At 62.9% G+C, this 115,343-nt stretch carries 90 protein-coding genes, 2 tRNA genes, 17 pseudogenes, 1 CRISPR repeat array and 1 other annotated feature (1 of these 111 cut by a window edge); of the genes and pseudogenes, 58 read left to right on the top strand and 51 right to left on the bottom strand.

Annotation, left to right across the window (positions count from 1 at the left end):
• Positions 1-118 (bottom strand): annotated as a pseudogene (locus IPK66_08465) (IS5 family transposase) (it extends 529 nt beyond the left edge of the window).
• A 132-nt stretch (positions 119-250) separates the two neighbouring features.
• Positions 251-874, bottom strand: coding sequence for a ribonuclease HII (locus IPK66_08460; GenBank protein ID MBK8175271.1), 624 nt, complete (start codon positions 872-874; stop codon positions 251-253).
• A 144-nt stretch (positions 875-1,018) separates the two neighbouring features.
• Between IPK66_08460 and IPK66_08455 the strand changes: the two genes are divergently transcribed.
• Positions 1,019-1,228, top strand: coding sequence for a hypothetical protein (locus IPK66_08455; GenBank protein MBK8175270.1), 210 nt, complete (start codon positions 1,019-1,021; stop codon positions 1,226-1,228).
• A gap of 70 nt (positions 1,229-1,298) precedes the next feature.
• Positions 1,299-2,287: pseudogene (locus IPK66_08450) on the top strand (IS3 family transposase).
• Positions 2,288-2,655: 368 nt separating this feature from the next.
• Here the strand turns inward: IPK66_08450 and IPK66_08445 are convergent.
• From IPK66_08445 to IPK66_08420, 6 genes are all read right to left on the bottom strand, one after another.
• Positions 2,656-3,201 carry a F0F1 ATP synthase subunit B gene (locus tag IPK66_08445; GenBank protein ID MBK8175269.1) on the bottom strand — a complete coding sequence of 182 codons (546 nt, stop codon included), beginning with the start codon at positions 3,199-3,201 and terminating at the stop codon, positions 2,656-2,658.
• Positions 3,201-3,692 carry a F0F1 ATP synthase subunit B' gene (locus IPK66_08440; protein MBK8175268.1) on the bottom strand — a complete coding sequence of 164 codons (492 nt, stop codon included), beginning with the start codon at positions 3,690-3,692 and terminating at the stop codon, positions 3,201-3,203. The genes IPK66_08445 and IPK66_08440 overlap by 1 nt, the downstream gene beginning before the upstream one ends.
• A gap of 82 nt (positions 3,693-3,774) precedes the next feature.
• Complete coding sequence (atpE, locus tag IPK66_08435) at positions 3,775-4,002, bottom strand: ATP synthase F0 subunit C (GenBank protein MBK8175267.1); 228 nt, start codon at positions 4,000-4,002, stop codon at positions 3,775-3,777.
• Positions 4,003-4,071: 69 nt separating this feature from the next.
• Positions 4,072-4,818, bottom strand: coding sequence for a F0F1 ATP synthase subunit A (locus IPK66_08430; GenBank protein ID MBK8175266.1), 747 nt, complete (start codon positions 4,816-4,818; stop codon positions 4,072-4,074).
• Entirely contained in the window at positions 4,754-5,212 is a 459-nt protein-coding gene (locus IPK66_08425) for an AtpZ/AtpI family protein (protein ID MBK8175265.1), read from the bottom strand. The genes IPK66_08430 and IPK66_08425 overlap by 65 nt, the downstream gene beginning before the upstream one ends.
• 380 nt (positions 5,213-5,592) lie before the next feature.
• Positions 5,593-5,925 (bottom strand): hypothetical protein, encoded by a 333-nt coding sequence (locus IPK66_08420; GenBank protein MBK8175264.1) that lies wholly within the window; start codon positions 5,923-5,925, stop codon positions 5,593-5,595.
• A gap of 172 nt (positions 5,926-6,097) precedes the next feature.
• Here IPK66_08420 and IPK66_08415 point away from each other — a divergent pair.
• Positions 6,098-7,269 (top strand): annotated as a pseudogene (locus IPK66_08415) (ISAs1 family transposase).
• A 541-nt stretch (positions 7,270-7,810) separates the two neighbouring features.
• On the opposite strand, the gene IPK66_08410 reads toward IPK66_08415, so the two are convergent.
• The 7 genes and pseudogenes from IPK66_08410 to IPK66_08380 form a co-directional block, all read right to left on the bottom strand.
• The gene (locus tag IPK66_08410; protein MBK8175263.1) at positions 7,811-8,482 is read right to left on the bottom strand and encodes a transposase; all 672 of its coding nucleotides are present in this window, start codon (positions 8,480-8,482) and stop codon (positions 7,811-7,813) included.
• 12 nt (positions 8,483-8,494) lie between these two features.
• Complete coding sequence (locus IPK66_08405; protein MBK8175262.1) at positions 8,495-9,355, bottom strand: site-specific integrase; 861 nt, start codon at positions 9,353-9,355, stop codon at positions 8,495-8,497.
• A gap of 417 nt (positions 9,356-9,772) precedes the next feature.
• The gene (locus IPK66_08400) at positions 9,773-9,937 is read right to left on the bottom strand and encodes a hypothetical protein (protein ID MBK8175261.1); all 165 of its coding nucleotides are present in this window, start codon (positions 9,935-9,937) and stop codon (positions 9,773-9,775) included.
• 440 nt (positions 9,938-10,377) lie between these two features.
• Positions 10,378-11,408: pseudogene (locus IPK66_08395) on the bottom strand (IS110 family transposase).
• A gap of 151 nt (positions 11,409-11,559) precedes the next feature.
• On the bottom strand, positions 11,560-11,826 hold the full coding sequence (locus tag IPK66_08390; protein MBK8175260.1) for a transposase: 267 nt from the start codon (positions 11,824-11,826) through the stop codon (positions 11,560-11,562).
• Positions 11,827-11,878: 52 nt separating this feature from the next.
• A pseudogene (locus tag IPK66_08385) lies at positions 11,879-12,302 on the bottom strand (IS110 family transposase).
• Positions 12,303-12,352: 50 nt separating this feature from the next.
• On the bottom strand, positions 12,353-12,703 hold the full coding sequence (locus IPK66_08380) for a transposase (GenBank protein MBK8175259.1): 351 nt from the start codon (positions 12,701-12,703) through the stop codon (positions 12,353-12,355).
• A gap of 130 nt (positions 12,704-12,833) precedes the next feature.
• Here IPK66_08380 and IPK66_08375 point away from each other — a divergent pair, with 130 nt between their 5' ends.
• From IPK66_08375 to IPK66_08365, 3 genes and pseudogenes are all read left to right on the top strand, one after another.
• Complete coding sequence (locus IPK66_08375) at positions 12,834-13,160, top strand: transposase (GenBank protein ID MBK8175258.1); 327 nt, start codon at positions 12,834-12,836, stop codon at positions 13,158-13,160.
• Positions 13,118-13,223: a sequence feature (AL1L pseudoknot), on the top strand. Its footprint overlaps the gene before it by 43 nt.
• Complete coding sequence (locus IPK66_08370; protein MBK8175257.1) at positions 13,160-14,143, top strand: IS110 family transposase; 984 nt, start codon at positions 13,160-13,162, stop codon at positions 14,141-14,143. It overlaps the preceding feature by 64 nt. Before IPK66_08375 ends, IPK66_08370 begins: the two co-directional genes overlap by 1 nt.
• Positions 14,144-14,408: 265 nt before the next feature.
• Positions 14,409-15,289: pseudogene (locus tag IPK66_08365) on the top strand (IS3 family transposase).
• Between the two features lie 44 nt (positions 15,290-15,333).
• On the opposite strand, the pseudogene IPK66_08360 reads toward IPK66_08365, so the two are convergent.
• Together IPK66_08360 and mutY are read right to left on the bottom strand one after the other, a co-directional pair.
• Positions 15,334-15,519 (bottom strand): annotated as a pseudogene (locus IPK66_08360) (transposase).
• 484 nt (positions 15,520-16,003) lie between these two features.
• Positions 16,004-17,068, bottom strand: a complete 1,065-nt coding sequence (gene mutY / locus IPK66_08355; GenBank protein MBK8175256.1) for an A/G-specific adenine glycosylase — start codon at positions 17,066-17,068, stop codon at positions 16,004-16,006.
• 69 nt (positions 17,069-17,137) lie between these two features.
• On the opposite strand from mutY, the gene IPK66_08350 reads away from it, so the two are divergent.
• From IPK66_08350 to IPK66_08330, 5 genes are all read left to right on the top strand, one after another.
• On the top strand, positions 17,138-17,650 hold the full coding sequence (locus IPK66_08350) for a DUF721 domain-containing protein (GenBank protein ID MBK8175255.1): 513 nt from the start codon (positions 17,138-17,140) through the stop codon (positions 17,648-17,650).
• Between the two features lie 131 nt (positions 17,651-17,781).
• A complete protein-coding gene (locus IPK66_08345) occupies positions 17,782-18,366 on the top strand; it encodes a DsbA family protein (GenBank protein ID MBK8175254.1) in 585 nt (194 codons plus the stop codon).
• A 103-nt stretch (positions 18,367-18,469) separates the two neighbouring features.
• The gene (locus IPK66_08340; GenBank protein MBK8175253.1) at positions 18,470-21,931 is read left to right on the top strand and encodes an AAA family ATPase; all 3,462 of its coding nucleotides are present in this window, start codon (positions 18,470-18,472) and stop codon (positions 21,929-21,931) included.
• Between the two features lie 90 nt (positions 21,932-22,021).
• Positions 22,022-22,294, top strand: a complete 273-nt coding sequence (locus IPK66_08335; GenBank protein MBK8175252.1) for a transposase — start codon at positions 22,022-22,024, stop codon at positions 22,292-22,294.
• A 288-nt stretch (positions 22,295-22,582) separates the two neighbouring features.
• Entirely contained in the window at positions 22,583-23,419 is an 837-nt protein-coding gene (locus tag IPK66_08330; GenBank protein MBK8175251.1) for a transposase family protein, read from the top strand.
• A 72-nt stretch (positions 23,420-23,491) separates the two neighbouring features.
• Here IPK66_08330 and IPK66_08325 read toward each other — a convergent pair whose 3' ends face one another.
• The 6 genes and pseudogenes from IPK66_08325 to IPK66_08300 all read right to left on the bottom strand — a co-directional run bounded on the left by IPK66_08325 (position 23,492) and on the right by IPK66_08300 (position 28,261).
• The gene (locus IPK66_08325; GenBank protein MBK8175250.1) at positions 23,492-24,073 is read right to left on the bottom strand and encodes a transposase; all 582 of its coding nucleotides are present in this window, start codon (positions 24,071-24,073) and stop codon (positions 23,492-23,494) included.
• Positions 24,074-24,241: 168 nt separating this feature from the next.
• A pseudogene (locus tag IPK66_08320) lies at positions 24,242-25,609 on the bottom strand (IS66 family transposase).
• Positions 25,610-25,834: 225 nt separating this feature from the next.
• The gene (locus IPK66_08315) at positions 25,835-27,457 is read right to left on the bottom strand and encodes an IS66 family transposase (GenBank protein MBK8175249.1); all 1,623 of its coding nucleotides are present in this window, start codon (positions 27,455-27,457) and stop codon (positions 25,835-25,837) included.
• 44 nt (positions 27,458-27,501) lie between these two features.
• The gene (tnpB, locus tag IPK66_08310) at positions 27,502-27,849 is read right to left on the bottom strand and encodes an IS66 family insertion sequence element accessory protein TnpB (protein ID MBK8175248.1); all 348 of its coding nucleotides are present in this window, start codon (positions 27,847-27,849) and stop codon (positions 27,502-27,504) included.
• A complete protein-coding gene (locus IPK66_08305) occupies positions 27,846-28,004 on the bottom strand; it encodes a hypothetical protein (GenBank protein ID MBK8175247.1) in 159 nt (52 codons plus the stop codon). The genes tnpB and IPK66_08305 overlap by 4 nt, the downstream gene beginning before the upstream one ends.
• Before the next feature lie 74 nt (positions 28,005-28,078).
• A complete protein-coding gene (locus IPK66_08300; protein ID MBK8175246.1) occupies positions 28,079-28,261 on the bottom strand; it encodes a hypothetical protein in 183 nt (60 codons plus the stop codon).
• A gap of 77 nt (positions 28,262-28,338) precedes the next feature.
• Here IPK66_08300 and IPK66_08295 point away from each other — a divergent pair.
• Positions 28,339-28,802: pseudogene (locus tag IPK66_08295) on the top strand (IS630 family transposase).
• A 20-nt stretch (positions 28,803-28,822) separates the two neighbouring features.
• Here the strand turns inward: IPK66_08295 and IPK66_08290 are convergent.
• The 7 genes and pseudogenes from IPK66_08290 to IPK66_08260 form a co-directional block, all read right to left on the bottom strand.
• Positions 28,823-30,427 carry a hypothetical protein gene (locus IPK66_08290; GenBank protein ID MBK8175245.1) on the bottom strand — a complete coding sequence of 535 codons (1,605 nt, stop codon included), beginning with the start codon at positions 30,425-30,427 and terminating at the stop codon, positions 28,823-28,825.
• 86 nt (positions 30,428-30,513) lie between these two features.
• A complete protein-coding gene (locus IPK66_08285; protein MBK8175244.1) occupies positions 30,514-31,869 on the bottom strand; it encodes a virulence factor family protein in 1,356 nt (451 codons plus the stop codon).
• The gene (mprF, locus tag IPK66_08280; protein MBK8175243.1) at positions 31,869-34,424 is read right to left on the bottom strand and encodes a bifunctional lysylphosphatidylglycerol flippase/synthetase MprF; all 2,556 of its coding nucleotides are present in this window, start codon (positions 34,422-34,424) and stop codon (positions 31,869-31,871) included. Before mprF ends, IPK66_08285 begins: the two co-directional genes overlap by 1 nt.
• Before the next feature lie 340 nt (positions 34,425-34,764).
• Positions 34,765-36,018, bottom strand: coding sequence for a glucose-1-phosphate adenylyltransferase (gene glgC, locus IPK66_08275; GenBank protein ID MBK8175242.1), 1,254 nt, complete (start codon positions 36,016-36,018; stop codon positions 34,765-34,767).
• A 245-nt stretch (positions 36,019-36,263) separates the two neighbouring features.
• Positions 36,264-37,013, bottom strand: a pseudogene (locus IPK66_08270) (IS5 family transposase).
• A 366-nt stretch (positions 37,014-37,379) separates the two neighbouring features.
• Complete coding sequence (locus tag IPK66_08265) at positions 37,380-38,051, bottom strand: transposase (GenBank protein MBK8175241.1); 672 nt, start codon at positions 38,049-38,051, stop codon at positions 37,380-37,382.
• Between the two features lie 12 nt (positions 38,052-38,063).
• Entirely contained in the window at positions 38,064-38,924 is an 861-nt protein-coding gene (locus IPK66_08260; protein MBK8175240.1) for a site-specific integrase, read from the bottom strand.
• Between the two features lie 320 nt (positions 38,925-39,244).
• On the opposite strand from IPK66_08260, the gene IPK66_08255 reads away from it, so the two are divergent.
• The 8 genes from IPK66_08255 (at position 39,245) to cmr6 (ending at position 45,858) form a co-directional block, all read left to right on the top strand.
• Positions 39,245-39,388 (top strand): hypothetical protein, encoded by a 144-nt coding sequence (locus tag IPK66_08255; protein ID MBK8175239.1) that lies wholly within the window; start codon positions 39,245-39,247, stop codon positions 39,386-39,388.
• 274 nt (positions 39,389-39,662) lie between these two features.
• A complete protein-coding gene (locus IPK66_08250; protein MBK8175238.1) occupies positions 39,663-40,193 on the top strand; it encodes an IS630 family transposase in 531 nt (176 codons plus the stop codon).
• Positions 40,193-40,480: a hypothetical protein gene (locus tag IPK66_08245; protein MBK8175237.1), complete on the top strand. Its 288-nt coding sequence runs from the start codon at positions 40,193-40,195 to the stop codon at positions 40,478-40,480. Before IPK66_08250 ends, IPK66_08245 begins: the two co-directional genes overlap by 1 nt.
• A gap of 233 nt (positions 40,481-40,713) precedes the next feature.
• Positions 40,714-42,300 (top strand): type III-B CRISPR-associated protein Cas10/Cmr2, encoded by a 1,587-nt coding sequence (cas10, locus tag IPK66_08240; protein MBK8175236.1) that lies wholly within the window; start codon positions 40,714-40,716, stop codon positions 42,298-42,300.
• Complete coding sequence (locus IPK66_08235; protein ID MBK8175235.1) at positions 42,297-43,487, top strand: CRISPR-associated protein Crm3; 1,191 nt, start codon at positions 42,297-42,299, stop codon at positions 43,485-43,487. Before cas10 ends, IPK66_08235 begins: the two co-directional genes overlap by 4 nt.
• The gene (gene cmr4 / locus IPK66_08230; GenBank protein MBK8175234.1) at positions 43,484-44,356 is read left to right on the top strand and encodes a type III-B CRISPR module RAMP protein Cmr4; all 873 of its coding nucleotides are present in this window, start codon (positions 43,484-43,486) and stop codon (positions 44,354-44,356) included. The genes IPK66_08235 and cmr4 overlap by 4 nt, the downstream gene beginning before the upstream one ends.
• Before the next feature lie 20 nt (positions 44,357-44,376).
• Positions 44,377-44,721, top strand: coding sequence for a type III-B CRISPR module-associated protein Cmr5 (locus IPK66_08225; GenBank protein MBK8175233.1), 345 nt, complete (start codon positions 44,377-44,379; stop codon positions 44,719-44,721).
• 24 nt (positions 44,722-44,745) lie between these two features.
• Positions 44,746-45,858: a type III-B CRISPR module RAMP protein Cmr6 gene (cmr6, locus tag IPK66_08220; protein MBK8175232.1), complete on the top strand. Its 1,113-nt coding sequence runs from the start codon at positions 44,746-44,748 to the stop codon at positions 45,856-45,858.
• A 155-nt stretch (positions 45,859-46,013) separates the two neighbouring features.
• Here cmr6 and IPK66_08215 read toward each other — a convergent pair whose 3' ends face one another.
• The gene (locus tag IPK66_08215) at positions 46,014-46,577 is read right to left on the bottom strand and encodes a hypothetical protein (protein MBK8175231.1); all 564 of its coding nucleotides are present in this window, start codon (positions 46,575-46,577) and stop codon (positions 46,014-46,016) included.
• 462 nt (positions 46,578-47,039) lie between these two features.
• Positions 47,040-47,719: a CRISPR direct-repeat array (repeat unit 37 nt; unit sequence GTTTCAATCCGCTTCCTTCAGCGGCGGGTGAGCACTC).
• A gap of 209 nt (positions 47,720-47,928) precedes the next feature.
• On the opposite strand from IPK66_08215, the gene cas1 reads away from it, so the two are divergent.
• Genes cas1 through IPK66_08200 form a run of 3 tightly spaced genes read left to right on the top strand, consistent with a single transcriptional unit; the run spans position 47,929 to position 51,200 of the window.
• A complete protein-coding gene (gene cas1 / locus IPK66_08210) occupies positions 47,929-49,968 on the top strand; it encodes a CRISPR-associated endonuclease Cas1 (protein ID MBK8175230.1) in 2,040 nt (679 codons plus the stop codon).
• Between the two features lie 16 nt (positions 49,969-49,984).
• Positions 49,985-50,272, top strand: coding sequence for a CRISPR-associated endonuclease Cas2 (cas2, locus tag IPK66_08205; protein ID MBK8175229.1), 288 nt, complete (start codon positions 49,985-49,987; stop codon positions 50,270-50,272).
• Position 50,273: 1 nt separating this feature from the next.
• A complete protein-coding gene (locus IPK66_08200) occupies positions 50,274-51,200 on the top strand; it encodes a hypothetical protein (GenBank protein MBK8175228.1) in 927 nt (308 codons plus the stop codon).
• A gap of 76 nt (positions 51,201-51,276) precedes the next feature.
• Here IPK66_08200 and IPK66_08195 read toward each other — a convergent pair.
• Both IPK66_08195 and IPK66_08190 read right to left on the bottom strand, forming a co-directional pair.
• Positions 51,277-51,418 (bottom strand): annotated as a pseudogene (locus IPK66_08195) (phage portal protein).
• 283 nt (positions 51,419-51,701) lie between these two features.
• Complete coding sequence (locus IPK66_08190; GenBank protein ID MBK8175227.1) at positions 51,702-52,097, bottom strand: phage terminase large subunit family protein; 396 nt, start codon at positions 52,095-52,097, stop codon at positions 51,702-51,704.
• 180 nt (positions 52,098-52,277) lie between these two features.
• Here IPK66_08190 and IPK66_08185 point away from each other — a divergent pair, with 180 nt between their 5' ends.
• A complete protein-coding gene (locus IPK66_08185) occupies positions 52,278-53,030 on the top strand; it encodes a hypothetical protein (protein MBK8175226.1) in 753 nt (250 codons plus the stop codon).
• Between the two features lies 1 nt (position 53,031).
• Here IPK66_08185 and IPK66_08180 read toward each other — a convergent pair whose 3' ends face one another.
• Both IPK66_08180 and IPK66_08175 read right to left on the bottom strand, forming a co-directional pair.
• Entirely contained in the window at positions 53,032-53,742 is a 711-nt protein-coding gene (locus tag IPK66_08180) for a pyridoxal-phosphate dependent enzyme (GenBank protein MBK8175225.1), read from the bottom strand.
• Positions 53,743-53,753: 11 nt separating this feature from the next.
• A pseudogene (locus IPK66_08175) lies at positions 53,754-54,494 on the bottom strand (DNA methyltransferase).
• Between the two features lie 242 nt (positions 54,495-54,736).
• Between IPK66_08175 and IPK66_08170 the strand changes: the two are divergent.
• Positions 54,737-55,761 (top strand): annotated as a pseudogene (locus tag IPK66_08170) (IS110 family transposase).
• 296 nt (positions 55,762-56,057) lie between these two features.
• A pseudogene (locus IPK66_08165) lies at positions 56,058-57,018 on the top strand (IS630 family transposase).
• Positions 57,019-57,025: 7 nt separating this feature from the next.
• Here the strand turns inward: IPK66_08165 and IPK66_08160 are convergent.
• Both IPK66_08160 and IPK66_08155 read right to left on the bottom strand, forming a co-directional pair.
• The gene (locus tag IPK66_08160; GenBank protein ID MBK8175224.1) at positions 57,026-57,232 is read right to left on the bottom strand and encodes a hypothetical protein; all 207 of its coding nucleotides are present in this window, start codon (positions 57,230-57,232) and stop codon (positions 57,026-57,028) included.
• 580 nt (positions 57,233-57,812) lie between these two features.
• Entirely contained in the window at positions 57,813-59,384 is a 1,572-nt protein-coding gene (locus IPK66_08155) for a hypothetical protein (GenBank protein MBK8175223.1), read from the bottom strand.
• Positions 59,385-60,621: 1,237 nt separating this feature from the next.
• Between IPK66_08155 and IPK66_08150 the strand changes: the two genes are divergently transcribed.
• The 3 genes and pseudogenes from IPK66_08150 (at position 60,622) to IPK66_08140 (ending at position 63,532) form a co-directional block, all read left to right on the top strand.
• Complete coding sequence (locus tag IPK66_08150) at positions 60,622-62,241, top strand: recombinase family protein (GenBank protein ID MBK8175222.1); 1,620 nt, start codon at positions 60,622-60,624, stop codon at positions 62,239-62,241.
• 37 nt (positions 62,242-62,278) lie between these two features.
• Positions 62,279-62,996 (top strand): annotated as a pseudogene (locus IPK66_08145) (ISAs1 family transposase).
• Positions 62,997-63,103: 107 nt separating this feature from the next.
• Positions 63,104-63,532 carry a hypothetical protein gene (locus IPK66_08140; GenBank protein ID MBK8175221.1) on the top strand — a complete coding sequence of 143 codons (429 nt, stop codon included), beginning with the start codon at positions 63,104-63,106 and terminating at the stop codon, positions 63,530-63,532.
• On the opposite strand, the gene IPK66_08135 is transcribed toward IPK66_08140, so the two are convergent.
• Together IPK66_08135 and IPK66_08130 are read right to left on the bottom strand one after the other, a co-directional pair.
• Complete coding sequence (locus IPK66_08135; protein MBK8175220.1) at positions 63,529-64,146, bottom strand: IS630 family transposase; 618 nt, start codon at positions 64,144-64,146, stop codon at positions 63,529-63,531. The genes IPK66_08140 and IPK66_08135 overlap by 4 nt on opposite strands.
• Before the next feature lie 186 nt (positions 64,147-64,332).
• The gene (locus tag IPK66_08130) at positions 64,333-64,584 is read right to left on the bottom strand and encodes a helix-turn-helix domain-containing protein (GenBank protein ID MBK8175219.1); all 252 of its coding nucleotides are present in this window, start codon (positions 64,582-64,584) and stop codon (positions 64,333-64,335) included.
• A gap of 233 nt (positions 64,585-64,817) precedes the next feature.
• On the opposite strand from IPK66_08130, the gene IPK66_08125 reads away from it, so the two are divergent.
• The 3 genes from IPK66_08125 to IPK66_08115 all read left to right on the top strand — a co-directional run bounded on the left by IPK66_08125 (position 64,818) and on the right by IPK66_08115 (position 67,469).
• A complete protein-coding gene (locus IPK66_08125) occupies positions 64,818-65,783 on the top strand; it encodes a ChbG/HpnK family deacetylase (GenBank protein ID MBK8175218.1) in 966 nt (321 codons plus the stop codon).
• A gap of 133 nt (positions 65,784-65,916) precedes the next feature.
• Complete coding sequence (locus IPK66_08120) at positions 65,917-67,122, top strand: acyl-CoA synthetase (protein ID MBK8175217.1); 1,206 nt, start codon at positions 65,917-65,919, stop codon at positions 67,120-67,122.
• Positions 67,122-67,469 (top strand): hypothetical protein, encoded by a 348-nt coding sequence (locus IPK66_08115; GenBank protein ID MBK8175216.1) that lies wholly within the window; start codon positions 67,122-67,124, stop codon positions 67,467-67,469. The genes IPK66_08120 and IPK66_08115 overlap by 1 nt, the downstream gene beginning before the upstream one ends.
• On the opposite strand, the gene IPK66_08110 is transcribed toward IPK66_08115, so the two are convergent.
• Positions 67,423-68,184, bottom strand: coding sequence for a class I SAM-dependent methyltransferase (locus IPK66_08110; GenBank protein MBK8175215.1), 762 nt, complete (start codon positions 68,182-68,184; stop codon positions 67,423-67,425). The two genes, IPK66_08115 and IPK66_08110, sit on opposite strands and share 47 nt — an antisense overlap.
• 73 nt (positions 68,185-68,257) lie before the next feature.
• Between IPK66_08110 and IPK66_08105 the strand changes: the two genes are divergently transcribed.
• Positions 68,258-69,427: a class I SAM-dependent methyltransferase gene (locus IPK66_08105; GenBank protein MBK8175214.1), complete on the top strand. Its 1,170-nt coding sequence runs from the start codon at positions 68,258-68,260 to the stop codon at positions 69,425-69,427.
• Between the two features lie 25 nt (positions 69,428-69,452).
• Here the strand turns inward: IPK66_08105 and IPK66_08100 are convergent, their stop codons facing one another.
• Together IPK66_08100 and IPK66_08095 are read right to left on the bottom strand one after the other, a co-directional pair.
• Positions 69,453-70,457 carry a hypothetical protein gene (locus IPK66_08100; GenBank protein MBK8175213.1) on the bottom strand — a complete coding sequence of 335 codons (1,005 nt, stop codon included), beginning with the start codon at positions 70,455-70,457 and terminating at the stop codon, positions 69,453-69,455.
• A 20-nt stretch (positions 70,458-70,477) separates the two neighbouring features.
• Positions 70,478-71,842: a tryptophan 7-halogenase gene (locus IPK66_08095; protein MBK8175212.1), complete on the bottom strand. Its 1,365-nt coding sequence runs from the start codon at positions 71,840-71,842 to the stop codon at positions 70,478-70,480.
• 40 nt (positions 71,843-71,882) lie between these two features.
• Between IPK66_08095 and IPK66_08090 the strand changes: the two are divergent.
• From IPK66_08090 to IPK66_08040, 11 genes and pseudogenes are all read left to right on the top strand, one after another.
• A pseudogene (locus IPK66_08090) lies at positions 71,883-72,154 on the top strand (acyl carrier protein).
• Between the two features lie 82 nt (positions 72,155-72,236).
• Complete coding sequence (locus IPK66_08085; protein MBK8175211.1) at positions 72,237-73,148, top strand: lipid A biosynthesis acyltransferase; 912 nt, start codon at positions 72,237-72,239, stop codon at positions 73,146-73,148.
• Entirely contained in the window at positions 73,135-73,815 is a 681-nt protein-coding gene (locus IPK66_08080) for a YdcF family protein (protein ID MBK8175210.1), read from the top strand. The genes IPK66_08085 and IPK66_08080 overlap by 14 nt, the downstream gene beginning before the upstream one ends.
• A gap of 54 nt (positions 73,816-73,869) precedes the next feature.
• Entirely contained in the window at positions 73,870-74,667 is a 798-nt protein-coding gene (locus IPK66_08075; GenBank protein ID MBK8175209.1) for a beta-ketoacyl synthase chain length factor, read from the top strand.
• Entirely contained in the window at positions 74,661-75,110 is a 450-nt protein-coding gene (locus IPK66_08070; protein ID MBK8175208.1) for a hypothetical protein, read from the top strand. Before IPK66_08075 ends, IPK66_08070 begins: the two co-directional genes overlap by 7 nt.
• Positions 75,107-75,682 carry an outer membrane lipoprotein carrier protein LolA gene (locus tag IPK66_08065; GenBank protein ID MBK8175207.1) on the top strand — a complete coding sequence of 192 codons (576 nt, stop codon included), beginning with the start codon at positions 75,107-75,109 and terminating at the stop codon, positions 75,680-75,682. The genes IPK66_08070 and IPK66_08065 overlap by 4 nt, the downstream gene beginning before the upstream one ends.
• Positions 75,682-78,075, top strand: coding sequence for an MMPL family transporter (locus IPK66_08060; protein ID MBK8175206.1), 2,394 nt, complete (start codon positions 75,682-75,684; stop codon positions 78,073-78,075). The genes IPK66_08065 and IPK66_08060 overlap by 1 nt, the downstream gene beginning before the upstream one ends.
• A 160-nt stretch (positions 78,076-78,235) precedes the next feature.
• Entirely contained in the window at positions 78,236-79,414 is a 1,179-nt protein-coding gene (locus IPK66_08055) for a beta-ketoacyl-[acyl-carrier-protein] synthase family protein (GenBank protein ID MBK8175205.1), read from the top strand.
• Complete coding sequence (locus tag IPK66_08050; protein MBK8175204.1) at positions 79,414-80,202, top strand: beta-ketoacyl synthase chain length factor; 789 nt, start codon at positions 79,414-79,416, stop codon at positions 80,200-80,202. Before IPK66_08055 ends, IPK66_08050 begins: the two co-directional genes overlap by 1 nt.
• A 1-nt stretch (position 80,203) precedes the next feature.
• Complete coding sequence (gene fabG, locus IPK66_08045; protein MBK8175203.1) at positions 80,204-80,935, top strand: 3-oxoacyl-ACP reductase FabG; 732 nt, start codon at positions 80,204-80,206, stop codon at positions 80,933-80,935.
• Between the two features lie 3 nt (positions 80,936-80,938).
• Positions 80,939-81,703, top strand: coding sequence for a glycosyltransferase family 2 protein (locus IPK66_08040; GenBank protein ID MBK8175202.1), 765 nt, complete (start codon positions 80,939-80,941; stop codon positions 81,701-81,703).
• Positions 81,704-81,760: 57 nt separating this feature from the next.
• On the opposite strand, the gene IPK66_08035 is transcribed toward IPK66_08040, so the two are convergent.
• The 3 genes from IPK66_08035 to IPK66_08025 form a co-directional block, all read right to left on the bottom strand.
• A complete protein-coding gene (locus IPK66_08035; protein ID MBK8175201.1) occupies positions 81,761-82,855 on the bottom strand; it encodes a hypothetical protein in 1,095 nt (364 codons plus the stop codon).
• Entirely contained in the window at positions 82,848-84,089 is a 1,242-nt protein-coding gene (locus IPK66_08030; GenBank protein ID MBK8175200.1) for a L,D-transpeptidase family protein, read from the bottom strand. Before IPK66_08030 ends, IPK66_08035 begins: the two co-directional genes overlap by 8 nt.
• A gap of 554 nt (positions 84,090-84,643) precedes the next feature.
• Positions 84,644-85,300: a LysE family transporter gene (locus IPK66_08025; GenBank protein MBK8175199.1), complete on the bottom strand. Its 657-nt coding sequence runs from the start codon at positions 85,298-85,300 to the stop codon at positions 84,644-84,646.
• A 253-nt stretch (positions 85,301-85,553) separates the two neighbouring features.
• On the opposite strand from IPK66_08025, the pseudogene IPK66_08020 reads away from it, so the two are divergent.
• The 5 genes and pseudogenes from IPK66_08020 (at position 85,554) to IPK66_08000 (ending at position 93,152) form a co-directional block, all read left to right on the top strand.
• Positions 85,554-86,705: pseudogene (locus IPK66_08020) on the top strand (ABC transporter permease).
• A 62-nt stretch (positions 86,706-86,767) separates the two neighbouring features.
• Complete coding sequence (locus tag IPK66_08015) at positions 86,768-87,487, top strand: ATP-binding cassette domain-containing protein (GenBank protein MBK8175198.1); 720 nt, start codon at positions 86,768-86,770, stop codon at positions 87,485-87,487.
• Between the two features lie 72 nt (positions 87,488-87,559).
• Positions 87,560-88,603 carry an MCE family protein gene (locus IPK66_08010; GenBank protein ID MBK8175197.1) on the top strand — a complete coding sequence of 348 codons (1,044 nt, stop codon included), beginning with the start codon at positions 87,560-87,562 and terminating at the stop codon, positions 88,601-88,603.
• Positions 88,604-88,841: 238 nt separating this feature from the next.
• Positions 88,842-89,999, top strand: a complete 1,158-nt coding sequence (locus IPK66_08005) for an efflux RND transporter periplasmic adaptor subunit (protein MBK8175196.1) — start codon at positions 88,842-88,844, stop codon at positions 89,997-89,999.
• Between the two features lie 3 nt (positions 90,000-90,002).
• Positions 90,003-93,152 (top strand): multidrug efflux RND transporter permease subunit, encoded by a 3,150-nt coding sequence (locus IPK66_08000; GenBank protein ID MBK8175195.1) that lies wholly within the window; start codon positions 90,003-90,005, stop codon positions 93,150-93,152.
• A gap of 103 nt (positions 93,153-93,255) precedes the next feature.
• Here IPK66_08000 and IPK66_07995 read toward each other — a convergent pair whose 3' ends face one another.
• Positions 93,256-93,459, bottom strand: coding sequence for a cold-shock protein (locus IPK66_07995; protein MBK8175194.1), 204 nt, complete (start codon positions 93,457-93,459; stop codon positions 93,256-93,258).
• Between the two features lie 396 nt (positions 93,460-93,855).
• Here IPK66_07995 and IPK66_07990 point away from each other — a divergent pair, with 396 nt between their 5' ends.
• The 6 genes from IPK66_07990 to malQ all read left to right on the top strand — a co-directional run bounded on the left by IPK66_07990 (position 93,856) and on the right by malQ (position 103,453).
• Positions 93,856-95,328 (top strand): glycosyl hydrolase family 57, encoded by a 1,473-nt coding sequence (locus IPK66_07990; GenBank protein MBK8175193.1) that lies wholly within the window; start codon positions 93,856-93,858, stop codon positions 95,326-95,328.
• A 279-nt stretch (positions 95,329-95,607) separates the two neighbouring features.
• Entirely contained in the window at positions 95,608-95,796 is a 189-nt protein-coding gene (locus IPK66_07985; GenBank protein ID MBK8175192.1) for a hypothetical protein, read from the top strand.
• A gap of 288 nt (positions 95,797-96,084) precedes the next feature.
• Positions 96,085-96,657: a DUF2934 domain-containing protein gene (locus tag IPK66_07980; GenBank protein ID MBK8175191.1), complete on the top strand. Its 573-nt coding sequence runs from the start codon at positions 96,085-96,087 to the stop codon at positions 96,655-96,657.
• Positions 96,658-96,837: 180 nt separating this feature from the next.
• Positions 96,838-99,168 (top strand): 1,4-alpha-glucan branching protein GlgB, encoded by a 2,331-nt coding sequence (gene glgB, locus IPK66_07975; GenBank protein ID MBK8175190.1) that lies wholly within the window; start codon positions 96,838-96,840, stop codon positions 99,166-99,168.
• A complete protein-coding gene (glgX, locus tag IPK66_07970; protein MBK8175189.1) occupies positions 99,137-101,245 on the top strand; it encodes a glycogen debranching protein GlgX in 2,109 nt (702 codons plus the stop codon). Before glgB ends, glgX begins: the two co-directional genes overlap by 32 nt.
• 36 nt (positions 101,246-101,281) lie before the next feature.
• Complete coding sequence (gene malQ / locus IPK66_07965) at positions 101,282-103,453, top strand: 4-alpha-glucanotransferase (GenBank protein ID MBK8175188.1); 2,172 nt, start codon at positions 101,282-101,284, stop codon at positions 103,451-103,453.
• 220 nt (positions 103,454-103,673) lie between these two features.
• Here malQ and IPK66_07960 read toward each other — a convergent pair whose 3' ends face one another.
• From IPK66_07960 to IPK66_07940, 5 genes are all read right to left on the bottom strand, one after another.
• Positions 103,674-105,350, bottom strand: coding sequence for a DUF1929 domain-containing protein (locus IPK66_07960; protein ID MBK8175187.1), 1,677 nt, complete (start codon positions 105,348-105,350; stop codon positions 103,674-103,676).
• Between the two features lie 562 nt (positions 105,351-105,912).
• Complete coding sequence (locus tag IPK66_07955) at positions 105,913-108,567, bottom strand: valine--tRNA ligase (protein MBK8175186.1); 2,655 nt, start codon at positions 108,565-108,567, stop codon at positions 105,913-105,915.
• A 91-nt stretch (positions 108,568-108,658) separates the two neighbouring features.
• The gene (locus tag IPK66_07950) at positions 108,659-109,378 is read right to left on the bottom strand and encodes a DUF2497 domain-containing protein (GenBank protein MBK8175185.1); all 720 of its coding nucleotides are present in this window, start codon (positions 109,376-109,378) and stop codon (positions 108,659-108,661) included.
• A gap of 107 nt (positions 109,379-109,485) precedes the next feature.
• Entirely contained in the window at positions 109,486-110,895 is a 1,410-nt protein-coding gene (locus IPK66_07945; protein ID MBK8175184.1) for a TolC family outer membrane protein, read from the bottom strand.
• A 199-nt stretch (positions 110,896-111,094) separates the two neighbouring features.
• Positions 111,095-111,748 carry a protein-L-isoaspartate O-methyltransferase gene (locus tag IPK66_07940; GenBank protein MBK8175183.1) on the bottom strand — a complete coding sequence of 218 codons (654 nt, stop codon included), beginning with the start codon at positions 111,746-111,748 and terminating at the stop codon, positions 111,095-111,097.
• Positions 111,749-112,013: 265 nt separating this feature from the next.
• Between IPK66_07940 and IPK66_07935 the strand changes: the two genes are divergently transcribed.
• The 3 genes from IPK66_07935 (at position 112,014) to IPK66_07925 (ending at position 115,262) form a co-directional block, all read left to right on the top strand.
• Positions 112,014-112,087, top strand: a tRNA-Cys gene (locus IPK66_07935).
• A gap of 7 nt (positions 112,088-112,094) precedes the next feature.
• A tRNA-Asn gene (locus tag IPK66_07930) sits at positions 112,095-112,169 on the top strand.
• A 513-nt stretch (positions 112,170-112,682) separates the two neighbouring features.
• A complete protein-coding gene (locus IPK66_07925; GenBank protein ID MBK8175182.1) occupies positions 112,683-115,262 on the top strand; it encodes a response regulator in 2,580 nt (859 codons plus the stop codon).
• Positions 115,263-115,343: the final 81 nt, after the last annotated feature.

Genomic DNA, 115,343 nt, shown 5'->3' with positions numbered 1-115,343 from the left:
AGATGCCGTTCAGGACCTTTCGGTCATCGGCCCGCGGCACGCCGCGCGGCTTGTTCGGCAGCAGAGGCCCGATGATCGACCATTCGAAATCCGTCAGCTCAAAGCGCAGTGGGGACATGATCGCTCCTTCGAGGAGCTCGAATCAGATTCTTCCCGCCTTGGAAATCCCGTTTATGAGTTCGTGACCTATCTCAAATCGGCAGAGCTTTCGGAGGTTAGATCACGGAATTTCCGGGATGCCAGCGCTGTGCTATCCTGGGGCAAGCTGACCTAGGATCACCTGGACGGAGGGGAATGCGAGACGGTGAAGCGGTGTTGGCCCGAGGCGAAGCAGTGCTGCGCGATGTTCGCGCGTGCCATAGCCGACGTGACGCTCGAATCCGTAACCGGGATACCCATGAGATAAACTGCACATCATCCGGTCGCGGGTAACCTTTGCAATAATCGATGCGGCGGCGATGGAAAGGCTCCGCCTGTCGCCACCGATAATGCACTTCACCTGACAATCGAGATCGGGCGAACGGTTACCGTCGATGAGCGGCATTCCAGGCTGTGTACTGAGTGCGTCAACGGCGCGGTGCATCGCTAAAATTGACGCCCAGAGAATGTTTAGTCGCTCAATCTCGGCGACGTCAGCCATGCCGATACCAATGCAGGCAAACGCTGGCAGCGCCACGGCGATTTGTTCGCGACGGGCGCGGGAGAGCTTTTTTGAATCGTCAATTGCAGTGGCGAGCGAGGACGGCATACGCGTTTGATCAAGAATGACTGCCGCTGCGACAACTGGCCCGGCCCATGAACCGCGCCCCGCTTCATCCACACCGCAAACGGGACCCGCTACGCGCACATTTAGTTCAATTGAAAAATCCGGCATTTCTCTTTCTTATCGCTATTCCTACCTTATCGCTATCCCTACTTCGGTAGATTATACTACCTTTCGTGGGTTATGACCTATGTGTCCAGTTGCGCGTGCCAATGGTCATGATGCGCGAGGGCTGAGCGACGAGGAGGCTCAGACGTGATCGCGGAGGTCGTCATGGAACCGGAAGATGCGGACAGCGCTCAGTTTTCGCTGTGTGTCTTCCTGATCTTCGGCCTGATGATGCTGCCGATGGCTGTACCGCTGTGGGACTGGCGGGCGCTGGTCTACGCGCTGGCCAACCTGAGCGTGGTGCGCATGCTGCTGACCGCGATCAGCCTCATCGGCTCACGCCTGGAGAAGCCGTGAAGTGGACCCCGAATTTGGGACTAGGGGCTTGATTGGAGCGGGGTCGGCTCCGTCGTGGTAGACGGAGATGATGATGAAGAAGCCGAGACGGAAGCTCGATGCGGCGCTGAAGGCGAAGATCGCCCTGGAGGCGCTGCGGGAGCAGGCGACGGTGACGGGCCTGGCGGTGCGTTATGAGGTTCATCCGAACCAGAGCTATGCCTGGAAGAAGCAGCTCTTGGACACCGCGGCGCCGGCCTTCGATCCGGGCGTCGGCATCGACGCGGACGAGGCGCGCGAGCGGGAGATCGAGACGCCGCACGCCAAGATCGGGCAGCTGACGGTCGAGCGGGATTTTTTAGCCAGGAGGTCCGGCGTGTACCGGCCAGCGCCGGCGAACGACGACGCCGATCTGGCGCTGATGCTACGGATCGACGGGCTGTTCACCGCTTGGCCGTTCCTCGGCTCGCGGCGGATGACGGGGATGCTGCGGGCGGAAGGTCTCTCGGTCAACCGCAAGCGGGTGCAGCGGCTGATGCGGCGGATGGGGATCGTAGCCCTGGGGCCGAAGCCGCGGACGACCAAGCCGGCGCCGGGGCACAAGATCTTCCCGTATCTGCTGCGCGACCAGGTGATGTCGGCCGAACCAGGTGTGGGCGGCGGATATCACCTACATCCCGATCGGACGCGGCTTCCTCTACCTGGTGGCGATCATCGACTGGGCGAGCCGGGCGGTACTGGCCTGGCGGCTGTCGAACACGATGGACGGCGCGTTCTGCGTCGACGCCCTCGACGAGGCGCTGGCGCGCTTCGGCCGGCGCGATATCTTCGATACCGACCAGGGCAGCCAGTCCATCAGCGCCGCCTTCACCGGCCGGCTGGCGAGCGCCGACATTCGGATCTCGATGGACGGCCGATGGATGCAACGTCTTCATCGAACGGCTGTGGCGGTCGCTGAAGGACGAGGACGTCTATCTGAAGGGCTACGCCGACGGCCGCGATGCACGTGACGGGATCGCCGCGTGGATCGGCTTCTACAACACCCGCCGGCCGCATCGGGCGCTGGCCGGCCGGACCCCGATGGCGGTGTGGCGCGATGGCATCCACGGCTCCCTGCCCGGCAACGCCGTGCACATGACACTTCGTTTGGTCGACGCGGCCGCGTCGCCCACATGCCCACCGCGACAACAGCAACAAACGCCTTGCGTGGCGTGATCGACAAGGACAGAGCCGGCCAGCCTTCCAATCAAGAACGATGCTCCAGTGATCCCACCAAAGGGCTCCACTTCACACCGACAACAAACACGGCCCCTGAACATCCATGGCGCCAATGCGTTAGAAAATGCAAACCCCTTGCCGCGTCTCCGCAACGGCGGACCGAGGCAAGGGGCTGGAGCACGTCGGCGGTCACGTCGCAACAAAGCGGCGGTGACCTTGTGAGGCGATGGTCAGTGCAGCTTGCTGGGCAACTCAGAGATAGCCGCGTCGATCAGAGCTTGTCCTTGTGCCGGGGTTAGACGTTCCCCTAGGAGGGTGCGCGTGGCTTCAATAGCGATATCAACGGCGCGACCACGAACCTCCGCAATCGCGGCTTGTTGGGCTTGGGCGATACGCTCCATTGCCTGGACCTCGCGTCGCTTGAGCGTTTGCTCAAGCTCATCCTTCGCCTCGGCCGCGAGACGTTCCGCCTCGCGACGCGCGCTGGCGAGGATCGCGTCCGCTTCCTCGGCGGCGTCACGCTGCTTGCGCTCATAGGCGGCGAGCAACGTCTGTGCCTCTTCGGCTAAACGGCTCGCCTCGTCGAGGCGGTTGCGGATGCGCTCCGCCCTCTCGTCGAGCGCGACGGAAATAAGCCGGACGGCATGACGTGCAACGAAGAAGAGGAAGATGGCGAGACCGATGGCCACCCAAAACTCGGCGGCACCGTAGAATGGCTCGGCGTGGGCGGTTGCGTGCGCTCCGCCCGCCGCCGTCTCCGCTGCCCAGGCTTCCATCATCGTTGCTCCGTCAGCGCGGCGTCGACTGCCGCGGTCAGTGCCGCTGGCTCGACCGGGGCACCGATCAGCCGTTCGAACGCTGTACCAGCGACGGAGATGGCGACATCACGCAGGCTAGCGATGGCTAGCTTGCGTGCCCCACGAATGCGTTCTTCAGCAACCGCGATCTCCTGCGAAAGCCGCTCATTCAGTTTCGCATAACGCTCGGTCGCTTCCGAGGCCGCTTTTTCGCGGGCCGCACGGACCTCATCGGCCGCTTTGGCACGGACATCGGCGATCGTTTTCTCATACGCCGCGACGGCGTCTTCGGCAGCGAGCTTTAAGTCTTCGGCCTTGCGCAGGCTCTCGCTGATGCGCAATTCGCGCTCTTCCAGTACATCCCCGATGCGCGGAAGGGCAACACGTGCCATCAGCAGGTATAGGACCACGAAGGTGATCGCCAGCCAAACTAGCTGCGGCACCCACACGGCCGGATCAAATTGCGGCATGGTCTTCTTTCCGCAAAGTCGAATATGGATGTGTCTACGAGCGGGCTGTCCGGCCCGCGGGGGCCGGGTCCGCAGATCGAAATTAGAACACGAACATCAGGATGAGGGCGACAACCAGCGCATAAAGTGCAATGGCTTCGACGAGCGCGAAGCCCACCCACATCGGCAGTTGGATCAGCGGCTGGGCGGCCGGATTGCGTGCCAGCGACGAGATCGTCGTCGCGAAGATGTTGCCAATACCGGCACCGACGCCACCGAGGCCAATAACCGCCAAGCCGGCACCGATCAACTTTGCTGCATCAACTTCCATCGTATTATTCCCTACCCAGGTTTTGGAAGGACAGTCCCCTACAGAGATGGATCGCCTGCGCGATCACCCTCAATGCATGTGTATCGCGTCATTGAGGTAAATGCAGGCCAGCACCGAATACACATAGGCCTGCAGGAATGCGACAAGAAATTCCAGGCCGGTCAAACCGACCACGGCCGCCATCGGAACGAGACCAGGGAACACCCCGAGGATGCCGAGGTTAATCACGAAGGCGCCAATGAAACCGGCGAATACCTTAAGCAGCGTGTGGCCCGCGGTCATGTTGGCGAATAATCGCAACGATAGGCTAATCGGCCGGAAGATGTAGGACAGGATCTCAATGGGCACGAGCAGCGGTGCGATGTACCACGGCGTTCCATGCGGCAGAAAGAAGCCGAAAAAGCCGATGCCATGCTTCACGAAGCCGATGATGGTCGTGCCAATGAACACCACCAGGGCCATGCCGAGGGTTACGACCAACTGCGCAGTGAAGGTGAAACTATATGGCATCATCCCCAGCATGTTGCCGATGAGGATGAAGTAGAACAGCGAAAAGATGAACGGAAAATAGGCACGCCCCTCGCTGCCGACGTTGGTTCTGAGCATGTTGGCAACGAACTCGTATGCGAGTTCCGCCATAGACTGCAATCGTCCCGGAACGAGCGCGCGGGATTTCACGCTGGTGACGAGAAACACCGTGATGAGCGTTACGGCAATTGCCATGTAGAGGCTGGAATTGGTGAATGACGCGTCAACGCTGCCGATGTGGATCGGGACGATCGTATCGACCTGGAACTGATGGAGTGGATTGGCCACGGTGGTCTCCGCCCTCTTTTTCCGACCGCGAGCCGGTCGGCTCCTGTGTTTTATCTCCAGGCTCCGTCGATGACGCCGCAGGCGGACGGAAACCCAAAGCCATGTCATATCCGCGTACAGTGCGGAACACGTTCCACATCCCGGCGCCTGCACCGAGAAAGAAGAACACGATCATTCCCAGCGGGAACGAGCCGGCCCACTGGTCAATCAGCCATCCCAACCCGGCTCCGCCGACCAGTCCACCAACCAGATCGGCAGAGATGGTAAACGCCATGCCGTATCCGGATGTCTTTGCTGTGTCGCTCGCGGCCGCCTTACCGGATTGCCCATCCTTCAGGCGGTTCAGCCGAGATTCGAATTCACTCAATCGGTCGTCGGGGCTGCGCCGGCTCATCGCTTCCCCGCCTCGTAGGCCGCCAAGCGCTCGCTGCGCCGCAGAACGCGCGGACGATAGAGAGACGGTGCGGATACTGTCAAGGCGTAAAAACCTTCGGACGGAGTGTCGGGCAGTGACGCTAAACCGCTGATAATGCCCTGACGGCGGTTTGGCCGCGCATCGCCTGTGGCACGTGCGGCCATTTGCTGCACGCACGAATGTGAGCGGGCTAGTGGCCCGGTGCCAAGATACAGCGCGGACGCGCTACAAGGATCATCCGACGTCCGCGCAAACGCAATCGATTACAGCAAAAGCGGGGCTGGTGAATGGCAGCGGCTAGCGTGGCACGGATGAGGCCAGCAATGACACCCGGCATGGCCTCACGCGGCGTCTGCGGGTCAGTCCTTTTTCTTGGTACTTAGCAGATCTGCATCAAACACATAGACACCCACGCCGGGATCGCTCTTAATGTCCGGTATCAGGTGGAGTTGCTTGACCGCCCGCATTTCCTCAGCGTTCGCCGGATCGACGATAATCACCCGTTTGTCGGAGCCGTCGAACGGAAATGGAAACAGCGTATACTTGATGCGCCCGTCCGGCAGTACCTTAGTTTCGACGTGACCGCCAAAAGCCTTTTGCGGGTACATATTGTATCGGCGTTGATTAGGATTAGGCTCCTCGGCCTTCGCCGGCTGCACCGGAGTCGGCTTATTTTCGTCTTCTTCACTCATTGCTTGTGCGCCGCCCGTCTCGGAAGGAACGTGCCGTCACGGCGAGAGATGGCGGGAACGCCGCCATTTGTCAAGCCGGCGGACCCGATGCCCACGGCCCCGAACTCATGTGACAGGTGACAGGGGCGGTTTTCTCTGAATCGATGCGGCGTCCTTGAATTGGAGCCGCCGCATGATCGCCCTCGAAGCCCTGCCCCGGAAGTCGCGCCTCGCCGCGCTGCTCGATCGGTTCGCCGAGGTTGAGGACCCCCGCGACGTGCGGCGCATCCTGCATCCGCTGCCCGAGATCCTGCTGCTGGTCGTCTGCGGGACCATCGCCGACTGCGACGACTACGAGGACATCGCCGCCTGGGGCGCCGCGCACCTCGACTATCTGCGCCGGCATCTGGCTTACGCGAGCGGCGTTCCCGGCGAACGCTGGCTGACCATCCTGATGAACCGGATCAATCCCGCGCTCTTCGCCGCCGCCTTCGCCGGATGGGTGCGGGAGAGCTGGCCCGACAAGGCCGGGCTCGTCGCCATCGACGGCAAGACCTCGCGCCGCAGCCACGACCGCAGCGCCGGAGCGCCGGGGCGCCGCCGCTGCACCTCGTCTCCGCCTTCGCCACCACTGCGCGTCTCGTGCTCGCCCTTCAGGCCGTCCCCGACAAGGCCAGCGAACTGGCCGCCATCCCACCGCTGCTCGAACGGCTCGGCGCCGAACAGGGCCCGAAGGGCGCGCTCGTCTCCATCGGCGCCGTCGCCACCAATGCCGAGGTCGCCCGCGCCATCGCCGCCCAGGGCGCCGACTGGCTGCTCGCGGTCAAGGCCAACCAGCCGACGCTGCGCGCCGAGGTCGAGGCCGCCTTCGCCGAGGTGGGCGACCGGCTCGAAACTTACGCTGACCTCGACAAGGGCCACGGCCGCATCGAGGAGCGCCGCACCGCCGTCCTGCGCGAGGTCGATTGGCTCGACGGCGCCCGCCGCTTCCCGGGCGAACTGCGCCTGCCGGGCACCGCGTGTCTCGTCCGCGCCGACACCCGCGTCGAAAGCAAGAGCGCGTCGCGCACCGAGACCCGCTTCTTCGCCTCGTCCCGCGCCCTTTCCGCGGCAGACGCCGCCGCGGCGATCCGCGGCCACTGGGCGATCGAGAACCGCCTGCACTGGGTCCTCGACGTCACCTTCGCCGAAGACCAGTCCCGCCTGCGCGAGGGCCACGGCGCCCGCAACATGGCCACCGTCCGCCACTTCGCCCTCAACCTCGTCCGAACCGCCCAGGACAAACGCTCCATCAAGTCCCGCCGAAAGATCGCCGGATGGAACCCCGACTACCTCCACGCCATCCTCTCATCACCGCCGGCCTGAATTGGATTCGGAGCCCTGAGCGTACGACGCCGTGCACCGCAGGGATCGGTCCGTCCTCGCTGAGCTGCGCCAGCGCCCGCCACCGCCGGCTCTGGTTCGCGTCCCGGCTCTGCCGCGCCAGCTTGCGCAGCGTGATCCCGTCGAAGTCCGCGCGAAGCGCTATCGCCGACCCCATGCAAACTCCATCTCGTTTGCCAGCCTTGAATCTGGAGGCTTCTGTGAGGTCGCGGACGAGGTCTTCGGCGTGCGCTGGCGCGACCTCATCGAAGCCGGATTGAACGAACCCGCGGATGGCCGAGCTATGGGGATTGTTGCTGCGTCTGGTCCGAGACCGCTTTCGGGCGGCTCGGCATGGGGATCGATCCGGCGCGGTCGAGGCCGGCGACGCCGGGCGGTTGGTGGCAGCAGTGAGCTGAACCGGGGTTTCGTGGGGCGCCGCGCCGGACCTGGTGCTGCCGGAACGGTTGTTGGGCAAGACGATGGGTGCCGGCACACGGCAGCATCGGTGCTGGACAGGCGGGGCAGCAAGGGTGGCGGCCACTCATGAAGTGTCCTGCCGGAACGAGGGTTGCGGCGGCGGCCTCAGAAGGATGGCGAAGGTGATCATCGGGCCGCCGCAGCAGGGGCAGCGATCGAACGCGCTTGTAAGTTGCTTCTGCTCGGGTGGGACCTTGGTCTCGGGATCGACCGTCGGCGAGGCGGCCAGCAGCTCGCGGCGGAGCGCCAGCTTTGCTGCCTGTTGGTGATTGGCGAGGAAGCCGTAATGGCGGATGCGATGGAAGCCGTCCGGCAGGGTGTGGAGCAGGAAGCGGCGGATGAATTCATCGGCAGCGAGAACCATCAGCTTCGCCTTGCCGTGGTGGCGATAGTCCTTCCAGCGGAAGGCGACGTCGCTGCCCGTCACCTCGACCGAGCGCGAATTGGCGATGGCGACGCGGTGGGTGTAGCGACCGAGATAGGCCAGCACCTGTTCCGGGCCACCGAACGGCGGCTTCGCATAGACCACCCATTCGACGCGCCGCAGATCGCGGAGGCGACGAACGAAGCCGCAGTCGGCGCAGCTCTCGGCATGGCCGCCCAGCGCCGCCGTCCGGCACAGCGTGATGGCGCTGATCACCCGCCGTTCGACCCGGCCGAGGTGAGCGTGATGCATGCGCCGATAGGCCTCGCCGTGGCGGCGGAAGACATCCGCCACTTCCCATGTCGCCGCCATCGCGCGGCCGGATCAGGCGGGCGGCACGACCTCCAGCGTGAGGCGGTCGAGCGGGCTCTGCGTATGCCGGATCAGGCCGTTCGAGACCCGCGTGTAGCGCGCCGTGCTCGACAGGTTGGCATGGCCAAGCAGCACCTGGATGATGCGGGTGTCGGTGCCGTTCTCCAGCAGGTGGGTGGCGAAGCTGTGCCGCAGCGTGTGCACCGTCACCCGCTTCGCAAGTCCGGCCGCGGCGCAGGCGGAGCGGCAGGCCGCGTGCAGCACCTGGACGTCGACCGGCTTCGTCTCATCGCGGCCGGGGAACAGCCAGTGGCTGGCCCGGGCCAGACGCCAGTAGGTGCGCAGGATGCCCAGAAGCTGGGCCGACAGCATGACGGTGCGGTCCTTGCCGCCCTTGCCATGCTCGACCCGGATCACCATCCGCGCGCTGTCGATATCAGCAAGCTTCAGACCGACCGCCTCGGACGCCCGCAGCCCCGCCGCATAGGCCGTCGTCAACGCCACGCGGGTCTTCAGGCTCGGCACCGCCTCGAGAAAGCGCACCACTTCATCGGCATTCAGCACCACCGGCAGCGTGCGCGGCTCGCGTGCATAAGGGATGCGCTCCGGGATCTCACCGTGCCCCAGCGTGACGCCGTAGAAGAACCGCAGCGCACACACCGTCTGGTTCAGCGCCGGCCACGAAATGCCGGTCGACACCAGATGGACCTGGAACGCCCGCACGTCCTCCAGGCCAAGCTGGTCCGGCGAGCGACCAAAGTGGCCGCTGAACTTGCTGACCGCGTGAAGATAGGATCGTTGCGTCGCCAATGACAGATTGCGGACGGTCATGTCCTCGACCATGCGGCGGCGCAGAGGGCTCATCTCGGCCATCGCGGTGCTCCTGTCTGAGGATCGGGCTTCAACACGCCGTAATCCTCCCAGACGGGAGCCGCCCCCGCTAACCGATCACCCCACTCCCACGACACCGGGTTCGTTCAATCCCTCTCGAGAGTCTCGAGAATACAGGGACTTGGTATTACCTCGTGGATCGGCTTTTACAATGGCCGACGTCCCCATCAAGCGCTGGCCGGCCGAACCCCGATGGCGGTGTGGCGCGACGGCATCCACGGCACCGTGGCCGGCAACGCCGTGGACATGACATTTCGTTTGGACGACGCTGCCGCGTCGCCCACATGCCCACCGCGACAACAGCAACAGACGCCTTGCGTGGCGTGATCGACAAGGACAGAGCCGGCCAGCCTTCCAATCAGAAACGATGCTCCAGTGGTCCCACCAAAGGGGTCCACTTCAGCAGCGCCCTTTCTTCGCCTGCCCCGGTGGGCAGAAGCCGCCATCATTGCCGGAGTCGATCTCGACGGTGGCGGGCTTGACCCTGACGGATGGTCCATCCACGCGGGCGGTGCACGACGCGAGCAGCGCCACAATGAGCGCGGCAGCGAGCATTCTGAACATTGTTGCAACATCCTCATCGGACAGCTGGGCGCACACGGGAAAAGCACACCATACGGCGTCACAGACTTTCGGCGCTGTGCGCGCCATTACAGACACAAGCAAATGAAGCTCGAATCTGTCAATCGGCCCTTTAATCGCGGGTGGCTGTCAACTTCTCATTGCTGAACTTTCTCCCTGAAGTGGCAGAGCCAATTATCCGGTTTTGATGCTGTTTTCAGCGGTTCGATCGCGGATGGTTGTTAACTCCGATGTCGTCTCCATGCCGGGGTCAGGGTCCTTTCCGAGGTCTGAGCCTCATGATTGTGTTCGGGGTGGGTGCCTCAACGTGCGCAACGGAGTGCGAGAAACTCGCCTTCAGCCGATTGACCGAGGTCACCGACACCACCGTCCCGGCAGGGGCAACAACCGGCGCTGCGAACGCCGCAGGCCGGATCCGTGTGTCAGGCCGCCTGCTTCTCGGTCCCCCACTCGAATTCGGTACCGTCGGTCCAGATGCAGTGCAGAATGACGGCGATCTTGCGCGCCACGGCGACCTTGGCCTTCTTGGCGCCGATACGCTTCATCAGCCGCGTGCCCCACGCTTTCAGGGCCGACCAGCGCTGGGTTCGGTGCAGCAGCACGCTCGCTGCCTCGAACAGGCAGGTTCGCAGTAGCCGGTCTCCCCACTTCGAAATGCGGCCGTTGACGTCCGTCTCACCCGATTGCTTTCGCCGCGGCGTCAGGCCGAGATAGGCCCCGACCGTCTGGGCCGATCGAAACCGCGTGGGATCGTCTATGGTGTGGCGGAACGCCAGGGCGGTCACCACGCCTACGCCTGGCACACTCATCAGCCGGCGGGTCGTCCTGTCGGCCTTTGCTTCCTTGCGGACGCGCCTGTCGAGCACGGTCTGCTGCTCCACGACCTTTTCATGGACCGCCAGCAGGCCTTCGCCGATCGACCGCAAGACGTGCTTCTCGTCAATAAGGTCGAGCACCCGCGTGCGGAACTGCCTCCCGATCGCCCTCCTGAACAGTAGACCCACCTCCTTGAGCAAGCTGCGGACTTGGTTCTCCAGGTCGCGGCGGATGCTGACCAGGCGAGACCGGGCAACCAGTAGGGACCGGACCGCCTGGCTTTCGTCGCTCTTGACGCGAACCGCGCGATACCAGCCGACCCGGATCAACTCGGCAAAACCGCGTGCATCGTTGGGGTCGCTCTTGTTCATCCGAACGGACAGCACCGCATGCGCGTGGCGGGCGTCAACGCAGACGACCGGCAGGCCGACACGCTTGAGTTCGTGCCACAGCCAACTCGCCATTGCGCCCGTTTCGAAGCCAATCAACTCTGCTACAGGCGCTCGCTTGGCGATCACCCGCGCAAGTGCGCCAGGATCAGACGGGACCTTGCCCTCGAACAGAACCTTCCCGTCCTGGTCGACGACACATACCGCCGTCTCTTTCGCGACACGTCCAATCCGACATACTGCTTCATGGCTGCTCTCCCGCTGGCTGCTCTCCCGCTGGCTGCTTAGATGAGGCCGAGACTATCGGACCTCGTGTCCCACGGAGGGCAGCCACCCGCGATTACGCAACGTGTTGAAGATTGCCCGGGATCTGGACTGCGCCCCTTGGGATGGACAGGATCAGGCTGCGGATTTGACCGTCTGCCGGGCGTGGTGATCCTCGAACTGTGATGGGCTGAGATATCCGAGCGCGGAATGCAGCCGGCGGGTGTTGTAGACCTGATCGATGAAGCGGGGAAGGTCGGCTATGACGTCTTCGAAGCTGTCGTAGGCCATCAGGTAGATGGCTTCCACCTTCAGCGTCTTCATGACGCTTTCCGCCTTGGCGTTGTCGTAGGGATTGCCGCGCCGTCCCATCGAGCCCTCGAGGCCGTGCTTTGCCGGCATCTCCCAGTATCCTTGGCTGGCGTACTGCGAGCCGCGGATGCCCTTCTGTTTGTCAAGTGGCGATCTGCGCCTGATTGATCTCCTGCCTTCTTTGGCGGATGAGGGAGAAGATTTCTCGCGCGATGTAGCGCTTGAGGCACCGAATGGCCTCGAGCTTGGAATGGCCTCGGCGATACGCTTTGCGATATAGCTTTTGGTGCGGGGGTGTCGGTGCGAAGCCGTCCGATGGCGATGATGTGGAGTGCGCTGTTGGCTGCCCTGTCGCCGCCACGGTTGAGGCGATGGCGCGTTGTCTTGCCGGAAGAGGCTGGGACCGGGCTCACGCCGCAGAGTGCAGCGAAGCTTGCTTCGGACTGCAGGCGCTCGGAGTTGTCGCCGGCGGTGAGGAGGAGCTGCGCGGCGGACGCGTGACCGATGGAATTCCGTGTCACCAGGGCGGGAGCAAGCTCGTCGACGATGGCGGCGATCATGGCATCGTCGGTCTTCTTTGCCGGGGCATCGTAGAAGGTGGAGCGTGGCACGCCCATCAGACGGCATCCGTCGCTGACGGAGAGGCCAGCGGGTCGCTGATCACGGACGTACTCGCGCTTCTCGTCCGCGGTGCGTTTCTCGATGCCCTCTTTAGAAACTCGAGCTCCAGTACTTGGCGGCCGGCCAGACGCTCCAGGGCGGCGATCTTCGCCTCGTACTCCTGGATCAGGTCAGCGGCTCTGGCATCCTCATCGAAGGCGCCGCCCTCGTACCTCGCTACCCAGACACGGATCAGGTTACGCGAGATGTCGTGACGCTTGGCGAGCCCATGAAGGGTCTCGCCGGCGATGAACTCCTGAGCGACCTGCCGCTTGAACTCGATGCTGTGACAACGGTGCTTGGCCATCGGCCTTCTCCTGACGAAGGCCCGGCATACCCGGTCAATTCACGTTGCTCAATCTGTCCGGTGACAGGGGCGCAGTCCAGTGAACCGCTCCGGGTTTGTCGGCGGCTTCAACTTTTGAGAGTATGGAGCCATGACGAGCAAGACGACGAACAAGTTTTCCCCGGAAGTGCGCGTCCGGGCGGTGCGGATGGTCCTCGAACACGAGGGCGAGCACGCTTCGCGATGGGCCGCCATTGCCTCGATCGCCGCCAAGATCGGCTACACGCCGGAGACGCTGCGGCTTTGGGTGAAGAAGGCGGAGCGAGACAGCGGTCGGATCGACGGCGGTGCGCCGGATTTGGACGCTCGCCTGAAGGCGCTCGAACGTGAGAACCGCGAGCTGCGGCAACCAAACGAGATCTTGCACAAGGCGAGTGCGTATTTCGCCCTGGTGGAGCTCGACCGCCGACAGAAGTGATGGTGTTGTTCATCGACGACCACTGGGACGTCTACGGGGTCGATGGAGTGGACGCCCTCCCCGGGCAAGTCTTGTCCTTCTTCGCGGAGCGGCCGGTCTGCACAGTCGCGATGGAGGCCTGCGCCAGCGCCCATTACTGGGCACGCGCGATCGGAGAGTTCGGGCACACCGTGAAGCTGATCCCGCCGGCCTACGTGAAGCCGTTCGTGAAGAGGCAGAAGAGCGATGCGACCGATGCCGAGGCTATAGCCGAAGCGGCAGCGCGCGCGACGATACGGTTCGTCGCGGTCAGGACCGAGGCACAGCAGGCGTCGGCAATGGTCTACCGGACGCGGGATCTCTTCGTGCGGCAGCGTACCCAGGCGATCAACGCCTTGCGCGGTCACTTGGCCGAGTTCGGCGTCGTGGCACCGACCGGCGTCGCCCATGTCGGCCTCCTCACGGCGCTCATCGAGGGCGAGGAGGATGTGCTGCCGGATGCCGTGGTCGAACTGGCACGCGTACTACTCGCTCAAATCGACGACCTCTCCACGCGTATAGATACGCTCGACAAGGAGATCCGCGAACGCGCGGCGCAGGACGAGGCGGTGGCACGGTTGATGACCATGCCCGGCATCGGCGTGATCACAGCGACGGCGCTCGTCACCTTTGCCCCCGCTCCGGAAGTGTTCGCCAAGGGACGGGACTTCGCGGCTTGGTTGGGGCTCACCCCGCGGCAGCATTCGACCGGCGGTCGAGAGCGCCTGGGCAGGATCACGCGCATGGGGCAAAGGGATATCCGCCGGCTTCTGATCACGGGCGCAGTCGCCGTCGTGCGATGGGCAGCCCGCAAAGGGGCGCCGGAGGGATCGTGGTTGGCGCGCATGATGGCGAAGAAGCCGCGCATGCTGGTCGCCGTCGCGCTGGCCAACCGCATGGCCAGGATGGCGTGGGCCATGATGAGCAAGAACGAGAGCTACCGAGTTCCGGCGACCGTCGCGTGAGCGATCGGCGGCCGGGATGACGTCGGAGGTGTGAGCAGGGCGAGGGAAGCGTAAGGGCGAACGGTCACGAGATCGGGTCGGAAAACCCAGCAAAACGGCTCAGGCGCCCGAGCGCGCGGGGTCGAAATGGATCCGACCTGCATATCTCCATACGGGCCCGCGGCGTTCGAAGGCCGCATCACGAGGCCGGACACACGACCGCACCTGACCACACGCTCCGAACGCGACCCGAGAATTGCTTGACACCACGAGGGCGTCCACACACGAGCCCATCTGCCGGGAGTTGCCGATCGCCCCGTCGACGTACCATGCTCACGCCGCTCGCCGGCTCGATCCCTCGAAGGCGTCCCTCCGGGCGCGTCGCGACGGGGTGCTGCGTCGATCGATCCGCCGGATATACGACGAGAACTTCCGCGTCTACGGCGTTCGGAAGGTCTGGCGAAAGATGAACCGGGAAGGTGAACGCGTCGCTCGTTGTACGGTGGCTCGACTGATGAAGCAGATGGGCCTTCGAGGAGTTGTCCGGGGTCGACCGGTTCGGACGACGATCAGCGACAAGGCGACGCCGTGCCCGCGCGACCTCGTCGATCGGCAGTTTCGGGCGCCGGCCCCGAACCGGCTGTGGGTGTCCGACTTCACCTCCGTCGCAACCTGGACCGGCTTCTACGTCGCTTTCGTGATCGACGCCTTCGCGCGGCGGATCGTTGGTTGGCGGGCGAGCCGAACGGCTGACGCGACCTTCGTGCTCGACGCTCTCGACCAGGCGCTGCATGCTCGCCGTCCATCGCCCCGTGGCATCGCCCCGTGGCATCGCCCCGTGGCGAGCTCGTTCAACACAGCGACAGAGGCGGGCAATACCTGTCCATCCGCTACACCGAACGTCTCGCCGACGCCGGCGTGGTTCCCTCGGTCGGAAGCGTCGGGCACTCCTGCGACAACGCCCTCGCCGAAACGATCAACGGCCTCTACAAGGCAGAGGTGATCCACCGGCGCGGACCGTGGCGGTCGTTCGAAACGGTCGAGTATGCCCCGCTCGAATGGGTCGACTGGTTCAACAATCGGCGGCTCCTCGAGCCGGTCGGCAATATCCCGCCGGCTGAGGCGAGCTATTACGCCGAGCTGGAGTCCCGCGTCGTGGCGGCGTAGGACTCAAAGAAACTCGCCTCCGACAAACCCAGAGCGGTTCAAGCCGGTTTCATCTGCCCATGGCCGGGAAACGCATGCTGCGGATCCGTCGACAGATCGCCCACCCATTTGCGCAGCACGTTCTCGTGGACATCGAGGTCACGGGCAGCCTGGGCAACCGCAACGCCCCGATCCTTGATCAATCTCACCGCCTCAAGCTTGAACTCGCGGCTGAACTTCCTTCTCTGCATTCCAACTCTCCAGTTCCGTCAAACACCTTATCTCGGTGTCCACGAAACCGGCAGCAGGCCAGACCACGTTCTTGTCGGTCGCTCCCTTGAACAACACCACCCGCAGTGTCGAGCCGCGCCCGCGGCACGGCAATCTCCACCGTTCCGAACGAGCGGGTGATCCATCGCTGGCAATTCGGGCCACGCTTCCCCGAGAAACAGTACCCGTCGTCCGCAGGCGTCACGCTATCCGTCGTCATGTCGTGATCTCCGCCGGCCCTCCAACGACGGGCTTGCTTGCGTGGTAGACGGAATCGATGATGAAGAAGCTGGAGATTACGCTGCCCCAAATTCCAGCCACACTCCCGACAGCATCCTTGCCGCAACCAAAATCTGGATGCGCCTTCTGAATCGGGAGCCTAATTCGCGGAGAGTCCCAAAACTGGTCACGCAAGCTCGTGATGTAAAACATTCGCATCGCGTTCGCTGCTCAAAAGAAGCCGCCTTAATCATAAGCTTGTTCACAAACCCTCACGGCCGCCACCACCTTCTTCATCAGTGTTGGGAGCGCCAGGGCGGAGAAGTCGTCCGGATGGCACCAAGAAAAGGTGGCAGAAGGATCTCGCGGCCGCCCAAAGACAACGGCAAGCTCGAGATGAAAATGAGTGAACGTATGGCGGACGCTTCCGGCCAGGAGCGCCCAGTCCGCGACAAGTGGGGCGTGCGCGATTGCTTCGGCCTGCCGCCAGGGCTCGCAACGCCACGGCGTCGAGGGAAATTCGATCATCCCGCCAAGCAGCCCTTTCGTTGACCGCTGACGGATCAACACCGAGCCATCGAGTCGTTCGGCCCAGAAAATGACGCCATGTCGCACCGGCCGGTCGGGCGCTGGCGGGCGGCGCGGAAACGTTTCTGGAACACCCTGGGCATGCGCTGCGCAATAGTCGGCCCAGGGACATACCCCGCAACGCGGTCTGCGCGGCGTACACACCGTCGCGCCAAGATCCATCATCGCTTGGGCGAAATCACCCGCGCGCGCCTCGGGCGTCATCGCCACGGCGAGGGCGACGATGCTGGACCGGGCGCGCGGCAGGGCAACCTCGACTGCACGCAGGCGGGCGACAACGCGCAGCACGTTGCCATCGACCGGCGTCGCCAAGCGGTCGAACGCGATCGCGGCGATCGCAGCTGCCGTATAGGTGCCGATGCCCGGCAGCTGGCGTAACTCGTCCTCGTTCGCTGGTAAGCAGCCGCCGAAGTGGGCGGCGACGAGCCGAGCGCACGCATGTAGGTTACGTGCGCGGGCGTAATAGCCGAGCCCCTGCCACGCGTGTAGCACCTCATCGAGGTCCGCCGCTGCGAGCGCTTGGATGCACGGCCATCGCGCGACGAACGCATGGAAAAAGGGTGCGACCGTGGCCGCTGTGGTCTGCTGCAGCATGATCTCACTGATCCACACGCGGTAGGGATCGGCGGGCACGCCGGGTGGCGCTCGCCAGGGAAGATCACGGCGCTCGTGGTCGTACCAGGCGAGAAGCGCATTCGCAAGACGGTCGGGCGACTGGCCCATGCGGGGATCCCCGTTGCCGGCGCAAGTCTGCAAGTTTAGCATGACGGTGATCGGACGGGGTGGCGGGAAATGGCGGTGCCAAACATGGGTGAGACGCGGACAAGGACGGATGCGGCGTACAACGGATTGCGCGCGCTGGCAGAGACGCTTTCAGCCGTAGTCGCCCCATTGGCCGGCCGTCGCAGCTTCGCCATTGCACGCGTTGCACTCGAATGGCCGAAGATTGTCGGCGAACACCTCGCCAATCGCAGCGTTCCGATGAAGATCATAGCACCGCTAGGCGCGCGCGGGGCAGGAACGCTTAACGTGCGCATCGCCTCCGGAGCCCTGGCACTGGAGATGCAGCATAACGAGCCGCTTATCGTCGAGCGAATCAATACGTTTTTTGGCTATGCTGCAGTTGCGAGGCTTCGCCTGATCCACGGCCCAGTACCGGATCGCCGCCAGTCGCTGCGCCTGCCTCGGCCACTTTCTGGCGACGCAGTCGCAGCTGTAGATGGTCTGGTCGCCGGCATAAGCGATCCGGAGCTGAGAGAAAGTTTGAAAAACATTGGATTGCGCGTATTTGTCATCGATAAATAGCGAAATGGTTGTTGCGCCGTCGCGCTGCCTCCCGTGGCGAACCCTTAGCTTGTATGGCGGCCTGCGCGAGCCTATAGTTGCCCTAGATGTTGTGGGTAAGGACGGTGTTCGTGCGAAGGTTGGTGCTATGGGTGCTGCTGCTCATCCCGGTGCTGTCGCCGGCTGAAGCCGCTCTGCCGCCCTTGGAGATGATGCTGGCGGATCGTGCACTTGGAAGCGAAACTGCGAAGGTCACGATCATCGAATATTCGTCGCTTACCTGCCCGCATTGCGCTGATTTCCACCGTGAAACGCTGCCGCAGATCAAAGCCGCCTATATCGATACCGGCCAAGTCCGTTATATCGTTCGCGACTTCCCGCTCGAACGGCGGGCGCTGGCGGCAGCCACCGTCGCTCGCTGCCTGCCTCCGGATCGCTATTTCGGCTTTGTCGATATGTTGTTCCGTGATCAACAAGCTTGGGCGCGAGGCGACAATCTCCTCGCCGACCTGAAGGTCAGGGCACAGCTTGCTGGGCTTTCCGCCGCCGATTTCGATGCGTGTATCAGCGACAAGGGGTTGATTGACGGAATTCAGGCGAAGGCTGCCGAAGGCAGCACGAAAAATGGCATTAATTCGACGCCCACGTTCCTCGTCAATGGTACCACGCTCTCCGGGGCCTTGCCCTATGACGATTACCGGGCGGCCATCGAAAAGGCTCTGGATAAGGCCCACTAATAAAGTCTAGTCGATCGCATCGGAGCCGAGCGCTGGCAAGGCGCCGTCCAGCCGCTCAAAGCTTAAAGTTTATGGCCGTTTGCTTGGCCGTTCGGACATAAGGTTGAGCAGCGCGTTGTTGCAGTTCACCAAGTTGCGAATAGCTGGGTTTAAGTCGTTCGTCGATCCGGCGGAGTTATTGATTGAGCCTGGCCTGACCGGTGTCGTCGGTCCGAATGGCTGTGGTAAATCGAACCTCATCGAAGCCTTAAGATGGGTGATGGGAGAGACGTCGGCCCGGCAGATGCGCGGCGGTGAGATGGATGACGTTATCTTCGCCGGGAGTGCCGATCGAGCTGGCCGGAACGTCGCCGAGGTCGTCATCGAGCTCGACAACGCTAATCGCGTCGCGCCGCCGCCCTATGCCGACGACAATGAGATTGTCGTCAGCCGGAAGATCGAGCGTGCTAAGGGTTCGCTCTATCGGATCAACGGTCGCGAGGTGCGCGCCCGCGATGTTCACCTGCTTTTCGCGGATGCCGCCTCTGGAGCCCGCTCCTCCGCTCTCGTTACCCAAGGTCAGGTCAGCCAACTCATTGCCGCAAAGCCTGCCGAACGCCGCGTCCTGATCGAGGAGGCGGCAGGGATCGTTGGTCTGCATGCCCGCCGCCATGAGGCCGAACTGCGGCTGCAAAGCGCCGAGACTAACCTTCGCCGTCTCGACGACGTGCTCTCGACTCTTGCTGTCCAGCACCAACAGTTAAAAAAGCAAACCCGCCAAGCAACGCACTATCGCACTTTGTCATCGCAGATTCGGCAACTAGATGCGACGATCTTGTGGATGAAGTGGCGAAGGGCCGAAGACGCGCTGACAACGGCGCGCGCGCGCCTTATCGCGGCCGAGCGCAGCCTCTCTACGGCCACTGGCGCATGCGCGCAGGCTTCGACGCAGCGCAGCGCCCTTGCCGCCTCGGTTCCGAGCTTGCGCGACGCAGTGATGGAGTCTGCGGCCGTGTCCCAACGGCTGAGCGTCAACGCTGAGCGCCTCGACGGCGAGGAGCAGCAGGCGGCGAGGGACGAGGCGGCAATTCAGACTCGCCTGCAGCAGTTTCAAGCCGACCTTGACCGCGAGGTGACGCTCGCCAATGACGCGACCGCAACGCTCGGGCGCCTGACCGACGAAAAGGAGCGCCTCATTACGGCATGCCGCGGTGAAGACGCCTTGCGAGCGGCGGCACAAGCGCCTCTCACTGCCATGTCGGCCCAGGTGACCGCGCTTGAGGCCGAGGTGGCACGTCTTACAGAGCATCTCGCCGCGATACGCGCCCAGCACGGCGCCGTGCAGCGCAGCCGCGACGAGGCGTCGGCGCTCTTGCGCCGGTTAGCCGTCCGTCAACAAGACGTTCGGCAGCAGCGCGCAGCAGCGTCAGCAAATCTTGATGCGTTGCCGTCGGCAGAATTGACACAAGCCGCAATCGCCGCTGCTGAAGCGGTGGAAGTGGTGGTTCGCGAGGCGGCGATGGAGGCGGATGAGCTTCGCATCCGCGCCGCTAGCGCCGAGCCTCCGGCAGCAGCGGCGCTAAGGGTAGCCGAAACAGCACTCACGCACCTTGCTGCCGAAGAGGTCGCAATCGCCGAGTTGCTAGCCGCCGACCCTTCCAGCGTCGAGGGCGCGGTGCTTGACGCCATCGTTGTTGACGACGGACTGGCAACGGCCCTTGCTGCCGCGCTTGGCGATGACCTGTTCGCCTCGGAAAATGACGATGCGCCAACCCGATGGCGCACGTTACCGCATTCGGTTGATCCACCGCTTCCAAGCGGTGCCGCTCCGCTCGCCCCGCTGCTGACGGCGCCACCAGCCCTCGCCCGGCGTCTTGCGCAGATCGGGATCGTTGAGACCGACAGCGATGGCAATCGGCTGCAGCCGGACTTGAGCCCCGGCCAGCGCCTTGCCAGCCGCGAGGGGGGTCTGTGGCGGTGGGACGGCTACATCCGCTCTGCCACTGCGGCAACGCCTGCCAGCGTCCGTCTACACCAACGCGCACGCCTCGACGCCCTCGCCCCAAAACGGGCCGAAGCCGAGGTGGTGCGCGACGCTGCGAGAGATCACCATGATGCTGTCCGTCACGCGGCCAGTGAGGCAGCCACCACGGAGCGCCAGTTGCAGGCGCAACTTAAATATGCGGAACAGGACCTATCGCGCGCACGGCAGGCCCATGCGGAAACGCTCGCCCGGCGTGCGCGCATCGAACAGCAACTCACCGCGCTCACCGATGTAACAGCGGATCTCGATGCCGATTATGACGAGGTTGCCGCCCGACTTCAGGCACTGCAGGACGAGTTGGCAGAACTCGCTCGCGGCGATGACAATTCCCCCCGCCTTGAGGCCATGCGCGCGAACCTCGCTGCCCGACGCGCGGAACAGATGCAGCAGCAGACACGCGTCGACACCCTCGCCCGCGACGCCGCCGGCCGCGTCCGGCGTCTGCAGGCGATCGACCAGGACATCGCCTCGTGGAGCGGGCGACTCGCCGGAATGCAGCGGCAAATCGAAGCCATCATTGAGCGACGACAGCAGGCGCAGACCGAACTCACGTACGTGGCCGATCTGCCAGAAGTTTTCGCCAGACGGCGGCATCTGCTGCTCGAGCAGATGGCTGAGGCCGATACTGCCCGACACGAGGCAGTCGATCGTCTCGCTGTGGCGGAAACGGCGCTCGCCGAAGCAGACTTGGCGCTGCGATCGAACGAAAAGGTGCTGGCCGACGCCCGTGAGGAACGGGCGCGCGCTGAAGCGCAGATCGATCAGGGTGATCAGCTGGCTGCCTCGCTGCTGCAGGCGATCGTTGATCGCCTTGGCGTTCGCCCCAACGAGTTGAAGACATTGGTCGCAGACGCAGATGGATTCAGCCTCGCCGAAGAAGAGCGCAGGCTTGATCGGATGCGCCGAGAAAGAGATTTGATGGGACCTGTCAACCTGCGCGCCGAAGAGGAATCGAATGCGCTGGTAGCGCAGATCTCCGATCTTGAACGTCAACACGCGGACCTGACCGAAGCCATCGGCAAGCTGCGGCGAGGTGTTGCCGAGCTCGATAAGGAAGCACGCGAGCGCCTGCGCGCCTCATTCGTCGAAGTTGACCGTCATTTTCAAATGCTGTTCCATCGGCTGTTCGGCGGCGGCCGCGCGTACCTCACGCTCAGCGACAGTGACGATCCGCTTGCCGCCGGCATCGAAATCATGGCAAGCCCGCCGGGGAAAAAGCTGCAGCTCATGTCCTTGTTGTCCGGGGGTGAACAGACGTTGACGGCGCTGGCGTTGCGTTTCGCGCTATTTTTGAGCCGCCCGGCACCGATTTGTGTTCTTGACGAGGTCGACGCCCCACTTGATGATGCCAACGTCGATCGCCTGTGCACGCTGCTGAGTGATCTCGCCACGAGCGGTACCCGCTTTCTCGTCATCACGCACCATCGCCTGACGATGGCCCGCATGGACCGGCTGTTCGGCGTCACCATGCCCGAACGCGGGGCCTCGCATCTCGTCTCGGTCGATCTAATGCGCGCCGAAGTGCTGCGCCAGACCGCATAGCGCCCTGCCACGGCGCGGTCTGAAGTGGACCCCGAATTTGGGACCAGGGGCTTGATTGGAGCGGGGTCGGCTCCGTCGTGGTAGACGGAGATGATGATGAAGAAGCCGAGACGGAAGCTCGATGCGGCGCTGAAGGCGAGGATCGCGCTGGAGGCGCTGCGGGAGCAGGCGACGGTGGCGGGCTTGGCGGAGCGTTATGAGGTTCATCCGAACCAGAGCTATGCCTGGAAGAAGCAGCTCTTGGACAACGCGGCGCCGGCCTTCGATCCGGGCGTCGGCATCGACGCGGACGAGGCGCGCGAGCGGGAGATCGAGACGCCGCGCGCCAAGATCGGGCAGCTGACGGTCGAGCGGGATTTTTAGCCAGGAGGTCGGGCGTGTACCGGCCAGCGCCGGCGAACGACGACGCCGATCTGGCGCTGATGCTACGGATCGACGGGCTGTTCACCGCTTGGCCGTTCCTCGGCTCGCGGCGGATGACGGGGATGCTGCGGGCGGAAGGTCTCTCGGTCAACCGCAAGCGGGTGCAGCGGCTGATGCGGCGGATGGGGATCGTAGCCCTGGGGCCGAAGCCGCGGACGACCAAGCCGGCGCCGGGGCACAAGATCGTCCCGTATCTGCTGCGCGACCAGGTGATGTCGGCCGAACCAGGTGTGGGCGGCGGATATCACCTACATCCCGATCGGACGCGGCTTCCTCTACCTGGTGGCGATCATCGACTGGGCGAGCCGGGCGGTACTGGCCTGGCGGCTGTCGAACACGATGGACGGCGCGTTCTGCGGCGACGCCCTCGACGAGGCGCTGGCGCGCTTCGGCCGGCGCGATATCTTCGATACCGACCAGGGCAGCCAGTCCATCAGCGCCGCCTTCACCGGCCGGCTGGCGAGCGCCGACATTCGGATCTCGATGGACGGCCGATGGATGCAACGTCTTCATCGAACGGCTGTGGCGGTCGCTGAAGGACGAGGACGTCTATCTGAAGGGCTACGCCGATGGTCGCGATGCACGCATCGGTATTACCTCGTGGATCGGAGCTGGAAGCCCGGGAAAACGGATCGTGCCCGGTTCGAGCGGGTGGCGGGCGGCCTTTGCATCTTGCGGGTCGGTGCCGCGGGGGTGTTGGCCCTCGAGCCGCCGCGCAGCCCCGATGGCGACGACGCGCTATTCGCGCGTGCCCGGTCATGGACGTCCATGACCCCCTACCGACCGACACGGCATGCCGGCAGAACCTGCGATGCATCGACAGCGACGACGCGCGATCTGATCGGTGAATGCTTGCGGCGCGGCCTGCCGAGGCCTGAAATCGAGATGATCCGGAGTGAGCAAGGCCCACGAGGTAGCATCAGGGGGTCAAGCGCAGTTGCACTTCCGGTGTCACCGTCGCGGGGCCGATCATGCTCGGCCGGACGCCCATCGGGGCGGCGGCCTGTTCGCCGCTGTGAAACGACAACAAGATGGAGCCCCTTCCGAGACGCGGCAGGTTATTGATATTATGGAATAAATCTTTCTTTGGGATGAGTATCGATCGGCACCGATGTGAACCCGTGAGGACGATCGCGTTCATAAGCAAAACGCTGCGATTGGCGATTTGATCGAGATGCTGCCGTTGCGGGTTCGGCGGAGTTGGCGGTCGACAGCGGTTCTGAGGACCGCAACGAGTTGCATAGCAGGCGGGATGCGGTCCCAGAGGGTTCGAACGCGCTCCCGTCCGCGGGGCGACCGGCGGGTGGTCTGGCCGGCGATAACGCGCTGTGACCAGCGGTAGCCCATCTCGTGGAAGTAGAGGTCGGCGTGCTCCGGACTGATGTGATGGAACACGCCAGCGGCGGTACGGCGGACGCGGGAATTGAATCTGGAGGCTTCTGTGAGGTCGCGGACGAGGTCTTCGGCGTGCGCCGGCGCGACCTCATCGAAGCCGGATTGAACGAACCCGCGGATGGCCGAGCTATGGGGATTGTTGCTGCGTCTGGTGGTCCGAGACCGCTTTCGGGCGGCTCGGCATGGGGATCGATCCGGCGCGGTCGAGGCCGGCGACGCCGGGCGGTTGGTGGCAGCAGTGAGCTGAACCGGGGTTTCGTGGGGCGCCGCGCCGGACCTGGTGCTGCCGGAACGGTTGTTGGGCAAGACGATGGGTGCCGGCACACGGCAGCATCGGTGCTGGACAGGCGGGGCAGCAAGGGTGGCGGCCACTCATGAAGTGTCCTGCCGGAACGAGGGGTGTTGCTTCTGCTCGGGTGGGACCTTGGTCTCGGGATCGACCGCCGGCGAGGCGGCCAGCAGCTCGCGGCGCGTATCTGCTCACCCCCCTGGCTATAAAGCTGCGGGCGTGGTCTGGAAGGTGCCGGCGAGGAGTTGGGCGATGGCTTGCCGGGCGGTTTGGCCGTGGAGCCCTGCGGTGCTGGTGGCGGATCGGTATCCGGCGTGGATGTGTGCGCCCCGTCGGGCGAAAGCCGCCGGTGACCTTGCGGAACACGACGGACGGACGGATTTCTCGCTCGCAGGCGTTGTTGGTGGCTGGCACGTCTGGGTCTTCGAGGAAGACGAAGAACGTCATCCGCCACGCCTTGACTGCGGTTTGCAGCTCGCGGCCGGCGGGATGCGCCGCGGGTGTGGCCACGAGCGCATCGAGGCGGCGTTCGGCGCGGTCGTGATAGGTGGCGAGGTCGCCGGCCGCAGGGCATCTCGCCGTCGGCCGATGCGGATCGCCCAGCGCAGCAGATCGCGCAGCCGGGGCGCGAAGACGGTATCGCCGCAGTCGATGGCATACTGGACGTCACGCAGGAGGTGGGCGAGACAGACCTGATGCGCGGGCGCCAGATCCTGCTGGCCGGCGTAGCGGTCGGACACCCAGACCGCCGGCCGGTGCTCGCCCAGCACCTCTTCGGCGACCGCTTTCGCCCGGCGGGGTGCGATCTGGTGCAGCACCGCCTTGGTGGTGACGAACACCCAATGCCAGTGGGTGGCGCCGTCGATGCGGGCGGTGGTCTCGTCCGAGGCGATCACCCGGGCGGCCAGCAGCCTTTCCTTGATCGCGGCGCACGCCGCCGTCATCGCTGTTTCAGCGCGGCGGAAGGCGTTGGCGATGGCACCCTCGGAGATCACCAGCCCGAACAGCTCCGCCATCATCCGCGCCAGCCGCTCGAAACCGACATGATGGCTGTGGTGCAGATACAAAAGCAGCGCCTGGATTGACGCCCAAAAGGGTGTTCCCAGCGGCATGCCGTCCGGCGGGGCGGCGCGGAAACGGCGGCCGCAGGCAGCACAGCGCCCGCCGAACAGCTCAACACGGGTCACCACCGGTGCGATTGGCGGGATGTCGATGTGATCGTAGCGATGGCGGCAGATCTGCCTCTGGCCCGAAACGTCGGCGGCACAATGCGGACACGTGGTGGCCAGCCGCTTGATCGTCTCGTCCGGCACCTCGCTCAGCGACCGCGCCGAGCCCGGACGCGAGGGCCGCAGCTTGCGCCGCTCGCCATGCTTCTTGTCCCCGCTTCCGCCCGGCTTGCGGTCCTGCGACGGCGGCGTGTGGCTGTTCCGTGACGTCTTCTTCGGTCGCGCCAGCAGCGCCTCGAGTTCCGTAATCCGCGCCGCCTGACGTTCGATCAGCGCTGCCTGCTCGGAAAGCAGCGCGTCCTTCTCATCGTCGCTCAAGCGGTATCGGAACGGCAGAGTCATCCATACCTTGACTCACATCCAGCCCGACCCCGCAACCCAAAAATCGCCAACCACCTGAGCAGATACGCTCGGCTGGCCGGCAACCCAAAATTCACGGCTGACGCTAGCCCGCTGCCGCGCTAAACCGCCCCGTGTTGATCAGGCGCCCGGGAGTACCTTTTTTCGTACCCATCCGGCGAGGGCCGCGGCTGGAGTGGGTTGCCGGACCGGCGCAGTTGTGAGCGGCTATGCGGCGGTGCTGATTGGCTCTGGTGCCTGCCAGTTCCAGGGCAGCAGCTCGTGGATGCGGCTGGTGGGGTGGCCGGGAAGGCGGGCGAGGACGGAGGCCAACCAGGCGCGGGGATCGATGCCGTTCAGCTTCGCCGTCTCGATCAGGGTGTACATGGCCGCGGCACGGCGGCCGCCTTCGTCGGAGCCGGCGAAGGTCCAATTCCGTCTGCCGACGGCGATGCCACGCAACGCGCGTTCCGCGGCGTTGTTCGAGAGGCAAACCCTGCCGTCGTCGAGGAAGCGGGTGAAGGCGGTCCAGCGCTTCAGCAGGTAGTCGATGGCTTTGGCCGTCTTCGACTTCGCCGACAGCCTCGCGTTCTGGTCGCGCAGCCAGGCTTCGAGGTCGAGGATCAGCGGGCGGGATCGCTGGTTGCGGACGGCCAGACGCTGCTCGGCCGAGGCGCCGTTGATCTCGCGCTCGATCGCGAACAGCGCGTCGATCCGCTTGACCGCCTCGATCGCGATCGGCCCCTGCTGCAGCTCCGCCAGCTCAAAGAAGCCGCGGCGGCCATGTGCCCAACAGCCGGCCTCGGTGATCGGGCCAGGCCGGCGATCGCTCTTGTACAGCCGGCCGAAGCCGGAGAAGGCGTCGGCCTGCATGATGCCGGTCCAGCCCGCGAGGAAGCGTTCGGCGTGCACGCCGCTGCGGTCAGGCGAATAAAAGAAGACGGCGGCCGGCGGGCCTGTTCCGTCCAGGTGGGGACCGCCGAACGGCCGGTCGTCGCGGACGACGGTCCACAGCCGGCCCTCCTTGGTCTTGCCTTTCGCCAGCACCGGCACCGGCGTCTCGTCGGCGTGGATGCGGGCGGCGGCGCGGACATGCGCCTCGATCGCCGCGGTCAGCGGCTGCAGGGACGCAGCGACGGCGCCCACCCAGTCGGCCAACGTGGAGACATCCAGTTCGATGCCCTCGCAGGCGAAGCAGGCGCTCTGCCGGTTCAACGGCAAGTGCATCCCGTACTTGCCGAACACGACCTCGGCCAGCAGGTTCGGCCCGGCACGGCCGCGGGCGATGGGATGGAACGGCGCCGGCGCCTCGCGGATCGCCTCGCAGCAGCGGCAGGAGACTTTCTCGCGCACGTGCTGGACGACCAGCCAGCGCGCCGGCAGCCGCTCGAGCGTCTCGGTGATCTCCTCGCCCAGCTTGCGCACCGCCCCGCCGCAGCAGGGACAGGCGGTGGGCGCCGGGTAGACCAGGCGGGTGCGCGGCAGATGCTCCGGCAACGCACGGCGTGCCGGCTTGCGTGGTGCCGCGGTGCTGCGCGCCGGGGTCGGGCTGCGCTCCGCCGCCCGCAGCTCGGCCGCGGCATCGGCCTGGGCGACGGTCTCCTGCAATTCGGTCAGCGCCAGCTCCAGCTGCTCCAGCCGGGCGCTGCGCTCGGACGACGTGCCGAACCGTTGCCGGCGCAGCCGGGCGATCTCCAGCTTGAGGCGCTCGATTTCCAGGTCGAGAACCCGCTTCGTCTGCTTCGCGATCGCCGCTTCGGCCTCGGCAGCGAGCCGGCCTGCGCGCTCGGCGATGATCATCGCGTGCGCTTCGGCGAGGTCGGCGGGCAGCGGCTCGGGCGTCGTCATCACGACCCGAACTGAATCAGATTCTCACGCCTTTGTAAGCTGTTATCTCATCCGGCGGCGATCGGACGCCAGGTTCGCCGCGGCATCCTCCAGTCTATGCCTTCGAGCAGATACGCGAGTTGCGCCGGCGTGATCGTCACCGTTCCATCGGCCGCCGACGGCCACAGAAACCGACCGCGTTCGAGACGTTTGGCGAACAGGCACAGGCCCTGGCCGTCGTGCCAAAGGATCTTCAAAAGGTCACCGCGTCTTCCACGGAAGACGAACAAATGACCACAGTGCGGGTCCTGCTTCAGCCTTTCCTGCACCTGCAGCGCCAGCCCATCGAAGCCGCGCCGCATGTCGGTGTGTCCGGTCGCCAGCCACACCCGGGCGCCGGTCGGAACGGCAATCATCGCCGATCCAAAACGTCCAGAACCCGCCGCAGCGCCACCGCCGAGATCACCACTCCCGGCGCCGACGCCTCCGCCAGAACCGCAAGCTTCTGCCCGAGCGAGAACCGACGCCGCCGCTCGACCCGTCCCAGTACCTCACCCTGACGATAAGACATCGATCTTGCGCTGCCGCTAACTCCAAATCCGAGCCAAATGCCGCACAAAATCCCGCCTCACCACAAGGCGGCCATCACCGGATGCGTACGAAGCCGACGGCGATGGCGACATAGGTGATGTCAGCCACCCACAGCCGGTTCGGCCCGTCGACAACCAAGTCCTTCGTTAGGTTGGCGAAGATCGGCTGGTCATGAGCGCTGTCGGTGGTCGCGACGAACCGCCGTCGGCGCTTCGGCTGCAGATCATGCTCGCGCATGATACGGCGGATTTTCTTGGCGTTGACACCCGGTCAATTCACGTTGCTCAATCTGTCCGGTGACAGGGACGCAGTCCACCCATGGCCGCGCCCCGCGCGGTGAACGGCTGCGCATAGGCGTGCCGTTTGGCCACTGGCAGACGACGACGTTCGTCGCCGGTCTGCGGCTGTCGGGCATCGTCGCGCCCATGGTGCTGGACGGCCCGATCAACCAGCGGGCCTTCGATGCCTATGTCGACCAGATCCTCGTGCACGAGCTCAAGCCAGGCGACATCGTGATCATGGACAATCTCTCAAGCCACAAATCGCCCGCCGTCCGCACGGCGATCAAAGCCGCCGGCGCTGAGTTGCGGTTCCTGCCCCCTACAGCCCGGACTTCAACCCGATCGAAAACGCGTTCGCCAAGCTGAAGCCCCTGCTCCGAAAAGCCGCCGAACGCACCGTCGACGGCCTCTGGCGCACCATCGGCTCGCTCATCGATCTATTCACACCAGCCGAATGCGCAAACTTCTTCACCCCCGCAGGATATGAGCCAGAGTGAGTGGAAACCGCTCTAGCCTGTCACTGTGCAACCGAGGGCACTTCGGCAAGCATGAAGTGCTCCGAACGCCACACTTCTTGCCCGCAACCCGGGGCATCATGGCTTGGACGGTCGATGTAGAGCAAGAAGCGGACGGGTGGATCAGTGGCCTTCGGGCAGTCACCGCTATAAACCGCGTCGCGGAACTTCAGCAGTTTCCACCATCGGGAAATGTCCACCGGATTGAATGGCACGAATTTGAAACTAACTAGTGTCGGACGTGGAATCAATCGCGGAAGGTCAGCGCCGAGGGGCGTCATGTCGCTCTGTGGATCTGTCAGGACGATGTCCTGTTCTCCAGCGTTGTCTTTGATGAACGCGATCAATGCTTGTAGATCCGTATAGCCCGAACCAAGGGTCAATAGCTTAATGCTCTCCTTTGCACCGTCCCAAAGCATGAGGGGCACAACGACGATGAACGTTGCGCAGATCAAGCCGTCGCGCAAACCGGGAATTTCACCATCAGCGAGGCTAGAGAAGAGCAGCAAGATCGCAACGATGCAAAAAAACAGGATTAGAGCGGACGGACGAAACGGCAGGAATTCGCCGAGAATCCCACTCTTCGTATCGAATGCACTCAACCCCAGCATGACAAGTAGATAGACAAGGAGCAGAGCAAGCCAGATGAGTAGTGCCCGCTGGGCGGAGCGAGGGGTATCCGAAAGGCGCACAGCGAGAACCGCGGCGGCGGTCGACAAACCAATCGTCGCTATGATTCCGTGGACCCAAAATCCTAAGATATAGGCACTAGCGAACGGCTCAGAGTGGTGTGGGATACGAATGACCGAATAAAGATAGCTGGAGGTGAGGCCATAGGGTAGTGGTATTGGCGCTTCGCTGGCGAAGAACATATCGCGGACGATGATTGCCAGCAACGGCAGCACACCGGCACTATATACAGCAAGCAGTTTCGGCAGCGGTTGCCACGAACCGCTGCGCAGCACCAGCAGGACGAACATCGCTAATACCCAGAAGCCGCCAACAAGAAAGTGCATCCAAGTGGCGAAGACCATCGCTGCAGTCGCGGTCCAGATCCGTTCCCGCCACAGGCAGCCGAACGCCACGAAGACAAAGACATAGGCAAAGGTCTTTGGTTCGACACCGGTGAACAACCATTCTGCACCCATCAGATCAGGACCGACCAGCCCGTAAATGGCTAGGGCGATGGAGCTCTCGACTACCGAAAAACCAATGCCTGATAGCATGAAGGCAAGCGATGCAGCGTAGAGAAGCATCATCACCACCCGCATTGCGATTTGACCGCCGACGTAGCCGAACCAGTCGACGGCTCCCCCCATCAGCACCTGAGAGGCAATCCGGTTGTAGGACTCATCGAACGCTGCACTGAACGGAGAAAAAACGTTCGGCGCGAGCTTCCGATAGGCGAGCATGAAGTACTGGCTTTCGTTCGCAGCAAAGCCTGCCGGAAACAAAAGGACGACGAACATCGGCAGAAGAGCGATGGCGATTGCGGTGGTGGAACGGTGTTGCTGCAGGTTGCGGACGAGCAAATCTAATACAATCAGTGGCCGACGCAGAACGTAGGGTACAGACAGCGGCTGTTCGAGATTTGGGCGGCTCGGCACGCAAGGACACTCCGGAGAAATGCGCAGCTGGCAGGAACGCCGTTGTGCCGGCGAGGGGATGACAAGTGAGCGAATAATTGCGATCGTTAGGAGGTAGCACGCATGCGGCGAAGAATTATTTCAGCCAGCCTCGAATAGTCTTCGTCGAAGTGATGGCCGCCGGGAAGGTGGACGATATCGGCACCCTGCAGCTGTCGATCGAGACAGCCGCTCTCGTCGGTCTCATCTTCACCGTAGATACATTGGACGCGCGCTACATTAATTCCGGCGAGTTCAGGGGACAAGGGTTGAGCGTCCGAGGTCGAGTCTCCGCCGAACCAGCCTGAGACTTTAATCTCGAAGTGCGCGTCCTTTCCCAGTGCCAGTAGCGAAATAAAGACGATGCGCGACCGAGTGTCGGTCGGCAAGCGCTTCAGGATCGCCGGCAGCACGTCAGCGCCGAACGAATAGCCGATCAACGAAATCTTTGCTGCGGAGTTCTCGTTGATGATCTGTGCGATTAGACGGGCGAGGTCGGCTGCAACCTCGCCAGGGGACTTCTCATGCCAGAAATACCGTAGGCAGTCTATGCCGATGACGTGTACGCCGGTGGCGGCGAGGATTTCTCCCAGGCTTCGATCGAGATCTCGCCATCCGCCGTCGCCAGACAAAATGATGGCAACGTCGGTTGAACCGGTGCGCCCCGGCAGATCGACGACAGATAGATCTCCCAGCTTCAGGGCGTCGACGGCCCTGCGCGCACGCTCGGCGGTGCTCCAGTCCAGCAGCTTACCGAGCAGCGCCGTAGGCGAGGCGATCGACGTGTGCACAAGCGGCGTTGCCGCGCCTGCGGCTTTGGCAAATTCACGTGTCGCTGGCTCAGGAGGGGTCGACCATGCCGCTTGCCACCAACCGCCGGAGAGTCCCCCCGGGGGAGCGGAATAGACGTAGACGCCACCATTTGCCGGTTCGGCTGGCGGGTCGGCACAGAGCGGCCCTATGGACCTGAGTACCGGCACAAAATCGGCGGTCACTGCACCAGAAAACGTCTGAGGCCCCGTCTGCCAAAGAGCGGCTAGTGCTACAACGGCGCCATCGCCGATGCCTGCCAGCACGGGCAGGGCGTACACGGCGAGCGCATGTTCCTTCTGGATCGTCTGACTCATGGTCTCAAAGGCGCCGGTCAGCGTGTGGCATGGCACTGCGTTGTCCTTCGCAAGATTAGCCAGCAGCGTCACAGAATCGATGCCTGCGACGATCAGGCCGTGCCTTCGCAGGTGCTTGGCGAGGCGAGACATTTCAGGTGCCCATCCTTTAGCATCGGACAGGAGGAAAACGAAGCCAGTGGGGTTGTGTTCAGGAGCGAATACGGCAACCTTCCCGAGAAGATCGTCATCCATCGTCGTCTCTCGGTTGCAGGCAGCGACCGCGAGTACGGGCAGGAGCAGCAGGTAACGGCGCATTACTTACCGATCACACCGATGAGCGAGCCGCCGCCGACAAGTGCCGCCGCATCGGCCAACACGATCAGCGGATCGATCCGCCCGGGAGAGGCGAGGTAGCGCGGTTCCCAATAAGGATCAAACTTCTGTTTGAACTGGCGCAAGCCGCGGAAGTTATAGAATTGCTCGCCATGCTCGAATACGAGGGCGCCTAGCCTGTGCCAGATCGGTGCCAGCCGGCGTTGTTCTAGGCCCGAGAGAGGTGCCATGCCGAGGTTAAACCAGCGCACACCGCGTGATTTCATCTCTAGCATAAGTGCCGTCATCAAAAATTCCATTGTGAGGCTCGGCGCGTCAGGCAGGTGACGCATCACATCAACGCTCGCTTCTTCCCCAGTGTCAGTCAGCAATAACGTGGCGAAAGCGATGATTCGGGAATCGCACGAGATCACACCAACGTCGAAGCAGGTGATATAAGAGGGGCAGAATGAGCCGAGTGAAAACCCTTTCTCGCGTACGCTCTTGGCCGCTAGCCATGCGTCCGAGACCACTGCGAGTTGGTCGAGCACTTCGGTCACGCCACTTCGCGGAACAATCCGCAAAGCGAGGCCGTCACGGCTGCAGCGGTTTATGGCATAGCGAAGCTTTGAGTAGCGCGGCTGCTTGAGATCGAAGTCGACGAGGGAAACACGTGCCTCTTCTCCGAGTTTGGTCAAGGTGAGGCCCGCATCGATGTAAAGTGGCAGGTTGTCGGGACGCACCTGATAGAATGCCGGTCGGGCGCGTTCTCGGTCGCACAGTTCGCGAAACTTCCAGATTAACTCGCTCCGCTCAGCGTCTTCGCCAATCGGATCGAACAGATTGATCCATGTTCCTCCATGACGGCTGAACATTAGGAACGACCGGCCGGAACGGCTGAACAGCAGTGACTTGTCGCCCATCAGTACAAGCAAGCCATCGGCCCGATTCTGCCCGATAGCAATCAGTCGTGCGCGTTCGAGATCCTCGGCGGTAGTGGCAATCGGCGCGTGACGTGGCGGCCGAAGAAGCTGTAACGCAGCAAACCCGACGACGCCGAGGACGGCGGCGAGCATCGCGCGAAGTGACCGCGGGGCGTCGGCTTCGAACTCGAATTCGAACCAGAGGCGGTGATCGTATTCAACGTGCTTATAGGCGAACATCATTAGCCAGAACGCTGCTCCCAAGACGCCCGCGATCGCCGCCATCCAGCCAAACGTGAACGGTTGATCGAGCAGCGACGTTCGCCGATAGAACTCGCTGCGGTAGGGTAACAGCAATAAGCCGATACCGGCGAGGATTGTGGCTTCCTCATAGTCGAGGCCTTTGGCCAACGACAGTGTAATTCCTGTGAGCAGCAAGCCGTGGACCAGCCAGAACGCGGCGTTGAGCCGCCGCTGAAGCGCCGGTCCCAGCATGATCAGCGCGCTTGCCACTAGGCCACTGAGAAAATGTGCCGCTTCCACGACCGGAAGCGGCACGATTGTGGCGATCACTGTGGCACGGTCGGGGTCCATTGGCGTGGCGCCAGACGCCAGCAGCACGCCGCCGGCCACGACGACAAACACGCTCGCCGCACTCGGGACCGCGACACCGGTAAGATAGATGACTCGCTGAAAGGCAGCACGGGTCGCGGGGATGTGCCGGCGCAGTTCGTTCAGTCCAAGCAGCCCTCCCGCGACAACCAACGGCAGCATGTAATAGATCAATCGGTAAACAACCAGCGCTCCGACCAGTGCGCCCTTGTCAGTTTCATTTCCGAGAGCATACAGCATGACTGCTTCAAACACGCCTAGACCACCGGGAACGTGGCTCATTACGCCGGCGACGATGGCGACACAGTAAAGCGGCAGAAATGCGAAATAGGAAAACTCCAGGTCGCTTGGTAACAGGACGTAGAGCGCCGCACAGGCAAGGCAGACGTCGAATGCCGAGATCGTCAGTTGACCGACCACCAGCGACACGGACGGCAGAGGCAGGGTTACGCCACGCCAACATAGACTACGCTGCTGGCGACACAGAAAAAGAAAGGCCGTGATTCCGCCGATAAGCAAAATACTAGTAATTTGCAGCACGGCGATCGGCAAATCGAGGATTCCGGCAAGTAAACTGGGACGCAGCATAACTCCAATACCGCTGACGGCGCAGATCCCGAAACCGAACGCAAGAACGGTGAACAGCGCGATTCGCCCAATATCTTCGGTACAGACGCCAGCGGCGGAGTAGACACGGAAACGGACCGAACCACCGGTCAAAAGCGAGAATCCAACGATATTGCCGATAGCGTAACCACAGAATGAGGCAAGGGCGATGACCCGCGCTGGCAGACGCTGACCGACGTAACGCAGAGCCGACCAGTCATAGCCGGCTAGAGCAATGTAGCTGGCGACGGTGAACCCGAAGCTGGCGGCGAGCGCAGCGAACGGCATGGCATCGATCTTGCCCCCGACGTCGGCCAGCCGCATCTCGGCCATTAGTCGTTGCAAGGCAAAACCGCATAACACTAGTACGACCACAACGGCAGACACACCGATCACGTCCTTGCGTCTGTCGAGCAAGAAGAGGATCCGGCGCACCCAAGACCGTGCTTCGGGCGCGAGCATCATGTCCCCACTGCTGGTCTCATTACTCGGACGCTTGGTACCCTAATCGCCCTGATCAAGCCACAACGGAACATGATGAAGCGTTAAAGTGGTGCTTAGTTTGGGAGCCAGTGCATGCGCGAGCTCATCACGACTACTCCACCGCGATCGACGCAAGAAGAGCGCGATGTGCGCCGCCCACAAGAAGGGCGGCGCACATCGCGCAAGTAAGTAAGTCACCTGTCTACGACCTGTGGGCAGTTGAAAAAAGCCAAACGCTGGCATTCAGCAGTCGCCCTGAGGCCTGCGATCTGCTTCAGAGGGTCATCGTGGTCAGTTCGACAGGGGTCCGTGTTCCTTCGACAACGACGATCCCGCTTTCGCTCACAAAGTATTTCTTGCGATCCTCATCGAGATCATAGCCAATAACCGTATCTTCGGGAATTTTCACATTCTTCTCGAGGATACAGCGGCGCAACTTGGCGCGCCGGCCAATGTCGCAATAATCGAAGACGATCGAATCATGCACCTCTGCGCCGGAATGAACGAATACGTGCCGACCTATGACACTATTTTTCACCAGCGCGCCCGAGACGATACAACCGCCTGCGAGCACCGAATCGATCGCCTGTCCACGTCGGTCATCCTCGTCGAACGCAAATTTCGTCGGTGGATCGGAGTACCCCGCGGTGCGCAATGGCCATTGGCGATTAAACAGATTAAGTGCCGGATCGATCGCTCGAATATCCATGTTCGCCTCGTAAAAAGCGTCGAGGGTTCCGACGTCGCGCCAGTAAGGCTCCTTGTCGGCTGGTTCGCCCGGGATAGCATTTGTCATGAAGTCATACGCGAACATGTCGATTTTACCAATTGCCTTCGGCAGGATATCCTTGCCGAAGTCATGGCTGCTATTTGGGTCCTGTTGATCCTCTTCGACGAGCTTGAGCAGCATGTCCGTCGAGAATATGTAGTTGCCCATAGAGGCATACACCTTTGTGGGGTCTCCAGGCATCGTCGGCGCATCGGCTTTCTTTTCGTGAAATGCAACAATACGGTTGCCTGAAACGGTCTCGATGACACCAAATTCCTTAGCAAACTTTTTGTCAACTGGAATGGCTGCAACGGTGACATGTGCGCGTTTGCGCTCGTGAAATTCGATCATTTCTCGGATGTTCATCCGGTAGATGTGATCGCCACCGAAGACCGCGACGATATTCGGAGCCGATTGTTCGATCAAGTTGATGTTCTGATGGATAGCATCAGCCGTGCCGCGATACCAGTCCTTGCCTTCGGAACGCATCTGCGCCGGCACCGGCACAATAAACTCGCTTTTCAGTAGTCCACCCAATCGCCATCCATCACTGATGTGTTGCAGCAGTGACTGGCTGCGGAACTGAATTACCACGTAAATCGAATGGATTCCCGAATTGATGAAGCTGCTCAGGACGAAATCAATGATTCGGTACTTGCCGCCGAACGGCACGGCAGGTTTGGCTCTTTCTTTGGTGAGAGGGTAAAGCCGCGTGCCTTCGCCACCGGCGAGCACGAACGCGAGAACCTTAAGTTGCATGTCCGCTCCCCCTTCTTCCGTTTCTATCCGTGGGTGCGTTGTTGAAAGTGTCTTGTAGCACCGCCAGACGTGGCGCGGCAGCCTTTCTTTTTGCGCTGCGACAAATCAAGCGTTGGGCTTGACCTGCCCCCCTGAAACTCCTGCAAAGATGCGCAGAGTCCGGCCCGGGAAGGGGCGGACGAATGAAGCGATCTGGCCTGCTGCCGGTTTTTCGGACACCAGGTTGAGCTAGGGTCTGTGGACATTCACCTGAGCGCCAGATAGGAGCCTGCGAGATGGATCATGGCTCTGAAGCTGGTGTGGGTTTTGTCGTAGCGCGTCGCGACGCGGCGAAACTCTTTGAGATTGCAGAAGAAATTTTCCACGAGATGGCGCCAGCGGTACATGGCGAGGTCGCACGGGATGGAGTGCTTGCGGTTGGCCTTGGGCGGGATAACCGCGAGGGTGCCGCGACTGTTCAGTTCGGCACGGATCCAGTCAATGTCGAAGGCCTTGTCGCCAAGCAGAGCGGCAAAGTCGATTTCGGCGATCAGCGGCGCAACGCCGAGGCTGTCGTGCCGCTGGCCGGGCAGAAGAATGAAGCGCGCCAGGTTGCGAGGGCATCGACCAGCGCCACGATCTTGGTCGTCAGGCCGCCGCGCGATCGGCCGAGGGCCTGATTTTGAGTCCCCCTTTGCGCCGGTGCCCTTCTGGTGGACCCGGACGATGGTGCCGTCGATGATCGCGTACTCGAAGTCCGGATCATCCGACAAGCTTTTGAAAAGTCTTTCGAAGACGCCCTTCTGCGCCCATCGGCGAAAGCGCCGAAAGACCGAGTTCCAGCACCCAAAGGTTTCGTGCAAATCGCGCCAGGGCGCCCCGGTGCGGGTAATCCAGAATACGGCTTCGAGAAACCGGCGGTTGTCCACAGCCGAGCGGCCGGGGTCGCCCGGCTTGCCAGGAAGCATCGGCGCTATCCGCCGCCACTGCGCATCGCTCAACACGTTTCGATCCAAGGCTGATCTCCATTTTTCAGCCTTGAATCTGGAGGCTTCTGTGAGGTCGCGGACGAGGTCTTCGGCGTGCGCTGGCGCGACCTCATCGAAGCCGGATTGAACGAACCCGCGGATGGCCGAGCTATGGGGATTGTTGCTGCGTCTGGTGGTCCGAGACCGCTTTCGGGCGGCTCGGCATGGGGATCGATCCGGCGCGGTCGAGGCCGGCGACGCCGGGCGGTTGGTGGCAGCAGTGAGCTGAACCGGGGTTTCGTGGGGCGCCGCGCCGGACCTGGTGCTGCCGGAACGGTTGTTGGGCAAGACGATGGGTGCCGGCACACGGCAGCATCGGTGCTGGACAGGCGGGGCAGCAAGGGTGGCGGCCACTCATGAAGTGTCCTGCCGGAACGAGGGTTGCGGCGGCGGCCTCAGAAGGATGGCGAAGGTGATCATCGGGCCGCCGCAGCAGGGGCAGCGATCGAACGCGCTTGTAAGTTGCTTCTGCTCGGGTGGGACCTTGGTCTCGGGATCGACCGTCGGCGAGGCGGCCAGCAGCTCGCGGCGGAGCGCCAGCTTTGCTGCCTGTTGGTGATTGGCGAGGAAGCCGTAATGGCGGATGCGATGGAAGCCGTCCGGCAGGGTGTGGAGCAGGAAGCGGCGGATGAATTCATCGGCAGCGAGAACCATCAGCTTCGCCTTGCCGTGGTGGCGATAGTCCTTCCAGCGGAAGGCGACGTCGCTGCCCGTCACCTCGACCGAGCGCGAATTGGCGATGGCGACGCGGTGGGTGTAGCGACCGAGATAGGCCAGCACCTGTTCCGGGCCACCGAACGGCGGCTTCGCATAGACCACCCATTCGACGCGCCGCAGATCGCGGAGGCGACGAACGAAGCCGCAGTCGGCGCAGCTCTCGGCATGGCCGCCCAGCGCCGCCGTCCGGCACAGCGTGATGGCGCTGATCACCCGCCGTTCGACCCGGCCGAGGTGAGCGTGATGCATGCGCCGATAGGCCTCGCCGTGGCGGCGGAAGACATCCGCCACTTCCCATGTCGCCGCCATCGCGCGGCCGGATCAGGCGGGCGGCACGACCTCCAGCGTGAGGCGGTCGAGCGGGCTCTGCGTATGCCGGATCAGGCCGTTCGAGACCCGCGTGTAGCGCGCCGTGCTCGACAGGTTGGCATGGCCAAGCAGCACCTGGATGATGCGGGTGTCGGTGCCGTTCTCCAGCAGGTGGGTGGCGAAGCTGTGCCGCAGCGTGTGCACCGTCACCCGCTTCGCAAGTCCGGCCGCGGCGCAGGCGGAGCGGCAGGCCGCGTGCAGCACCTGGACGTCGACCGGCTTCGTCTCATCGCGGCCGGGGAACAGCCAGTGGCTGGCCCGGGCCAGACGCCAGTAGGTGCGCAGGATGCCCAGAAGCTGGGCCGACAGCATGACGGTGCGGTCCTTGCCGCCCTTGCCATGCTCGACCCGGATCACCATCCGCGCGCTGTCGATATCAGCAAGCTTCAGACCGACCGCCTCGGACGCCCGCAGCCCCGCCGCATAGGCCGTCGTCAACGCCACGCGGGTCTTCAGGCTCGGCACCGCCTCGAGAAAGCGCACCACTTCATCGGCATTCAGCACCACCGGCAGCGTGCGCGGCTCGCGTGCATAAGGGATGCGCTCCGGGATCTCACCGTGCCCCAGCGTGACGCCGTAGAAGAACCGCAGCGCACACACCGTCTGGTTCAGCGCCGGCCACGAAATGCCGGTCGACACCAGATGGACCTGGAACGCCCGCACGTCCTCCAGGCCAAGCTGGTCCGGCGAGCGACCAAAGTGGCCGCTGAACTTGCTGACCGCGTGAAGATAGGATCGTTGCGTCGCCAATGACAGATTGCGGACGGTCATGTCCTCGACCATGCGGCGGCGCAGAGGGCTCATCTCGGCCATCGCGGTGCTCCTGTCTGAGGATCGGGCTTCAACACGCCGTAATCCTCCCAGACGGGAGCCGCCCCCGCTAACCGATCACCCCACTCCCACGACACCGGGTTCGTTCAATCCCCACCGATCACATGAATGTCCACAGACCCTAAGCAGGATTCCCTTGGGCGATCCACATATGGCAGGCTCTGGTGGAGGGATCACTGGATTTTGGTGTTGTCATGGCGGGTCGTCCTCGGGTAGTGGCGACGGCGGAGCAGTGCGAGGAGTTGCGTGCGCTGGCCGGTTCGCCGGATCGGGCGTAAGCGGATCGGGCGCGGTCGATTTTGTTGTCGCTGCAGGGTTGGTCGAGCGCTCGGATTGCCGAAGCGTTTTCGGTCGAGCCGAACAGCGTGCGCCATTGGCGCTGGACGTTCGGTCGCGAGGGGTGGCGGGCCTGCGCGCCCGCAAGGCACCGGGGCCGGAGCCGGTGAAGGCGCGGGCGGCGCTGGCGGTGGTCTCGGCAGTGCTGACGGACGAGGTTGCCGATCGGCGGAACTGGACGCTGCCGCGGTTGCAGAACGAGATCGAGCGGCGCACCGGCGAGCGGATTTCCAAGTCGCGGCTGAGCGTGGTGATGCGCAAAAAGGGGGCTTTCGCTGGCGGCGACCCCGGCACACGCTGAAGGGGCGGCAGGACGCCCAGGCCGTCGATCGCTCCGGCCTGCGGCTTCGTCTGCTGAAGCAGCAGGCCCAGGCCGGCGACCTCGTGCTGCTGTTCGAAGACGAGTCCGAGGCGCTCACCCATCCTTATCTCGCGCATGTGTGGGCCGGGCGCGGCGCCGACCTGCGCGTCGCAGCGCCCGGCCAGGCGCGCAAGGTGGCGATGATCGGCGCGCTCGACTTCGCGGCCGGCACGCTGGTCGTCGAGACCAGCCGGAGCAAGCGAAGCAGCGATTTCATCGCTCTGCTGACGCGGCTCGACGAGCTCCATGGCCCGCGCCCCGGCCGACCGACGAAGCCGGTCGTGCTCGTCATCGACAACGGTCCCATTCATACCAGCAAGGCGTCGCGTGCCGCCCTCGCCGCGCGGCCATGGCTGTGCGTCGAATGGCTGCCGAGGTACGCCCCGGAGTTGAACGACATCGAACATGCTTGGCGTGACCTGAAGCGGCATTTCCTCGCCCATCAGACCTTCCGAGACCTCGACCATCTCGACCGCGCCATCCATGCTGCCGTCACTGACCTCAACAACGAACGCCAATCCAAAACGTGTGCAAACCTACGAATCGCTGCTTAGTGCTACACGACCGTCTGGCGAGCCCGCTGATCGTCAAGGCGCTGCCGCTTCCCGACGGCCTTTTCCTTCCCTGTGCGCTCTGGCTGAACCGTGCCTCCCCAACCTGCGGCGAGGTTGTCCTGGTGCGGGACAATCGGGTGGTTGCCAACTCGGCGGCTCCGTTTGATCAACTGGTCGCGCCGGGTGACGACGCCCACTTCGAGCCGCTCTCCGGCAAGGCAAGTCTGCGCGACGCTTTCCTCGATTGGCTGACGGCGACCAAGAAAGCGAAGAGGGCGGCGCCATGAGCGGACATTTGCTGCTCGTCACGCTGGGCCCGGTGCAGGAGTTCATCGCCGCGGCACGGCGCACCCGCGATCTCTGGTTCGGCAGCCACCTGATCTCAGAACTGGCTCGCGCCGCCGCAAAGGCACTTGTCGATCACGATGCCAGCCTAATCTTTCCTTCGCTCGCAAGGGAAGATCCTGAGCTTCAACCTTGCAATGCGCCACTGCGAAATGGCGGCGAGCCGCCGCTCGCTATCGCTAATAAATTGCTTGCCGAGGTGCCGGTAACCCAGGATCCGCAGCAGCTCGTCCTAATCACCAGGGACGCGGTCTTCTCTCGCTGGGGCGCGCTGGCTGATCAGGCGCGAGCGAACGCCAAGGGCCTGCTGGCCCTCGACATCGACGCGGTGTGGACCGAGCAGATCGAGACGTTCGTCGAGTTCCTGGCGGCGTGGGTCGAGGTCGATCCGGCACGTGGCGGTTATCGCGAGGCCCGACGGCGGGTCGAAGCGGCGATCACCGGGCGCAAGAACCTGCGCGACTTTCCGGCTTGGCAGCAGCAGCGGTTGGGTGCGCCGCCATCGAGCCTCGACGGAGCACGGGTGAGCGTGCTGGCAGACCCCCAACGGCGCGATGTGCACCTCCTGCGCCGGTATCGGCTCGCCGTGGGCGAGCAACTCGACGCCATCGGCGTCGTCAAGCGCTGCGGCGGCAACCCCGACCAGTTTGTGCCGATCGTCAATATCGCCTTTGCTGAATGGCTCTCCAGGGCGCGCGAGCAAGCACCCTTGCTGTTAAAGCAGTTGCTGCACGCTTGTCGGGACGTAGGGATCGCCCAAGTCGTCCGTGGGGATTTGCCGTGCGTGTCGCCGTTGCCGTTCGATGCCAGCGTGCTGATTCCGAGCCGGTGGCAGACGGTGCTTTACGAGCTCGGGATTGCCGCCGATCCGCAACGGTGGGGCGAACAGGCCGTAAGGCCGCTGCTGAACCGCTTGGATGAACCCTACCCCTACGTCGCATGCCTCGTCGCCGACGGTGATCGCATGGGTGCGATCCTGGATGGAATGGCCTCGGCCGATTGCCACCGCACAATCTCCCGCGCGCTTGCCAAGTTCCCTCAAGAGGCGCGCCGCATCGTCGAACAGGAGCACTTGGGTTCCCTCGTCTATGCCGGCGGCGACGACGTCCTCGCGTTTGTGCCGCTGCCGAGGGCGCTCGCCTGTGCTCAGGCGCTGAAAAACGCCTTCAGTTCGATCATGATCGACGCTTGCATAGGGCAGTCGGCGGGACCAACGCTGTCCATCGGCATCGGCATCGGCCACATCATGGACGGGATGGGTGACTTGCTGGCGCTGGGGCGGCGAGCGGAACGGCTGGCAAAACGGGACGAAGCAGAGGGGGACCGCGGGCGCGACCGAAATGGTCTCGGCATCGTTATCGACAAGCGCTCGGGCGGCACGCTGCGCTGGCGGGCGCGCTGGGACGACTGGAATGAGAATCCGGTGGGCCGATTGCTGAACGATGCAGCGCTGCTGGGCGAACGGCTGTCAACGAAGAAAGTTCATGAGATCGGCACGGCCCTACGCCGTTTCCCCGATCCCGGCCCTGGCCTTGATGGAAGCTGGACACTTGTGCTGCTTCACGACGTACGGCGGACGATCAAACGCAGCGAGACCGGGGAGGCCGCGCCATCGCCGCCTCAACTTGGACTCGAACTAGATGAGGCGACCGAATACGCGGTAGCCCACGCCCGGATTGACGGCTGGGTACGACGGATGCTGATTGCCAAAGTCTTTGCGCAAGCCGAGCCGAAACCAGATCGGTCGCAGAGGGTAGCATGACGTCCCCGCACCGCCTGGCGATGATCCCGCGCGACGGCCTGTTCTGCAAGGATGGCCGCGGCTGGTTCACCAGCGCGTTGGGACGTGGTCATGGTCTTGACTGGCCGTTCCCTTCGACCCTGCTCGGAGCATTGCGCACCGCCTATGGAAGGGTTATCGAAGCTAAGCGAGATCGGCCGCTGAGCGCCGACGAATGGCTCGAGCACACTGGTGGGATCGGACTCGGCGCCACCCTTGCTCTGCGCCGGCCGCTAGGTAGGGACTTTTCCCGGGCCGACCGGCTCTGGCCGGTACCGGCCGATGCGCTATTCGTCGAGGGGGAAGAGCAGGTGCTGCGCCTGGAGCCACAACCTGTGACCGTTCCCACCCTCAGCCGAGACGACGATAGAGCACGGGAACGCCTTTGGCGACCGACCGTCGAGACCTGCTTCAAGCCGCGGACACCACCCCGTTGGTGGGGTGATGCCGACTTCTCGGCGTGGCTTGTCGGCAACCGCGTGGTGGACGTTGCGAACGGTGGTCAAGGAGCGGTACGCATGCAGAGCCGTCTGCAGGCGCATGTGGGGATCGTCGCCGACACGCAGACGGCAGGCGAGGGCATCCTATTCACCCACGATGTCTTCGAGACCCTTGGCGCTGATCGGTGCGAGTGGGGGATCGGCTGTGAGGTCGAACTGCCGGCCGGCGGGGCGACACCGCTGCCTCCGGTCACCCTCGGTGCCGACCGGAGGCCGGCGCAGCTTGAAGAGCTTGCGCCGGAAGTCTTCGAAGCGTCGGCGGTGGTTATGGATGCATTCCGTGCGCCCGGTGGCAGCCGCGGTCTGCGGCTCGTCGCAGTGACGCCAATCGTCTGGGAGCGGGGCTGGCTTCCCGACAGACTGGCGTCTGAGGATGGGAACTATCGCGGGCGTCTAGAGCCGATTGGTGTCGAGGTCGAGCTTCGCGCCGCGTTTGTGCCGAGACCGCAAAGTGTGTCCGGCTGGGACATGGCGCGGAAACGGCCAAAGCCGGTCACCCGGCTGGTGCCGCCGGGGGCGGTCTACTTCTTCGAACGCGCCGACGGCAATACATTTACCGCCGACGATGCGGAAAAGCTCTGGTTGAGTGCCATCGGCTGCCGGGTTGGCGAAGGCTTTGGCCGGGTCGTGCCTGGGGTCTGGCGAGGGGAGGAAGACGCGCGTCGATGAAAGCAATGCCCTACATCCTCCACGCCCTCTCTCCGTTGCATGCCGGGACGGGGCAAGCCGCAGACATCATCGATCTGCCGATCGCGCGGCTGCGCGCAACCGGCATTCCGTTCATTCCGGGTTCATCGATCAAGGGCGTACTACGCGAGTCGCGCCGCCAAGACCTCGACGACAAGACTTGGCGGGCTGTGTTCGGCCCCGATACCTCCGCAGCCGCCGAACACGCGGGGGCCCTCATCGTCAGTGACGCCCGCCTGTTGGCGCTGCCGGTGCGTAGCTTTAAGGGCACCTTCGCCTGGGTCACCTCTCCTTTGCTCCTAATGCTGGCCGGGCGCGATCTCGACGGTGGCGATCGCCTTCGCCTAGCCGCGATGGACGGCCGGCAGGCACTGGTTCCAAGTGGTTCGGCTGTCATCGTCTCGGGGAAGAACCGGCTCTATCTTGAGGATCTCGATGTGCCAGCTAAAGAGGATGGCGCAAATCTTCTCCAATGGACGGAAACGATAGGGAGAGTATTTGGCGACGACATTGAAATATTCAAGAAGCGTTTCGTCGTCGTCGATGACGAGACGATGACGTTTCTGTGGGAGACGGCAACGCAGGTGGACGCGCGCGTGCGCATCGATGCCGAGACACGCACCGTCGCCAAACGTGCGCTGTGGCTGGAGGAAAGTCTGCCGCCGGAAACGCTTCTGGTCGGCACCCTGCTCGCCGACCGCAGCCGCCGAGCCGACACAAAGCTCGACCCCGCAGCGGTGCTCTCAAATGCTATCCCCGCAGCCGAGGTCATTCAATTTGGCGGCAAGGCGACAGTCGGCCGCGGCCGCTGCCGGTTGGTACCGCTCGGCGACAAGGAGGCGACCAAGTGACGCAGCCGCAGTGCAAGCTCCTGCGCGACCAGGAACGGGTCCTTTATGCCTACAAGCAGGTGGCGGGTGTCCAGGATTGCCGCGATGATTACGAAATTGCCCTGCAGACGTTCACCGGCACACTCGTGCGCAGCGGACTGGCAGCGGCGATGGCGGCATTGGAACGCATAAGGAAGCGAGAGGGCACGAAGCTGCTGCTGGATCACCTGGCGGGTGCAGGCATTCCTGGTCTGGAGGGGACCGCCGGACAGAGGCTGGCCGGCAAGGTCCGGGAACTTGACCTCGACGGCTACATGCTGGCCACTCGCGAGATGTTCAGGCTCGCCGCCTGGTTCCGCCGGGCGGTCCAGGCCGAGTTCGAGTGAGGGGCTCGCGCGATGCGGAACGCGATGCGAGCAGTCGGCATCCCGGACCATGCCGGTCTCGCCTATGAGGTCTGGGCAGACGTCTCCGGCGACACCGGCAAAGTCGACGACCAACACCTCGACGATTGGCTGAAAGGGCTCGCCGGCCAACCGGTCAGCCCGGACTATCACCAAGCCTTCGATCGCTGGCAGGACAGCTTCGTCGGCAGCCGCTCGCGGGTTATTGAGATGATCCTGGCGAGCCGCCTGCTGGTCGGCCACGGCAATGGGTCGGCGACCGACGTCGGCCTGACCCTGCATCGCACCTGGGGCGTGCCGATGATCCCGGGTTCGGCATTGAAGGGCCTGCTCGCCCAGTATGTCGAGACGCTATACGGCCCCGCTGTGGCCGGGCTCGCGCCGGACCGTCCCGATTTGTCGGAAGAAAACAAGCAGCGTGCCCGATACCAGGGTGTGACATGGCGGGACCGGCGCATCCTGTTTGGCCCGGGCGAGGTTTACCGCACGCTGTTCGGGTCGTCCGATGCCGACGGCGAGAACGGCCTTGGCCGCGCCGCTGCTATTCGCGGCGCCGTCGTGTTTCACGATGCGCTGTACGTCCCCGGAAGCGCACCAGACGACAAGCCCTTGGCTTCCGATGTTCTGACTGTCCACCAAAAAAGCTATTACGATAGCGCGGGCCAAAACGCTCCGTCGGATTATGACGACCCCCACCCGGTGCGATTCCTTAGCGTCCGGCCTAAAACCTCGTTTCTGATTGCCTTGAGCGGGCCGTCCGACTGGACGGACTTTGCCATCGAGTTGCTCAAGCGCGCACTCGCCGAATGGGGCGTGGGTGGCAAGACCAGCCTCGGCTACGGCCGTGCAAGCACTTTCCGGGTGATCACGGTTCGCCCGAAAGTTACAAGCGAGATTGTGGCGAGTTTCTCCGCCTGGCTGGAAGGATTGAGGGAGGACACTGCGCGGCACCGGTTAAAGAAGGTCCGCACCGAGTGGCTGGATCGGCTGCGACTCCTGTCGATCGCCGAGCGCGAGGTGGCCGCTGACTTGATTCGCACGCACGTACGCCGCTCCAAAATTGGAAAGGAAACCGATCAGCTGATCGCCGAACTCGATGGTGACTGTCGGCCTCAATGAAAATGAAATGCCGAACGGCGGCGTACACTTCCACGGCAAACATCCCCGGCCGCCCCCCAAAAAAGGAGACAGCCTAACCACTGGCCGGATTTTGCTCCGGCGCGGCAGCACCTACCATCGCCGCTACGCGGCCCAATTTGCCACAGCCCTACACATCAATTCACGATGTAGATAAAGTCGTACGCTAGAATCCGCATGTCGTGCATGCTGACGTACTGACACTCGCGGTTCTCGCTCAACGCGACCATAGCGCCAGCAACTGTTGGGGGCTTTTGTCCGCCGGTAATGTCGACGATGATGTGGCGATCGTGAAGCCCTTCCCGGTTCAGGGCCTCGTAGGCGTCGTGAACGGCCTGCACCAGAGCGGTCGCGTTTTCGAAGTCGATGCCGGCGGCATACGCCGGCTTCCCCGTGAGTTCGTGGAGGGAACGGATTCGAGGAGCGGTGCTTCGGTCCAGAAACATCGATCCGAACAATTTCACGAATCGCTCGAACTCGTCACAGGTGCCCTGTCGCTTTCCTCCTGTGATCGACTCGATGGTGCAAGACGGAATGACGACAATTTCACGAAGCCATCCGCTGTGGTGAGCAATGGCCTCAGCCGGCATCCGCCATGGCGATGAGCCGAGTCTATCGCGGACTTCGCGCTGGCGGATATCCTGTCCGTGAATGTCTGAATCGACCAGTTTCACGCCGGGGGGACTGAGGAACAGGATCACGGCTCGTCGCGGCAGGGGTTCGGTCTGTTCGACCGAAATCCTCAGATTTCTGCTGGCACGGCGCGCTAGCACCAAAATACCTGCGGCAACGATCGGAAAGAGGCATAGTGACGCCCAGGAGAACCCAGGCCATGAGCTAACCGCCAACGTCTCTGCCGCATCCGTGCACCAACTGAGGGTGATCAACAGCGGCAGGACGACCAGAATGACACGCCAATCTGCACCGCCGAAAGACTTGAGCGCGACGGCGGCTATGAATGGGACCCGTGTTACCCGTCCTCGGGCCGCCTCCCGCCCCCTCGCCTTCCCGCCCGATTGGCTCTCGCTGGTAATCGTAAACCCCTCTCCCAGCCGGCCCAGCGCAATTCCCCAGGTGAGCCATCTCTACCCCTCACTGGCCGCATGCAGGGGCAGCTCGGCTTCTTATCGCTTGCCCTTCTCTTACTGCATTTACCCCTCTGAGCACAAGACGGCTTCCTTCAGCGGCAGGTGAGCACTCCGAGGGGGGAAGAAAGATTGCCAAAATATAAGGCGTTTCAATCCGCTTCCTTCAGCGGCGGGTGAGCACTCCAGAAATGAGCAATTCAGATATCCGCAATCTCGGTTTCAATCCGCTTCCTTCAGCGGCGGGTGAGCACTCTGGGCTTCGCGACATGCCGCTTTCGCTCGAGGAGTTTCAATCCGCTTCCTTCAGCGGCGGGTGAGCACTCCTGCTGAGAGTGCACCTATGTCTTTCATCAAGTTTCAATCCGCTTCCTTCAGCGGCGGGTGAGCACTCCTTATAGAGTTACTTATCTGTATGCTCAACTTCGTTTCAATCCGCTTCCTTCAGCGGCGGGTGAGCACTCCTTCGATGCAGAGACAAACGGCCTTTGGGGCCAGGCGTTGTTTCAATCCGCTTCCTTCAGCGGCGGGTGAGCACTCTTGCTTCTTCTCTCAGTCAAGAGGAGAGGCAGGAGAGTTTCAATCCGCTTCCTTCAGCGGCGGGTGAGCACTCCCCCACCAACCTGACCGCGAACGGCACCGACGCGAGTTTCAATCCGCTTCCTTCAGCGGCGGGTGAGCACTCTAGCATCACCTTCCCCTTCACAACCAACGACTTCGTGTTTCAATCCGCTTCCTTCAGCGGCGGGTGAGCACTCTTACCCTCTCGAAACCACTTGGTGCAAACGGATTTTTTACCATACTTTCCGCGGGCTGAAGGGGCATCAAGCATTTTCGGAAGCCTTTCGCCCTCGAAAGCCTCCCCAAAACTTGGTTTTCTCGATATTTTTCATAAGCGTGCTGCTTCTTCCACGGGGTCGGAGAACCGATTCCGACGAAAAGACCCGCCCTGAAAGCCGAGGCCACTATGGCGACGCTCGCCGGCGACGACAACCTTTTCGAACGCGCCAGCCGGCTCGACCGGTTGGAAACGGCGTGGGCGCGTGTCCGCACGAACGCCGGCTGCGCGGGCGCGGACGGTGTAACCATCGAGGCGTTCGGGCAACGGGCAGCCCCTCGCCTGCTCGGCCTGCATCGGCGGCTCCGCGACGGGACCTACCGGCCGCAGTCCTTGCGATTGTTCGAGATTCCGAAGACGGACGGCTCGCCTCGTCAACTCGCGGTGCCGGCGGTGATCGATCGCATCGCCCAGACCGCGATCACGCAGGCTCTGACACCCCTTATCGATCCGTCCTTGGAAGACGTTAGCTTCGCCTATCGGCCGGGCCGGTCCGTTCAGCAGGCGGTCGACACGATCCGTCGCTGCCGGGAACAGGGCTTCGACTGGGTGCTGGAAGGCGACATCGAGCGCTATTTCGACCGCATCCCGCACGAGCCGCTGATGGCGAAGGTGGAGGAGGCACTGGCGGGATGGGCCGGGGCGGACCTGGTGGCCGACCTGATCGCGCTGTGGCTGGAGGCTGGAGCGCTCTCGCTCGACAGCCCCGGCGTCGGCATTCCGCAGGGTTCGCCGCTCTCGCCGCTGCTCTCCAACCTCTACCTCGATGCCGTGGACGAACATTTCGTCAAGCTGCATGCCAGGCTGCGGCTGGTTCGGTTCGCCGACGATTTCGTCATCCTGGCGCGCGAGGAAGCCAAGGCGGCGCAGGCGCTGGAACAGATGCGAGGACTGCTGGCGGAGCACGGCCTCGGCCTAAACCCGGAGAAGACCAAGGTCGTCAGCTTCGATAAGGGATTCCGCTTCCTCGGCCACCTGTTCGTTCGATCGATCGTGTTACCGTCGCCGAAGTCGGCAGAAGAGGAAGGTCAGGGCGCCGACGCCGGCGAGCAGCTGTTGCGGTGGATCGCCACCAGGGACGCGGAGCAGGCAACGGCCGAGGCGGAGCTCGCGGCCGATCGGGCCGCCGGGCTCGATCCGGGACTGCGCGTGCTCTACCTCCTGGAGCCGGGCCGGGTGCTGTCGTTGCGCAATCAGGCGTTCACGGTGGTTCAGCAGGGCCTCGGCGGCCGGCAGGAACTGATTGCGATCCCGCCCAAGAGGGTGGACCGGATCGAGATCGGTCCCGCTTGCGCCGCCGATGACGAAGCGCTGCGCCAAGCGCTCGCGACGGACACGGTCATTCACTTCGTCAATGGTCACGGCGAGACCATCGGCATACTGGCGCCGCCCGAGACCGAACACGCGGCGCTACATCTGGCACAAGCGCGGACCGTGATGGCGGAGGAGTCACGGGTCGATCTGGCGCGCCGGATCGTCGAGGGCCGGCTGCGCAACCAGCGGGCGCTCCTGCATCGGCTCAACCGCAAACATCAGAACGCGGCGGTGCTTGAGCCCTTGACCCGGCTCAACAAGATGATCCGGCGGTTGAGCGTTGCGTACGACGTGCCGGCGCTGCTGGGACATGAGGGGGCGGCGACCGCCCTCTACTGGCCGACGCTGGTGCTGTTGGTGCAGCCGGACTGGGCATTGGCGAGCCGGGACGGCTTCAAGCGGCAGCGGCGCCCTGCAGCCGACGCTTTCAACGTCGTCCTCAATTATCTCGCCTCGCTGTTGGGGCGCGATCTGTTTGTGCTGGCGGGCCGGCACGGTCTGCATCCGGGGTTCGGGGCACTGCACTCGGCCGGGGACGGCGAACATGCCTGCGTCTACGACCTGATGGAGGAGTTCCGGGCGCCGCTCGCCGAAGGCTTGGCAGTCTACCTGTTCAACAACCGCATCGTGCAAAAGGAGATGTTCGCGACCCTCGGGGACGGAACCATCCGGCTCGGCCGCGAAGGGCATGGGCCGATCATCCGCGGCTACGAGAACTGGCTCGAGCGAGACATCAAGAGCCCGCGCACCGGTAACCGTGTACAGTGGCGGCGGCTGGTGGAGGAGCAGGTGGTCGCGTATGCCGAACATTGCCGGGGAAAAGAGCCGTACCGACCGTACGCCATGGATTATTGACGAGGAAGAGAGGGCGATGGCGCGGGTCGAGATGCTGATGGTGTTCAGCTACGACATTGGTGACGACCGGCGGCGACGGCGGGTCGCGAAGATCCTAGAAGACATGATGGTGCGGGTGCAGGAGAGCGTGTTCGAGACCCGGTTGTCGGCTCAGGCGACCGAGCGGATTGTTCGTCTACTCGAGCCGGAGATGGCGCCGGGCGATAGTCTGCGCGTCTACGCGGTCGGCGCCGACTCGCTGCCGCGCTGCCGGCAGATTGGCGGCGCACCGATCATGGAAGACCATGACTTCTGGTTGTTGTGAGGTGGCGGGCTCCGCAGACGGGCTGGCGGGACGGCTGTTGAGTCCGGCGCGCCGGGTTGCGCTCACCGATCTTCCGGAGCAGTGGTTCCACAGTATCGTGGTGGTGCGGTGTCGTGGCGCGCGGTCGGTGGTCGACGTTCCGCAATTCGCGGGTAAACTGCGTGGCGCCTGGGGGGAACAGCTGAAGGCGACGGCATCGGCGGAAGCGATCGCCGGCGGCGCCTGCGGCTGGCAGCCACCGTGCGCGCTCGACGTGTTCTTCCGCACCCAGGGCCGGATCACCCCGGCACTCGAAATCCCCAAGCCGTATGTGCTGGCGTTGCTCGCGGACGGCGCCGACCTACTGGTGCGGCTGACCCTGTTCGGCTTCGCCACCGATTGGACGGAGACGGCAGCAGAGGCGCTGGTCCGAGGTTGCCGGACGGCGTCTTGTCGGGGTCGGCTGCTGGAGGTGATCGACAGGCGGTACTGGAGCGAGGAGTCGATCCCGACCGCCGAGGCGCCAGCCGCCCTGGTGCTCGCGTTCGAGACGCCGCTCGAGATCCGTCTGAAGCACCCTGCCGAGCGCGATCGCACTGATCAAACGAACGAGAGTTCTTTCAACCTCGCGACGTTGATCGCGACCCTCGGCAACCGGGTGAGCGGGCTGGCGCGCTGGCAGGATGCATCGGTCGATTCAGACTTCCGTGCGTTGAAGGATCAGGCGGCGGCACTCGACGTTCAGGTGCTCGATCATCTGCCCGATCGTTGGAAGCGTTTTTCCCGCCGCCAGGGACAGTGGATTCCGATGGCCGGTCGGCGCCTGGTGGTGATGATTGAGGGCGGGCTGGCGCCGCTGATGCCGTTGCTCGCGATCGGCGAGATCTGCCACGCCGGCAGTCACACAAGCCTAGGACTAGGGCGGTATGCGCTGCTGGTGCCTCGATAAACAGAGATTTGATCGGTGGTCGTTGTTGAAGTCTTGGGTTCTCACGGTTCAAGATTAGCATTTCCGACTGGTGCCGCTGCAGCTGCAGCGGCCCGTTCTCCGGCCGCCGGGGACGCAGGCGGACGAAGCACTCGCCGGCGATGAACATCTCGCGCGATCAGTGCCTGCAGGCCGTAGAAGTCGGTGATCCCGTCGGCGTCGGCCTCGTCGGTCCACTCGCGCCGCAGCTGCGGCAACCAGGCGAACAGCCGGCGCGAGCGCATCGCGCTTTCGAGCCGCTTGCGGCGCTCCGCGCTCGCGTCGGAACAGCCGCTGCATCATCACAGCCCCTTGCCGTACTGGTAGACGTAGATCCGTCGCGGCAGCGGGGTTCCGGCGGCGAGCTGGGAGTCAGCGCCCCGTCGATCTCATCGAGGCCGCGATACTCGACGCTGCGGCCCTCGTAGATTACCCGGGCGTAACCGGTGGCGCGCGCCTTGTCGAGAACGTCGATCAGCGCGGTCAGTTCAGCGGGGCTGGCCACCAGTCGGTCATCCATGTGCTGGCGACGGCGACGCGCGTGTGTCGCCGCAGGATACCGGACGGCGCGGGCGATCGCGGCGGTTGGTCCGCAGCCGCTGTTCGGCTTTCGAGGGTCCGCCACAGCCGATCGCCGAATCGGTCGATGCCTGCCAACCAGCCCGCGGCGCGGGCGTAGACCCGGCAGTCGGGCGTTTCGTTGCGTTCGCGGAGCTTCTGCCAATCGAGACGCTCGAAGCCGCGGCGCGTCTTGACGCTGACCAGCTGCTCGGCGACCAGCTGCTTGATGCGCTCGGCATCGATGCCGAGCGGCACATGGACGTAGCCGGCCGGCCAGGCGACGCCGGCCTCGATGTCATCGTCGATCGGCGCATCCAGGTGAAGCGGCTCGAGGCCGCCGCCGGGGCTTTGGGCAAGCGCCTCGAGGTGACCGTGCGCTGATCTTTAAGTTGCTGTACATGCTCGCGTATTTTGCTCTTTCTGCCCCACATGGGCCTCGCTGGTGGCCGCCAGCGAGCATACTGTCTGCACTACCACAACCCACAGGAGCACGGACCGATGAGCCACTACAGCAAGAAAGCCAACGCCCGCCGCGCCGCGACCGCCGCGCGGATCGATCCCGAGACGGTTCGCTTTTTCCAGACCGACGAGGGTTGGACGTGGGCGCCGATCGATGCCACCGCCGCGTCGGCCGAGCTGCCGGCCGCCGACGCGGCCGTCGAGAGCTTCGAAGACGCCGCGCCGGCGCGCACCGCCAAGACGCGGGCGGTCCGGCCGCACCGCGCTTTGGGCCTGATCCGCCCGGACCAGATCGCCGAATGCTGGGAAGGCGTTTCGCCGGACCTTTGCGGCGCGCTTTGGGCGGCGATGGCGCATGTTCCGCTCCATACCGGCGAAACACCGCCCGAGCCGGACATCGGCGCCGTTTCGACCGTCTGGCAGCACTTCACCCAGGACCAGCAGCGGGCGCTCAACGCGCTTGCCAAGGCCCGCAACGCCGCCCAGGCGAAGAACGCGCCGCCGGCACCGCCGGCCCGCCGCGACGCGCCGCGTGGCGCCTGGCTTCGCGAAGGCGAAGAACGGGCCGAAGCGGGCGCGTTGCCGCCGGTCCCGGACTTCTCCGCGGCAACCCATGCGCCGTATCGCAAGAAGCTCGCGGCGTTGGTCCATCTTGCCGAAACCGGCGATATCGCCGGGCTGCGCGCCGTCGAAATCAAGCCCTATTCGTCCTCGCCGAAGGCAATGGCGCGCTATCGCGACCTTTGCGTCAAGGCGCTCGAGAACGCCCCGCGCGAGGACCAGGCGGCGTAGGTCACGCCGCCGCCGGGCCGGTGACGTTCCAGAACAGCACCGCGTCCGCACCGCGCCGGACGCGGCAAACGTCCCAGGCCTTGGCGTCGTAATGCGGATCGGACGGGAACGGCGGCGACGATCGCGCCGGTTTCCCGAACGGCGCCGGATAGACATGCACCATCGCGCCGGCGACGTCCGCCGGCGCCAAAGCCCGCCCGATTTGGACGGCGTGCCGGCGGGCGTCCGGCCATGCCTGCGCCAGGCCCCGCGCCAGCACCCCCGAGCCGGCCGCGCACCAGACTTCGTCGGGCGCCACCCCCGTAGCCCGTGCCGCGGCAGCGATCGCCGCGATCGCTTCTGGGAAATCCAGCCCGAACGGCATCAGCCGGGCGCCGCTGACCGCGCTATAGGCGCGGGCACGGGCGCGGGCGCATGACAGATACCCCGGCCGAACCTCGACGACCTGGGCGCCGAGAACCCGCGCCTGGGCGGTTCGCGGATGCGGGCGGGCGCGGGCGGCGACGAACAGCGTCGCCCGCTTGCCCAGCGCCGCCGCGACCTGGGCGATCGCCGTTTGCGCGCCGCCCTCCGCCGGCGTGGCGTAGACCAATTCGTCGGCGGTGGCGAACAGCGCCGGCAGGAACCGCGCCTTGGTGCCGCCCGGGAAGCGGTCGTCACGGACGACGAGGATGCGCTCGTGGGTTTCGACGATCGGCGGCGCGACGTCCATGGCGCGACCCTCTACGCCGCCGCGGGATCGTCGTCGAGGACGGCCTCGCCACCCGCGTCCGCCGCCTCGGCGAATTCGACGGCGCCGCACGCTTCGGTCGCCCGGCGGGGATCGCCCTTGACGAAGACCAGCACGCTCTGGTGGGTCTTGCCCAGCTTGCGGGCGGCCGTGAACTGCCGGCCGACCCGCACCGGCAGCGAGCCCACCGCCGTGACCAGCACCGCCTCGTTGTAGAGGCGCAGGCCGGCGCGGACGAAGGCGTCGACCGTATGCCCGGGCAGGCCGTAGTAGCAGCCGTCGGCACCGCGGGCGTCGCCGACGACGAAGCAGGCGAAGCGATCGGGCTTCAGCAGGCGGCAAGCCGCGGCGACGATCGCCGTCAGCGCCTTGCGGAACCGCGGATAATCCATGGTCGATAAATCCCGCGGATCGTCCGAGTAGCGTTCGAGATCGGCATAGGGCGGGCAGGAGAACACGAAGTCGGCTTCGATGCCGGCGGCGATGGCGGCGATATCGCGGGAGTCGCCTTCCCGCCAGTCCGGCGGCGGATCGCCGGCCAGATGCTGCTGCGCCCGGTTGGCGGCGATCTGCTCGCCGCGAAGATCGACGCCGACATACCGCCGGCCGAGGCGCGAGGCGACGATGCCGCGCACCGAGCCGCCGGCGAACGGATCGAGGACCACGCCGCCCGGCGGGCAAAACCACCGGTAGGCGATCTCGCACAGCATCGGATCGAAGATCGAGGTGCCGGAGCCGGCGTCGAGGATCTGCCGCGAGACCGGATCGCTGGGCGCGCGATCGCCGTGCACGAACGTCAGGTTGCCGCGCGCCCGATCGAGCGGCATCGCCGCCCCTGCCGGGATGGCGTCAGAGCGGTTTCACGGTGAGTAGAATCTGGATTCCCCCGGGGGGGGGGGGTTGTGTGATTATGGGATGGCCCGCCCCTTTCTGCGGCATCCGGTAGGATGGCGCCTTGAGGAAGGAGGGGACGGGCATGGACATCGCGGTTCTGGGGATTGATCTGGGTAAGAACGTCTGCAGTGTTGTGGGGCTGGACGGGTCCGGTCGGGTGATGCTGCGGCGGCGGGTGCGGCGCGAGATGCTGGAGCGGCTGGTTGACGGGTTGCCGCGGTGCGTTGTGGCGATGGAGGCCTGCTGTGGGGCGCACCATCTCGGGCGGGTGTTTGGCGGCCAGGGCCATGAGGTTCGGCTGATGTCGCCGGAATACGTGCGTCCGTACGTCAAGGCGCAGAAGAACGACGACCGCGACGCCGAGGCCATTGCGGAAGCGGCGACGCGGCCGACGATGCGGTTTGTGCCGGTGAAGAGCGTGGCGCAGTCCGACGTGCAGGCGCTGCATCGGGGGCGCGAGCGGCTGGTGGCGGAGCGCACGGCGCTGATCAACCATCTGCGCGCTCTGTTGCTGGAGCGCGGGATCACTGTCCCGCAAGGTCGCGGAAAGCTGGCGGTGGAGCTGTGCACCTTCGCCGACGAGGACGACAGCCGGTTGAGCCCGCGCATCCGGCTGCTGATCGAGGATTTGCGTCGCGAATGGCGGACCCTCGACGAGCGGATTGCCGGCTTCGATGCGGAATTCGCGGCGCTGGCGCGCGAAGACGAGGCGGCGCGCCGGCTGATGACGATCCCCGGCATAGGCACGATCAATGCCACGGCGCTGGCGGCGGCGGTGGGCGATGCCCGGACCTTCGGGCGTGGACGCGACATGGCGGCATGGCTGGGTCTGACGCCGCGACAGCGGACCACCGGCGGCAAGCCGCATCTGCTCGGGATCAGCAAGCGCGGCAACCGCTACCTGCGCAAGAACCTGATTCATGGCGCGCGAGCGGTTCTGCCGCGGCTCGCTGATCAGCCGACGCCGCTGGGAAGATGGGCGCGGGGCTTGCTGGCGCGCGCCCGAAGAACGTCGCCATCGTCGCCTTGGCCAATAAGCTGGCGCGGATCGTCTGGGCGGTGCTTGCCCATGGCCGGGCTTACGACGCGGAGCTTGCCGCGGCATGAAGATCCGGGGACGGTACGCGCGTCGCAGTGACGACCGGCCGACGGTGTCTGCGGGTGGTGGAAAGGAAGATGGCCTGACAGTCGAACGGCAGCCTGTAACCCTGGCCCATTGAACGGTCGATCGAGGCCGTTGTGATTATGAGGACCAAGCTGCGCGGATCTCCATCTTGGCCGGGCAAAACCCGAGACCGGATACGTTGACGCAGACTGGACAGCGCCAAAGTCCGAAACACCCCTTGCGGACGGGGCGGGCCATACGTTCATCGGTTTCCGGTTTTGGTGGGCCGGAGGCGGCGATGGGTTGGCGTCGAGGGCAGTCGTATTCGCAGGACCTGCGCGAGCGGGTGCTGGCGGCGGTCGATGGCGGGATGACGGCAGCCGACGCGGCGGCGCTGTTCCGGGTGAGCGTGTCTTACATCTACAAGGCGCGGCTGCGGCGGATGCGGACCGGCGAGACGACGGCGCGGCCGCAGCGCTGCCATCTTGCCCGCAAGCTGGCGGTCCACCACGAGGCGATCAGCGCTGAGGTCGCGGCGCGGCCCGACGTGACGCTGGCCGAGCTGCGCGCCTGGCTTTCGGAAAAGCACGGCGTTACCACCAGCATCGGTGGGCTGTGGAATACCCTCGACCGGCTCGGGCTGACGCTCAAAAAAAACCGCGGCATGCCGCCGAGCAGGAGCGCGCTGACGTTGCCGCCGCCGGCGACGCCTGGCGACAGCGGCAGCCGAAACTGAACCCCGCACGCCTGGTGTTCATCGACGAGACCTGGGCGACCACCAACATGGCACGCACCTGCGGGCGTTGCCGGCGCGGCCAGCGGCTGCGCGCCGCCGTCCCGCACGGCCACTGGAAAACCTCGACCTTCGTCGCCGCCCTGCGCAGCAACGGCATCACCGCCCCTTTCGTCATCGACGGCGCCATTAACGGACGCGTCTTTCGCACTTACGTCGAGGAGGTTCTGGCTCCATGCCTCGCCGAAGGCGGCGTCGTCGTCATGGACAATCTCGGCGCGCACAAGGTCGAAGGTGTCCGCCAAGCGATCGAAGCCGTGGCGCCAGCGTCCTCTACCTGCCACCCTATTCTCCGGACCTCAATCCCATCGAGCAGGTCTTCGCCAAGCTCAAGCAACTCCTCAGAACTGCCGCTGCCCGCACCATCAACGACCTCTGGACCAAAATCAGAAGCCTCCTCGACAGCTTCTCCTCCAGGGAATGCACAAACTACATCACCAATTGCGGATATCGACAGTCATCGTGAAATCGCTCTAGCCGGCCGCGGCAATCGCCTTGCCCCTGCCGTTGCCGCGCGCGCCGGACGTCGCATACTCCGCCGCCGGCAGCGGCGAGAGATGGGCCAAGCGGATTACCGGGACTTCCCGCAGCCCCGGCAGGCGCGCCGCCAGATGCCGGCCGTGACCGGCGATGATTTCGGATCGCCATCCGCTCGATCGCCTCGGGCTGAAACCGCACATTGGTCATCGTCGGCATTCCGGAGAGATGCGTCGGCGGCATGGCTAGCCGGCAACCCAAATTCGGCGCCTATCGCTGGCGCTATGCCGCGCTTAATCGCCCCGTGTTGCGAAGGCGCCGGGAAGTACCTACGGCCAGATCAACCGGACCATCGCCGCTGTCGGATCCTTCGTTGATCCGTTCGGGATACCCGTCCTAAGGCTCGATCCGCCGCTTCGCCTTCGGTATTCTCGGATGTTCATTTGTTCCTTTTCGCTCCACGCCTTTGACGGATAAGCTTTCCTTCTAGGGTTAGAAGAGCTGCAAGGGTTTTACTCCACAACCCTTCCACGTTATCCCGTTGTAATCTATAACTTGCTTTATGGGTTGGAAGCGTTGGAAAGGTTTTAGTTACATACATATTACGTATGCGCGCCTAATACGTAGGGCGTCACAGCCCTTCCATCCCTTCCAACCTTTCACAGTATGCTGGAAGATCAATGGCTTACCGGGCAGGCGTCACGGAAGCCAACTCTTCCAACGCCTCCAACCGTTCAAGAGTTTTTGGCAAGTCAAAGACTTGCGCTCGCGCACGAGCGAGCTTCAACCGTTCTCCGCCGGAACTGCGGCGCGATGCCCGCCATGTTCGTTGCGGCGGGCGTCGTCCGCCTCGACGATCGCCGCCGCCATCTCGTTGAGCGCAATATCAAGATAGTACACGCCGTTGGACAACCATTTCGCGACGCCCATATCGCCCAGGCTCAGCCCAAAGCGGGTCTGTGAAATCGGATCGCGCGCCTGCTCATCGCACCAGAGCACATACGCCCGGTAGAGACGCTTTGCGCGAACGTTGCCGACCCCCGGGCCGCGAACGCACCACTCGCTAAGGAACGGGCGGAGCGGATCGCTTTCGATGCGGTAATCAGACGTCGCCGCCCGCACTTCGCCGGGGATGTTCAACCCGTCCGCGAGGTACAGCCGCGCGCCCTCGAGGAGCCAATTCAAAACGCCTGGCGCTTCCGCGCGCAGCCGCTGCAGCAGTCGCTTGTCTCGCTCCTCCGGGGGGATCGTCTGGTCGAACGGCACCAGCAGAAGCCGCCGCCAGGTGCCCTCGTCCTGTCCACGCACCTTCGGGCGGTTGTTGCAGCTGACGACCAGCTTAAACTGCGGAGCGAACTCGAAGAAGCCCTCGCGCAGGTGCCGCGCCAGGATGGTGCTTTCCCCCGTCAACGTCTTGATGACCGCCTCCGAAAACGCCCGGCCGAGTTCGGGTTCGGATGCTGTCACCAGCCGCACACCGGGCAACCGGGCGATATCCGGCGACGGTTCCGAGCCGCGCTTGCGATCGTCCTGCAGCAACGACGCGAACGGCAAAATCTGCACGTAATCGCCCATAACGAAGCGCAACGTATCCAGCAACGTCGACTTGCCGTTTGCTCCTGCACCGTGAAACATCACAATCAGTTGCTCATGCGTATAACCGGTCACGCAGTAGCCGAACCACCGTTGCAGAAACTCGCGGACCCGGACGTTCGGAAGAATTGTGGCGAGGAATTCGCGAAAAACAGGAAAACCCGCGTCCGGATCGTATCGAATCGGCATCAGCTTCGTTAGATAATCTTCCCGTCGGTGCGGGCGACAGCGAAGATCGCGGTCGAGTTCCATCGTGCCATTCTTGACGTTGGCGAGTTCTGGCCGTGCGTCGAGTGCCGCCAAGGGCACGTTCAGATGCGGGCGCGCCTCGCGCAGCATCGCGCTGATCGCCCAGGACGATCCGGATCGCCGAGCGTGCGTCAGCAGTGCCTTGGCGCGCTCGGGATGTTCACCCATCAGCTTGCGGCTCTCGCCGCGGATCGCGTTGGCCGTGTTCTGCGCCGCGACCTGCGCCCGGTCTTCGCCATCCTCGCGGTTCCAACGGCCTTCGTGCCACGCGTGCCAACCGAGGCCATGGACGGAACAGCAGTCCTGGCCGAACCGTGCCTGCAGACGCCGGGCATTGCCGAGGTCGTTTAGCGTCCGCCAGGCGCAATAGCTGTCGACATCGCCGTCCCACTGGCCGTAGGGCAGCTCGTCCGGGCTTTCGATCGGCGGCAATTCCGGCGCATCGTTGATCCCTTCGACGACCCTCGCCTCGCGGGAACGCCCGTCTTCGTCATCGTCGTCGGGATCGCTCATGCCGCCCTCGCCGCTGACAGTGGCTGCAAGTGTCGTCTGCCGATGACAGCAAATCGGCGATCGGGCGAGGCGCGCAGTTGTTTTACCGGGCTGACACCGCAGCCGCAAACAGCAGCATTGAATCTATTCGTCATGACCCTCGTCCTACTGACCGAGGGCTGTTTTACGCTCCTACAGAAGCGCTAAAAAGCGCCATAAAAGTCGCCGAAAATCATTTTCCAGCTTTCGTTTAAGGCTGATTATTCGGCTGACAATTTCCTGTATACGGGTCCTATCTTGCCAACGATCGATTTGACTGTTGGAACATTATGACCTGGAAGCGAGTGCCCCGCCCATTCTTGCAAGTACCGAGCTTCCTCTGTGACTGTAGCGGCGAGTTCTCGGCGCGCAGCACGCAGCTGCAGTTCGGCGATGATCTCCGGCATAATCGTGGGTCGACCGGGGCGCCGCGCCACCTTGCTATAATGCGCGGACACGTTGGGGGCTTCCGCTGTGGCAACGGCTTCCGAGGGCTCGAATACCCGCACTGCCACGAACTCGAGACCGCCGCCGCGTGCGCCGCAAAGGCCGAATTTTGGACACAGGACGTCCCACAGATCGCCCGGGATAACCTTCCGGCAAATTTCGGATCCCAGCGGTACTGGATAGCCCGAAGCGACCAACCTACCCGTCCGCAGGCGGCCGATGAAGTCAGCGAGGAGCGCGCCCCAAGCTCGCTCGGAGGCACGGACCAGCCAATTAACTCTGTGTACCCGGGAATATGTGTCCTGGTCTACGGACGGCCACGCACCGCCCGAGACAATAAGCGTTTGCCGGTGCTTGCCCGCCGCCGCATGGAATGCCTGCACGTACGCGTCCCACAAGGCGGGATCGGAGTATTTCTCGATCGCATCGCTGAGCGACAGGCCTTCGTCGCGTGGCAGATGTTGATCAAATGCGCGTCCCATACACCATATTGGTTCATATGGGCCATATTTGACAAGGCGTCAATTGTGCACGCGGTTTTCATGCGCTCGCTAGAGACCCGTTCATGCGGCGCCCGGTAGAGCCCAAACGGTCCGGCGGAGAACATCAGGCTGAAACGGATGTCGGCGAAGGTGAGTTACATGGCACGGCGGAAGCGGCTAGTATGTCCAAGGACACCACGCCGCCGGATGCCAGACTCGTACAGTTGACACACCTGCTAGCAAGGCAGGCAGCCCGAGAATGGTACCTGCGGCACAAGCAGAGAAAGTAGATGCGTGCCGCTATCTATGCCAGATACTCGAGCGACAATCAGAAGGATGCCTCGATTGCGGATCAGATGCGGCTGTGCCGGCTGCATGCCGAGCGCAACGACTGGTCGATTGTCGAGGAGTACGCCGATCACGCGATTTCCGGCGCCTCGCTAATTCGCCCCGGCATTCAGGCGCTGATGGCGGACGCCGGCCGTCGCCAATTCGACGTCATCCTGACCGAAAGCCTCGACCGTCTGTCTCGCGATCAGGAGGACATCGCCGGGATTTACAAGCGGCTGCGTTTTGTGGGAGTGCGGATTGTCACCTTGTCCGAGGGCGAGATCAACGAACTGCACATCGGCCTTAAGGGCACGATGGGGGCGCTGTACCTCAAGGACCTGGCGGACAAGACACGGCGCGGGCTGCGCGGCCGGATCGAGGCCGGTAAGTCAGGCGGCGGACTCTGCTACGGCTACAAGGCCGTGCGCAAGACGGACGAGGCCGGCGACCCCATCTGCGGCGAAAGGATTATCGACGAGACGCAAGCCGAAGTCGTCCGTCGCATCTTCCGCGAATACGCGGACGGAAAGTCGTCGCGAGCGATCGCCTGGGCGTTGAACCGGGACGGCGTAGTGGGGCCGTTCGGCAATTCCTGGGGACCATCGACCATTCACGGCAACCCGAAGCGCGGCAATGGCGTCCTCAACAACGAGCTGTACATTGGCCGGCTGGTGTGGAACCGGCAGCGGTTCGTCAAGGACCCGGAGACCGGCAAGCGGGTGTCCCGCCTCAATCCCGAACACGAGTGGGTCATTCAGGATGTGCCCGAGCTGCGCATCGTCGATGACGCGCTGTGGAAGCGGGTGAAGGAACGGCAGCGTGCGCTCGCCTACACGCCGAAGGACAAGACCAACCCGAACCCGATGAACAGCCGTCGTCGGCCGAAGCACCTGCTGGCCGGGCTGGCGAAGTGCGGCTGCTGCGGTGGTGGCTACACCCTAATCTCCGAGCACCTGCTCGGCTGCGCGACCGCGCGGAACAAGGGCACCTGCAACAACCGGCTCAACATTCGGCGCGACGCGCTGGAGGCGTCGGTGCTGAGTGGGCTGCGGACGCACTTAATGCAGCCGGTGCTGTTCCGCGAGTTCTGCGCGGAGTTCACGGCGGAGATCAACCGGCTGCGGATGGAAGAGCGGGCATCGCAGGCGGCGTGGGAAGCGGAGCTGCCGCGCATCGACCGCGAACTCGACCGGCTCGTCGAGGCAATCTGCAAGGGCGTGGACGCTCTGAAGGTGAAGGACAAGATCGAGCAACTGGAGGCGCGTAAGGCCGAGCTGGCCTCGAAGCTGGCCAACGCGCACGAGCCGCCGCCGCTGTTGCATCCGAACATGGCCGAGATCTGGCGGCAACGGATCGGCGGCTTGCATGAGGTGCTGGCCGACGAGGCCGCGAAGGCCGAGGCGCTTGCGCTGCTGCGCTCGCTGATCGAGCGGGTGACGCTGGTGCCGGAGCGCGGCCAGCTGGCGATCGAGTTGCGCGGTGATCTGGCGGCGATGCTGACGTTTGCCGCGAACAAGCGCAGATCGCCCGGCGAACGCGCCGATTTGGGGGCGCAAGTATCGTTGGTTGCGGGGGGATGATTTGGATTCTGTCATGGGTTTCGTTGGGAGGGAGCCCATGCCGTCTCTGATCACGATCTTCCGGGAGATGCCGGACCCGCGCCGTGGCAATGCGCAGCGCCACGACCTGCTCGATATCCTGGCGATCGCGCTGGTGGCGTCGGTGTGCGGGGCGGAAAGCTGCGTCGACTTTGCCAAGTTCGCCGAGGACCGGGAGCCGCTCCTGCGCGAGTTCCTGCGGCTGGAGAACGGCTTGCCCAGCCACGACACGTTCAGCCGGGTGTTCCGGCTCCCGACCCCGCGACCTTCGCGCGGGCCTTCGCGGCGTTTCTCGCCGACCTCGGCGCCGACGGGACGGGGGTGCTGGCTATCGACGGCAAGACGCTGCGCCGCTCCTTCGACCGCGCCGCCGCCCGCTCGCCACTGCATGTGGTGACCGCCTTCGGCGCGGACGCGCGGCTCAGCGTGCGCCAGCGGGCGGTGGTGCCGGGGAGAACGAGATCACCGCCGCCCGCCTCACTCCCGAACACTTCGCTCGCGCCGTGCGCGCCCACTGGGCCATCGAAAACGGCCTCCACTGGGTCCTCGACGTCACCTTCGACGAGGACACCGCCCGCAACCGCGCCGACAACGGCCCGGAAAACCTCGCCATCCTGCGCCGGCTGACCCTCAACCTGCTGCAAACCGCCCGACCCAAGCTCGCCGTCAGCCGCAAGCGAAAACGCGCCGGCTGGCCCGATGACTTCGCCAGATCCATCATCGGCCAAATGCGATAGCCCTGTTCCAGACAGCCCCGGGCCTTGCCTCGCAGTTTTTTCTGCGCGACAGTACTTGTGATAACGACCTGCGTTCGCCTGCAAGAGTACTGAGCCGTGATGGGAGCATGCCGACCGTCCGCATTATCGCCGATTACGCCGCTAACGGTTTTCTCCTTGCCGACGCCGATGCACGCGCGATCGGGCATCTGCCAATCGACGATGACCTGTTAACGCGCCTTGCCGCGTGGAACGACCGCTACGAGGCCTGCGATCCGCAGGCTTTCGAAGACATCAGCGGATCTTGCTTCGACTTTGTTCGCTTTGCCGCTGATGGCCTCGCCTTGGCGCAGGCGATCAAACGCGCTCTGCCCCGATGGACCGTACGTTTCTGGGACGACGCGCTCGACTGGTTTCTGGCCCGCGATCCACGCACCTACGATCCCACTCGCGCCGAATACGAGGTCACCCTCAAGGATGCCTTGGCCGCACGACCCGGTGCAGCACAGCGCTTGTCCATCGCGTATTACGTGGGCTCATCGCGTCACTACAGCTAAGCAGCGATTCGTAGGTTTGCACACGTTTTGGATTGGCGTTCGTTGTTGAGGTCAGTGACGGCAGCATGGATGGCGCGGTCGAGATGGTCGAGGTCTCGGAAGGTCTGATGGGCGAGGAAATGCCGCTTCAGGTCACGCCAAGCATGTTCGATGTCGTTCAACTCGGGGGCGTACCTCGGCAGCCATTCGACGCACAGCCATGGCCGCGCGGCGAGGGCGGCACGCGACGCCTTGCTGGTATGAATGGGACCGTTGTCGATGACGAGCACGACCGGCTTCGTCGGTCGGCCGGGGCGCGGGCCATGGAGCTCGTCGAGCCGCGTCAGCAGAGCGATGAAATCGCTGCTTCGCTTGCTCCGGCTGGTCTCGACGACCAGCGTGCCGGCCGCGAAGTCGAGCGCGCCGATCATCGCCACCTTGCGCGCCTGGCCGGGCGCTGCGACGCGCAGGTCGGCGCCGCGCCCGGCCCACACATGCGCGAGATAAGGATGGGTGAGCGCCTCGGACTCGTCTTCGAACAGCAGCACGAGGTCGCCGGCCTGGGCCTGCTGCTTCAGCAGACGAAGCCGCAGGCCGGAGCGATCGACGGCCTGGGCGTCCTGCCGCCCCTTCAGCGTGTGCCGGGGTCGCCGCCAGCGAAAGCCCCCTTTTGCGCATCACCACGCTCAGCCGCGACTTGGAAATCCGCTCGCCGGTGCGCCGCTCGATCTCGTTCTGCAACCGCGGCAGCGTCCAGTTCCGCCGATCGGCAACCTCGTCCGTCAGCACTGCCGAGACCACCGCCAGCGCCGCCCGCGCCTTCACCGGCTCCGGCCCCGGTGCCTTGCGGGCGCGCAGGCCCGCCACCCCTCGCGACCGAACGTCCAGCGCCAATGGCGCACGCTGTTCGGCTCGACCGAAAACGCTTCGGCAATCCGAGCGCTCGACCAACCCTGCAGCGACAACAAAATCGACCGCGCCCGATCCGCTTCCGCCCGATCCGGCGAACCGGCCAGCGCACGCAACTCCTCGCACTGCTCCGCCGTCGTCACTACCCGAGGACGGCCCGCCATGACAACACCAAAATCCAGTGATCCCTCCACCAGAGCCTGCCATATGTGGATCGCCCAAGGGAATCCTGCTTAGCACGCTGCACGCTTCCGCTGTGTTCCGGCGCACATCGCCCTACCTCATTGAGATCCATCGGAGGCAAACGCAATGACTATTATCGCGTAATTGTGCATATAGATTGATTTGAATGCGTACGTCCGCCTGCCCAAAATCTGAGGAATATCGTTAGGAACCCATGACCGCACTGCAACTTACTCCTGCCGACCCCGTAACGGCAAAAGCTCCGATCGGATTTGCGCTATGCGCCGATGATTATGGTCTCTCACCCGCCGTCGGCGCAGCCATTCGTCACCTCATCACCGCCTCTCGCCTCTCTGCCGTGAGTTGCATGATGACCACCGAGTACTGGCCAGACGAAGGCTCGAAACTTCGATCCATGGCCGATAGCGTCGATGTCGGTCTGCACGTATGTCTTACCGAAGGCGGGCCGATGGGACCGATGCCGGTACTGGCTGCGCAAGGAACCTTTCCGAAACCGACATCTTTGGTGATTCGCTCCTTGTTTGATCGTATCGACCGGGCCGAGATCGCCGCAGAAATCGACCGCCAGATCGATCGCTTCATTGCCGTAATGAAGCGCCCGCCCGATTTTCTCGACGGTCATTTGCACGTTCACCAACTGCCGGTTATCCGCGCCGCGGTTTTTGACGCCCTCTGCCGGCGCTTCCCGCATGGCAAGCCGTGGTTACGCAATTCCTGCCAATCACTGGGAGAAATGCTCTGGCATCCGAAAGTAGTTGCGAAAGCGCTGACAATCACGCTTCTGGGTCTGGGATTTGGCCGCCTCGCCGCACGCCACGGAATTGCCAGCAACCGCCATTTCCGCGGCATCCGGCCGTTCAGCCCCCGCCCCTCGTTCGCGCAGTTGTTTCCTTGCTTTCTCGATCGAATTGCCCATGGCACACTCGTAATGTGTCATCCGGGGCTCGATGATGGTGAGTATGGCGATCCACGCCACCCACCAAGATTGCGAGCGGAGGAATTCGCATACCTGAGCAGCAGCGCGTTCACTACGCTAATGCAAACGCGCAATGTCGCGCTTGTTCGCTTCAGCGATGTGGCGGCGAAAGAGTTTCAACACCGCCGTGCTACCGCCGACCGCGCATTGCCGGCGGTTTCCCCCGGAGCCGTCTACAAATAAGTTTCGCCCGATGGAAGCTTCTGCCACCGCACTTTGGTCAGCATCGTCGCAAGCTGAAAACTCTCGGTTCGCTTGGTACGGCGATCGAAAGGCGATCACGCAAAGGCAATTTCGCGCTGACGTAATGGCTGTGATGCCGCATTTGCCGGAGAACGCCTACGCGGTCAACCTCTGCGAGGATCGATATCTGTTCACGGTCGCCTTCGCGGCCGTCGCCAGCCGCGGCCAGGCCTGCCTTCTGCCAACGAGCCGCATCGATGCGGACGTTGAGAATGCGAAGCACCTTTTCCCGAATAGCTATCGGTTGCGCGATGATGCGCTCGCATCCTGGATCGGAGACCGCGATGCTCAAGACGGCGCTTTGTCGCTTCCACCGATCCCGACTGACCAAATCGTCGCTGTGCCGTTTACCTCGGGTAGCACCGGTCCGTCCCAACCGCACCCCAAGCGCTGGGGCGAGCTCGTCGAAGGCGCACGCCTCGCCGAACGCCGCTTCGGTTTTGCCGCACAGGACATAACGGCTATCGTCGCCACCGTGCCGCCGCAGCACATGTACGGCTTTGAAACGAGCGTGATGCTACCGCTCGTTATCGGTATCGGTGTTCACGCCGCCAGGCCGTTCTTTCCCGACGACGTGCGTCAGGCGCTGGCGGACTCAGCGCCTCGTCCCGTACTGGTGACAACACCGGTGCACCTTGCCGCGTGCGTCGACCTCACGCTCACCTGGCCGCCGATCGCGTTCGTCATCTCGGCGACGGCGCCGTTGCCGGCCGATCTGGCCGCTCGAGCGGAGCGGACATTTGCAGCCCCGGTACTGGAGATCTACGGATTTACCGAAGCCGGCTCGATCGCCAGCCGGCGAACGGTCAACGAGACCGATTGGCGCCTTTATGACAGTATGACCATTCGCGATGGCTCACTCGTCGCACCACACCTGTCCGGCACAGTGCCAATCAACGATACCATCGAACTACGGAGCGTAGAACGCTTCGCCCTGACCGGACGATCTCGGGATATCGTCAATATCGCCGGCAAGCGCACGTCGCTCGCCCATCTTGATCACGTCCTTCGCGGGATCGATGGCATCGAGGACGGGGTATTCATTATCCCCGATGAAAGCTCTGGGCGTCGAACCCGCCTCGCGGCTGCGGTAGTCGCTCCGTTACTCTCGCGTCGGGACATCCTTACCGCCCTCATGGGCCTCATCGATCCGTTGTTCCTCCCACGTCCGTTGATCATCGTCGATCGATTGCCGCGCAACGCCTGCGGCAAGTTGCTACGGCACGCTTTGCTTGATCTGCTGCATGGACACACCGGGGGACGTGACAGGCATCGTTGATGAGTAAACGTACGGCATGCGTTTCAGACGATCACCCCAGCCTCTCCGGACACTTCCCGGGCCACCCGCTGGTGCCGGGCGTGGTGATCCTGCAGCGCGTCATTGCCGCGCTCGAAGATCAGGATAGCGACTGCCGTATGGTGGAAGTGAGCCGGGTCAAATTCCTCAAGCCGCTGTTTCCGAATCAGACGTTCGAAATTGCGATCCAGCAAATTTCAACTGAACGCGTGGAATTCGCCTGCCAATGTGGGGGCATCGTGATTGCATGCGGCCGACTGATCATCACCACGACAGCGGCACTCAAGGCTTGTGCCCAAGATAGGCAACGAACACGCCGAATTCGTTGATGTTCCGCACATCAGCGAACCCCGCGTCTCTAAGCGCCTGGGTGATGGCGCCAGCAGGCACGCAATGCTCGATCGTGTCCCAGAAATACCTCATCAGCGTCCGCGTCTCGTCAACCCTCGTCGTTATGCCGGCCAACATTGGCACGATCCGTCGCAAATAAATCTCTGCGAGAGCATATCCTCGCCGCCCTTTCGGACGCACAATCTCCAAAAGCAAGAGCCTGCCGCCCGGACGCAGGACACGGTAAAACTCAGCAAACGTATCCGAGAGGTCAGCAACGTGGCGCAAGGCATACCCCATCGTGATCGCATCAACACTGGTCGTTCGTACCGGCAGTTGCTCGGCACGGCCTTGCAGCAGGGGAGCGTCGATCATCGCGCGTGCTCTCAGGAGCATTTTGAAGCTGATGTCGATCCCGACCACCGATCCGTGGGGGCCGACGAGTCGCGCCGCCTGACGTGCTACCAGTCCAGTCCCGATCGCGACATCGAGCACCCGCATACCAGCCTTAATACCAGCCGTTTGCAGGGTCCGCCGACGATACCAATTCCCGAGACCGAACGACGCCCAGGAATTTATGCCATCGTACGCACCAGCGGTGCGATCGAACAGGTTTTGTACAAACGCCTCGCGCGCATAATCCTCGCCGTAGTACCGCAATAGCGGTGGATGAGGAGCGACGGACCGTGCCTCCTTTAAAGGATCGTTCGGCATGACAACACACTCACATCGACCAGCTCGGCCATCTTCCAGTTCCGCCGCTGAACTTGCGTCAGAACGGCAATCTGTGCAACGCGATCCTCGACTCTCTTTGCTACTCGCCGATTATCCGGACGACGTGTTTGACGACCGCTTGCACGCGAGCATCGAGATCGCCGATCGAGCCGCGTTGATATTTGCAGTTATCGCCGCCCGCGATATCGGCATTCTTTCGCAACTCGAAACCCCCCGCTCCGCCGCTTGGCTGTCGCAGACGCTAGGACTTGCCAAAGGCTTCTCGGCAGTCCTGGAATGGCTTCTCGAACGGCTGGAAACCGCCGGAATTCTCGCCGTCATGCCGGATGCGAACGTCCGACGCTATCGCCTTGTTGAACAGCCGCCTGACTCAGATCCGGCACAACTTCGCGCCGCGGCAATGACCGTTGATCCGGCCAATGCCGCGACATTTGATCTCCTCCAAACTGCGGCGAGCGCATACCCCGCCCTTGCTCGCGGCGAGATTGCCGGGCGCGACGTTGTACTCAATCCGGAGAACGTCGAATTGTGGCTGCGATACTTCGCCAATACGAACCCACTATATGCAGTCAACAACTGGGTTTCCGCCACAGCGGCGGTCAAACGGCTGGATCGGTGCGACCGCCAGGGTCGTGGTGTGCGAATCCTCGAAGTCGGCGCCGGAGCGGGCAGCGGCAGCGAGAGGCTCCTCGACCTGCTCGAACGGCGCGGCCTGCTATCTCAGGTCCAGACGTTTCACGTCACCGAGTTGAGCGCATTTCTCCGCCGCAAAGCCCGGCGCGGGCTCGCGCGCTTTCGTACGGTACCATTGACGTTCGCCAGCCTCGATATCAACCAGCCATGGGAGGAACAGGAGGCGAAGGAAGCAAGCTTCGACCTGATTTATGCAGTCAATGTCCTGCATGTCGCCCACGATCTTGGCTTTTCCCTTACCCAGGCTCGGAAATGCCTGGCGCCGGGAGGCTGGCTGGTAGCGGGAGAATGCTTGCGTCCCTCCCCGCACGCGCCGCTATATGTCGAACTCATTTTCCGTCTGCTCGAAGATCCCGCCGTCGTCACCGACGCCCTAGCACGCCCGAATGCCGGATTTTTGGAATGGCGGCATTGGCAGGCTGCTCTGCAAGCAGCCGGCTTTTCGACGATCGAGACGGACCCGGATCACGAGCGCATCCTAGAACTCTGTCCTAATCTGTTCATCGGCGCGGTCTGTGGACAGAACTGAACGCTGGCGTCGCCCAAACCGACACTCAGGCGTCTACGCAATAAGCCAGTCCCTCGATCTCTATGTGCAACTCTGGCCGGCAGATGTCGGCGGCAAGGATGATCACTGGTAAATCCGCTCCAAGGCGCTCGGCAATGACCTCCCGCACAAACGGAGCAAACTCGACAATACGCAGATATGCACGCAACACAGCGAATCGGGCGATGCGCTGCCGCGCGGATGCCGCAGCAGCCAGAAGCGCGTCAAGATTATCGATGGTCTCGCCGAGTTGCGCCAGGGGGTCATCCTCATGGCGGGACTGGTGACCTACGATGCTGGCGGTACCGGAAATCAACAAAAGCTCTGCTTCGTCGGCGCGCGGGAGCAACACGGAGCGCGAAAACGACGGACTACGCGGAGCATACCGCTCCGGATAACGAAAGGCACTGACCTGGCGAGGATTTTCGATCTGCAACCCAGGTCCGCGGCAAGCGAGAAACTGTACCGTCAGTCCGGGCACATGACTCCCGAGGGCGGATGCCGCCGGCAAGCGCATCTCGCATCCTGCAGCCGATTCGGCTAGCGCGGCAAAACGGCCGCGACAGAACGCCTGATAACGGTCGAGATCACCGCAGATTGCATGAATGTTAGCAAAGAAATGCCAGACGCGAAGCAGATGCGGATAACCGGCGTCTCGTGCGCAAGCGAGAAGCCGGTGATAAGCGGTGACCGTTGCTGTCTCGATCCCGCCGCATGCAGAATCATCGAGGTGGAGATGACCGAACAGGACCTCGCCATTGTGTGTAGCGACGACGCCTTCGAACAATGAAGATACAGCGGCCGTCGAACCGAACCATGCTTCGAATATCTGTTCGGCGCTTTCGGGAACGGCGAGTGGGACCCAGGCAAGTCGCGCATCGGGAACGCTTGGACGCGTCTCGCCAAAGCCGATCATCGCGAGCAATCGATCATCGGTGAGCACTGTGCTCACCTCGTCCGCGCGGATATGGGCCACGCGAACAGGTGTCGCCTGTGCAATCCTATCCGTCATGTAAGCCCGTCGCTACCAAATCACAGGTGATCCACGGGTAGAGTTCCGTCAGCATAGCGCTCGCGAATGCTGCGCTGGCGCACTTTGCGTGCGGCATATGCGCGCGGAAATTCAATCAGCCATGCGCCAAAGTAGATCAGTTTAAATAGCGCGAGTGGCCAGAAAATCGGCGTACTACCAAATATATCACCGGACAGCATCGAGATAATCGCACGCTTAACACGGAACGTATCACGCGGCATCATAAATAACTTCTGCATAGGTGGCGACGTAAACCGGTAGATAAACCAGGAAACGGTACGAATACCGCCTCTAACTGTCTCCTCGAAGCGACGAAACTCCGGCTCCGACGTTTCGGGGTCTCGCAGATATGCGTCAACAGCATCCGCAGCATAGCTCGCACCGTTCATGGCGAAAAAGACGCCCGTGGAAAATACGGGATCGACGAAGGCAAACGCATCGCCGACCAGCAGGAAGCCATTGCCGCGAATGCGGGAAGAATAGTATGAAAAATTTCCCGTTGCTTGCGCCGCTCCGACGATTTCGGCGTTACGCAGTCGCTTCCGGACCTCCGGACATAGCTGAATTGTCTGCCAGAGAAACTCCGTCGCCTCAACTTTGCGCGTCTTTAGATATGTCGGCGAGCACACCGCACCGACGCTGGTCAAACCATCGCGCAACGGAATTATCCAGAACCAGCCGTGCTCGAACCAGTAGATGCTGATATTACCTTCGTCGTCTCCGGTACGACGAACGACGCTTCTATAGTGGGCGAACAGGGCTGCACTATGATGTTTAGGGTTTTTCTTCTTTAATCCTAGTTTTCGCGACAAGAACGTGTCCCGGCCTGAGGCATCGACAACGAAGCGTGTGTGCCAGAAAAGGCGATAACCGGCGCCGTTACGCGCTTCGACAAGATGCCGGCCGTCACCACCAAACGTCACCTCCCGGACTTTGACTCCCTCAAATGCCGAAACGCCCCGCGCCGAACAATGGCGGAACAGCAGTTCGTCGAATTCCGACCGGCGGACCTGGAACGCGTATCGCGGCGAAAACTTCAGGGCATCTTTGAAGTAGATTGTTTCCATACGATCGCCGGAACCGGCCGGACAAAATTCGGCTCCGTTCTTGACGACACCGATTTGGCGCACCTGTTCCAGCACGCCCAACCGCTCGAAGAGCGGCAGGTTCATCGGCAGCAATGATTCGCCGATATGAAAACGAGGGTGGTAATCCTGTTCCAGGAGCACCACCCGCCACCCTTTTTCAACGAGGAGAGAGCCGAGCGTCGTTCCCGCCGGACCGCCGCCAATTACAACGACGTCGGCCGTCGAGATAGGTGACGCGGTATCGGCGTTGCGATTATAAATGGCTTCCGTCTCCATTGCTCAACGACAACCGAGACCCGTACGAGTATCGAGAATCATGCACGATCTATCGGCCCTTGAACTGGAAGTCGCCACTCTGTTAATCAGCACGCTTGATCTTCCGGACATGACTGCGGAAGACATCGCACCGCAGCAGCCGCTGTTCGGTGACGGCTTGGGGCTCGATTCCTTGATGCGCTCGAACTGGCATTGGCGATAACAAAGAGATATGGCTTTCAGTTACGATCGGACGACGCCAACAACACCAAGATTTTTGCGTCGTTGCGCGATCTGTGCAAGCACATCGAGATAAACCGAGTGAAACAATGACATCGAGCTGCGCCCCGCGACCCCGCGGTACGGGGAGGGTGTCTGACAGTGCTAGGCGGCAGCGGATATCTGCGACGTTACGGTGAGCCAAGCTTGGCAACGCCAACCGGAACGGGGCTCTACGGGCGCCCTGTCGATCATTCATTGGATTGGCACCCGTATCGGTCGTCGCAGCGCGCGCGCGCTGCTTTATCCGATTTCTCTCTATTTCCTGCTGACCGCGGGCGACGTACGGCGGGCCTCGCGTCGGTACCTCCGGCGCATCCTGAGACGCGAGCCCGGCTGGACCAGCATACTGCGCCATATCCATTGCTTCGCCAGCACTATTCTTGATCGCGTGTTTCTGCTGACGGGTCAGTTCGAGCGTTTCGATATCCGCGTGCATAACGGCGCGATAATCCTCGATCAGGTCGCCAGCGGCAGCGGCGCGCTGCTGTTGAGCGCACACCTTGGCAGCTTCGAGGTCCTGCGTGCCATGGGCATTACCGGACGACAGCTCCCGGTCAAGGTGCTGATGAATGTTGATCATAACAGTGCAATGACGCGATTCACCAACGCCCTCAACCCACAAATGGTAGATTCGATCATCCCCATTCAGGGCGTAGGAACACTGCTCGCGGTCAAGGAAGCACTTGATCAGGGATTCTTGGTTGGTGTCCTGGGAGACCGTGTCGTTCGCAACGACCGGGCGATTGCCTGCGCCTTTCTCGGTAGACCAGCCGCTTTTCCGGTTGGCCCGCTGATGATAGCATCGGCCCTGGGATGCCGAGTCATCCTGGCCTTCAGTCTTTATCGCGGCGGGAATCGCTACGATATCTACTTCGAGCCGCTGGCCGATAGCATTTCAACGGCGACAGGGCGAAGCGCCAAAGAAATCGCCCCCTGGCTACAAGTTTATGCCGACAGATTAGCTTGGCATACCCGCCTGTCACCCTATAACTGGTTCAATTTTTTTGACTTCTGGGCAGATGAGCGCCGTGATGAACGAACGTAGCACCACGCGTCTGGCGATGATCGGCGCCGACGGCCTGGTGACACTTCTGCTGTCCAATCTGGTGATCATCGGCACTTGTGGCGCCAGCCTTCTCTGGAACGTTGGCACGGTATGGAACGTTGCTCGTTCAGCCCCGGTCGAGATCGATCCACCGGACCTTCTAGTCGTCCTCGGCATGAGGTTGCAAGACAATGCCGTGACCGCAGGCTATGCCCAGCGGCTCCGGCGTGCCGCGGAACTCTTTCGAGTAAGCGGTGACGCAACGATCCTGATCCTCGGCGGCCGGACCGGAGGGGCATCGATCAGTGAGGCGGAACAAGGGAGACTCTTCCTGATCGCAGACGGCATCCCGGCGGCGCGGATCTGCATCGAGGACCGCTCGACCCACACGCTTGAGAACCTGCACTACGCCCGCGCGCTGCTAGAAAAGCGCGGCGACTTCCCGCTGGCCCTGATCACCAGCCGTGATCATCTGGCTCGTAGCAAGGCGCTCGCGCTCGGACTGAATCTACGACCGGTGTTATGTGCCGCCGAGGAATGCTGGAGCGGCGGCTTCGTTTCGGCGATGCAACTCATCCGCGAGGGATACTTTCTGCATTGGTATAAGATCGGCAAAATCTGGTCGCAGTGGACCAACAATCGCCGCAGCCTTGCGCGAATTTCCTGATGCCTCCCTTGCGCTTGTCAAGGCGATCATCCAAAACTCGCTACAATGACGGTCGTGAAGAGAGCCCTGTTCGTCCGTGCGGTGGCAATCTGTGCTGCCGGCCTTGCCGACTGGCCCGCAGCCGCACCGGTGCTGCAGGGCATCCGGCCTTATCATGGACACGACTTACCGATATTGACTCTCCTCCATTTGCCAGCGACGGAGCGGCGGCGGATCACACCGAGCGTGCGTCTCGCACTGCACGTTGCGGCGAGCGCCCTCGAACAAGCCGGCCTCGCCGAGAACTCTCCGCTTCGCGCCGTCTTCGCCTGTTCAAGAGGCAACGCCGAAGCCTTGCAAGCCGTCCTGACGGAAATCGATGAGCCTGCACCAATGGATTCCCCTCGCCAGTTCTCGCGCGTGGATCACAACGCAGCCGCAGGCTACTGGGCGATCATCCGTGGTCCTGCGGGCGTCAGCGTCAGCGTTGGCGCCTACGACGGAACATTTGCCGCTGGTCTCATCGAAGCGTTCGCCGCCAGCCTCGATGACGCACTCATCCTGTTGGTCGTGATCAACGTTCCGCTGCCGGCCGCACTGCATCGAAGTCGAACGGTGACCGTACCGTTCGCCGCCGCGATGCTGCCTGGCACCGAACCTCACGCGCGATGTCTCGGCAGGTGGCGATGCCACATCGTCGCTCGCCGCCATGAGGATCGGTGCTCGAACCAAGCACTGGAAAATCTACGCATTAGCAATCCGGCGGCGCGATGCCTGCCCCTATTGCAGCAGCTCGCGAGGGGCGAATCCGGCACGGTCGCCCTACCCTACCTTGCGGACCGCTCGCTTATGGTCAAGCATTGGCCATGCTGATCGATCGCGCCGGCATCGCTACGCTGATCCCTCATGCTGGCGCTATGTGCTTGCTCGACGGCGTCCTGCGGTGGGATGACGTATCGATCACCTGCGTGACCTACTCGCATCGGGCACCCGACAATCCATTACGTTCGGACGGCCGCCTGGAGGGGCTCAACGCGCTCGAATATGGCGCACAGGCGGCAGCCATTCATGGCGGGCTCCTCGCCCGGCAGCAGGGACGAGCGGCCGTGCCCGGATATTTGGCGGCAATCCGCCATGGGACACTTACCGTCCGCGATCTCGCCGAAGTAGACGACCGACTGATGGTTTCAGCGCATCTGATACACGTCGATGCCACCGGAGCGATCTACGACTGCTCCGTCAACGCGGGGAATACGCTGATTGCCTCGGCCCGCATCAGCATCGTCAACCGCCCGGACGGCGACAACCAACGATGAGGCTCCTAGGCGCTCTGCTAGCCGTAGCCGGTATCGCCCTGTCGCACTCCGCGCTTGCACAGGCCTGGAAGATCGAGCAGCTCATGGCCAGCATGGCCTTGGTTCGCAGCGAACGCGCCTACTTTCAGGAAGAAAAGCACCTCGAAATCCTCGATCAGCCGACGCAAACCGGCGGCCAGCTCGCTTATAGGGCGCCGGATTATCTACTCAGGCAAACTGTAACCCCCACGTCCGAGACTCTCGAAGTCGACGGTGAGTGGCTCCAGATCGACAATGAAAAGACAAAGGAACGCGTTTTCTTGCCGTCCTATCCCTTCCTTCAGGCCCTGGTTGAAGCCGTCCGCTCGACGATGGCCGGCGATCTTGACCGTTTGAAACAATTCTATTCCGTCCGTCTCGAAGGCGCCGCCGATGCCTGGACTCTGCTTCTCGATCCGCTTCAGCGCGAGGTTGCGCGACACCTGAGCCGCGTTGTCATTCGCGGTCGCGACAACCGTATCGCCAGCGTGGAGACGATTGAAGCGAACGGTGACCGCAGCATAATGACCGTAACCATCAGCAACATTGAATAATGGTTGGACGCGTTCGAGCCTGGTTCGCGCTGGTCGTCTGGCTCGCCGGGCTTGCAATCTGCGCCTGGCTGGTCGTAACGCGCGTCGAGATCGTTTTCGATATAACCCGGTTTCTGCCACGCGACGATCCGGCCGTGCTGCTGCTAGACGAAATTCAAGCGAGCCAATCGGGGCGTTTGCTTTTCATCGGCATCGAGGGCGGTACCGAGGGCCAGCGCGCAGCCGCGAGCGCCGCGCTCGCCGGCCGCTTGCGCGCCACGGGTCTGTTCAGCCGCGTCGACAACGGCACCGTTCTTGGAGACGACGCGCAGGCAAAAGCCTTGTTCGGCTATCGCTACTTGCTCAGCCCGAGCGTTTCGGCGGCACGGTTTACAGAAGCCGGATTGCGAACGGCGCTGCAGCAAGGACTACGTGTCCTGCGCTCGCCGATGTCGATCGTCGAGAAGCGCCTGTTGCCACAGGACCCGACGGCAGAAATGCAATCACTTTTGCGCCTATGGCTCGCCGATCGGCACCAGCCGATGAACCGATCGGGCGTGTGGTTTTCGCCCGACGGCAACCAGGCCGTGCTGCTGGCAGAAAGCCGCGCCGCAGGATTCGACGTACCCGGTCAGAAGGCGGCGATCGCCGCAGTAGGCAAGGAGTTCACGGCTATCAACGGCGAGAGCAAGATGTCTTTGCGGCTCGGTGGACCGAGTGTACTCACGGTCAGCTCGCAAGATCGCATTCGCGGCGACGTCGAGCGATTGAGTCTTGCTGCAAGCATTTTGATTGTCTGTTTACTGTCGGTCGCGTATCGCGCGCCGCGCGCGGTGGTATTAAGCGTGCTGCCCCTGATTTCGGCGATCCTGGTTGGCGCCACCGTCACCTACGCGATCTTCGGTTACGTTCACGGCATTACCTTTGGATTCGCCATCACGCTGCTTGGCGTCTGCGTCGATTACCCCATCATTTTGATGAGTTTCGCAAGGGGCCATCAGTCAGTCCGCCAGCGCCTTCGCCAAATCGCGCCACTTCAGCGATTGTGCGTGACCTTGACCGCCACCGGTTATCTCGCGCTGATCAGTCCAGCTTTCCCAGCACTGTCCCAGCTTGGCGTATTCGCCGCATCAGGCTTAATCACCGCGATGGCAGTGACCCGCTGGGTTCTTCCAGCGTTCCTACCGGAACGCTGGAACGCTCCCGCAACGAGACAACCTTCCAGATGGCTGCAGTATGCGCTACGCGCGCGTTGGCGATGGAGCCGCCCGTTAGCGCTCACCGGAGGTGTTACCGTCCTGGTCTTGCTCACCATCCACCCACCACGCTGGGAAAACGACATTGCGGCGTTAAGCCCGATCCCGCGAGACATGCTGGAGGTCGACCAGCAGCTGCGAAGCGATCTCGGCGCACCGGAAGCCGGGCACTTCGTTGTTATCCACGGCGAGGATCTCGACGACGTTCTGAGCAAAAGCGAAATGGCGGCGACAATCCTCGATGACCTAGTCGCCGCAGGGGCCGCGCAGGGCTATGACGCGCCGTCGCAATTCCTGCCGAGCCGTTCAGTGCAGCGCAACCGGCAAGCGGCGTTGCCAATCCCTGATGTCTTGCGCGCAGCGATGATGGGCGCTGTCACCGGCCTGCCATTCCAACCGGGGCTCTTCGAGCCATTCCTCGCTGACGTCGAGGCGGCACGAACCGGCCCGTTGGTCCAGCGCGATGATCTCATGAATACGCCGCTTGGCAATCTCCTCGGATCGCTCGCCTTTGCACGGAACAACGGCTGGAGCGGACTTATCATGCTCCGCGACGTCACCGACGCCGATGCCATAGCTGCGGCGTTCCATCGCACGCCGATCGACGGCGTGCATTTCCTTGCCGTGCGACAGGAAACCAACCGCCTGCTCAACACATTCCGCGAGGAGGCGCTTTGGCACCTCGCCTTCGGAGGCGGCGTCATCGTCATCCTGCTGGCGCTGGGCCTTAGATCATGGTCTAGGATGGGCTCCGTCTTGCTGCCACTTTTCTTGTCGCTCTTGCTGACAATCGCCGTACTGAGAGTACTCGATCAAGGCCTGACCCTGTTTCACATCGTCTCACTGCTTCTCGTGACCGGCATCGCGATCGATTACGCTATCTTTTTCAGCCAACCGGAGGACGATTCCGATTATGCCGCGCGCGCACTACACGCGATGTTATTGTGCTGCATCACCACGGTGACCTCATTCGGTTTGCTGGCACTGTCAGCGATTCCGGTGCTGCAAGCGATCGGCATGACCGCAACCATCGGCGTCGCGGCGAACTTTCTGCTCGCCTTTCTGCTTGCACGTCCACGCCACATCAGCGTCGGATCGTCATCCAAAAACTCGAGCAGCGCCTGCGCGGAGCGTGCAACGCCCGGTCGCTTGGATTAATTAAGAAATCCTCATTCGCCCCATGCCCGTGTTTGACGAACACCGGCGCCCAGTGCCTGCAAGCGAGGCGCACAACGTGACACCTTCCGCCCCCAGCAACGGCGATCTGCGACCGCGCGCGACGAGCCGGGCCGTGTTTACGCCAATCGAAACTGAACCAATGGCGATCACGGCGTTTACCACTGTCAACGCGCTCGGTCGCGGGCTTCAGGCGTCACTGACGGCGTTATGCAGCGGGACGAGTGGACTGCGCGCATGCGATTTCCCCCGTGCCGAAATTGATACCTGGATCGGCCGCATCGAAGGGCTGGAACACGAAGCAATCAAAGGCTCATTTGCCGAATATGATTGCCGCAACAATCGGCTGGTCCGTCTCGCGCTGTTGCAGGACGACTTTTCCGTTGCAGTCGAAGCGGCGGTCCGACGCTACGGTCCGGAGCGAATCGGCGTGCTGATCGGCACCAGTACGTCTGGAATTGGTGAGACCGAACGTGCCTACGCCGAGCGTGATCCCCTCACCGGCGAGCTCCCGGCCGACTTCAACTATCGCTGCACTCAGAACGTTTTCTCGGCTGCCGATTTATCCCGTCGGCTCCTTAAACTGGAAGGCCCTGCTCTCGCGATTTCGACGGCTTGTTCCTCAAGTGCGAAGGCATTCGCATCGGCCGCGCGTTACATCCGTGCCGGAATGTGCGATGCATGCGTCGTCGGCGGCGTCGACAGTCTGTGCCTTACGACGCTTTATGGCTTTCGTGCTCTTGAACTCACCTCGCCGCAGCCATGCCGGCCTTGGGACACAGGGCGTGATGGCTTGAGCCTGGGAGAAGCCGCCGGCTTCGTCCTGATGGAACGGCTTGGCGCCGGCGAGCTGGGCCTTGCGTTTCTGGGTTACGGCGAGAGCAGCGATGCGTACCACATGACGGCGGCCCATCCTGAAGGACGGGGCGCGATCCGCGCTATGAACGAGGCGCTCGCCCGCGCCGGGTTGCGCGCGGAACAGGTCGACTACGTCAACCTTCACGGCACCGCGACTCCGCTCAACGATCGCGCCGAAGACAGAGCCGTCGTGGCGGTGTTCGGAACCGAAACGCCGTGCAGTTCCACAAAGGGATGGACAGGTCATACGCTGGGCGCGGCCGGCATCACCGAGGCAATTTTCTCCTGCCTGTGTCTGCGCGAGGGGTTCATCCCGGCGTCGCTGAACACGCGCCACGTCGATTCACAGCTCAGCGCCGCGATCGTCCGCGAATCGCGAACCCAGCCCGTCAACATCATCGTCAGCAACTCTTTCGGCTTCGGCGGAACGAACTGCTCGCTCGTTTTCGGACGCGTCAGCTAATGCCGCTATTTATTGGTGGTGTGGGCCTGATGGGACCGGGCTTGTCCGGATGGCCTGGCAGCCTGCCTGTCTTGCAAGGTCGTATCCCCTATCAGCCGCAACCTGTCGCAACGCCGACACCGGCTCTGCTCGCGGCCGGAGAACGACGGCGCGCGACCGCCGCCGCCAAATTGGTGCTGCAGGTCGGCGAAGAGGCCCTCAGTGACAACGACATCGACGTTGACCACCTATTATGCGTTTTCGCGTCGGCGAGCGGCGAGCTCTCCATCGTCGATAACCTGTGTCGCACGCTGTGCTCGGATGATCGCGCGCTCTCTCCAACCCAGTTTCATAATTCCGTACATAATGCATCGGCGGGATATTGGTCGATCGCCACGGGTAGCGGCGGAGCATCCGTCAGTTTATCGGCATTTGACGATACCTTCGCAGCGGGACTGCTCGAAGCCGCCGTTACTGCCCGGACCGAGCGCGTGCCGGTGTTGTTCGTCGCTTGCGACTTACCCGCACCTGAGCCTCTGCGTGCGAAGCGTCCACTCGTCGATCCTTTCGCGGTCGCGCTGCTGCTGCTCCCACAGAACTCCGCAGATAAATACCCCAGCCTGAGCGTGCAGACCGAAACTGTTCGATCATCGGAGAGCACCCTCGCCGACGCCGCACTCGAGCGACTGCGCCGCAGTAACCCGGCCGCCCGCTGCTTGCCGCTCATCCAAGCGATTGCGACCGGCAGCGCCGCGCCTGTGCGCATTGGAGCTGCGAGCATGCCGATACGTGCCAGCGTTGCCCGTTAACATGAGCAACCTGACGCGGCGCGCAATCGTCACCGGTGGGAGCGGCCATATTGGCGGCGCCGTCTGCCGACGCCTGGCGCGTGACGGCCTGCATGTAATCGTCCACGGCAACCGTCACCCCGAGCAGGCGGGCGCTGTCGCCGCCGCGATCACGACCAACGGTGGTTCGGCCGAAACGGTCACCTTCGATATCCGGGACGGCGAAGCCACCCGCCGCTGCCTCGTGCGATTGCTGGACGCGGGGCCGATCCAGGTCATCATCAACAATGCTGCGATCTACCGCGACGGCCTGATGGCAGCGATGCCGGCCGAGCGATGGCGCGATGTCATCGACGTAAGCCTGAACGGCTTCTACAATGTCACCCAGCCGTTACTTCTGCCCATGCTGGGGACGCGTTGGGGCCGAATCATTACCATCTCTTCGGTTACCGGCGTGATCGGCAATAAAGGCCAAGTCAACTATGCCGCCGCGAAGTCGGGCTTACACGGCGCGACCCGAGCCTTGGCCCTGGAGCTGGCGTCCCGGAGGATCACCGTAAACGCCGTGGCGCCCGGAATCATCGAGGGACCGATCACGGATCAAGCGTTTGACGCCGCGACGATCAAACGACTGGTTCCGATGGGTCGCGCGGGCACCCCCGACGAAGTTGCTGCGTTGGTGAGCTTTCTAGCCTCCGATGAGGCCAGCTACATCTCCGGGCAGATCATCAACATCAACGGCGTGATGGCATAAGCAGTGTCACGGATTGCCGTTGTTATCCCGGCGTACAACGAGGCGGCGACCATCGGAGCCGTCGCCAAAGCGGCATGCACGATTGGCGCCCTCGTGATCGTCGTCGATGACGGCTCCGCGGACGGTACCAGCGGCTGCCTAGACACAGCAGCGGTGACACTACTGCGCAATGATGCGAACTGCGGCAAGGGTGCGAGCCTTTGGCGAGGCATGCAGCAGGCACTCGCCCTCGGGGCCGAAGCCATCGTTACGCTCGACGGGGACGGACAGCATCCACCGGAGCGGATCGGCTGCCTGGTCGCAGCCCACCAGGAATACCCCGAAAGAGTTATTATTGCCGCGCGTATGCTCGAACGGCAGCGCATGCCGGAAACACGACGGTTTGGCAACGAGGTTGCCGACTTCTGGATCTCGTGGGCGGCCGGATGCCCGATCTTCGACAGCCAATCCGGATTCCGACTCTATCCAGCGGCGCTGCTGGCCAACCTCCACCTTCGCCACGGGCGTAGCCGCAGCTTCGTCTTCGAAAGCGAAATCCTCATCGAAGCCGCGCGCCGGGGTTTTCGTCCTCTCGCCGTACCGATTGAGGCGGTCTATCACAACCAGGCGCGTCGCAGCCATTACCGGCCGTGGCTGGATACCGTGCGCATCATATCGATGGTCGCCGGCAAGCTGATCCGTCGTGGAATGGACCCCGCGGGTCTGATTTGCTCGCGGCGGCATCGTCCCGAGGTCTATCGAGCACAAGCGCCGTCAGTCGGCGTTTAACCGTCGGCGTGCCGCCTCAAGGCATGCCGTATCGCCACAAGTGACCGGCGGCCTGACTTACGATTCGGCGCGGACAGGCGGCAGCGAGACCCCTTCCGTCTTTGCCCGCAGAACACCGCGGCGATAGCGGTAGAGTTCGGCCGGCCGGCCTCGTCCCGTGCATTCGACCCGGCCTGTCGGCTCGACGAGTTCGCTTGCCGCCAATGTACGGCGGAAATTCTGCTTGTGCAGGCCCTGACCAGCAAGCGCCTCGACCGTTCTTTGCAGCTGGAACAAGGTGAATTCGCGCGGCAGGAGATCGAAGACGACCGGACGATAGGCGAGCTTGCCCCGCAGCCGACCGAGCGCCGTCGCCAGAATGCGCCGGTCATCGCGGACCATAGAATCGCCAAGGTCAACGCCCGCGCCCGCACATTCGACCGCCACTGCCCGCCCGGCCGTTCCGCCCCACAGCCCAGTGTGTGCACGCTCCTCAGAGTCGCGAACGGCTTCGAGGACAAGTCCCGCCTCGTAGAGGATTTCGTAGCGATCAAGCGTCCGTACCGGGTCCCAGCGTGCGGCGCCGGTTCCGAATGATGTTCCGACGCGCTCTTCTCGCGCGCGCCGGTCAAGCGGATCGCTCGCATCGTCGATGAACGCCTCAAGCGCAGGCCGTATCACCTGATCGATCAGATCCGGACGTCCGCGACGCCAATCCTCCCAAGGGAAAAGATCATACCATTCATGCCAGCGGGCATCGCCGGTACCGGCGACCGGCGATTGCGGCGTTAAGGCGAGATACGCGACAGTAAGGACGCGCGGGCCGCCGTAGGCCTCGCGCGGGTCGCGATAACGGTCCCCGAAGGTATAGAGCTGCTCGACATAGCGAAGTTCAAGGCCGGTCTGCTCCGCAACCCAGTCCCGCAAGCCGGACTGCAAGGTCCGGTGGCGAGCCGGATCGAACGGCCCGGACGGCAGTGAATCGTCGGTGTTCGCCCCTGCGGTTTCGTGCCCTCGCTGCGCCGGTGTCGCGAGGGTGTGGCTCATGCGCCGCACAACCAGAACCTTCGGCACTTCGTTGGTAACCGCGACGATGACCGCCGTCAGTCCAACCACGATCGGTGTCGCCACACCTTCGCTCCGTCGGACGCGTTCCGCCACGAACCTAGTCATCCTGACCGAAGAGCTGCGCCCGCAGCCATCTGACCAGATCGTTCGCGCCATTGGACGTATCCGTCGTATGCCGTTGCTCGGCCGGCTGAACCGCGACGACGGTCGTCGCTCCAACGATGCGGGTTACACGCGTGGGGATTCCTCGCCGCTCGGCGATAACGCGATCGACGACGGTCCAGTCCACATCCTCGCCACCGGGCGCTGCGGAACGGCGCAGAGCTTCGGCGATCCCCGCGGCAGGTTGAGGCTTGAATCGTCCGGCCTTTTCCCATTGTTGCACCTGGGCAAGTGACGGATCTGCCTCGAGATAGATACCGTCGGCGAGGCGCTGGATCTTGATCGGCTGATCGACAACGGTTACCGAGGTTCCGACGGGAACGCGATTGAAGATAAATACGATATCGTTGGCATACATCCGGATGCAACCGCGACTTGCGCGCCGACCGATCCCATATTCCTTGTTTGTTCCGTGGATCAGGTAGGACGGCCATCCTAGATAGAGCGCGTGTGTGCCGAGCGGGTTATCCGGCCCCGGCGCGACGGCGGCCGGCAGCGTCGGATCATCGCGCCGTGCCGAGGGAGTCGGATACCAAACGGGTGCTGCCTGCTTGCGAACGATCCTAGTCCGGCCGATCGGGGTGGCAAATCCGTCACGGCCGATACCGATCGGAAAAGAGACGACGAATTGGTCTCGCTCAAAGAGGTACAGCCGTTGTTCGGGCAGGTTAATGACGATCCCCTTATGGGGCGCATCGGGCAGAAGATGGCGGCTCGGTAAAACGATGGTCGTTCCGTCGCCGGGCAACCAGGGATCGACGCCGGGATTGGCCATCGCAATCTCGGTGAACCCCATGTCGTGCTGTACCGCCAGATCGACCATTGTGTCTTCGTGTCGGGCCGTGATGGTGTCTACCCCCAGCCATGTCTGCTCCATCGCGAGCCGTGGCAGATCCGGCTGTGGGCCGGCCACTGAGGCATCAAGCGCTTCGGGCGCGTGCGTGCGCATCACTGGCTTGCGCTCGCCGCCGGTTGACACCACGCGCGTCGTCACAAGCGCACCGAATTCGGCGCCCGGTGCCCCAGGCTTTGCCGGAGCGGCCATTGACGGGCGTGCTGGCGGCGGCAGGAAGGCGCCCCCTCTCGGCACGGGTTTGCGCAGCGATTGCGGATCCGCCGCCGGGGTGGTCGCGGGCCGGCCCAGCGCGGCTTGCTCCCAAGCGGGGCGACCGTCCATCGCGCAGCCAAGGAGAAGCATCGTCGCCGCAACCACAAGGACGCTGGCAAACGCAGGCACTGATCTAAGTGGCCGTAGCCCGATTCGCATTCCAGCCCTTTTCCACCGAGCTGCCCAACCAGCTCGCAGATGCCTTTAGCTCGGCTTCGCCGCCAGTCGCGAACAAACGATCGCTCTCGCGTGCGATACCTGCAACTGGCCCCAGTTACATGCCCCTTTATGGCTAAAAGATATGATTTTGCAAAACTATATGGCAGCGGCAGTTGCAACCGACTGCCGCCTCCGTGCCGCGACCGGCGTGCGCAGCACACATTCAGACTGGTGGCACGCGGACATTCCGTAATCTCCAGCGGCCCTTTGCACTGCTGTCCTTCGATCGCGCGAATCTTTTGCCATCGGACGCGATAAGAAACGCACCAGACTTTCCCGGTTTCTCGGCAATGGCTTTGGCGGGACCAATTAAGGCGCACGAATCCAGCGCCGTGCCCACATCCGACGAATCGCGAGGATTCGTTAGCGTCGTGCGACCATCGAGTTCCGCTCTGCAAAAAGCGTCAGATCCGGACGTCCCAAAGCGCCAGCAGACTGGCGGCACCGAACCCGACGACCACCAGGCCGAGAACGACGTTCAGAACGACGATAAACTCAAGGGAAAGGTGCCGGCGAATAAGGAACGCCGTCCCGGTCAGTGTCGCCCACCACAACATCGAGCCGGTGAACACACCGACGACAATCAGCCAACTCAGGCTCAGCTTGTCGCTGTCGTGATGGAACAACCCGAGCCCCGCGAACACCCCGACGAAAGCGATCAATGTTGCCGGATTGATGATCGTGAGCGCGAAACCCGTACTCAGCGCTCCGGTCCACGCCCGCCAACGGCGTAGCTGGTGGTTGACTGAGGGGGCCTCCGCATCAAATTTCGGGCGTCGTTTGGCGATCATCCGCGCACCCACGAAGATCAAGAAGACGCCGCCCATTAGAAGGACGGGCTTTTGGTTCTCGAGGATATAGCGGGTCAGGAGCGTCAACCCGAACATTGCACCCATCGCCAGCAGCGAATCGGCGACCGCCGCACCCAAGCCGGTGACGAGGCCGGCAACCCAGCGTCCATGGATTGCCCGTCGCAGGCACATGGCACCGATGGCGCCGATCGGCACCGCAACGACGAAGCCGGCAAGCATCGCCTTTAACAGCAATAGGACGCCGTACACTGCAGACCGATCCTCGCTACCGTCAGTCCCTGTTTCAGTTCCGGCGAAGTAAGACCGGGCGCGACACGTCGCCGCTGGCGCCTCTATAACGGCCGAATCCAGTGCTCGCCAGTCAGCATGTCCGCCGCGGCGAGAATTCCTCCGGTTCGTGCACCTGCATCCGCACCACAGGTTGACCTGCCAAGGTTCAGAGGTTACGCACAATCGGATGGTGCATTGCCCGGCGAGTGAGATGCCCGGCGAAGAACAGCAAATGAGTATCGCGAGCCCTGCCGATACCGAGCCGCGCGTGCGCCCGAGCCGCCCGGATGCGCATACGCTATTGTTGCACCTTTCGGGAAACTGGACGGTTCACGGCCCGCTTCCAGCACCGGACGAGTTAATTCAAGTACTTGACGACGCAAACTCCGCAGAACGGATCGCTTTCGACACTTCGCCGCTTGGTCGCTGGGATAGCGGGCTTCTCATGACCCTGATCGCGATACGCGAGGCAGGCAGCGCGCGACAGTTGAAATTCGACCCCTCCGGACTGCCGGATGGTGTTCAGCGCCTGCTACGGCTGGCGAGCACAGCCGCGGCGGGCATGGACGAGCCCCACGCCGTCACCGACACCTCCTTTGTTGGCCGCGTGGGCACGAATTCACTCGCGCTCGCGCGCGCCGCCGCCGAAGCGACGGGTTTCATCGGCGAGGCGACGCTGGGTACCGTGCGCCTCGCGACCGGTCGCTCGCAACTGCGCCGCGGCGATGTCCTGCTGCTGATTCAGCAGACCGGCGCAAGCGCGCTGCCGATCGTGGCGCTGATCAGCGCGCTGGTTGGGCTGATCCTCGCCTTCGTCGGCTCGGTGCAATTGCAGATTTTCGGTGCCCAGATCTATGTCGCCAATCTCGTCGCCATCGGCATGACCCGCGAGATGGGGGCGATGATGGCGGCGATCATCATGGCCGGCCGCACCGGCGCCGCATTCGCCGCCCAATTGGGAACGATGCAGGTCAACGAAGAAATAGATGCGCTGAAGACACTCGGTATCGATCCGATTGATTTCCTCGTTCTGCCGCGGATCGTCGCCTTGATTTTGATGATGCCGCTGCTCTGCATCTATGCCGACGTCATCGGCATCTTCGGCGGCTTCGTCGTCGGTATCGGACTGCTCGATTTATCACCGCCGCAGTATTGACATCAAACGCTCGCGTGGTTGAATACGAAGGATCTCCTTCTCGGCATTGGCAAGAGCGCCGTCTTCGGCGTGATCATCGCCATCTGCGGATGTTTACGTGGCATGCAATGTGGCCGCAGCGCCGCAGCCGTAGGGTCGGCGGCAACATCGGCGGTCGTCACGGCAATCGTTTGGATCATCGTCGCGGATGGCCTGTTTGCCGTGATCACCAATATCCTGCGCATCTGACAAGAGGCCCGCTGTCACGGATGGACGTTCTCGCCCCGCCGATTGCCGTCGACGGCCTGACCATGGCCTTCGGATCGCGCATCTTGCAAAAGGATCTGACGTTTCACGTCAACCGCGGCGACATCTTCGTCATCATGGGCGGCAGCGGATGTGGCAAGAGCACGTTGCTGCGCCACTTGATCGGGTTAAAATCCCCCGCCGCCGGCACCATCTGCTACGCGGGCGAGAGCCTGTGGGATGCGCCGCCCGACCAGCAACGCCGTATCCTGCGCCGATGCGGCGTCCTGTTTCAAAATGGGGCGCTGTGGAGTTCGATGACGCTGGCGGAAAACGTCGCTTTGCCGCTGCGCGAATACACGCGACTTCCCGAGAACACGATTCGCGAGCTCGCTGCGCTGAAGCTGGCATTGGTCGGCCTTGCCGGGTTCGAGGACTATTATCCGTCGGAGATCAGCGGCGGCATGCAAAAGCGCGCCGGACTCGCCCGGGCAATTGCGCTCGATCCGGAAATTCTGTTTTTCGATGAGCCCTCGGCGGGCCTCGATCCGATCAGCTCAAGGCTGCTCGACGACCTCATCATCGAACTGCGCGACAGTATGGGCGCGACGATTGTCATCGTCTCGCACGAGTTGGCCAGCATCTTCACTATCGCCAACAACTCCGTGTTCCTCGATGCCGAAAGCAAAACTATGATCGGATCGGGAGATCCCAAGCTACTTCTCGCGCAGACACGAAATTCGACCGTAAAGCGGTTTCTCACCCGAGGCGAGCCCGATCAGTGAATGAACCGCGGTCTTGACCGAAAGACGCAAGGCACGACGCACGGATGAACGGCAAACAGATGGAGCGGACGAATGAGTAAACCTGCCGATCCAAAGATGATCGGCGCGTTCGTCCTCGGCGCCGTCGCGCTGATTGTCGCGGGGGTGCTGATCTTGGGTGGCGGCACGTTCTTCGCTCGCCAGACGCCAGCCGTCATGTTTTTCAAGGGGTCGGTTGCGGGACTTTCGGTCGGCTCGTCGGTCAATTTCCGCGGGGTAAAGGTCGGCCAGGTCACCCGGGTGTTCATCCGCTACGAACCCGACGGCACGAGCCCGCTGATCATCCCCGTCTTTGCCGAGCTCAGTACCGACAACATTCAACTCGTCGGCAACGGTGAAGAACGGGACCCGACTCACGAAGTGGTTCGCCGCGGCACCGACAATACGCTCCGCACGTTTGTCGAGCGCGGGCTGCGCGCCCAACTGGCACTGCCGAGTCTGGTTACCGGACAGGCGACGATCTCGCTCGATTTTTTCCCAACGATGCCGGCGGACTTCGACAACTCTTACCCTGATCGCATCGAGATCCCGACGGCACCGTCGACGCTTCAAGAAGTGCAGGCCACGGTGCAGCAGGTTATCGACAAGGTCTCTCAACTGCCGCTGGACGAACTCGTGGACGACGCCCGCAACATGCTCAAGGGTGCGAACCGGCTGGTGAACGATCCACAGATCGCCCAGGCGATCGCTAACGCTAACCTGACGATGGACGACCTTCGTGAAACAGCGCAAATCCTCGATGCGCGATTGGGCCCGCTCATCGCGAGCTTACATGAAACGTCGGCAACCGCAGGCGATACCCTGTCCGCCCTTCGTGGCATGGTTCCGCACGCCGAAACCTCGCTCGATCAGATTACCGCGACGATGAAAACGGCGCAGCAGAGTCTCACCGCTGCCGAGCAGGTGCTGACGTCGGCAAACGGCGTTATCGAACCCGGCTCGGCGGTGAACTTCGCCCTGTCAAACGCGCTCAAAGAAACGGCTGCGGCGGCGCGTTCGGTACGCGAACTGGTCGACCAGCTTCAGCGCGATCCCAATTCCCTGGTGTTCGGCCGACCGGCCGAAAGCAATAACTAAGGCGTGTGGCAAATCGTCCCACAAAGACCGCGCTCCGATCCAGCTCGCAGCGAAATACGCGCGGCACCAATTGACGCTGGGCGGCGACTGTCGTAAGAGCTTGTACGTGTGATCGGTTATTGCGCGTGAGCCGCTGACGAGGCGGGTTTCCCGGGGTAGCTTGGCGCCAGATTGGCTTGCCGGAGTTGCGCGCAGGTCAGATCTTTTCCGTCGAATTTATCGCACGGTTGTCCGAACAGTGACTGGTTTTGCATCCCTCCGGTATCCAGCCGGCGCCGTCCTGCTGACGCTCGCGCTGTTTTTGGCGTCGTGCGACAACAACCCTCCCAAGGCGCAACAGGCGATGCCGCCGCCCGCGGTGACGGTCACGGCGGTGGAACGGACGACGATCAACCCGCAAAGCGAATACATCGGCCAAACGGTGGCCGTTGATTCCGTTGATTTGCGAGCGCGCGTCGAGGCGTTCCTTGAACGGCGGACGTTCCGCGAGGGCGAGGATGTCAAACAGGGCGCGCTCCTCTTTGCTCTCGAGCATGATCCGTTCGCCGCCGCCGTCGACGCCGCCGCCGCCCGCGTCGCCGAGGCGGAAGCTGAAGTGGTGCGCACACGCCGTGACCTTGAACGCTCGAAGAAGCTTGCTAGTCAAGGAAACCTGAGCCTGCAGTCTCTCGACCGGGCGCAGTCCGACCAGCTTCAGGCGGAAGCGGCGCTTGATCGCAGTCGGGCGGAGCTTCGCCAAGCCCAGATCAACCTCGGCTACACGCAGATCGATGCTCCCTTCGACGGGCGGATCGGCCGGTCCATGTACAGCGTCGGGCAATGGGTCGGGCCGGACAGCGGCGTCCTCGCCCAACTCGTTAAGCTCGATCCAATCTACGTCGTTTTCAATGTCAGTGAACGCAGCTATCTCGATGGCCTCGCCAGCATCGAAAAGGCGCACGAGGCCGGCGTCGCGAAGCCGGTGTTTGTTCCCCGACTGCGTCTCGCCAACGGCAGCGAATATCCTCCCTCCGGGCGACTGGACTTCGTCGATAACCGGGTCGATCCGACGACCGGAACAATCGCCGTACGCGCGACATTTCCCAATCCCGATCACGTTCTGCTGCCGGGACTGTTCGTAACCGTCATCCTGGAGGAAAGCGCCGCCAAATCAGCCCTGCTGATCCCGCAAGCCTCGGTCCAGGAGGATCAGGGCGGACGGTTCGTCATTGTCGTCGGCGACGACAATAAGGCCGAGGTCCGGCGCATCCAGACCGGCGAACGCATCGGTGTGCGCTGGGAAGTGATCTCCGGCCTTGCCGAAGGAGAACGGATCGTTTCGGAAGGCCTTCAGAAGGTCCGCGCCGGCGCGACTGTCTCGCCGAGCGCCGCCACCCCGCCGTCGTCCGCGGGGTAAGGGATGCTCAGCGCGTTTTTCATCGACCGGCCAAAATTTGCTTTCGTTCTATCCATCGTTATCACCCTGGCCGGGTTGATCGCCCTAACCACCCTTCCGGTTGATCAATACCCCGACATCACGCCGCCGGTCGTTCAGGTTACCGCCAGCTATCCCGGCGCCAGCGCCCTCGTCGTTGAATCGACCGTGGCGGAACCGCTCGAACAGCAGATCAACGGCGTCGAAGGAATGATTTATATCGCTTCGACGAGCGGCAACGACGGCAGCCTGACAGTGCAGGTAACCTTCGAAGTCGGCACTGACCCGGACATCGCCCAGGTGAATGTCCAGAACCGGGTTGCGCTGGCCCAACCTCAGTTGCCGCAGGAGGTGGTTCGGCAGGGCCTTTCGGTGCGAAAGCAGTCGACCAATCTGCTCCTCGTCATCAACCTGACATCACCCAATGAAACACATGACAGCCTTTACCTCAGCAACTTCGCCTCGATCAATCTCGTCGATGCGCTTGCCCGTGTTCCCGGCGTCGGTCAGGTAACGATCTTCGGGGCACGCGACTACAGCATGCGCATGTGGCTTGACGTCGCCCGCATGGCGAGCCTCGGTATCACCACCAGCGATGTCGTGAACGCCGTTCGCGAGCAGAACGTTCAGGTCGCCCCCGGGCAGATCGGCGGCGCGCCGAGCGATCCGGATCAGCAATTTCAGTATACGATTCGCACGCTGGGCCGCCTCGTCGACATTGATGCCTTTCGCGACATCATTGTAAGAGCACGATCCGACGGCTCCAGCGTCAAGATTAAGGACATCGCACGCGTCGAACTCGGGGCGCGTAGCTACGCCTCGTTCGGTCTGCTCAACGGCAAACCCTCGGCGAACATCGGCATCTACCAGCTCCCCGGATCGAACGCGCTGGCGGTAGCGACGAGCGTCCAAAAGGAAGTGGACCGACTTTCGGCACGCTTCCCGCCCGACCTCAAGGCCAGCATCCTTTATGATACGACCCGCTTCGTCGACGAATCCATCAAGGAGGTGGCAAAGACGCTGGCGGAGGCGCTGCTTCTCGTCGTGCTCGTCGTCTTCGTTTTCCTACAGGACTGGCGTATGACGGTGATCCCGTCGATCGCCATCCCTGTCTCCCTGATCGGCACGTTCGCGGCCATGCAGGCGGTTGGCTTCAGCATCAACGTGATCACCCTGCTGGCCCTCGTTTTGTCGATCGGTATCGTCGTCGACGACGCGATCATCGTTGTCGAGAATGTTCAGCGGAAGCTCACCCTCGGCCTTTCACCCCGCGACGCCGCCGTGCAGGCGATGCGCGAAGTAACCAGCCCGATTATCGCAACGTCGCTCGTGTTGCTGGCGGTGTTCGTGCCAGTGGGATTCATCCCGGGCATCACCGGCAAGCTCTACCAGCAGTTCGCGCTGACCATCGCCGTCGCCGTGCTGATTTCAACGGTCAATGCCTTGACGCTGAGCCCGGCCCTTTGCGCCGCAGTGCTGCGCCCGCATGAGACGGCGCACGGTTGGTTCTTTCGCACCTTCAACCGCGGCTTCGACGCCGTTCTATCGCGCTATACACGCGCCGTTCGCGCTCTCGTTGCGCGCGTCGGCATCGTCGTGCTCGTCTTCGTCTGTCTCATCGGCACGACGGTCTTGGGTTTCGTGCGCCTCCCGCAAGCCTTTCTGCCGGTCGAAGACCAGGGCTATTTCTTCGTCAATCTCCAGCTTCCCGCGGCAGCATCGCTCCAGCGCACCTCCGCCGTGATGGCGGAGGTCGGCGACATCCTCCAGAAGACGCCCGGCATCCACAGTGTCGTCGCCGTCGGCGGTTTCAGTTTCCTGACAGGGACCACCGCTGCCAACAGTGGCGTGCTGTTCGCCGTCCTCGATCCGTGGTTCGAGCGCGATACCACAGCGCTCAAGGCCGAGAATATTGTCGCACGGACCCGTGGCCGGCTCTGGGGCATTCCTGAAGCAACCGTCATCGCCTTCAACCCGCCCTCGATCCGGGGCCTCGGTAGCACTGGCGGCTTTGACTTTCAGCTTCAGGACCCGCGTGGCGACAATCCTCAGGAACTGGCGGCGGCGCTGCGCGCGCTGCTGTTCCGCGCCAACCAGACGCCCGAGCTGCGCAACGTCTTCAGTACGTTTCAGGCGGACGTCCCGCAAATCTGGATCGACGTCGATCGCGAAAAGGCGAAGAAACAAGGTGTTCCGCTGGATGAGATATTTTCCACGCTCCAGACCCAGCTTGGCTCGTTTTATGTCAACGATTTTAATATGTTCGGGAGGACATACCGGGTTCTTCTCCAAGCGGATACGCAGTTTCGCGGTGATCCGGACGATATCTTGCAGCTCTACGTCCGAAATGAGCGCAACGAGATGGTCCCGTTGCGTACGCTCGTCGCGCTTTCGTCCATCTTGGGGCCGGAAAACGTTCGCCGCTACAACCTCGTCAGCGCGGCGCAGGTAAACGGCGAACCTGCGCCCGGCTACAGTTCGGGTGATGCAGTTGCGGCCATGGAGCGCCTGGCGGCGGAAGTCCTGCCGCCAGGGATGACCTACGAATGGTCTGGCGTAACGTTTCAGGAGATTCGCGCCGGCCAGAAGGCGCCCGTGTTGTTCGCCCTCGCGATTGTTTTCGCCTATCTTTTTCTTGTCGCGCAGTATGAGAGCTGGTCGATACCGCTGTCGGTGATGCTATGCGTGCCACTTGCGGCTGCGGGTGCCGTCGCCGGCCTGCTCATCGCCCACATTAATAACGACATTTATGCTCAAATCGGCATGGTGCTGCTGATCGGTCTCGCGGCGAAGAACGCGATTCTCATCGTCGAATTCGCGCGAACCACCCATGCCAAGGGCGGATCCTTGCGCGAAGCCGCGGTAACCGCAGCGACGCTTCGTTTTCGGGCGATCATGATGACCGCCTTTTCATTCATCCTTGGCGTTATTCCGCTGTTGTTTGCCAGCGGCGCCGGCGCTGCCAGTCGCCAGTCACTTGGAACAACGGTGTTCGCAGGACTTCTGGCGGCGACATCGGTCGGCACGCTCCTCGTGCCGGCATTCTACGTGGGAATTCAGGGCGCGGTGGAACGCTGGACGCGAAGAGCGAGCCGGACCTCGAGCGACCACACCCAGGGTCCCTCCCACGGCTGACGCTGATCAGAAGGGGGTAGAGAAGACGTCGGCTCGGCGGTCCGCAGCAGAGGCGAGCACGGCGGGGTCGTCCGCAAGGCGCCCCCACCGCGACCGACTGTCTTCAGGCGGCCTGCAGATTGACCGCCTTGGGGCCACGCGGATCACGCTGCACTTCGAAGCGAACGCGCTGGCCTTCGGAAAGGTATCCGAGGCCGGAGCGTTCGACCGCAGTGACATGAACGAAGACATCTTTTGAGCCGTCGTCCGGCGAGATAAAACCAAAGCCTCGCGTGGTGTTGAAAAATTTTACGGTACCTGTCTGCATTTAGAGATAGTCCTGATAGTTGAGAGTCCGCGACAGCAATGCGCTGTTGCGGCGTGAACGACCGTTGCATGTCCGGGAGGAGGGCCGATCGGAGGCCTCGCATGAGGAGGCAATCCGCCGTATCGCGTGAGCAGCCGACACTGGTCAGGTATGGCAGAGGCCATATTTCGAAGCAAGGTCTTCCCGGCCGCGCATCATCGTGCCGCGGGATTGTTTGCTGTCGCCCCCCGCGAGGCTCACCCGTTGCTTTATCGGCTTGCGCCGTCCGAGCAGGCTTGCTTCAATCAATGCGATTTAATGGCAACCTCGCGGGTACGCTCGACGGCGCCGGAAGACGAGGACGACCGCATTTTCTCACATCCAACAAACGCTCTTACTGATGGGGACTCGTTCGCGATGACCACGACGCTTCCGGAATATGCCGACGGACTTCCAACAATTGCAGGGTACGAACAGGACCTGGACAAGGCCATCGCCGCGGCCGCCGGGACCGAAGTGTTCCGCCCCGAGAACAAGATCGATTTCGGTCGGATTAAAGCGGCGTGCGCGATCGCCCTGCATCAACACCAGCCCTTGATTCCCGCAGGCGGCGGTGATCTGAGGACGGCTGAGATTATCAGTAATCTCAAATACATGATGGATAACCAGGGGATTGGCGACAACCACAATGCCCCGGTATTCGTCTGGTGCTACAAGCGGATCGGCGAGTTCGTCCCGCAGTTGATCAGCGAAGGCAAGGAGCCGCGGGTGATGCTGGAATACTCCGGCACACTGTTCCACGGGATGCGCCAGATGGGTCTGCACGACGTCATCGACGCACTGAAGAACGCGACATGCAATCCCGCCTTTCGCCGTGGTGTCGAATGGCTTGGTTGCCCGTGGGGCCATGCGGTTGCGCCATCAACCCCCGTGCAGGACTACAAACTGCACGTCAAGGCATGGCAACAGCATTTCGCCGGTATCTTCGGGATGGAGGCCCTACAGCGCGTGCGCGGCTTCTCGCCCTCGGAGATGGCGTTGCCGAACCATCCGGACGTCGCCTACGAGTTCGTCAAGACGCTGCGTGACTGCGGCTACACCTGGGTTCTCGTCCAGGAGCACACGGTCGAGCAGCCGGCGACCGGTCATGGGCCCGAGCAGAAACACCTCCCCCACCTGCTTCGGTGCACGAATTCCGAAGGGGAGACCGCCGAGATCATTACGCTGATCAAGACCCAGGGCTCGGACACGAAGCTCGTCGCCCAGATGCAACCGTTCTACGAAGCGAAAAGTCTGTCGCGCTGGGAACTGGCGGGTAAGAGCGTGCCGCCGCTGGTAACCCAGATCGCCGACGGCGAGAACGGCGGGGTGATGATGAACGAGTTCCCGGGCAAGTTCTTCGACGCCGTACGAGAATCCTCGGGATCCGATACACCGATGATGAACGGCACCGAATACCTCGAATACCTCTTCGCCCTCGGCATCAGCGAAAAGGACCTGCCGGTTATCCAGCCCATCCACCAAAAGAAGATCTGGGACAAGATCAAACCCGGTGCCGGCACGGAAAAGCTGGCCGCCGCGATCGAAGACTGTAAGAAGGAAGACCACCGCTTTCACATGGAAGGCGGAAGCTGGACAAACAACATCTCCTGGGTGCACGGGTATGACAGCTTGCTCGGCCCAATGGAGCAGATGAGCGCTCACTTCAACGAAAAGGTGCTTACCCGCAAGGGCCTGAAGACGGACGAGCCGCGCTTCCGTAACGCGCTGTTTCACCTGATGTCTGCGGAAACAAGCTGCTACCGTTATTGGGGTCAGGGGGTCTGGGTCGGCTACGGCAAGGAAATCTGCCGGCGTGCAGACGAAATTATCGGTAACGACTACGACTGATCCGTTTGCAAAACCGTTTGCGGGAGTGAAACACATGGCACTGTCTCCCGCCGGCGTCCCCACTGGAACCTTCTGTCAGAGCAGGCGTTTTCAAATTCGTTCCGCTGCCCCGGTCCGGAGGTAACCTCCGTGGCCGGGACCTTGGAATGCGGCCCGCGGCAACCGCGCCAGTTCGATGCCGGTCGGCCGAGCGTCGATCGGACCGCGCTGGATGTTGCTGCGGCAATCGGCCGCAGCTTTCGTCAAAACGTTGGCTCATAACTCGGACAGGGTATTCTCATGTCGCTCATAAGTGTCGTGGTCGTTCTGATCGTTGTTGGAGTCGTCCTCTGGCTGATCAATACGTACGTGCCGATGGACGGCAAGATTAAATCCATTCTCAACGTCGTCGTCGTCATCGCCGTGGTGCTCTGGCTGCTCCAGGGGTTCGGTGTGCTTGGCTCGCTCGACACGGTACGGGTAAACTGACGATTGCGAACGGGTGAGGGCGGCAGAAAACCGGTGAGCGCCGGACCATTCGATGTCGCGGGTAACCGCGCCCAACGCAGGAAGTCAGGTGATCGGTTCGTCCCGGTGGAGTGTCGCGGATAGAGGACTTATGAACTTGGGATAAGCATCCCCGCCCAGCATCGGCATCACCGTGGACGCGAGATCCGGGCGTCGCAGATCAACCCACCGATCAAACCGTAGCGCTGGCATCGCTGCCGGTTTCGAGTAAACTCGCTTTTGCGTCCATACCTCTGGGGGAAGCACCAAATGTCGAACGACACCCAAAGCTCCACCGAACAACGCGCCCGCGAGATATGGGAGCGCGAGGGCAGGCCTGAGGGGCGTCAGGAAGCCCATTGGCAAATGGCCGAGGAGGAGCTCGCCCGAGAGGCTGCCGAGCATGCCGCTCGAGCCGCCGAAGAGGCTGAGGCGAAGCGCCGGGCCGACAAGGAAGCCGCGGCAGCCGCGCAGAAGGCCGAGGCCGAAGCCGCAGCCAAAAAGCAGGCTGACGAAGAGGCTGCCGCCCGACGCGAGGCGGAAGCAGCCGCGGCAGCGAAGCAGAAGGCCGAAGACGACGCGGCCGAAGCCGCGCGAAAGGCGGAGGCTGCAGCCGAAGCCGCACGGAAGGCCGAAGACGCCGCAGCCAAGAAAGCGGCGGAACAGCAAACAGCCGCCAAGAAACCCGCGGCTGCGTCGACGAAATCAGCGACCGCTCCAAAACCGGCGGCAGCGCCCAAAGCGGCCGCGGACAAGGCCGCTGTCTCCACGGGCGCGAAAAAAACCGCGCCGAAAAAGGCGAGTACAGAAACGAAAAAGGCGCCGGCCAAAAAGAAAGGGTGAGTGCGCCCTCGCAACGTGCGAGAAGTCTTCTGCTCGACGATGGCTCCGTGGTTTTCGCGGCCAGGTTTCGTCGGGCTTCTCCGTTGAGGGGGTTCAAGTCGGGCCGGCGCGTGCGGTTCAGGCCACTGAACAGCCGATCGACATAACCAACATGGCAAATGCCACGGGACGGGTCAGACCATGACGAAAGAAAAGACGGAAGCCGAAATCGACCGCATCCTCTATGCCGATCACAACGATCCGTTTTCGTTCCTTGGCATGCACGTCGAGCAGAGCGCGGGGGCGCCGCAACTTGTCGTCCGCGTATTCCTGCCGCAGGCTCGCAAGGTGGGTGTCGTCGAGTACGCCACCGGCAAGGTCGTCGCCGACCTGCCGCAGGTCCGCGAGCAGGGATTTTTCCTCGGCCCGATCAAGGGTCAAAAGACACCATTCAAATACCGGTTGCGGATCCTGCCCTACGGCAGTGAAGACACTTACGACATCGAGGACCCCTATCGATTCCCGCCTGTCCTGGGCGAACTCGACCTACACCTTTTGGTCGAAGGTACGCACCTTCGGGTCTTCGAGAAACTGGGCTCGCATACCAAGACAATCGACGGTGTCGATGGCACCGCGTTTGCGGTGTGGGCGCCGAACGCTCTCAAGGTCAGCGTCGTCGGTGACTTCAACGGTTGGGATGGCCGCCGCCACCCGATGCGCTGCCGCTATGAATGCGGTGTGTGGGAATTGTTTATTCCCGGCGTCGGTCCCGGCAGCATCTACAAGTACGAACTCAAGGATCGCTTTGGGAACCGCCTTGCCGAAAAGGCCGATCCGTTCGCCGCCGAAGCGGAGAAGCCTCCGCGCACCGGTTCCGTCGTGCCCGACCCGCTAGCGCATGACTGGCAGGATAGCGAATGGATGCGCAGCCGCGCACACCACAACGACCGCGACGCGCCGGTGTCAATCTACGAGGTCCACATCGGATCGTGGAAACGCAAGCCGGAAGAGGACAACCGCTACCTCACTTACCGGGAACTCGCCGACGACCTCGTGCCGTACGTCAAAGACCTGGGCTTTACCCATATCGAATTAATGCCGGTGCACGAATATCCCTTCGATGGGTCCTGGGGATACCAGCCGGTCGGGCTTTTCGCGCCGAGCAGCCGCTACGGCACCCCGAACGACCTTAAGTACTTCATCGATACGTGCCACAAGGAAGGATTGGGTGTGCTGGTCGACTGGGTTGCCGGCCACTTCCCCACCGATCCCCATGGTCTCGTCTACTTCGACGGAACTCATCTCTACGAACATTCCGATCCGCGCAAGGGCAAGCACATGGATTGGGATACGCTGATCTATAATTATGGTCGGCGTGAGGTGAGTAACTTCCTTTTGTCGAACGCGCTTTATTGGATGGAGGAATTCCACGTCGACGGGTTGCGCGTCGATGCCGTCGCTTCGATGCTCTATCTCGACTACAGCCGCAAAGAGGGGCAATGGATCCCCAACATGTTCGGCGGCCGCGAAAACCTCGAGGCGATCGACTTCATCAAGCGGATGAACGAACTCGTCTATGGCCATCACCAGGGGGTGATGACGGTGGCCGAGGAATCGACGTCATGGCCGATGGTTTCGCGGCCGACGTATCTCGGCGGACTCGGCTTCGGCTACAAATGGAACATGGGGTGGATGAACGACACCCTTCGCTATATGTGCAAGGAGCCCATCCATCGCCGTTACCACCACAACCTGCTCACCTTCGGCCTTCTTTACGCGTTTACCGAAAACTTCATTCTGCCGATTTCCCACGATGAGGTTGTCCACGGCAAAGGCTCGCTGCTGAGCAAGATGCCCGGTGACTCGTGGCAGAAGTTCGCCAATCTGCGCACGTATCTGGCCTTCATGTGGACGATGTCGGGCAAGAAGCTGTTGTTTATGGGCTGCGAGTTCGGCCAGGGGGAAGAGTGGAATCACAATAAGAGTCTTGATTGGCATCTGCTTGAATACCCCCTTCAGCATGGCGTGCAGACACTTGTTCGCGATCTGAATCGATTGTATTGCTCCAATCCGTCGCTATACCAGACGGATTGTTTCTCTGAAGGCTTCCAATGGATCGACTGCCACGACAGCGATAACAGCATCATTTCCTATGTCCGCCTGGCGAAGAACCAGGAGGACCTGCTCGTCATTGTCTGTAACTTTACCCCTGTCGTCCGCAAAGACTACCGACTCGGCGTGCCGGAAGGCGGAGCATATGCCGAGGTCTTGAACACCGACGCTGGATGCTACGCGGGAAGCGGCGTTGGTAACGCCGGACAGGTCGAGGCCGAACATCGCGAAGCACACGGTCGTCCGTTTTCTCTGGTTCTTGACCTTCCGCCGCTGGGAACATTGGTGTTCAAGCCGATGAGGCCTATCACGCCGATCATCGCAACGACGGAATCCGAAGAAACGCAAACAGAAGAACCCAACTTAATTCAGGGAGAGGTAAGCGCTCATGACGACACAGCGACGGATTCAACCCGGTAGTCCGTCGCCTCTTGGCGCGACCTGGGACGGTCGCGGCATTAACTTCGCTCTGTTCTCGGAAAACGCCGAGAAGGTTGAGTTATGCCTATTCGACAGTAGCGGTAAACGCGAGGTCGAACGGATTGTCCTGCCGGAATACACCAATCAGATCTGGCACGGCTATGTCGCCGGCGTTCAGCCCGGTCAGCTTTACGGCTACCGGGTGCACGGACCGTACGATCCGCGCAACGGCCACCGGTTCAATCCGCATAAGCTGCTGATTGACCCCTATGCGACCGTCATCGAAGGTCCGATTGCGCTGAGCGACGTCCACTTCGGTTATCGTCGCGACAGCGCACGCGGCGACGTGACGCTCGACAAGCGGGACAGCGCCCGCAGCGTGCCGAAATGCCGAGTCACCGAAAGCGGCTTTACCTGGGGCACCGAGCGGTTGCCGAACGTGCCCTGGTCGCAATCGGTCATCTATGAACTGCACGTCAAGGGATTTACCCAACTTCACCCGGACGTGCCCGAGAAGCAACGCGGAACGTTTGCCGGCCTCGGCTCACCCGCCGTGATCGACTATTTGGTCAAGCTGGGTGTTACCGCCGTCGAATTGCTGCCGATCCATACGATCATTGACGAACAGCACTTGGTTACCCGTGGTCTCAGGAACTATTGGGGCTACAGTTCGATCAATTTTTTTGCCGCCGACGATCGCTTTATCGGCAGTGACCGGCTGCGTGAATTCCGTACTATGGTGGCCAACCTGCACGCCGCCGGGATCGAAGTGTTGCTCGATGTCGTCTACAACCACACTGGCGAAGGCAACGAATTCGGCCCGACATTGTCGTTCCGCGGCATCGATAATGCGTCTTACTACTGCCTTGAGCCGGACAAGCGTCGATATTCCGATTTCACCGGATGCGGCAATTCGCTCAACCTGCGGCATCCGCGCGTGCTGCAGATGGTCATGGACAGCCTGCGCTTCTGGGTCCAGGAAATGCACGTCGACGGCTTCCGCTTCGACCTTGCCACGACCCTCGCCCGCGAAGCGCACGGGTACGACGACGGCTCGGGCTTCCTCGACGCTGTCACCCAGGATCCGATCCTCTCGCGCGTCAAGATGATCGCCGAACCGTGGGACATCGGTCTTGGTGGGTATCAGGTGGGCAACTTCCCGCCGGGCTGGGCAGAGTGGAACGATCGCTTCCGCGATACCACGCGACGCTTCTGGCGCGGCGATCCGGGCGTGATCGGTGAACTCGCCGCCCGCCTGACAGGATCATCCGATATCTTCCAGCGACGCGGTCGCCGCCCGTGGTCGAGCATCAATTTCGTAACCGCCCACGACGGCTTCACCCTGAACGATCTCGTCTCCTATAATCAGAAGCACAACGAGGGCAACGGCGAGAACAACCGCGACGGTACAGACAACAACGTTAGTTGGAACTGTGGCGTCGAGGGAAAAACCGCTGACCCCGCCATCCGCGCCCTGCGGCTTCAGCAGATGCGCAATTTCCTTGCAACGTTACTGTTGTCGCAAGGCACCCCGATGATGACAGCTGGGGACGAATTCGCCCGCTCCCAGGATGGCAACAACAACGCCTACTGCCAGGACAGCGAGATCAGCTGGATTAACTGGAGGGGCCATTCGCCCGAGGAAGAAGCGATCACCGGGTTCGTGCGCACGCTGTTGGCACTGCGCCGCAAACACCCCGTGTTTCGGCGCAGCAAGTTTCTGACCGGTAAGCCCGTGGGCGACTTCGGCCTGAAAGATGTTACTTGGCTCGCTCCTGAAGGGCGCGAGCTCACTCAGACCGACTGGACGAATCCGGCCGCGCGCTGCCTTGGCGCGTTGATCTTTGCCGCCAAGCAACCAACGACGACCAGTGTCGACAATGATCTGTTCGTCCTGTTGATGAGCACGCTTCCCAACGAGATTCCCTTCGTTCTGCCGGAAGGCAAGCTTTGTTCACAATGGCAGCTCGTCTTTGACACGGCACAGCCGGGGCTGAGCGCGCCAAGCGCCGTCTTCACGCCCGGAAGCAGTTATTCGGTTTCCTCACGTTCGTTCGTCCTGTTGCACGGCGCCTGAGCGGCCGCGGCGGAGGACGGAAAGGGTTTTCGAACAATGACCAATGAAGCGAACCTCGGACGGCTCGTGCATCTTGCCGGGGTCGAAACAGACTATTGGGATATCTGGGGCAATCACCATCTAGTCGGGGAGGACGCCCAGCGCAGCATTCTCGCCGCCCTCGGCTTTCCCGCGCAAACCCGCCAGGAAACCGCCCAGTCCATCCAATGGCTCGAGGAACGTGAATGGCGGCGGCCGCTACCGCCCGTGCTCGTCGCCCGGGTCGGCGAAGCGATCTCAATTCCGTTATCGCTGCCGGCGGCGCGGGCAGAATGGCCGGTTGCCCTTGAAATCATCGACGAGAGCGGAGCGCAATACGAACTGATTGTCCGCCCCGGCGAGCAACGGGCGGTCGACCGACGCCTGATCGATGGCGGCGAGGTCCTGCGCTACGCCGTTCCCCTCAAACAGACTCTGCCGCTCGGCTATCATACGGTTCGCATCGCCGGACAGCCGACGCAGCAGCTGCGCCTGATCATTGCCCCGAACAAGTGCTACCTGCCGGAACCAATCGCTGACGGCGGTGTCACCTGGGGAATTTCTGCGCAACTTTATACATTGCAACGTGCTGAGAACTGGGGGATCGGTGACTTCACCGATCTTTACCAACTGATCGACACGGCCGCCGATCTTGGCGCTGCCGTCGTCGGACTCAACCCCTTGCACATCTTGTTTCTTGCCCACCCGGAGGATGCCAGCCCCTATTCGCCCAGTAGCCGCCTCTTCCTCAATCCGCTCTATATCGACGTTGAAGCCGTTCCCGGATATGCGTCCTGCGCCGAGGCACACGCCGCCGTGTCGGCTGCGGCGGAAGAGCTCGCCGCGCTTCGTGAGCGCCAGGACGTCGCCTATCGCCGGATCAAGGCCCTGAAGATCGCGGTTCTCGAAGCGACCTACCGGCACCTGCGCCAAGCGGATAAGGCCACCGCGGCCAAGCTTTGCGTCGACGAGTTCGAGGCCTTTTGCGCCGAGCAAGGGCGGGCGCTTCGTCTTTATGCGCTGTTCGAAGCCCTCTCGGAAGCCTTCGACGGCACTCCGTGGCATAGCTGGCCGAAGGCATACCAGAGCGCGGATACCTCGGAGGTCGCCGAGTTCGCCCGTACGCACGAAGAGCGAATTGGTTTTTTCGAATATTTGCAGTGGCTGGCCGACCGCCAGCTCGAACACGCGAGCAAGCGCGCGTTGACTCGCGGACTCACCGTCGGGATTTACCGCGATCTCGCCGTCGGAGCGTCACGCGATGGCGCCGATGCCTGGTCGGACCAGCAGGTGATCGTTCAGGGCGCGAAAGTCGGCTGCCCACCCGATCCGTTCAACATGCTCGGCCAGGATTGGGGAATCCCGCCGCTGCATCCGTTCGCCATGCGTGACGCAGGCTACGCGCCGTTCATCGCCATGCTGCGTGCCAACATGCGCCATGCCGGTGGCTTGCGGATCGACCACGTCATGGGCCTGATGCATCTGTTCTGGATTCCAGCGGACGGAACACCCGCAGGCGGCGCCTACGTGAAATATTTCTTTGAAGAGATGCTGGCGGTTCTCGCGCTTGAGAGTCAGCGCAACCGCTGCCTCGTCGTTGGTGAAGATCTTGGCACGGTGCCCGAAGGTTTTCGCGAGCGCATGGCCGAGGCAAACGTGCTCTCCTATCGCGTGCTTTACTTCGAGAAGGACGGCGATCGCTTCAAGCAGCCATGCGAATATCCCGGTCTCGCGCTCGCCTGCGTTTCCACGCATGATCTGGCCACGATCACTGGCTTCTGGGCAGGAGCCGACGTCGAACTCAAGGCGCGCCTTTCGCTTTATCCTTCCGATGACGCGCGGCGCGGTGACGCGGGCGGGCGGCGCTGGGACAAGACGCTACTGCTGCGGGCCCTGGCCAGCCAGAGTTTGCTGCCCAACGGCATCGATCCGGAAAATCCGGACGGATCGTCGATGACGCCCACATTGATAGCCGCCCTGCACGCCTATCTGGCGCGTTCGCCCGCCCGCATCCTGCTCGTTCAGATCGACGACCTCATGGAAGAAATTGAGCAGGTTAACCTGCCCGGAACGGTCGACGAGCGTCCAAACTGGCGTCGCCGCCTCTCGCATCCGTCGAACGCGCTGGCGACGATGCCCGTCGTCCAGGCCCTTCGCCCCGCGCTTGCGGAGCGCACCGCCTCGGCATAGGGCGCGCTCCGGGCGGCGCGGCGCCATCGGAATGACGTGCTGGGCCTTCGAAGCACAGCACACGAGTGGACTGGGTGCGGCCGGAACGCTTTGGCGGCGTGTCATGTTTCGGCGTGCGGAGAATGGTGCCTTTTCGATCGAGAGGATCTAAAAAAGGCGCGCTCGCCCTGGGTTGGTTAACGCCAGGGCGAGCCGCGCTGCCGATCGCTCCGTATTTTGGTTACAGCGTCACGTGAACGATCTTGGCCACGGACGGGATGCCGTTCTTGAAGACGAACAGCATGTAATAGCCCGGCAGCGCCACGTTCGAATTGCTAGGCACGGTCACTGAGATGGTCTGACCGCTCTGCGTGAACGAGACCGGAATGAACCGCTGGTCCGGGTTGAACGAGTGAGTCACGGACCCAGTGCGCACCATGGTGACCCGGTTGATCGTATCCGAAGTACCCACCGTCGCCGTCAACGTCTTGCCGACACCGACGCTGCTTGACGCACTAAGGATCGTCGGCCGCGGTGCCGGTTGTCCGGACCCGTTCTTCTTATAAAGGTAAGGTGGGTAATAGATTTCAGCATTGAGGTTGTTGACCGGCCCGGGGGCGCCGCCAGCACCGGTCAGAACACTGCCATCAGGCAGCAACAGGGCGATTGAATGGTAAAGGCGCGGTTTGCTCGCCGAAGCCGCCGTCGTCCACGTTCCTTTCGATGGCGTCCAGATTTGCGCCGAATACGCAACGTCGGTGAGTTCATTCGCCACTGATGAACCGCCCGTTACCAGGACCTTGCCGTCGGCGAGTACGGTAGCATTTGCCCAGTAGCGCATCTGGTCCATATCCGCCGTCGTCGTTACCACCGGCGGATTGTTGTTGATATTGACCAGATCGACCTTCTTGTTTTGCCGAAGTGACAGAACCTTGCCGGGGGCGTACATGATCGATGGCAGTTGGTAATCGCCGGGCAGAACCTGGGAGGCGAGCTGTGTGATGCTGCCGTTGCCGTTTGGATTGAGCGAATAGGTGTAGGTCCAGTTACCGAGCACGAAGATCTTCCCGGACGACATTAAGAATGCCTTCGGGTAATACCAATTGCCGTCCGGGAAGCCGAGGGCGGGAACGCTAGAAGCACCGGCCAACGTCCGCCACCCGGTCGATGCGTTGTAGATTTCCGGTGTCGGCGCGTCGATATCGAAATCCTGGCGGCCACCGAGGATAACGACTTCGCCGTTCGGCCGATCGATCGCCGTCGGATACCAGCGGGCGTAGGTCATGCTGCCGATTGGCCGCAACTCGTTGGTCGAAGGGCTGAAGATCTCCGCCTGCTCCGTTGAGTAGTTGCGCACACCTTTGACCGTGGCATCGCCGCCGGTGATCAATACCTCGCCGTTGGGCAGGACGGACTGCGCGCTGCAGAAGATGTCGGTACCGGTCCCGTTCGGCAGGGTCAGGTGCGAATCCTCCCCCGTCCCCATCGTCGGATCCCAGATGTCGTAGACGAACTGGGCGCCCTGCTGACCTGTCTCGTCGGTGCCGTAGTTCATCACCCGTCCATCGGGCAACAAGACCTCGTGAAGCCCGATGATCGGCCAGCTCACCGGCGCGCCAAACACCCCTTGTGTATTGGCCGTCGATCCTCCCGTCGGCACGCTGGCGGAAGACGCGGCCGTCGCTGATGTCGTTGCTGCCAGGGGTGTGGCCAAGGCCCGCGCGGTACTCGCTGCCGGCTTTTTGCGGACACCCGGGCCATATCCGTAATCCACTGGCGCGCTGTGATCAGATTCATCGATGACGGCCGTGCCGGTAGCGCTCTCCTGCGTTCCGACATCCCCCGCCCACACTTCGGCATTCATGGCCAGCATCAAACTGGCAACAGACAATCCTATGCGATATCGCCACATGGCCACCGCTCATCCCGCTCGTTAAGAATTAACCCACTCGGACACCCCCATTTGCCCGCTATAGATTAAAATTCTATTTAATTTTTATGCCGCCTGCAAGTGATGTAAAACACATGTTTCCATCTTTACTTTGATTACACTTTACTCAATCGATATACTATATAACCTTATTTGGGGTATTTTATACTTCCATAATATAGAAAAACCATCCCGCGTCATTTAGTAAAATAGCGAAGCCCGTTTCGTGCGTCAGTCTCGATGCCTGCGCGCTACCGTTACCTATCCAAAAAATTGGATTTATAGTTTTTGGAATTGTCTGCGGAAGAAAGTAGTGGAAGCAGCCGGTATACTCCCGGTATCAAAACCACCACGGAGCGTCGGAAGGTAGTCTGACTTCAGCTGATCGCCGTCCATTACCCCTATACTTGCGGGGCGAGCAGGCCGATCAGCAGAATAATCCAGGCCGCAAGCGCTGCCATCGCGACTATCAGGATCGCCTTTTTGACCAGCTGCTTGCGCGACCAGGCCGGTCGCTCGCCACGCGCGGGACCGGCCTGCCTTTCCCCGCTCACAGCGCCGCCAGACGGCGTAGGGCGTCGCCCAGACGGGCGCGCGCCGCCTCGGCGGCGACACGGCGCTCGCGTTCGGTTTCGATAACCTCCGGCTTCGCCTTGGCAAGAAAGGCTTCGTTGGCGAGCTTCTTGTCGACCCGGGCGACCTCGCCGTCGAGACGCGCCAGTTCCTTGCCGAGGCGCGCGCGTTCAGCACCGATGTCAATGACGTCGGCGATCGGCAGCAGCACGCTGGCGCCGTCGAGAACGTCCTGCACGCACCCCTTGGGCGCGTCACCGTTGAGCACGTCGGCGGAGGACAGGCGCGCGAGCGTGGTGATCAGCTCGCGATGCCGGTCCAGCCTGGCGGTGGCCACCGCGTCCGCGTCCTTCAGCAACAGCGGGACCTTGGCCCCCGCCGGAACGTTCATTTCCGAACGCACCGCGCGCACCTGGCTGATCAGTCGCACCACCCAGTCCATTTCCGCCTCGGCGGCCGGATCGATCAGAGCGGCATCGAACGCAGGCCACGGGCGATCGACAAGCACGAGGCCGCCGCGATCGGCCATCGCCTGGAACAGCTCCTCGGTAATGAACGGCATCACCGGATGCAGCAGGCACAAGATCTGTTCCAGCGCCCAGCTTGCCACCGCACGCGTCTCCGCCTGCACCGCAGGCGAGCCCACCAACATCGGCTTGGCAAATTCGACGTACCAGTCACAGAAGGTGCCCCAGGTGAAGTGATAGAGCGCATCGGCGTATTCGTTGAAGCGATAGGCATCGAGCCCCGCGCCGGCACGCGCCGCCGCGTCGGCGACCTTGCCGACAAGCCAGCGGTTGACCGTCTCGCGACAGGCGGCGGGATCAAAACCCGGAGCGGGCACGGCGCCGTTCATCTCGCAAAAGCGTGCGGCATTCCACAGTTTGGTGCAAAAGTTGCGGTAGCCTTCCACCCGCGCCTCGGCGAGCTTGACGTCGCGCCCCTGGACGGCGAGAGCGGTGAGCGTGAAGCGCAGTGCGTCCGCGCCGTAGGTATCGATCAACTTGAGCGGATCGATGACGTTGCCCTTCGACTTCGACATCTTCTGGCCCTTCTCGTCGCGGACCAGCGCGTGCACGTAAACGGTGCGAAAGGGCACGTCGTCACAGAACTTCAGTCCCATCATCATCATCCGCGCCACCCAGAAGAAGATGATGTCGAAGCCGGTGACGAGAACGTCGGTCGGATAATAGCGCGCGACTTCAGGTGCCTCGTCCGGCCAGCCGAGCGTTGAGAACGGCCACAGCGCCGAGGAAAACCACGTATCCAGCACATCCGGATCGCGCCGGAGTTCAGCCGGATGGCCATAGCGGTGGGCGGCGGCGGCGTGCGCCTCCTCCTCCGTCCGCTCGACGAAGATCGCGCCATCAGGGCCATACCAGGCGGGGATCTGGTGGCCCCACCAGATCTGGCGGGAAACGCACCACGGCTGGATGTTGCGCATCCACTCGTAATAAGTCTTCGTCCACTGCTCCGGAACGAAGCGCACCTGCCCGTCCTCGACAGCGCGAATGGCCGGCTCGGCCAGGGTCTTGGCGTCGACGAACCACTGATCCATTAGCCACGGCTCGATGACGACGCCGGAACGATCGCCATAGGGCATCATCAGCGTATGGTCCTCGATCTTCTCCATCAGGCCGAGGGCGGTAAGCTCTGCAACGATGGCATCGCGGGCCTCGTAACGGTCGAGCCCATGGAAGCGCTCGGGCACGTAGGGACTCGCGTCCATCGCCGCACGCGCGTCAAGAACGTTAATCATCGCAAGGTCGTGGCGCCGTCCCACCTCGAAGTCATTGAAGTCGTGCGCCGGGGTGATCTTGACCGCGCCGGTGCCCTTTTCGGGATCGGCATGCTCGTCGGCGATAATCGGAATCGGCCGCTCAGCAATCGGTAACAGCACGCACTTGCCGATGAGATCAACATAGCGCGGATCGTCGGGGTGCACCGCCACGGCGGTGTCACCCAGCATGGTCTCCGGTCGGGTGGTGGCGACGCACACGAAGCGCCCGGGCTCGCCCTCGACCGGATAACGCAAGGTCCAGAACTTGCCTTTGATCTCGCGCTGCTCGACCTCGAGATCGGAAATCGCCGTCGCCAGCAGCGGGTCCCAGTTAACCAGCCGCTTGTCGCGGTAGATCAAACCTTGCTTGTGCAAGGCGACGAAAACGGCACGGACCGCCACGGACAGGCCCTCGTCCATGGTGAAGCGCTCGCGACCCCAGTCGCACGAGGCTCCCAGCCGGCGAAGCTGGCCAATGATCGTCCCGCCCGAGTCAGCCTTCCACGACCATACCCGCTCGATAAAACGCTCGCGGCCGAGATCATGACGGGTGAGCTTCTCTTTTGCCAGATTGCGCTCAACCACCATCTGCGTGGCAATGCCAGCGTGGTCGGTTCCTGGCTGCCACAGAACGTCGCGCCCCTGCATGCGGGCACGGCGGACGAGAATGTCCTGCAGGGTGTTGTTAAGCGCGTGACCCATATGCAGGCTGCCGGTGACGTTCGGCGGCGGGATAACAATCGTATAGGGGTCAGCGTCCGGACGGCGGCCGCAGGCAAAAGCCCCGGCAGCCTCCCAAGCGGCATACCATCTGTCTTCAATCTGGCGGAAGTTGCAGGTCTTTTCGAGCATCGTTGCGTCCGGCGGAGGCGCGCACGCCCATGGCGCACGGCCGGCACGCGAGGCCGGCGGAAACGGTGTTACCCGCTGGCCCTCAACAAGGTCAATCCTCTAGGCGCTCAGCCCGGTTAATCATCAGGTCAATTTCCTTTTTCACCAGCCTCTCGATCAGATAGGGCAGGTTTCGATCGAGCCACTCCCGCAGCAACGGACGCAGCATTTCGCGCACCATGCTCTCGAGCGTGACATCGCGCGTCGAGACGACCAGATCGCGACGATCGAGGATGGCGCGCGCAAGCCGCGACAGCACGTCGGTCGACTCGCCGGCGGCTTCCTTGGAAACGAGCGTATGGCCCGAAGTGGTGCGAAGCTCCGGGGATAACATAAAGATATCTTCGCGAACCGCATCTGCAAGCGGACGGCCGGCCGCAGGAAACACCGGCGGAGGCTCAAGGTCGGCATCTTCGTCCTGGGGCTCGGGCAAAGGCGGTTCGGGCAAGGACTGCTCGAACCGAGGCGGCTCGGCGGCAAAAGCATCCGGTGCCGCGGCAAACATCGCGTCGATGTCCTCTTGGGCGAATTTCTCCTCCGGGGCCTTCGCCGGCGGGGTGGGAGCAGCGTCGCGCGTAGTCGGCGCGCTCACCGCCTCACGCACTCCCGCCGCCCCATTTCCCGCCGGTGGAGCCGCGGGCGGGGGCGGAGGATCCGCGGCCTCGGGAAGCGCCGTGGAATCCTCAGCGAGGATCCGACGGATCGACGCCAGGATGTCATCCATCGATGGCTCTTGCGCTTCCGCCTTACGGTTCGCGGACGACTCGTTCATCAAACTATTCGCCTGTTGCAGGTCGCTCGCGCAACAGTAATTCAACGGCGCATAAAATGCCACCGGAGAGTGTCGTTCCGACGCATCGGCCGGCCCAGGCGCCGGCGTTATCGCTGGCTCGTCGGGGAACTGAAGTCGCTCGAGGAATCGCCCTTGCTGGAGCCACCGAACCACAGGTCACGCACATCCCTGTAGTGGTCACTCGGATCGTAGTAGTCGACCTTCAGCCCCAACTGGCGGGCGGTGAGTTGGCCGATAGCCGACTTCACCTGGTAAGCCGCAACGACCTCATCGCGCTCCGAGCGCACCAGCGAGACCTGCGACTGGAGCAACTCCTGCTGGGCATCAAGGACGTCGAGAACGGTGCGCGCTCCCACCTCGGCCTCCCGCTGCACGCCCTCGAGCGCGATCTCGTTCGCCTCGACCTCCTTCTTGTAGGAGCCGATCGCAGCCCTCGCCGTCTCGAGCGAATTCCACGCACGCGTGGCGTCGCGCACGCTATCGAGCTGCGACTGGTAGAGCCGCTGGCGCTGCTGCGAGACGAGTTGCTTGCTCTCACGCAGCCGTGAGTAGACATCTCCGGACTGGTAGAGCGGCATCGTGAGGCGAACGGTCGCAGACGCCGAGTCGAGACGTTCCCCATCGTTGCTGACGTTCTTGTCGCGCTCCACGCGACCGATCAACGACACCTCAGGCAACAACTGCCCGCGCACCTGATCGACGTTATCGAGCGCGCTGCGCTCCTGATAGGCGGCGGAGACGACAACGGGATTGGAATCGATGGCAAGATCATTAATTTCATTTAGGGCTGTCGGCACCCCTCCGGGGACCGGCGGTCGCGGCAGCAAATTAGGCGAACTGCCGACGACCGCCCGATAAGTGGCACGCGATCGTGCCAGGTCACCCTCGGCGCTGATCCGATCCGCGGTTGCGCGCGCCACGCGCGCTTCCGCCTGCGAGACGTCGGTACGCGTCACCTCTCCGACCTGAAATCGGTCGCGCGTCGCCTGCAACTGGCGAATGAGCCGCTGCTCGTTGCTGATCGTCAGATCGAGGACGGCCTGATCACGATAGACGTCGGCGTAGGCCGTTGCCGCGTCGAGCAGAACCGTCTGTTCTGTCTCGTGCAATTGCGCCCGCTGGGCGAGTACCGTATTTTCGGCGGCGCGCGTCGCGGCAAGCGTCTGGCCGCCGCGAAACAGCGGCTGCGTGATCGAGGCGACGTAGGCCCGATTGAAGGTGGTTCCGTCCTGGGTGCGCAGGTACAGATCGCTGTTCGCGTCCTGATACGTTCGTCCCGCCTCTACGGTCGCACTCACGGTCGGCCGCCATCCCGAGAGAGCTTGGGGCACCTGTTCGTCCGTCGCCCTTAACGACGCGCGCTGCGCGCTCAGCGTTTTATTGTTCTCGTAGGTGCTCGCCAATGCCTCGTCGATCGTTTGAGCGCAGGCAACGCCCTGAGTGAACGTGGCTGCTCCAAGCGTCAAGACGAGCGCAAGCACCATTCTGTCAGCCATCACGGTCGTTCCCCCTGTCGTCCCGCACCAGAAATCCGCCCGCGGGTCACCCTCGTCATCGACGAGAGGAGTATGGGCTGTCTTGCAAAAGACTCTGCTATTGTCTCCTCTGGGTTTCCCGTCCTTTGCGACTGTCTCCCTTCCCGCTCTTGACGCGGTTCACGCCGTCATCATCGCAAGTTTCACCGTCAGCAAATGCTCAGAAGCGGAACATTGGCTCGGGAACAAAGCCCGGGAGCAGCGGGAGCGACACGTCGAACAGCGTACGGCGCGAAATCGATTCTCCCCGTCGCAGAAAGAGCGTCCCGCAACCAAGGCCCTTTTCCCCCGCAATTACGGCAAGCATCCGGCCGCCGTCAGCGAGCTGCTGGGTAATCGCCGGCGGAACCGAAGCGACGGCACCGCCAAAGACGATCACATCGTAAGGCGCCTGCTCCGGGTGGCCGGCCGGCAGTGGACCTGTGGTCACCGTCACCGTATTGAGATCGAGTTCAGCGAGAATTGCGGTCGCCTTCGCCGCAAGATCGGCGTCGCACTCAAGCGCAACGACGACGCTCGCTATCCCCGCCATCACCGCCGTCGCGTAGCCGGTGCCGCAACCAATTTCGAGGATGACGTCGGCGGCATCGATCTCTGCGGCCTGCAGCAGGCGCGCCGTCGTCAGGGGAGCCGGCATGAATCGCCCGGTGCCCAAGGGAATGTCCTCGTCGACGTAGGCAAGGCCGCGGTGCGATTGCGGGATGAATCCCTCGCGCGGCAATGTGCTCATCGCTGCGACGATCATCGGATCGGTGACCCGATTCGTCCGCAGCTGTTGTTGAACCATGTTGTACCGGGCGGCGGCGTAATCCATGTCGGCCCTCGAAGTAGTCGTGGCGCGGCGACGAACGCGATATGCGCCGCGCAGCTATATACCGAGCAAGCTGGCCCCATACAACCCGGCCGCTTCATCCTGCGCACCGGATATTGATCCCACCTCCGTCGCTGTCGCGCCCAGCGACGATAAAAAGCGGCTCCGACGCCACTGCCACGCCTTGACCGCCGCCAAGCCTGCCACTAGTCTCGCGTCTTCGTAAGGCCGGTAAGGCCTGCGGCGGGGAGCTGCGTTGGTTGCGCTTGGCGCGGTGGCGGAGTGGCTACGCAGCGGCCTGCAAAGCCGTGTACACCGGTTCGAATCCGGTCCGCGCCTCCAGTACCGTTCCGGAGTAGCTCAGTGGTAGAGCAAGCGGCTGTTAACCGCTGGGTCGGGGGTTCGAATCCCTCCTCCGGAGCCACCGCGCTGCCACGCAGCGAGGTAGGAGACGAACTGTTGCGTGACCAGGACATTGACGATTTGATCGTTGTTACCCACCACGCTTCCCTATTTTCCGATAGCGCCGAGGCATCGCCGAGCCAAGTCGTTGGTTCGCGCGGCATTTTCAGTTGGCGGCCACAAGCGGATTGTTGTTCCACCCAATCCGGGGTAAATTGCCACAAAAAGATCAGAATGATGGATTAGGCGTGGGAGCCGGATGGGATGGGGATGCGGGAGTTGGGCGCTTGTTTTGTGCTCCTCGTCAGAATGGTGGAACAGCGCAGGTCCCAATGACGGTTTTTCCAGGCTTTGGCGGCCCGATTCTAAGGGTGCTCGTGTCTGTTTCTTGGCGTCCATGATACCAGCTGATCGAGCCGGGTGAACGCGCTGGCGGCGCGTGAGCCGCACCTCCTGGCCTGCGGGGCACTGCTTTCTCATCCGCAAAGCCGTCTCGGAAGGGTCCGAGGCGTCGGAATTCCGACCGATCGGCAGCATGCTTCGCTCAGAGGCGCAGATGATCCGCAACGAATTATTTAAACGGGGCTTTTTGGCGCTTCGTACGGTCTTTGCTCGTTTTCGTAACCGCCCAGACAGCGAGCACGAACAGGCGGTAATCCGTATCGTCATCGTCGCACTTTTGTCTTTTTATTTGGCGGCGAACGGATCGTTGGCGAACTCGGATCCGGACGTGCGTACCAGCGCGATGCTCGCCGACACCTATCTCGTCATCGCCTGCGTCTACCTTGGACTCATCATTTGGTGGCCGGCTGCCTCGCCAGCACGGCGGATCGCCTCCATGGTTACCGACTTCGCCATGACGTCGGCATTCATGCATTTCGGTGGCGAAGCGGCGGCGCCATTTTACGCCATCTACCTGTGGGTCGCGTTCGGCAACGGTTTCCGTTACGGCCTCGCCTACCTTGCGGGATCGGGCGCGCTTGCCGTTTGCGGATTTCTCGCGGTGATCCTCACCACGCCGTTCTGGCAGAGAGAATCACCTCTGGGTTTCGGCCTGCTGGCGGCTCTCGTCGTCCTGCCTGCGTACGCGGCGTCGCTCATCCGCAAGCTCCGCGAGGCAAAAGCTCAGGCGGAGGCGGCAAGTGTCGCCAAGAGCCGGTTTCTCGCAACGATGAGCCATGAACTTCGCACGCCGCTGAACGCAATCATCGGCATGGGCGACCTGCTCGGCCATACCGCGCTCGACCGCGATCAGCAGGAAATGGTGCGGACCATACAAACATCCGGCGGCGCGCTCTTGTCCCTGATCGAAGACGTCCTTGACGTCTCGCAGATCGAAGCCGGGCGCATTACCGTCAGCGAGACAGAATTCGATCTTTACGCCAGCCTCGCCGACATCGTCGCAATGTTCCGGCCACAGGCCGAGGGCAAGGGCCTCGCGCTGACGCTGCACATCGGCGCAGGCGTTCCGTGGCCGGTGCGTGGCGACAGTCGACACCTGCGCCAGATTCTCACCAACCTGATCGCAAACGCGATCAAGTTCACCGAATCCGGACGGGTTTCGATTGACGTCGCTCCCGCGGCGAAGCAGCCGCCAAGCGGGCTTTTGCTCCGGTTCAACGTGCGCGATACGGGCATCGGCATCGCCGCCGAACAACAAGCGCAAATCTTCGAGCGGTTTGTTCAGGCAGACGACACGATCCACCGGCGCTATGGCGGCACCGGCCTCGGCCTTTCCATCACCCGTAGCCTGGTGCAACTCGTCGGCGGCAGCATCGGGCTCGAGAGCACGCCGGGTAAGGGGAGCTTGTTCCACGTCGACCTGCCTTTTATTCCGCTAGAAGAAAGCTCCGATGTAACAATTCCCGAGCGGCTGTTCGTATTGAGCGACGACGCCGCCGTCGGGGGGAGCATTCGAATTTTAGCGGGCGACCTGCCCATCGCCATCGCGATTGTACGCTCAGCCACACAGCTTGCGACACTCTTGGCAGAAAACGGAACAGGTGCAGTCCTTGCCGACTCCCGGTCGGGGCGACCATGGACCGCCGAGCTCATTCGACCGTTGATCGACAGCGCGCCGCGGGCATCGATCGTCTGCGTGCGGCTGGTCGACGAACCGGACTTGGCCTGCGATGACGGCACGTGCTTCGCCGCGAGCCTGCCCGCCTCATTCGATCGAACAGCGCTGTTGCGCGCGCTGCACGCAGCGCGGATGATTGGCCGGGGTGCCGGTGTCGACGCTGGGGACGAGGGGGAAGTCACGGTGGCAAAGCCACAACAACGCCGTCTTCGGCTGTTGGTCGCCGAGGATAACGTCATCAATCAAAAAGTAACCAAACGAATCCTCGAACATGCGGGGCATTTCGTGCAACTCGCTGACAGCGGCGAAGATGCGCTTACTCTGCTCGACTCATCGTCATTTGACCTCGCGATCGTCGACGTCAACATGCCAGGCATGAGCGGGCTGGAGATGGTCAAGCTGCATCGCATGGCGGCGATCGGCCAGCGGCACTTGCCGATTGTCGTGCTCAGCGCCGACGCGACAGCGGAGACGCGCCAGGCATCTTACGACGCAGGCATCGACGCCTACCTGACTAAGCCTGTCGAGCCGACTTCTATGCTTGGCACGGTCGATCGCCTCGCCGCCCGGTTCCCGCGCGAGGACGCTGCAACCGCCGCACCGCTCGCTGCCAAGCCACTGCCCGCCGCAGTCACGCAGATTTCCAAGCATCCGCGATACCGCAACGAGATCGCCCCTGCGATCAGCTGGCAATTCGTCGAGAACCTCGTACGCTTTGCCGACGGCGAGTTCGTCCTCCAAGTCCTGGAGGAGTACGCGGTTGACTGCGAACGACTGTTTGAAGAAATGGACCGAGCCGTCCGCGAGAGTGATACGCGCGCGTTTCGCGATCAAGTCCATGCGCTCCGCGGCACGTCCGGAAATGTCGGCGCTGAATCGATGAGGCGGATGTGTCAGGAGCTGCAGGGAATCAGTCTTGAGCGTCTGCGCGGCACCGGGTCCGAGAGCGTACAGCAGATGCGTCGCGAGCTTGGACGCTTCCGCCGGGAACTCTCGGACCGTGCGACCGATTTGCGGCGAACCACGTTTTGCTGAGACTGGCATCGCCGCGTGCGCCGGTTTGCGTGTCGGCATCTTCGCCGGTCCCGGCAAAGACGAACGGCATGATGTGTCTCG

The organism is Rhodospirillales bacterium (assembly GCA_016712595.1).
Classification (GTDB): Bacteria; Pseudomonadota; Alphaproteobacteria; order Rhodospirillales; family Defluviicoccaceae; genus Defluviicoccus.
This window is presented reverse-complemented; position numbering and strand designations above follow the sequence as displayed.

Excerpts from the sequence above, each read along its gene's own strand:
- IPK66_08460 (MBK8175271.1), bottom strand. The coding sequence starts at position 874 with ATGCCGGATTTTTCAATTGAACTAAATGTGCGCGTAGCGGGTCCCGTT.
- IPK66_08445 (MBK8175269.1), bottom strand. The coding sequence starts at position 3,201 with ATGGAAGCCTGGGCAGCGGAGACGGCGGCGGGCGGAGCGCACGCAACC.
- IPK66_08440 (MBK8175268.1), bottom strand. The coding sequence starts at position 3,692 with ATGCCGCAATTTGATCCGGCCGTGTGGGTGCCGCAGCTAGTTTGGCTG.
- atpE (MBK8175267.1), bottom strand. The coding sequence starts at position 4,002 with ATGGAAGTTGATGCAGCAAAGTTGATCGGTGCCGGCTTGGCGGTTATT.
- IPK66_08425 (MBK8175265.1), bottom strand. The coding sequence starts at position 5,212 with ATGAGCCGGCGCAGCCCCGACGACCGATTGAGTGAATTCGAATCTCGG.
- IPK66_08420 (MBK8175264.1), bottom strand. The coding sequence starts at position 5,925 with ATGAGTGAAGAAGACGAAAATAAGCCGACTCCGGTGCAGCCGGCGAAG.
- IPK66_08410 (MBK8175263.1), bottom strand. The coding sequence starts at position 8,482 with ATGGCGGCGACATGGGAAGTGGCGGATGTCTTCCGCCGCCACGGCGAG.
- IPK66_08405 (MBK8175262.1), bottom strand. The coding sequence starts at position 9,355 with ATGGCCGAGATGAGCCCTCTGCGCCGCCGCATGGTCGAGGACATGACC.
- IPK66_08400 (MBK8175261.1), bottom strand. The coding sequence starts at position 9,937 with ATGTTCAGAATGCTCGCTGCCGCGCTCATTGTGGCGCTGCTCGCGTCG.
- IPK66_08390 (MBK8175260.1), bottom strand. The coding sequence starts at position 11,826 with ATGCCGGCAAAGCACGGCCTCGAGGGCTCGATGGGACGGCGCGGCAAT.
- IPK66_08380 (MBK8175259.1), bottom strand. The coding sequence starts at position 12,703 with ATGGCCAAGCACCGTTGTCACAGCATCGAGTTCAAGCGGCAGGTCGCT.
- IPK66_08375 (MBK8175258.1), top strand. The coding sequence starts at position 12,834 with ATGACGAGCAAGACGACGAACAAGTTTTCCCCGGAAGTGCGCGTCCGG.
- IPK66_08370 (MBK8175257.1), top strand. The coding sequence starts at position 13,160 with ATGGTGTTGTTCATCGACGACCACTGGGACGTCTACGGGGTCGATGGA.
- mutY (MBK8175256.1), bottom strand. The coding sequence starts at position 17,068 with ATGGGCCAGTCGCCCGACCGTCTTGCGAATGCGCTTCTCGCCTGGTAC.
- IPK66_08350 (MBK8175255.1), top strand. The coding sequence starts at position 17,138 with ATGGCGGTGCCAAACATGGGTGAGACGCGGACAAGGACGGATGCGGCG.
- IPK66_08335 (MBK8175252.1), top strand. The coding sequence starts at position 22,022 with ATGATGATGAAGAAGCCGAGACGGAAGCTCGATGCGGCGCTGAAGGCG.
- tnpB (MBK8175248.1), bottom strand. The coding sequence starts at position 27,849 with ATGATTGCCGTTCCGACCGGCGCCCGGGTGTGGCTGGCGACCGGACAC.
- IPK66_08305 (MBK8175247.1), bottom strand. The coding sequence starts at position 28,004 with ATGTCTTATCGTCAGGGTGAGGTACTGGGACGGGTCGAGCGGCGGCGT.
- IPK66_08300 (MBK8175246.1), bottom strand. The coding sequence starts at position 28,261 with ATGCGCGAGCATGATCTGCAGCCGAAGCGCCGACGGCGGTTCGTCGCG.
- IPK66_08285 (MBK8175244.1), bottom strand. The coding sequence starts at position 31,869 with ATGCGCCGTTACCTGCTGCTCCTGCCCGTACTCGCGGTCGCTGCCTGC.
- glgC (MBK8175242.1), bottom strand. The coding sequence starts at position 36,018 with ATGCAACTTAAGGTTCTCGCGTTCGTGCTCGCCGGTGGCGAAGGCACG.
- IPK66_08265 (MBK8175241.1), bottom strand. The coding sequence starts at position 38,051 with ATGGCGGCGACATGGGAAGTGGCGGATGTCTTCCGCCGCCACGGCGAG.
- IPK66_08260 (MBK8175240.1), bottom strand. The coding sequence starts at position 38,924 with ATGGCCGAGATGAGCCCTCTGCGCCGCCGCATGGTCGAGGACATGACC.
- IPK66_08235 (MBK8175235.1), top strand. The coding sequence starts at position 42,297 with ATGACGTCCCCGCACCGCCTGGCGATGATCCCGCGCGACGGCCTGTTC.
- cmr4 (MBK8175234.1), top strand. The coding sequence starts at position 43,484 with ATGAAAGCAATGCCCTACATCCTCCACGCCCTCTCTCCGTTGCATGCC.
- cmr6 (MBK8175232.1), top strand. The coding sequence starts at position 44,746 with ATGCGAGCAGTCGGCATCCCGGACCATGCCGGTCTCGCCTATGAGGTC.
- cas1 (MBK8175230.1), top strand. The coding sequence starts at position 47,929 with ATGGCGACGCTCGCCGGCGACGACAACCTTTTCGAACGCGCCAGCCGG.
- cas2 (MBK8175229.1), top strand. The coding sequence starts at position 49,985 with ATGGCGCGGGTCGAGATGCTGATGGTGTTCAGCTACGACATTGGTGAC.
- IPK66_08185 (MBK8175226.1), top strand. The coding sequence starts at position 52,278 with ATGAGCCACTACAGCAAGAAAGCCAACGCCCGCCGCGCCGCGACCGCC.
- IPK66_08180 (MBK8175225.1), bottom strand. The coding sequence starts at position 53,742 with ATGGACGTCGCGCCGCCGATCGTCGAAACCCACGAGCGCATCCTCGTC.
- IPK66_08160 (MBK8175224.1), bottom strand. The coding sequence starts at position 57,232 with ATGTGCGGTTTCAGCCCGAGGCGATCGAGCGGATGGCGATCCGAAATC.
- IPK66_08155 (MBK8175223.1), bottom strand. The coding sequence starts at position 59,384 with ATGAGCGATCCCGACGACGATGACGAAGACGGGCGTTCCCGCGAGGCG.
- IPK66_08150 (MBK8175222.1), top strand. The coding sequence starts at position 60,622 with ATGCGTGCCGCTATCTATGCCAGATACTCGAGCGACAATCAGAAGGAT.
- IPK66_08140 (MBK8175221.1), top strand. The coding sequence starts at position 63,104 with ATGCCGACCGTCCGCATTATCGCCGATTACGCCGCTAACGGTTTTCTC.
- IPK66_08130 (MBK8175219.1), bottom strand. The coding sequence starts at position 64,584 with ATGGCGGGCCGTCCTCGGGTAGTGACGACGGCGGAGCAGTGCGAGGAG.
- IPK66_08125 (MBK8175218.1), top strand. The coding sequence starts at position 64,818 with ATGACCGCACTGCAACTTACTCCTGCCGACCCCGTAACGGCAAAAGCT.
- IPK66_08120 (MBK8175217.1), top strand. The coding sequence starts at position 65,917 with ATGCCGCATTTGCCGGAGAACGCCTACGCGGTCAACCTCTGCGAGGAT.
- IPK66_08115 (MBK8175216.1), top strand. The coding sequence starts at position 67,122 with ATGAGTAAACGTACGGCATGCGTTTCAGACGATCACCCCAGCCTCTCC.
- IPK66_08110 (MBK8175215.1), bottom strand. The coding sequence starts at position 68,184 with ATGCCGAACGATCCTTTAAAGGAGGCACGGTCCGTCGCTCCTCATCCA.
- IPK66_08100 (MBK8175213.1), bottom strand. The coding sequence starts at position 70,457 with ATGACGGATAGGATTGCACAGGCGACACCTGTTCGCGTGGCCCATATC.
- IPK66_08095 (MBK8175212.1), bottom strand. The coding sequence starts at position 71,842 with ATGGAGACGGAAGCCATTTATAATCGCAACGCCGATACCGCGTCACCT.
- IPK66_08080 (MBK8175210.1), top strand. The coding sequence starts at position 73,135 with ATGAACGAACGTAGCACCACGCGTCTGGCGATGATCGGCGCCGACGGC.
- IPK66_08070 (MBK8175208.1), top strand. The coding sequence starts at position 74,661 with ATGCTGATCGATCGCGCCGGCATCGCTACGCTGATCCCTCATGCTGGC.
- IPK66_08065 (MBK8175207.1), top strand. The coding sequence starts at position 75,107 with ATGAGGCTCCTAGGCGCTCTGCTAGCCGTAGCCGGTATCGCCCTGTCG.
- IPK66_08060 (MBK8175206.1), top strand. The coding sequence starts at position 75,682 with ATGGTTGGACGCGTTCGAGCCTGGTTCGCGCTGGTCGTCTGGCTCGCC.
- IPK66_08055 (MBK8175205.1), top strand. The coding sequence starts at position 78,236 with ATGGCGATCACGGCGTTTACCACTGTCAACGCGCTCGGTCGCGGGCTT.
- IPK66_08050 (MBK8175204.1), top strand. The coding sequence starts at position 79,414 with ATGCCGCTATTTATTGGTGGTGTGGGCCTGATGGGACCGGGCTTGTCC.
- fabG (MBK8175203.1), top strand. The coding sequence starts at position 80,204 with ATGAGCAACCTGACGCGGCGCGCAATCGTCACCGGTGGGAGCGGCCAT.
- IPK66_08035 (MBK8175201.1), bottom strand. The coding sequence starts at position 82,855 with ATGACTAGGTTCGTGGCGGAACGCGTCCGACGGAGCGAAGGTGTGGCG.
- IPK66_08030 (MBK8175200.1), bottom strand. The coding sequence starts at position 84,089 with ATGGACGGTCGCCCCGCTTGGGAGCAAGCCGCGCTGGGCCGGCCCGCG.
- IPK66_08015 (MBK8175198.1), top strand. The coding sequence starts at position 86,768 with ATGGCCTTCGGATCGCGCATCTTGCAAAAGGATCTGACGTTTCACGTC.
- IPK66_08010 (MBK8175197.1), top strand. The coding sequence starts at position 87,560 with ATGAGTAAACCTGCCGATCCAAAGATGATCGGCGCGTTCGTCCTCGGC.
- IPK66_08000 (MBK8175195.1), top strand. The coding sequence starts at position 90,003 with ATGCTCAGCGCGTTTTTCATCGACCGGCCAAAATTTGCTTTCGTTCTA.
- IPK66_07995 (MBK8175194.1), bottom strand. The coding sequence starts at position 93,459 with ATGCAGACAGGTACCGTAAAATTTTTCAACACCACGCGAGGCTTTGGT.
- IPK66_07990 (MBK8175193.1), top strand. The coding sequence starts at position 93,856 with ATGACCACGACGCTTCCGGAATATGCCGACGGACTTCCAACAATTGCA.
- IPK66_07985 (MBK8175192.1), top strand. The coding sequence starts at position 95,608 with ATGTCGCTCATAAGTGTCGTGGTCGTTCTGATCGTTGTTGGAGTCGTC.
- IPK66_07980 (MBK8175191.1), top strand. The coding sequence starts at position 96,085 with ATGTCGAACGACACCCAAAGCTCCACCGAACAACGCGCCCGCGAGATA.
- glgB (MBK8175190.1), top strand. The coding sequence starts at position 96,838 with ATGACGAAAGAAAAGACGGAAGCCGAAATCGACCGCATCCTCTATGCC.
- glgX (MBK8175189.1), top strand. The coding sequence starts at position 99,137 with ATGACGACACAGCGACGGATTCAACCCGGTAGTCCGTCGCCTCTTGGC.
- malQ (MBK8175188.1), top strand. The coding sequence starts at position 101,282 with ATGACCAATGAAGCGAACCTCGGACGGCTCGTGCATCTTGCCGGGGTC.
- IPK66_07955 (MBK8175186.1), bottom strand. The coding sequence starts at position 108,567 with ATGCTCGAAAAGACCTGCAACTTCCGCCAGATTGAAGACAGATGGTAT.
- IPK66_07950 (MBK8175185.1), bottom strand. The coding sequence starts at position 109,378 with ATGAACGAGTCGTCCGCGAACCGTAAGGCGGAAGCGCAAGAGCCATCG.
- IPK66_07945 (MBK8175184.1), bottom strand. The coding sequence starts at position 110,895 with ATGGCTGACAGAATGGTGCTTGCGCTCGTCTTGACGCTTGGAGCAGCC.
- IPK66_07940 (MBK8175183.1), bottom strand. The coding sequence starts at position 111,748 with ATGGATTACGCCGCCGCCCGGTACAACATGGTTCAACAACAGCTGCGG.
- IPK66_07925 (MBK8175182.1), top strand. The coding sequence starts at position 112,683 with ATGCTTCGCTCAGAGGCGCAGATGATCCGCAACGAATTATTTAAACGG.